At 72.7% G+C, this 95,409-nt stretch carries 89 protein-coding genes, 1 tRNA gene and 1 pseudogene (1 of these 91 cut by a window edge); 42 read left to right on the top strand and 49 right to left on the bottom strand.

What is annotated here, in order from left to right; genetic code table 11:
- Nucleotides 1-101: 101 nt before the first annotated feature.
- The 5 genes and pseudogenes from ACLBYB_RS21425 to ACLBYB_RS21405 all read right to left on the bottom strand — a co-directional run.
- A pseudogene (locus ACLBYB_RS21425) lies at nt 102-998 on the bottom strand (IS3 family transposase); the annotation flags it as partial.
- A 57-nt stretch (nt 999-1,055) separates the two neighbouring features.
- A tRNA-Ser gene (locus ACLBYB_RS21420) sits at nt 1,056-1,145 on the bottom strand.
- Nucleotides 1,146-1,226: 81 nt separating this feature from the next.
- Nucleotides 1,227-2,345 carry an ATP-dependent DNA helicase gene (locus tag ACLBYB_RS21415; RefSeq protein WP_071000197.1) on the bottom strand — a complete coding sequence of 373 codons (1,119 nt, stop codon included), beginning with the start codon at nt 2,343-2,345 and terminating at the stop codon, nt 1,227-1,229.
- Complete coding sequence (gene hemF, locus ACLBYB_RS21410; protein ID WP_447699983.1) at nt 2,342-3,274, bottom strand: oxygen-dependent coproporphyrinogen oxidase; 933 nt, start codon at nt 3,272-3,274, stop codon at nt 2,342-2,344. The genes ACLBYB_RS21415 and hemF overlap by 4 nt, the downstream gene beginning before the upstream one ends.
- A 137-nt stretch (nt 3,275-3,411) precedes the next feature.
- Entirely contained in the window at nt 3,412-3,825 is a 414-nt protein-coding gene (locus tag ACLBYB_RS21405; RefSeq protein ID WP_056526422.1) for a PaaI family thioesterase, read from the bottom strand.
- Between the two features lie 484 nt (nt 3,826-4,309).
- Between ACLBYB_RS21405 and ACLBYB_RS21400 the strand changes: the two genes are divergently transcribed.
- The 4 genes from ACLBYB_RS21400 (at nt 4,310) to ACLBYB_RS21385 (ending at nt 7,556) form a co-directional block, all read left to right on the top strand.
- Nucleotides 4,310-4,819, top strand: a complete 510-nt coding sequence (locus tag ACLBYB_RS21400) for a MucR family transcriptional regulator (protein ID WP_091675820.1) — start codon at nt 4,310-4,312, stop codon at nt 4,817-4,819.
- A 534-nt stretch (nt 4,820-5,353) separates the two neighbouring features.
- Nucleotides 5,354-5,815, top strand: coding sequence for a GNAT family N-acetyltransferase (locus ACLBYB_RS21395; protein WP_091675813.1), 462 nt, complete (start codon nt 5,354-5,356; stop codon nt 5,813-5,815).
- Between the two features lie 69 nt (nt 5,816-5,884).
- Nucleotides 5,885-6,241 (top strand): hypothetical protein, encoded by a 357-nt coding sequence (locus ACLBYB_RS21390; protein WP_020091135.1) that lies wholly within the window; start codon nt 5,885-5,887, stop codon nt 6,239-6,241.
- Nucleotides 6,242-6,425: 184 nt separating this feature from the next.
- Nucleotides 6,426-7,556 carry a DUF2336 domain-containing protein gene (locus tag ACLBYB_RS21385; RefSeq protein ID WP_020091136.1) on the top strand — a complete coding sequence of 377 codons (1,131 nt, stop codon included), beginning with the start codon at nt 6,426-6,428 and terminating at the stop codon, nt 7,554-7,556.
- An 11-nt stretch (nt 7,557-7,567) separates the two neighbouring features.
- Here ACLBYB_RS21385 and ACLBYB_RS21380 read toward each other — a convergent pair whose 3' ends face one another.
- Complete coding sequence (locus ACLBYB_RS21380; protein ID WP_447699982.1) at nt 7,568-7,918, bottom strand: hypothetical protein; 351 nt, start codon at nt 7,916-7,918, stop codon at nt 7,568-7,570.
- Between the two features lie 252 nt (nt 7,919-8,170).
- Between ACLBYB_RS21380 and ACLBYB_RS21375 the strand changes: the two genes are divergently transcribed.
- Both ACLBYB_RS21375 and ACLBYB_RS21370 read left to right on the top strand, forming a co-directional pair.
- Nucleotides 8,171-10,063 carry a sensor histidine kinase gene (locus ACLBYB_RS21375; RefSeq protein ID WP_447699981.1) on the top strand — a complete coding sequence of 631 codons (1,893 nt, stop codon included), beginning with the start codon at nt 8,171-8,173 and terminating at the stop codon, nt 10,061-10,063.
- Nucleotides 10,064-10,089: 26 nt separating this feature from the next.
- Complete coding sequence (locus tag ACLBYB_RS21370) at nt 10,090-10,800, top strand: peptidoglycan-binding domain-containing protein (RefSeq protein WP_447699988.1); 711 nt, start codon at nt 10,090-10,092, stop codon at nt 10,798-10,800.
- Nucleotides 10,801-10,866: 66 nt separating this feature from the next.
- Here the strand turns inward: ACLBYB_RS21370 and ACLBYB_RS21365 are convergent, their stop codons facing one another.
- Nucleotides 10,867-11,157, bottom strand: coding sequence for a hypothetical protein (locus ACLBYB_RS21365; RefSeq protein ID WP_447699980.1), 291 nt, complete (start codon nt 11,155-11,157; stop codon nt 10,867-10,869).
- 326 nt (nt 11,158-11,483) lie between these two features.
- On the opposite strand from ACLBYB_RS21365, the gene ACLBYB_RS21360 reads away from it, so the two are divergent.
- Complete coding sequence (locus ACLBYB_RS21360; RefSeq protein WP_020091141.1) at nt 11,484-11,822, top strand: DUF1491 family protein; 339 nt, start codon at nt 11,484-11,486, stop codon at nt 11,820-11,822.
- A 141-nt stretch (nt 11,823-11,963) separates the two neighbouring features.
- Here the strand turns inward: ACLBYB_RS21360 and ACLBYB_RS21355 are convergent, their stop codons facing one another.
- The 5 genes from ACLBYB_RS21355 to ACLBYB_RS21335 form a co-directional block, all read right to left on the bottom strand.
- A complete protein-coding gene (locus ACLBYB_RS21355) occupies nt 11,964-13,013 on the bottom strand; it encodes a ketopantoate reductase family protein (protein WP_091675797.1) in 1,050 nt (349 codons plus the stop codon).
- Nucleotides 13,014-13,292: 279 nt separating this feature from the next.
- Entirely contained in the window at nt 13,293-14,276 is a 984-nt protein-coding gene (gene dgcA, locus ACLBYB_RS21350; RefSeq protein WP_447699979.1) for an N-acetyl-D-Glu racemase DgcA, read from the bottom strand.
- 163 nt (nt 14,277-14,439) lie between these two features.
- Nucleotides 14,440-15,453, bottom strand: a complete 1,014-nt coding sequence (dgcN, locus tag ACLBYB_RS21345; RefSeq protein ID WP_447699978.1) for an N-acetyltransferase DgcN — start codon at nt 15,451-15,453, stop codon at nt 14,440-14,442.
- Nucleotides 15,454-15,711: 258 nt separating this feature from the next.
- Complete coding sequence (locus tag ACLBYB_RS21340) at nt 15,712-16,263, bottom strand: GNAT family N-acetyltransferase (RefSeq protein WP_091928083.1); 552 nt, start codon at nt 16,261-16,263, stop codon at nt 15,712-15,714.
- 253 nt (nt 16,264-16,516) lie between these two features.
- Entirely contained in the window at nt 16,517-17,683 is a 1,167-nt protein-coding gene (locus ACLBYB_RS21335; protein ID WP_020091146.1) for a type III PLP-dependent enzyme, read from the bottom strand.
- A 762-nt stretch (nt 17,684-18,445) separates the two neighbouring features.
- Here ACLBYB_RS21335 and ACLBYB_RS21330 point away from each other — a divergent pair.
- The 7 genes from ACLBYB_RS21330 (at nt 18,446) to ACLBYB_RS21300 (ending at nt 30,898) form a co-directional block, all read left to right on the top strand.
- Nucleotides 18,446-18,952 carry a GNAT family N-acetyltransferase gene (locus tag ACLBYB_RS21330; protein ID WP_447699977.1) on the top strand — a complete coding sequence of 169 codons (507 nt, stop codon included), beginning with the start codon at nt 18,446-18,448 and terminating at the stop codon, nt 18,950-18,952.
- A gap of 427 nt (nt 18,953-19,379) precedes the next feature.
- The gene (locus ACLBYB_RS21325; protein WP_447699976.1) at nt 19,380-21,479 is read left to right on the top strand and encodes a methyl-accepting chemotaxis protein; all 2,100 of its coding nucleotides are present in this window, start codon (nt 19,380-19,382) and stop codon (nt 21,477-21,479) included.
- 126 nt (nt 21,480-21,605) lie between these two features.
- Entirely contained in the window at nt 21,606-23,048 is a 1,443-nt protein-coding gene (locus ACLBYB_RS21320) for a lipopolysaccharide biosynthesis protein (protein ID WP_447699975.1), read from the top strand.
- Between the two features lie 129 nt (nt 23,049-23,177).
- The gene (locus tag ACLBYB_RS21315; protein WP_447699974.1) at nt 23,178-24,365 is read left to right on the top strand and encodes an FAD-binding protein; all 1,188 of its coding nucleotides are present in this window, start codon (nt 23,178-23,180) and stop codon (nt 24,363-24,365) included.
- A gap of 58 nt (nt 24,366-24,423) precedes the next feature.
- Nucleotides 24,424-25,764 carry a glycolate oxidase subunit GlcF gene (gene glcF / locus ACLBYB_RS21310; RefSeq protein ID WP_447699973.1) on the top strand — a complete coding sequence of 447 codons (1,341 nt, stop codon included), beginning with the start codon at nt 24,424-24,426 and terminating at the stop codon, nt 25,762-25,764.
- 590 nt (nt 25,765-26,354) lie between these two features.
- Complete coding sequence (locus ACLBYB_RS21305) at nt 26,355-29,483, top strand: Rne/Rng family ribonuclease (RefSeq protein ID WP_447699972.1); 3,129 nt, start codon at nt 26,355-26,357, stop codon at nt 29,481-29,483.
- 170 nt (nt 29,484-29,653) lie between these two features.
- Entirely contained in the window at nt 29,654-30,898 is a 1,245-nt protein-coding gene (locus ACLBYB_RS21300) for a methyl-accepting chemotaxis protein (RefSeq protein WP_100251517.1), read from the top strand.
- A gap of 61 nt (nt 30,899-30,959) precedes the next feature.
- On the opposite strand, the gene ACLBYB_RS21295 is transcribed toward ACLBYB_RS21300, so the two are convergent.
- The 3 genes from ACLBYB_RS21295 to ACLBYB_RS21285 form a co-directional block, all read right to left on the bottom strand.
- Nucleotides 30,960-31,259, bottom strand: a complete 300-nt coding sequence (locus ACLBYB_RS21295; RefSeq protein ID WP_020091154.1) for a DUF2934 domain-containing protein — start codon at nt 31,257-31,259, stop codon at nt 30,960-30,962.
- A gap of 52 nt (nt 31,260-31,311) precedes the next feature.
- The gene (locus ACLBYB_RS21290) at nt 31,312-31,482 is read right to left on the bottom strand and encodes a DUF3606 domain-containing protein (protein WP_020091155.1); all 171 of its coding nucleotides are present in this window, start codon (nt 31,480-31,482) and stop codon (nt 31,312-31,314) included.
- A gap of 122 nt (nt 31,483-31,604) precedes the next feature.
- Nucleotides 31,605-32,609: a 2-keto-3-deoxygluconate permease gene (locus tag ACLBYB_RS21285; RefSeq protein ID WP_447699971.1), complete on the bottom strand. Its 1,005-nt coding sequence runs from the start codon at nt 32,607-32,609 to the stop codon at nt 31,605-31,607.
- Between the two features lie 381 nt (nt 32,610-32,990).
- Here ACLBYB_RS21285 and ACLBYB_RS21280 point away from each other — a divergent pair, with 381 nt between their 5' ends.
- Both ACLBYB_RS21280 and pdxA read left to right on the top strand, forming a co-directional pair.
- Entirely contained in the window at nt 32,991-34,094 is a 1,104-nt protein-coding gene (locus ACLBYB_RS21280) for a four-carbon acid sugar kinase family protein (RefSeq protein WP_447699970.1), read from the top strand.
- A complete protein-coding gene (gene pdxA / locus ACLBYB_RS21275) occupies nt 34,091-35,119 on the top strand; it encodes a 4-hydroxythreonine-4-phosphate dehydrogenase PdxA (RefSeq protein ID WP_447699969.1) in 1,029 nt (342 codons plus the stop codon). Before ACLBYB_RS21280 ends, pdxA begins: the two co-directional genes overlap by 4 nt.
- Nucleotides 35,120-35,215: 96 nt before the next feature.
- On the opposite strand, the gene yidD is transcribed toward pdxA, so the two are convergent.
- Complete coding sequence (gene yidD, locus ACLBYB_RS21270) at nt 35,216-35,548, bottom strand: membrane protein insertion efficiency factor YidD (RefSeq protein ID WP_091675763.1); 333 nt, start codon at nt 35,546-35,548, stop codon at nt 35,216-35,218.
- A gap of 4 nt (nt 35,549-35,552) precedes the next feature.
- Nucleotides 35,553-35,996, bottom strand: coding sequence for an iron-sulfur cluster assembly scaffold protein (locus ACLBYB_RS21265; protein WP_447699987.1), 444 nt, complete (start codon nt 35,994-35,996; stop codon nt 35,553-35,555).
- Nucleotides 35,997-36,236: 240 nt separating this feature from the next.
- Between ACLBYB_RS21265 and folE the strand changes: the two genes are divergently transcribed.
- The 4 genes from folE to ACLBYB_RS21245 all read left to right on the top strand — a co-directional run bounded on the left by folE (nt 36,237) and on the right by ACLBYB_RS21245 (nt 40,143).
- Nucleotides 36,237-37,055: a GTP cyclohydrolase I FolE gene (gene folE, locus ACLBYB_RS21260; RefSeq protein WP_447699968.1), complete on the top strand. Its 819-nt coding sequence runs from the start codon at nt 36,237-36,239 to the stop codon at nt 37,053-37,055.
- A 20-nt stretch (nt 37,056-37,075) separates the two neighbouring features.
- Nucleotides 37,076-37,498 carry a phosphoribosyl-AMP cyclohydrolase gene (gene hisI, locus ACLBYB_RS21255; protein ID WP_091675759.1) on the top strand — a complete coding sequence of 141 codons (423 nt, stop codon included), beginning with the start codon at nt 37,076-37,078 and terminating at the stop codon, nt 37,496-37,498.
- Nucleotides 37,495-38,481: a patatin-like phospholipase family protein gene (locus tag ACLBYB_RS21250; RefSeq protein ID WP_447699967.1), complete on the top strand. Its 987-nt coding sequence runs from the start codon at nt 37,495-37,497 to the stop codon at nt 38,479-38,481. Before hisI ends, ACLBYB_RS21250 begins: the two co-directional genes overlap by 4 nt.
- A gap of 90 nt (nt 38,482-38,571) precedes the next feature.
- On the top strand, nt 38,572-40,143 hold the full coding sequence (locus ACLBYB_RS21245; RefSeq protein WP_447699966.1) for an alkaline phosphatase D family protein: 1,572 nt from the start codon (nt 38,572-38,574) through the stop codon (nt 40,141-40,143).
- A 228-nt stretch (nt 40,144-40,371) separates the two neighbouring features.
- On the opposite strand, the gene ACLBYB_RS21240 is transcribed toward ACLBYB_RS21245, so the two are convergent.
- Together ACLBYB_RS21240 and ACLBYB_RS21235 are read right to left on the bottom strand one after the other, a co-directional pair.
- Complete coding sequence (locus tag ACLBYB_RS21240) at nt 40,372-40,803, bottom strand: CBS domain-containing protein (protein ID WP_020091165.1); 432 nt, start codon at nt 40,801-40,803, stop codon at nt 40,372-40,374.
- Between the two features lie 151 nt (nt 40,804-40,954).
- The gene (locus ACLBYB_RS21235; protein WP_056526486.1) at nt 40,955-41,776 is read right to left on the bottom strand and encodes a rhomboid family intramembrane serine protease; all 822 of its coding nucleotides are present in this window, start codon (nt 41,774-41,776) and stop codon (nt 40,955-40,957) included.
- 348 nt (nt 41,777-42,124) lie between these two features.
- Here ACLBYB_RS21235 and ACLBYB_RS21230 point away from each other — a divergent pair, with 348 nt between their 5' ends.
- Together ACLBYB_RS21230 and ACLBYB_RS21225 are read left to right on the top strand one after the other, a co-directional pair.
- Nucleotides 42,125-42,724, top strand: a complete 600-nt coding sequence (locus ACLBYB_RS21230) for a PAS domain-containing protein (protein ID WP_020091168.1) — start codon at nt 42,125-42,127, stop codon at nt 42,722-42,724.
- A 229-nt stretch (nt 42,725-42,953) separates the two neighbouring features.
- Nucleotides 42,954-43,595 carry a PilZ domain-containing protein gene (locus ACLBYB_RS21225; RefSeq protein ID WP_447699965.1) on the top strand — a complete coding sequence of 214 codons (642 nt, stop codon included), beginning with the start codon at nt 42,954-42,956 and terminating at the stop codon, nt 43,593-43,595.
- A 27-nt stretch (nt 43,596-43,622) separates the two neighbouring features.
- Here ACLBYB_RS21225 and ACLBYB_RS21220 read toward each other — a convergent pair whose 3' ends face one another.
- Together ACLBYB_RS21220 and ACLBYB_RS21215 are read right to left on the bottom strand one after the other, a co-directional pair.
- Nucleotides 43,623-44,204, bottom strand: coding sequence for an SCO family protein (locus tag ACLBYB_RS21220; RefSeq protein ID WP_447699964.1), 582 nt, complete (start codon nt 44,202-44,204; stop codon nt 43,623-43,625).
- Between the two features lie 119 nt (nt 44,205-44,323).
- On the bottom strand, nt 44,324-44,842 hold the full coding sequence (locus tag ACLBYB_RS21215) for a PRC-barrel domain-containing protein (protein WP_447699963.1): 519 nt from the start codon (nt 44,840-44,842) through the stop codon (nt 44,324-44,326).
- Between the two features lie 180 nt (nt 44,843-45,022).
- On the opposite strand from ACLBYB_RS21215, the gene ACLBYB_RS21210 reads away from it, so the two are divergent.
- From ACLBYB_RS21210 to ACLBYB_RS21195, 4 genes are all read left to right on the top strand, one after another.
- Nucleotides 45,023-45,493: a tRNA (cytidine(34)-2'-O)-methyltransferase gene (locus ACLBYB_RS21210; protein WP_020091172.1), complete on the top strand. Its 471-nt coding sequence runs from the start codon at nt 45,023-45,025 to the stop codon at nt 45,491-45,493.
- Nucleotides 45,494-45,685: 192 nt separating this feature from the next.
- Entirely contained in the window at nt 45,686-47,113 is a 1,428-nt protein-coding gene (locus tag ACLBYB_RS21205; RefSeq protein WP_447699962.1) for a protein adenylyltransferase SelO, read from the top strand.
- Between the two features lie 364 nt (nt 47,114-47,477).
- Nucleotides 47,478-47,705: a hypothetical protein gene (locus tag ACLBYB_RS21200; RefSeq protein ID WP_020091174.1), complete on the top strand. Its 228-nt coding sequence runs from the start codon at nt 47,478-47,480 to the stop codon at nt 47,703-47,705.
- Between the two features lie 18 nt (nt 47,706-47,723).
- Complete coding sequence (locus ACLBYB_RS21195; RefSeq protein ID WP_447699961.1) at nt 47,724-48,080, top strand: hypothetical protein; 357 nt, start codon at nt 47,724-47,726, stop codon at nt 48,078-48,080.
- Here the strand turns inward: ACLBYB_RS21195 and ACLBYB_RS21190 are convergent.
- The 4 genes from ACLBYB_RS21190 to ACLBYB_RS21175 all read right to left on the bottom strand — a co-directional run bounded on the left by ACLBYB_RS21190 (nt 48,016) and on the right by ACLBYB_RS21175 (nt 53,665).
- Nucleotides 48,016-49,257: a GNAT family N-acetyltransferase gene (locus ACLBYB_RS21190; RefSeq protein WP_447699960.1), complete on the bottom strand. Its 1,242-nt coding sequence runs from the start codon at nt 49,255-49,257 to the stop codon at nt 48,016-48,018. The genes ACLBYB_RS21195 and ACLBYB_RS21190 overlap by 65 nt on opposite strands.
- 10 nt (nt 49,258-49,267) lie before the next feature.
- Nucleotides 49,268-50,683, bottom strand: coding sequence for a lipopolysaccharide biosynthesis protein (locus ACLBYB_RS21185; RefSeq protein WP_091675739.1), 1,416 nt, complete (start codon nt 50,681-50,683; stop codon nt 49,268-49,270).
- A 132-nt stretch (nt 50,684-50,815) separates the two neighbouring features.
- On the bottom strand, nt 50,816-52,327 hold the full coding sequence (gene gpmI, locus ACLBYB_RS21180) for a 2,3-bisphosphoglycerate-independent phosphoglycerate mutase (protein WP_354453783.1): 1,512 nt from the start codon (nt 52,325-52,327) through the stop codon (nt 50,816-50,818).
- Between the two features lie 270 nt (nt 52,328-52,597).
- A complete protein-coding gene (locus ACLBYB_RS21175) occupies nt 52,598-53,665 on the bottom strand; it encodes a glycosyltransferase family 2 protein (RefSeq protein WP_020091179.1) in 1,068 nt (355 codons plus the stop codon).
- Between the two features lie 386 nt (nt 53,666-54,051).
- Here ACLBYB_RS21175 and ACLBYB_RS21170 point away from each other — a divergent pair, with 386 nt between their 5' ends.
- The 3 genes from ACLBYB_RS21170 to ACLBYB_RS21160 are packed head-to-tail and all read left to right on the top strand — an operon-like array spanning nt 54,052 to nt 57,803.
- Complete coding sequence (locus ACLBYB_RS21170) at nt 54,052-54,864, top strand: ABC transporter permease (RefSeq protein WP_447699959.1); 813 nt, start codon at nt 54,052-54,054, stop codon at nt 54,862-54,864.
- Nucleotides 54,864-56,099 carry an ABC transporter ATP-binding protein gene (locus ACLBYB_RS21165; protein WP_447699958.1) on the top strand — a complete coding sequence of 412 codons (1,236 nt, stop codon included), beginning with the start codon at nt 54,864-54,866 and terminating at the stop codon, nt 56,097-56,099. Before ACLBYB_RS21170 ends, ACLBYB_RS21165 begins: the two co-directional genes overlap by 1 nt.
- A 15-nt stretch (nt 56,100-56,114) precedes the next feature.
- On the top strand, nt 56,115-57,803 hold the full coding sequence (locus ACLBYB_RS21160; protein WP_447682611.1) for a glycosyltransferase: 1,689 nt from the start codon (nt 56,115-56,117) through the stop codon (nt 57,801-57,803).
- A gap of 276 nt (nt 57,804-58,079) precedes the next feature.
- Here the strand turns inward: ACLBYB_RS21160 and ACLBYB_RS21155 are convergent, their stop codons facing one another.
- Genes ACLBYB_RS21155 through ACLBYB_RS21125 form a run of 7 tightly spaced genes read right to left on the bottom strand, consistent with a single transcriptional unit; the run spans nt 58,080 to nt 64,692 of the window.
- The gene (locus tag ACLBYB_RS21155) at nt 58,080-59,048 is read right to left on the bottom strand and encodes a glycosyltransferase family 2 protein (protein ID WP_447699957.1); all 969 of its coding nucleotides are present in this window, start codon (nt 59,046-59,048) and stop codon (nt 58,080-58,082) included.
- Nucleotides 59,045-59,845, bottom strand: a complete 801-nt coding sequence (locus ACLBYB_RS21150) for a polysaccharide deacetylase family protein (RefSeq protein ID WP_447682609.1) — start codon at nt 59,843-59,845, stop codon at nt 59,045-59,047. Before ACLBYB_RS21150 ends, ACLBYB_RS21155 begins: the two co-directional genes overlap by 4 nt.
- Entirely contained in the window at nt 59,842-60,978 is a 1,137-nt protein-coding gene (locus ACLBYB_RS21145) for a DegT/DnrJ/EryC1/StrS family aminotransferase (protein WP_447699956.1), read from the bottom strand. The genes ACLBYB_RS21150 and ACLBYB_RS21145 overlap by 4 nt, the downstream gene beginning before the upstream one ends.
- Nucleotides 60,975-62,006 (bottom strand): NAD-dependent epimerase/dehydratase family protein, encoded by a 1,032-nt coding sequence (locus ACLBYB_RS21140; RefSeq protein ID WP_056524962.1) that lies wholly within the window; start codon nt 62,004-62,006, stop codon nt 60,975-60,977. Before ACLBYB_RS21140 ends, ACLBYB_RS21145 begins: the two co-directional genes overlap by 4 nt.
- The gene (locus ACLBYB_RS21135; protein ID WP_020091187.1) at nt 61,990-63,105 is read right to left on the bottom strand and encodes a DegT/DnrJ/EryC1/StrS family aminotransferase; all 1,116 of its coding nucleotides are present in this window, start codon (nt 63,103-63,105) and stop codon (nt 61,990-61,992) included. The genes ACLBYB_RS21140 and ACLBYB_RS21135 overlap by 17 nt, the downstream gene beginning before the upstream one ends.
- Nucleotides 63,102-64,130 carry a Gfo/Idh/MocA family protein gene (locus ACLBYB_RS21130; RefSeq protein WP_020091188.1) on the bottom strand — a complete coding sequence of 343 codons (1,029 nt, stop codon included), beginning with the start codon at nt 64,128-64,130 and terminating at the stop codon, nt 63,102-63,104. Before ACLBYB_RS21130 ends, ACLBYB_RS21135 begins: the two co-directional genes overlap by 4 nt.
- Nucleotides 64,131-64,143: 13 nt before the next feature.
- Nucleotides 64,144-64,692 (bottom strand): acyltransferase, encoded by a 549-nt coding sequence (locus tag ACLBYB_RS21125; protein ID WP_026604627.1) that lies wholly within the window; start codon nt 64,690-64,692, stop codon nt 64,144-64,146.
- 354 nt (nt 64,693-65,046) lie between these two features.
- Between ACLBYB_RS21125 and ACLBYB_RS21120 the strand changes: the two genes are divergently transcribed.
- From ACLBYB_RS21120 to ACLBYB_RS21105, 4 genes are all read left to right on the top strand, one after another.
- Nucleotides 65,047-66,336, top strand: a complete 1,290-nt coding sequence (locus ACLBYB_RS21120) for a polysaccharide biosynthesis/export family protein (protein ID WP_020091190.1) — start codon at nt 65,047-65,049, stop codon at nt 66,334-66,336.
- Nucleotides 66,337-66,434: 98 nt separating this feature from the next.
- On the top strand, nt 66,435-68,807 hold the full coding sequence (locus ACLBYB_RS21115; RefSeq protein WP_447682606.1) for a GumC family protein: 2,373 nt from the start codon (nt 66,435-66,437) through the stop codon (nt 68,805-68,807).
- On the top strand, nt 68,804-70,042 hold the full coding sequence (locus tag ACLBYB_RS21110) for a glycosyltransferase (RefSeq protein WP_447699955.1): 1,239 nt from the start codon (nt 68,804-68,806) through the stop codon (nt 70,040-70,042). Before ACLBYB_RS21115 ends, ACLBYB_RS21110 begins: the two co-directional genes overlap by 4 nt.
- A 783-nt stretch (nt 70,043-70,825) precedes the next feature.
- Nucleotides 70,826-71,653, top strand: coding sequence for a LuxR C-terminal-related transcriptional regulator (locus ACLBYB_RS21105; protein ID WP_020091193.1), 828 nt, complete (start codon nt 70,826-70,828; stop codon nt 71,651-71,653).
- Between the two features lie 369 nt (nt 71,654-72,022).
- On the opposite strand, the gene ACLBYB_RS21100 is transcribed toward ACLBYB_RS21105, so the two are convergent.
- Nucleotides 72,023-73,408: a UDP-glucose dehydrogenase family protein gene (locus tag ACLBYB_RS21100; RefSeq protein WP_042672177.1), complete on the bottom strand. Its 1,386-nt coding sequence runs from the start codon at nt 73,406-73,408 to the stop codon at nt 72,023-72,025.
- A 406-nt stretch (nt 73,409-73,814) separates the two neighbouring features.
- Here ACLBYB_RS21100 and ACLBYB_RS21095 point away from each other — a divergent pair, with 406 nt between their 5' ends.
- The 4 genes from ACLBYB_RS21095 to ACLBYB_RS21080 all read left to right on the top strand — a co-directional run bounded on the left by ACLBYB_RS21095 (nt 73,815) and on the right by ACLBYB_RS21080 (nt 75,469).
- Nucleotides 73,815-74,036, top strand: coding sequence for a DUF6894 family protein (locus tag ACLBYB_RS21095; protein WP_020091195.1), 222 nt, complete (start codon nt 73,815-73,817; stop codon nt 74,034-74,036).
- Between the two features lie 100 nt (nt 74,037-74,136).
- Nucleotides 74,137-74,364, top strand: a complete 228-nt coding sequence (locus ACLBYB_RS21090; protein WP_020091196.1) for a hypothetical protein — start codon at nt 74,137-74,139, stop codon at nt 74,362-74,364.
- A gap of 318 nt (nt 74,365-74,682) precedes the next feature.
- Nucleotides 74,683-74,988, top strand: a complete 306-nt coding sequence (locus ACLBYB_RS21085) for a hypothetical protein (protein WP_447699954.1) — start codon at nt 74,683-74,685, stop codon at nt 74,986-74,988.
- A 172-nt stretch (nt 74,989-75,160) separates the two neighbouring features.
- Nucleotides 75,161-75,469, top strand: coding sequence for a hypothetical protein (locus ACLBYB_RS21080; RefSeq protein WP_447699953.1), 309 nt, complete (start codon nt 75,161-75,163; stop codon nt 75,467-75,469).
- A 31-nt stretch (nt 75,470-75,500) separates the two neighbouring features.
- Here the strand turns inward: ACLBYB_RS21080 and ACLBYB_RS21075 are convergent, their stop codons facing one another.
- Nucleotides 75,501-76,526 carry a glycosyltransferase family 2 protein gene (locus ACLBYB_RS21075; RefSeq protein WP_447699952.1) on the bottom strand — a complete coding sequence of 342 codons (1,026 nt, stop codon included), beginning with the start codon at nt 76,524-76,526 and terminating at the stop codon, nt 75,501-75,503.
- Between the two features lie 206 nt (nt 76,527-76,732).
- Between ACLBYB_RS21075 and ACLBYB_RS21070 the strand changes: the two genes are divergently transcribed.
- Nucleotides 76,733-77,590, top strand: a complete 858-nt coding sequence (locus tag ACLBYB_RS21070) for a glycoside hydrolase family 16 protein (RefSeq protein ID WP_447699951.1) — start codon at nt 76,733-76,735, stop codon at nt 77,588-77,590.
- Between the two features lie 323 nt (nt 77,591-77,913).
- Here the strand turns inward: ACLBYB_RS21070 and ACLBYB_RS21065 are convergent, their stop codons facing one another.
- Both ACLBYB_RS21065 and ACLBYB_RS21060 read right to left on the bottom strand, forming a co-directional pair.
- Entirely contained in the window at nt 77,914-78,144 is a 231-nt protein-coding gene (locus tag ACLBYB_RS21065; RefSeq protein WP_447699950.1) for a hypothetical protein, read from the bottom strand.
- Nucleotides 78,145-78,198: 54 nt separating this feature from the next.
- On the bottom strand, nt 78,199-78,936 hold the full coding sequence (locus ACLBYB_RS21060; protein WP_427508512.1) for a sugar transferase: 738 nt from the start codon (nt 78,934-78,936) through the stop codon (nt 78,199-78,201).
- 211 nt (nt 78,937-79,147) lie between these two features.
- Here ACLBYB_RS21060 and ACLBYB_RS21055 point away from each other — a divergent pair, with 211 nt between their 5' ends.
- Together ACLBYB_RS21055 and ACLBYB_RS21050 are read left to right on the top strand one after the other, a co-directional pair.
- Nucleotides 79,148-79,300 (top strand): hypothetical protein, encoded by a 153-nt coding sequence (locus ACLBYB_RS21055; protein WP_020091203.1) that lies wholly within the window; start codon nt 79,148-79,150, stop codon nt 79,298-79,300.
- 174 nt (nt 79,301-79,474) lie between these two features.
- Nucleotides 79,475-80,551, top strand: a complete 1,077-nt coding sequence (locus ACLBYB_RS21050; RefSeq protein WP_447699949.1) for an acyltransferase family protein — start codon at nt 79,475-79,477, stop codon at nt 80,549-80,551.
- Between the two features lie 20 nt (nt 80,552-80,571).
- On the opposite strand, the gene ACLBYB_RS21045 is transcribed toward ACLBYB_RS21050, so the two are convergent.
- Nucleotides 80,572-80,793 (bottom strand): DUF6894 family protein, encoded by a 222-nt coding sequence (locus ACLBYB_RS21045; protein WP_447681938.1) that lies wholly within the window; start codon nt 80,791-80,793, stop codon nt 80,572-80,574.
- 555 nt (nt 80,794-81,348) lie between these two features.
- On the opposite strand from ACLBYB_RS21045, the gene ACLBYB_RS21040 reads away from it, so the two are divergent.
- The gene (locus tag ACLBYB_RS21040; protein ID WP_447699948.1) at nt 81,349-82,368 is read left to right on the top strand and encodes a glycosyltransferase family 2 protein; all 1,020 of its coding nucleotides are present in this window, start codon (nt 81,349-81,351) and stop codon (nt 82,366-82,368) included.
- A 4-nt stretch (nt 82,369-82,372) separates the two neighbouring features.
- A complete protein-coding gene (locus ACLBYB_RS21035; RefSeq protein ID WP_091979562.1) occupies nt 82,373-83,305 on the top strand; it encodes a glycosyltransferase family 2 protein in 933 nt (310 codons plus the stop codon).
- Here the strand turns inward: ACLBYB_RS21035 and ACLBYB_RS21030 are convergent.
- The 12 genes from ACLBYB_RS21030 to ACLBYB_RS20975 all read right to left on the bottom strand — a co-directional run.
- Nucleotides 83,302-84,123: a heme ABC transporter ATP-binding protein gene (locus tag ACLBYB_RS21030; RefSeq protein WP_447699947.1), complete on the bottom strand. Its 822-nt coding sequence runs from the start codon at nt 84,121-84,123 to the stop codon at nt 83,302-83,304. The two genes, ACLBYB_RS21035 and ACLBYB_RS21030, sit on opposite strands and share 4 nt — an antisense overlap.
- A gap of 12 nt (nt 84,124-84,135) precedes the next feature.
- Nucleotides 84,136-85,179: a FecCD family ABC transporter permease gene (locus ACLBYB_RS21025; RefSeq protein WP_447699946.1), complete on the bottom strand. Its 1,044-nt coding sequence runs from the start codon at nt 85,177-85,179 to the stop codon at nt 84,136-84,138.
- Between the two features lie 24 nt (nt 85,180-85,203).
- On the bottom strand, nt 85,204-86,082 hold the full coding sequence (locus tag ACLBYB_RS21020) for a heme/hemin ABC transporter substrate-binding protein (protein ID WP_447692773.1): 879 nt from the start codon (nt 86,080-86,082) through the stop codon (nt 85,204-85,206).
- Nucleotides 86,079-86,351, bottom strand: a complete 273-nt coding sequence (locus ACLBYB_RS21015; protein WP_447699945.1) for a hypothetical protein — start codon at nt 86,349-86,351, stop codon at nt 86,079-86,081. Before ACLBYB_RS21015 ends, ACLBYB_RS21020 begins: the two co-directional genes overlap by 4 nt.
- A gap of 366 nt (nt 86,352-86,717) precedes the next feature.
- Complete coding sequence (locus ACLBYB_RS21010; protein WP_020091212.1) at nt 86,718-87,848, bottom strand: L-talarate/galactarate dehydratase; 1,131 nt, start codon at nt 87,846-87,848, stop codon at nt 86,718-86,720.
- Nucleotides 87,849-88,046: 198 nt separating this feature from the next.
- Nucleotides 88,047-89,855, bottom strand: coding sequence for a SpoIIE family protein phosphatase (locus ACLBYB_RS21005; protein WP_447699944.1), 1,809 nt, complete (start codon nt 89,853-89,855; stop codon nt 88,047-88,049).
- Between the two features lie 54 nt (nt 89,856-89,909).
- A complete protein-coding gene (locus ACLBYB_RS21000; protein WP_447699943.1) occupies nt 89,910-90,755 on the bottom strand; it encodes a GGDEF domain-containing protein in 846 nt (281 codons plus the stop codon).
- Complete coding sequence (locus ACLBYB_RS20995) at nt 90,752-91,141, bottom strand: DUF1987 domain-containing protein (protein ID WP_012321503.1); 390 nt, start codon at nt 91,139-91,141, stop codon at nt 90,752-90,754. The genes ACLBYB_RS21000 and ACLBYB_RS20995 overlap by 4 nt, the downstream gene beginning before the upstream one ends.
- Before the next feature lie 13 nt (nt 91,142-91,154).
- Complete coding sequence (locus ACLBYB_RS20990) at nt 91,155-91,709, bottom strand: SiaB family protein kinase (RefSeq protein ID WP_020091215.1); 555 nt, start codon at nt 91,707-91,709, stop codon at nt 91,155-91,157.
- A gap of 200 nt (nt 91,710-91,909) precedes the next feature.
- A complete protein-coding gene (locus tag ACLBYB_RS20985; RefSeq protein WP_447699942.1) occupies nt 91,910-93,769 on the bottom strand; it encodes an ABC transporter ATP-binding protein in 1,860 nt (619 codons plus the stop codon).
- A 2-nt stretch (nt 93,770-93,771) separates the two neighbouring features.
- The gene (locus ACLBYB_RS20980) at nt 93,772-94,704 is read right to left on the bottom strand and encodes an ABC transporter permease (protein WP_091979577.1); all 933 of its coding nucleotides are present in this window, start codon (nt 94,702-94,704) and stop codon (nt 93,772-93,774) included.
- Nucleotides 94,670-95,409: the 3' portion of an ABC transporter permease gene (locus ACLBYB_RS20975; protein WP_447699941.1), read on the bottom strand. It continues 220 nt past the right edge of the window; only the last 740 of its 960 coding nucleotides appear in the window; the start codon falls outside the window, past its right edge; its stop codon occupies nt 94,670-94,672. The genes ACLBYB_RS20980 and ACLBYB_RS20975 overlap by 35 nt, the downstream gene beginning before the upstream one ends.

Raw genomic sequence — 95,409 nt, 5'->3', positions numbered from 1 at the left:
ACCATCAGGGCCAGCGGTCAACATGAACGACTGCATCGAAAGGCCGGACACAAGACTGCACCCGACCAACGCGTCAGAAGCTCAATTCGCCACTTGCAATGCGGGAGCCATCCACACAGGACAGGCGCAGGTGGCCGATAGCCAATCGACGAATGCGGTCGGACGCGGCTGTAGGTAGATTGTCATCGACCAATCACGATCTGCGCCTCCTTCAGCGAGCAGAAAATCTCTTGGCGCAGGCACTCGTCGCGCAGCCTACCGTTGAAGCTCTCCCAGTACACGTTCTCCCACGGCGAGCCGAGTGCGATGTACTGAATCTGTGGCCCCGTCTTGGCGACCCACTGGCACAGCGCCTTCGAGATCATCTCGGGGCCGTTATCGCAGCGGATGTGCTCCGGGATGCCGTGCAGGCACATCGCATCGGCCAGCGTCTCGATCACACCTACGCTGTTGATGCGTCGGGCCACCTTCAGCGCCAGGCATGTCCGACTGTGCTCGTCGATCAGCGTCAGGATGCGCAGGCTCCGCCCGTCGTGTGTCTGCGCCTGCACGAAATCGAAGCTCCACACATGGTTGCGGCGGAGCGGCCGTAGTCGCACGCATGAGCCGTCGTTCAGCCAGAGACGGCCGCGCGGCCGGTGCTCCTGGGGGACCTTCAGCCCCTCGCGGCGCCAGATGCCCTCATCCTGAGGTTCTCGAAGGATGAACCCGATCCTTGCCCACCGGCCAGCCGTCTGCCTGCAGCAGCGCGGTGACACGGCGGTATCTGTCGCGCCCGTACTCGGACGCCAGGGCCATGATGGCGCGGGTCAGCACATCCGCGTCCGCCGGCAGTGTGGGCACGTAGCGTGGGCACGTAGCGCTGCGTACCCCGGTGCTGGCCGACGATCCGGCAGGCGTGACGTTCGGAAGAGGCCGAACTTCTCCCGGATGCCATCGATCGCCTGCCGGAGCCGCTCGGGGGCTACAAGTTTCGAAATGTGGGGCGCAACGTCGGCTGGCTACTGCAACCCCGTCAGAAGACTCAGTTAAATTGATGATTTAATTCAATTAAGTGGCGGAGAGGGGGGGATTCGAACCCCCGATGCCCTTGCAGGCATGCCGCATTTCGAGTGCGGTGCATTCAACCGCTCTGCCACCTCTCCGCAAGGTGCCTCGATGAGACGGGCGGTGCGTAGCACGCGTGGTCCCGCTTCACAAGCGAGACGTCGCGCGGCGGCACCGCATCAGACCACCACGGTGATCGCCTGCGCCGCGCGGGTCAGGCCGGTGTAGAGCCAGCGCGCCCGGTGCTCGCGGAACGCGTAGGATTCGTCGAACAGCGTGACCCGATCCCACTGCGACCCTTGAGCCTTGTGCACCGTCAGCGCGTAGCCGTAGGTGAACTCGTCCGTCTCGCGCCGCAGGAACAGCGGGATCTCCTCGTCCGTGCCGGAGATCATCGCGCGCAGCACCTTGATGTCGGTGGGCTTCCGGCGGAGCGCCGGGTCGTCCTCCGGCACCACGTCGAGGCGGATCAGGTCCGGACGCGGCGGCGCGCGCAGGGCCTGCACGGTCCAGGTCGAGCCGTTGAGCAGGCCCTTCACCCGGTCGTTGCGCAGGCAGACCAGCTTCTCGCCGATCGCCGGCATCGGGTCCGTGTGGCCGGCGAGCTCCCGCAGCCGTGCATTGTAGAGGCGGCGGGTCTTGTTCAAGCCGACCAGCACCTGATCGCACTCGAGCACCTCGGCCGGATCCAGGGCGCGGCGCGACACGATCCGGCTCTGCCCGTAGCTGCCGAGCTCCAGCCGGCCGCCCTCGCGCACGGTCATGGCCATGCGGACGATCGGGTCGTCCTTGGCCTGCCGGTGCACCTCGGTAAGCATCACGTCGGGCTCAGCCTCGGTGAAGAAGCCGCCGCCGCGCACCGGCGGCAGCTGCGCCGGGTCGCCCAGGACGAGGACCGGCCGCTCGAAGGAGAGGAGATCGTTGCCGAGATCGGAATCGACCATCGAGCACTCGTCGATGATGATCAGGTCCGCCTTGGCGGCCGGGCCCGAGCGGTTCAGCGTGAAGGTCGGCCCGCCCTCCTCCGCCTCCTTGGTGCGGTAGATCAGCGAGTGGATCGTGGCGGCGTCGTAGCAGCCCTTCTGGCGCATCACCGAGGCCGCCTTGCCGGTGAAGGCCCCGTAGACCACCGTGCCGTCGACATCCTCGGCGATCCGGCGGGCGAGCGTCGTCTTGCCGGTGCCGGCATAGCCGAACAGCCGGAACACCTGCGATCTCCCGTCCCGCCGCCACGCGGCGATCGCCTTCAGCGCCGCGTCCTGCTGCGGCGCGTAGGCGGCCGGCAGACCCGCACTCACGGCCAGCGCACGGTCGGCGGCATCGAGGAGAGGATGGAGGCGACGTTGCCGCCCGTCTTCAGGCCGAAGATCGTGCCCCGGTCGTAGAGCAGGTTGAACTCCACGTAGCGGCCCCGCCGCACCTGCTGCTCGTGGCGGTCCGCCTCGGTCCAGGGCGTGCCGAGATTGTCGCGCACGATCTTCGGGTAGGCCTCCAGGAAGGCCCGGCCCACGTCGCGGGTGTAGGCGAGGTCGGCCTGCGGCGTCCCGCTCCAGAGGTAATCGTAGAAGATCCCGCCGATGCCGCGCGGCTCGTTCCGGTGCTTGAGGTGGAAATACTCGTCGCACCACGCCTTGTAGCGGGCGTGGTCGATGCCGTGCGCCGCGCAGGCCCGCTCCAGGCAGGCGTGGAAGTGGCGGCTGTCCGGATCGTCCTGCGTGCGGCGCCGGTCGAGCACCGGCGTCAGGTCGGCCCCGCCCCCGAACCACGCCCGCGTCGTCGCGACGAACCGGGTGTTCATGTGCACCGTCGGCACGTGCGGGTTCCACGGATGGGCGATCAGCGAGATGCCGGTGGCGAAGAAGCGCGGATCCTCGGCGGCGCCGGGCATCTGGGCGCGGAATTCCGGCGCGAACTCGCCGTGCACCGTCGAGATGTGCACGCCGGCCTTCTCGAAGACGCGGCCCCGCAGCATCGCCATGACGCCGCCGCCGCCCGGCCGCCCGGTATGGTCGGTCCGGTTCCACGGGGTCTTCTCGAACGTCCCGGGGCCCTCGGGCGCGTCGGGGTGGAACGGGCCCGCCGCCTCCGCCTCGAGGGCCTCCAGAGCGGCGACGATCCGGTCGCGCAGCGTCTCGAACCACGCCGCGGCCTCGGACTTCATGGCCGTCACGTCGGCCTCGGAGGGAGGCGCAGCCAGGGCTGCGCGCGCGTCGTCCGGCATCGTCATGACACAGGCTTTTCCACCCTGCCGGGCGCACGTCAATGCGGTCGCGGCCCCGCACGGGCGCGCAGGGCTCCCGCGCAGGGCTCCCGCGCCGGTGTCCCGACCGGCGACGACGCCCCTACGCGGCCCCTACGCGGCCCCTACGCGGGCGCCGGCCGCTCGCCGACGGGCTTGAGCAGCCCCGTGGCGGTCGCCACCAGCTCCCCGGCCTCGTCGCGGATCTCGGCCTCGCAGAAGATCACCGACCGCCCCGCCCGGGTGACCCGTCCCTCGGCGGTCAGGACGCCGCGGCCGGGGGCGAGGAAACGGGTCTGCATGTCGAGGGTCACCACGGGGCGCCCCGCCCGCAGCCGCGCCGCCGTCCCCAGGGCGACGTCGAGCAGGGTGCAGAGCGCGCCGCCATGGGCGATGCCGAGGTTGTTGGCGTGCTCCGGCCGCAGGGCGAGGCGCAGCCGCGTCCGGCCCGCGCGCACGTCGAGCGCCTCGATCCCGCAGTGATCCACGAACGGGATGATGGCGCCGAAGACGGTGCCCGTCTCCGAGCGCTGATCCACTTGCTGATCCACTTGGTGATCCCCTTGCCGGTCCACTTGCTGGTCCACGCCGATCGCCCCGGATCCTGCCCCGCCCGGATCCTTATCGCCCGGCCGCCTCCGAGGCCATGACCGGTCCGCGGCAGATCACGTGACAGTCCGGCCGAAACGTTCGTCCCGTCCCGAAGGCTCACGGGACATCGCGGCGGGCCGCCGCGTGAAGTTCTGCGCCTCTCATCAGACCGGAGACGGATCTTCGCAGAGGAAGCCCGCGGCGAGATCGCGGCGGAAGGCATAACCGGCGCCCGTCCGCGTCGCCCGGTCTCGTCCAACTTCGGCTCCGGGGTGTCGGTTTGCTCGACGGTCGATTTCAGCTCGACCCACGGTTTGAATAATATGCGTGTTCATGGCAGGGGCATTGTGTAGGGAAATGCTCGACGACGACTTGATTTTGCTGCACAGACGTTAGAACCGTCTCACGACGGTCGGATAGAGGGAATCATCGATGGACGACAACGCCACTGAGCAGCAGCAGACCTTTATCGAGCAGGCGTCCGACATCGTCTCGGCGTATGTCTCGAACAATTCCGTGCCGATCAGCGAATTGCCCGGTCTGCTCGCCGGCGTTCACGCCGCGCTGACGAAGCTGTCCGCCCCCGCGGCGACGGTCACCGAGGCGGCCGACAAGCCGACGCCGGCCCAGATCCGCAAGTCGGTGACGCCGGACGCCCTGATCTCGTTCATCGACGGCAAGCCGTACAAGACGCTCAAGCGGCACCTGTCGCGCAACGGCCTGACGATCGAGCAGTATCGCGAGCGCTTCGGGCTGCCGCGCGACTATCCGTCGACGGCCGCGAGCTACTCGGCCCAGCGCTCGGAACTCGCCCGCAGCCTCGGCCTCGGCCAGCAGCGCCGCAAGTCCGCCGCCCCGGCGCCCGAGCCCGAGCCCGTCGCGGAAGTGGCCGAGAAGCCGAAGCGCGCCAGCCGCTCCCGCAAGGCCAAGGAGACGGCCTGAGCCCGGCCTGAGCCCGGCCTGAGCCCGGCAACGCCCGGGCTCGTGGTTACCGGCCGGCGCGCGACCCGCGCGCCGGTCCGTTACGCGAAATCGGCGAGGTCGTCGGCTACGTCGCCCGCGGCGATCTCCGTCTCGGCCTTGTGCCGCTCGACCGCCTCGGCCTCCACCCCGATCTCCGGCCCGACCTCTGCCTCGGTCATGCCGGACCGCGGGCCCGGCCCCTCGGGCGCCGGCGCTGTCTCCGGCCGCGCCTGGCCGGCCTCCCCTTCGGAGGCTCGATCCGTCACCCGCCCCGCCATGCTGCGCGCTCCCCGATCCGCCGACGGGAGAGCAAAGCGCGTACGGCCCGGCGCGTTCCGCGCGCGCCGCATCACGACGGCGCCGCGCGCGACGGAGCCGATCCCGCGGTGATCGCGATCTGCGGGATGGCGCCGCGTTTGAGCCTCAGGAGCGCGACGCGCCGTGTCGAGAGGCCTCGCCACGCGTTGAACCGCCGGACATGCATGCGCCGGACATGCCGATCGGGAGCGGGATTTGGGCAATCGCTACGGGCTGGAGATCCGCGCCGCCGCGGGGCCGGACGCCGCGGGTCTCGCGGCGCTGCTCAGCGAGGTCGGGGTCGCGGTCGGCACCGCGGACCTCGCGGCCCGGCTCGAGGCCCTGCAGCGGGACGGCGGCATCGCCCTCGTCGCCGTGGAATGGGGGCCGCCGAGCGGCCTCATCGCCGTCGCCCCCGTGCGGACGCTGGACGCGCCGCGGCCCTTCGGCCTGATCACCGGCCTCGCGGTCGCCGCCGAGTCGCGCCGCCGGGGCATCGGTCGGGTCCTGCTGAAGGCGGCCGGCCGGGCGGCGCGGCAGGCGGGCTGCGACCGGCTGCTCCTGGCCGCGGGGCCGGACCAGGCCGCCCTGCGCGCCTTCTGCGCCGCCGCCGGCTTCGCCGACGAAGGGACCGTGCTCGCGCGGCCGCTGCTGAAGCGGGGCACCGGAGACGGCTGAGATCCGCGACATCCTGGCCGAAGCCGGCGGGGCTCACCGGGCGTTACCCCCGGAGAGTGGAGCCCCCCGATGACGCTGCGATCCGAGACCCCGCCGCCGCCCGCGAACCTGCCCTGCGATCCGCCGCCGGATTCCGAGGCGCCGACCGCCGCGCAGCTCAAGGGCGACATCGACAGCGGCCGCACCGCCGACAAGACCCCGCACATGGATATCGGCGCGGCCCCGCTCGGGACCTGCGAGGAGGCCGGCGGGACGCCGCCGACGCCCCGGGAGGTCCGGATCGCCCGGCAGAACGAGCGGGCGCCCTCGGAGCGGGCGGCCAAGGGTTACCCGCATCAGCGGCAGCCCTGGGTCCTGCCGCTCTACGCCGGCATCATCGTCGCGGCCGCCGTGGGGCTCGGCCTCGTGCTCTGGCTGACGCGCTGACTGCCGCACTGACTGATGCGCTGACTGACGCGCTGACTGACGCGCTGACGGTCGGGCCGGGGCGGGACCGCGCCGGTGCCATCCTGGCGCAGGACGGCACGGTCGCCGCGGAGGCGGTTTAAAGGTCGATTCACGTCGATGCGGTTAGCGTGACCTTACTGCAGTCTTGCGTAACCGATCCTCCATGCCCCCTTCCGTCGATGCTCCGCCGGACCTGTCCGGGCTCCTCGAACTGTCACGCATCGAGAATCTCGATCTCAAGCCGGTGATCCTCCGGGTTCAGACGGACCTGTTCGTCCGGGCCGCGGCCCGGGACCGGACCGAGATCGAGATCTTCGAGTCCCTGGCCTGCGGCCTCATCCCGACGGTGGACGAGGAGACGGCCCGGGTCGTGGCCCGCAAGCTGGCCCCCTGCCCCGAGACGCCGCCCGCTGTGCTGGAGGCGCTCGCCCTGCGCGGCGGCGGCGCCCGCGACGCGGTGGTGGAGCTGGCCCCGACCCTGAGCCACCGCCTGATCGAGGCGGCCCTGGCCGAGGGGTCGGACATCGCCGCCCGCATCGCCGCCCGGGCCGGGCTGAGCCGGGAGGCGGTGGACGAACTCTCCCGCGAGGGCCGCCCCGAGATCGACCGCGCGCTGGCGGCCAATCTCGGCCACACCCTGCGGGGCGCGGCCCTGTCGCGGCTCGTGGACCGCGGCCGCACCGCCCCCGACCTCGCCCGGCTGCTGCTGGTCCGGCCCGACGTGTCGGCCGCCGACCTCGTGCCCCTGTACCTGCACGCCGACCCGATGCGCCGCACGGTGATCGGCCGGGCCGTCGAGGCGACCGCCGCCCTGCGCCCCTGCCCGCCGCCGCCCCGCGGCCTCGGCGAGACCCTGACCGGCCTGTCCGCCGCCCGCGACGTTCCCGCCTTCATGGCGGCGCTGGCCGACGGGCTCGGCCTGCCCCGCGATTTCCTGACCGTGGTCGCCGACGCGGGCACCCGCTACGACCTCCTGACCCTCGGCCTGCGGGCCGCCGGCCTGCACGAGGAGGAGGCGGTCTACATCTTCCTGACCCTCAACCAGGGGGTGGCGCGCTCGGCCGAGCGCGTCGCCGATCTCGTCCGGCTGTTCCGCACCGTGAGCCGTCCGGCCTCGCGGGACCTGATCGCCGCGATCCTCGACCGGCCGCTCGCCGAGCGCGGTCGGAGCGAGGCCCACCAGCCGGCACACGGCCCGGAGGCCAAGCTGCGCCAGGGCGCCGAGCGCGTCGCCGCGCAGCGGCCGCCCCTGCCGGCGCGGGCCCGAACGGCGAGCGGCGGGGAGCCGGGCTGACCGGCCGGCCGTCAGCGCGGGCCGGTCCGGGGATCGCTTTTCGGATCGTTCTGCGGATCGCTCTCCGGATCGGCGCCCCGCCACGCGGGCTGCCGGTCGGTCTCCTGCAGGGTGTCGTTCGAGGGCGCCTCCGCGGCGCGGCGGCTCAGCTCCGCCATCAGGCCGCGGGCCAGCACGGCGCGCACCGCCCGGTCCCGGGTCTCGGGCGGAACCGCCTCCAGGGCGGCCGGCACGACCGCCTGGGCGCTCGGGACCGCCCCGGCGAGCCTGCGGGCCTCCGCGGCCGGGTCCGCTCCGGTGCGAAGCATGGCGAAGTAGGAGAGCACGCCGATCACCAGCGCGGCGCGCAGCAGGACGGTCATGGAACGGTTTCTCCGCTCGAGATCGCGCGAAGCATTCGACGGATTTCGTGAACTGGGCCTCTACCAACCCGAGCTTTCCCGCACGATGGTGAATGAAGCTTGTTCGCGATCGGCTGGTTACCTTGCGGAAAGCATCCCGGCCATTCGGACAAGTCCCGCAACACTCGTTTAAGCCGGCTCTGCGACCGTCCGGTAGTCGTTCGAAGTCGAACCGGAGGCGCGACGGATGCGGGAACGCAGCCAGCGCGACGCGTGCCAACCTTGACCATCAAGACCGTCCTGACGTCGCTGATCGATGACCGGCTCGCGGGCCTCGTCCACGAATCCGTGGTCGACAATCCGGCCGCCCGCGCGCGCCACCAGCGCTTCCTGGTGTCGCGGCTGGCGACCGGCGCCGTGATGATGGCCGGGCTGCCGCCCTACCTGCTGTGGCGCGGGGTGCCGTCGGGCTTCGAGGTCCTGGCGATCGCGAGCCTGCTGCTGCCGGTCTTCGCCGCCGTCCTCCTCACGCGCACCGGATCCCTCTGGGTCGCCCACGCGGTCTCGTCGGCGGGCCTGACCGGCCTCGTCGTCGCCCTGGCGGGCGTCACCGGCGGCGTCACCTCGCCCGCCGCGGTCTGGCTCGTGGCGATCCCCCTGGAGGCGCTGGTCTCCGGCTCGCTCCGCGCGACGATCGCGGCCGCCGCGATGGCGGTCCTCGGCGTCCTGACCGTGGTGGCCCTCGGCGCCTGGGCCGGCTCCCTGCCGGTCATGGACATCTCGGCCGCGATCGCCCTGCCGGCCTTCGCCATCACGGCGATCGGCCACGTCGCCGCACAGGCCCTGGAGCACATGCGCAACGAGGGCGTCTGGCGCGAGCGGCTGCGCGACAACGAGGCGCGCGACCGGCTGCTGCTCTCGGCGATCGACGACCTCGTGACCTGGCACGACCGCAACGGCCGCGTGCTGGAGGCCTCGGTCTCGGCCGTCCGGCTCCTGGGCAGCGACCCGGCCCGGCTGCGCGGCCACGGCCTGCTGGAGCGCGTCCACGTCGCCGACCGCCCGGCCTTCCTCAAGGCGGTGAGCGACGTCGCCGCGACCGGCCGGCCCGCGACCCTGCCCCTGCGCCTGCACGTCGAGCCCGAGACCGGCCGCGCCGACGGCGCGAGCCTGATCTACGCCGAGATGCGCGCCCACCGGATCGAGCACGGCGCGCACGACGCCGCCACGGCGGTCGTGGCGGTCACCCGCGACATGACCGAGCACCACCGGCACGCCGTCGAGCTGGAGCGCGCCCGCGCCGAGGCCGAGCGGGCCGACGCGATCAAGGGCCGGTTCCTGGCCAACGTCACCCACGAGCTGCGCACGCCGCTCAACGCGATCATCGGCTTCTCCGAGGTCCTCGCCGGCGAAGGCGCCGTCAGCCTCGGACCGGTCCAGGCACGGGAATATGCCGGCATCATCGGCGCCTCCGGCCACCACCTGCTCGGCGTCGTCAACACGCTGCTCGACATGAGCCGGATCCAGAGCGGCAATTTCGACTGCGCCCCCGAGGCGTTCGACATCGCGGACCTGCTCCGGGCCTGCTGCGACATGATGCGCCTGAAGGCCGACGCCGCCGGCGTCGTCGTCACCGCCGCCCCGTCGGGACCGGTGGAGATCACGGCCGATCCCGCCGCCTGCCGGCAGGTGCTGATCAACCTCATCTCGAACGCCGTGAAGTTCACCCCGGCGGGCGGCCGCATCGACCTGTCCCTGCGGCGCGGCGCCGGCACCCTGGACATCGTCGTGGCCGATACGGGCGTCGGGATCGGCGCGGACGACCTGCCCAAGCTCGGCACCCCGTTCTTCCAGGCCGGGAGCGGCGGCTACAAGCGCCAGCACGAGGGCACCGGCCTCGGCCTGTCGGTGGTCCAGGGGCTCGTCGGCCTCCACGGCGGCTCCCTGCTGATCGAGAGCGCGCCCCAGGCCGGGACGGTGGTGACCGTCACCCTGCCCCTCGTCTGCCAGGCCCCCGCGGCCGCCCACGGCCCGGCCCCGATCCGCACGGCCGTGCGCGGCGCCCCGGTCCCCCGCCGCGTGGTGCGCCTGCCGCTCGGCCTGTTCGACGCGGAGCCGGGCCTCGCCGCGGCCCCGGCCGACCCGGTCCTGCGCCGCACCGGCTGACCCGAAGATCCCCGGAAGGAGACATGATGTCAGGCTACCGCGAGATCACCGTACCGGGCGAACCCGGCCGCGCGCGCCGCGCCGCGCCGCGCCGCCCCGCGGTCCAGGGCGACTGGCGCGCCGTGCTCGTCGGCGCGCTGAAGGCGACGGGCGCCACCTGCCGGACCAGCCCGGGCGCCGTTCTCGGCAGCCTCGTCGCCCTCGGCGCGGCGGGCTTCGTCTGCGTCAACGCCCTCGGCTACCAGACCGGGCGCCACCCGGCGCCGATCCTGCCGAAGCTCGCCCAGAAGGTGCCCGCCCCCCGCGAGGCGGCGCCGGCCGCCAGGGAGGCCCTCCGGGAACCCGCGCGGGATCCGGTGCGGGTCATCGAGGCCGACCGCGCCGCCACGCCGGTCCCCGCCAAGCCGGCGGCCCGGGACGCGATCGGCGAGCTGATCCGGTCCGAGGAGACCACCGCCTCGGTCACCCCGAAGGCGTCGCCGGTTCGGCCGGCCTCCAAGCCGGCCGCGAAGGAGACGGACGCCAAGGCGGCCAAGTCCGAGAAGGACGGCGATCCGGTGCTGCGCGCCCAGAAGGCGCTGTCGAAGCTCGGATACGCGGTGAAGCCCGACGGCGCGATGGGCCCCGGCACCCGCGCGGCGATCGAGAAGTTCGAGCGCGGCGCCAAGCTGCCGGTGACCGGAGAGGCGACGGGCCGGACCCTGCGCGAGCTGATGGCGCGGGCGGGCCACGGCTAGCGGGACGGAAGCGGCGCCCGCTCCGCGGAAGCGGTGCGGGCGCCGGTCGTCGTGAGAGCGCGTCCCTCAGTACTGCGTGCCGGTGAACCGGCAGATCGTCTTGCAGCGCGGGCCGCCATTGGCCTGCCAGGACTTCGCGTGGCCGATCGATCCGGTCATGTCCTGCGTGGGATTACCGCCGGGCCGGTGCACGACGATGTTGCAAGCATCACTCGGCGTCCGCTGGTAGCGCGGGCAGGACGCGGAGTCGCGGTGGCCCAGTAAATCCATGAGCGTCTCCGGACGGGCGTGGGCCGACGGCACAGCAAAGCACAGGCAGGCGACGATCAGCGTCGCGAGCGAGGTCATTTTCCGCATCGGATTGCTCCTCAAATCATCGTGGCATGCGAATTCGGGCGCCCTTTGCTCAGTTAGGCGGCAGAAAATACTATAGATGTGCGCTGACGCACATCGTTCAATTCTTTTTTAATCCCGAAAAATACTGGATTTTTTGGCGGATTATTCGCCGCGCTGAGCCGTTTGCTCTAGACGGGCGGCGTCGCGCATCCGCGCTTGCCCGTGCCGGCGCTTTCGCGCATGGCGGGGCTTGCGCCGCTCACAACCGGCCGGGTTTCAGGGGCCGACCGCCGCGCCGGATCGCCCGCCCGCGGCGCGGGCCGCGCGATTCACAGGGCTACAGACGCATGCGCCTGCGCTCCGATTTCTGGGTCTCGGCCCATCTGCGGCGTCTGGACGTCGCGGGCATCCCGGCGGTGCTGCGCCGGCGCGGATCCGCGGAGGCGGGCGCGATCTTCGTGAAGGTCGATCGGCTCGACGGCAGCGCCGACCTCTACGGACCGGCGCCGCAAGCGCTGTTCGAGGCCGAGGAGAGCGGCGACCGCCGCTTCGCCGCGATCGTCACCGGCGGCAGCCCGCTCGACGTGGAGGAGCGCCTGACCAAGGAGATCCGGTTCGATTCCGATCTCTGGATCGTCGAGATCGACGACCGCCAGGGGCGGCATTTTCTGGATCTGGCGGAGTGATACCGTTTCCGGTTGGAGACCTCGCCACCGTCTTTGCGAGCGCAGCGACGCAATCCAGCGGCGCCACGCCGACCGATGGCGCGCCGCCCCGGGTCACTTCGCTCCGCTCGTGATGACGGAGCGAAGCGAAGGCAGCGCCCGTCAGCCCTCGATGATGCGCTCGTCGAGCTTGCGGTCGACGGTCTCGACGGTGCGGTCGATCTCGGCGTTCGGCTCGCCGAGCTGGTGCGAGATGAGCTTCACCAGCAGGTCGACCCGCTCGATGTAGGGCGCGCCGTTCGCCACGGCCCGCGCCGCTGAGGACGGCTTCAGCAGGCTCTCGGCGGCCTTGGCGTACTTCTCGAACGGCACCTGGTCGGCCGCGTCGGCGCCGAGCTTCCGGGCGATGCCGTCGACGTGGTCGTAGATCGCCCGCGACCGCGCCAGGTCGCCGTGGACGGCGTCGTGGATGGATTGCGGCTCGCCCGGGGTGATGCAGCGGTAATTGCCGGTGAGCAGCATCGACCACTTGGCCAGCGGCACGAACAGCGAGTCGAACACCTTGAGCTTCACCGGCACGTCGTGCCCGTCGAGGCGCACGGCGTCGATGTCGGCCTCAAGCTCCCGGAGCAGCCGGTTATGGGCCTCGTCCGCGAAGGTCGCGGCCTTGAAGTTCGTCGGCAGGCCGACGTGGAGGACGTTCGCCTCCTCCTCCGGCGGCCGGAAGGCCTGCGGATCGGGGGAGCAGAGCGACACCAGACCCGGCTCGAACCGGTCCCACACGCCGGCATTGGTGTAGGCGTCCTCGAGGTCCATGGCGGCGAGCGCCGGGATCCGCTTGAGGTAGGGCAGCGGCGGCATGTTCATGATCGACAGGCACGGCAGCTTCGCCGCCGCGATCTTGATCATGAGGACGCGGATCGTGTGGTTGTTGTACTGCGGCTCCTGCATGGCCAGGCCGACGAGGTCGTAGCGCGACACGTCGACGTCCTCCGGCGGCATCGCGTCGACCTTGCCGGGCAGATCGCGCGAGTGGATCGCGCGGTGCTCCTTCTCGTCGCGCAGCTTGATGCGGACCTCGGTCCCCTCGCGGTTGATCAGGTCCGCGGTCTTCCGCCGGCACACCAGGGTCACGTTGTGACCGGCCATCAGGAGCTTGGTGCCCAGGAGCGAGCCGTAGGAGGCCCCCAGGATCAGGATGTTCTTGGCCACGTCGGTCCTCCCCAGCATTGAGACTTGCTGTGTGTTGTCTGGCTGCTGGGAACAGCGCGTCCACGCCACGGCCCCAAGCGCACGTGCGATGGATGGCAGCCGGGCGAGCGGAAGGCAAGCCTTCTGGTATACCTAATCCCAAACCCTTTGTGAGGCCCCGCCGGTGACAGGCGGGGCGATCCCTATCCTCCGCACCCGGGATCTCCACAGGGTGGCGCCTCCGGGACATCGCGCGGGACCCTCTCGGGACCGCGGACGACGACCACCCCGCCGCGGGCCCTAGCCCCAGAGGTCCGGCGTCGGCGGGTGCATCAGGCTGCCCTCGTAGCGCAGCGGCGGGTCACGGTCCCGGGCCAGCAGCAGCGGCCCGTCGAGGTCGACGAACTCCGCGTCGTTGGCGAGCAGCGCCGCCGGCGCCATGCCCAGCGAGGTCCCGAGCATGCAGCCGACCATGATCGAGAGCCCCCGGGCCCGCGCCTCGCGGGCGAGGAGCACCGCCTCGGTCAGGCCGCCGGTCTTGTCGAGCTTGATGTTGATCGCGTCGTAGCGCCCGGCCAGCGCGTCGAGGCCGGCGCGGTCGTGGAGGCTCTCGTCGGCGCAGACCGGCACCGGGTGGGGGATCTCGGCGAGCAGGGCGTCGGCGTCGGCCGGCAGCGGCTGCTCGATCAGCGCGACGCCCGCTCGCAGGCAGGCCGCGAGGTTGGCCTCCACGTTCTCGGGCCGCCACGCCTCGTTGGCGTCGACGATCAGCCGGGATTCCGGCGCGCCGGCCCGCACCGCGGCGATGCGCTCGGGATCGCCGTCCCCGCCGAGCTTGACCTTGAGCAGCGGCCTGTGGGCGGCCTTGCGGGCGGCCTCCGCCATGCTCGCCGGCGTGCCGAGGCTCAGCGTGTAGGCGGTGATGGCCGGCCGGGGCTCGGCGAGACCCGCGATCTCCCAGGCGGGACGGCCCTGCCGCTTCGCCTCGAGGTCGAACAGCGCGCAGTCGAGGGCGTTGCGCGCGGCGCCCGCCTTCATGCGGGTCATGAGCGCGTCCCGCCCGATCCCGGCCGCGATCGCCTCCGCCTGGCCCTCGATCAGGGCACTGACGCTCTCGACGCTCTCCCCGTAGCGCGGATAGGGCACGCACTCGCCGCGCCCGACCGCGTCGCCGTCCGCGATCGTCGCCACCACGACGGCGATCTCGGTGCGGCTGCCGCGGGAGATCGTGAAGGCGCCGGCGATCGGGAAGCGCTCGACGGCGAGGGTCAGGCGGCGGGCCATGTCGTACGGTCTCCGGTTCAAGCCTGCGGTCGATGCAGCCCGCTCCGTCATCACGGGCGGAGCGAAGTGACCCAGGGCAGCGAGCGGCCGGTTGGCATGCCGCTGCTGGATTGCTTCGCTCCGCTCGCAAGGACGGCGTGAGAGCCGGCACAGGGAAGCGGTATCAGATCGCCGGGAAGTCGGCGACGATCCGGTCGACCAGCCCGTCGACGCCGAAGCGCACCGGGTCGGTGGCGGGCAGGCCGTGCTCGGAGCCGAGCGCGTCGAGGAGCGCCCGGGCCTCGCCCTCTGCGAGCGCCTGGGTGTTCACCGCGATGCCGACCGGCTTGATCCCCGGATTGGTCAGGCTGCCGAGCTGCACGGTGAGGTCGATCACCTGCCGGATGGTCGGAAGCGGGTGCTTCACGCCGCGCATGTTGGTGCGGGTCGGCTCGTGGCAGACCACGAAGGCGTCGGCCTGCGCGCCGTGGAGCAGGCCGAGGCTCACGCCCGCGAAGGACGGGTGGTAGAGCGAGCCCTGGCCCTCGATCAGGTCCCAGTGGTTCGGCTCGGCCTCGGGCGAGATCGTCTCGACGGCGCCGGAGATGAAGTCGGCCACGACGGCGTCGATGGCGACGCCCCGGCCGGAGATGAACACGCCGGTCTGGCCCGTGGCGCGGAAATCGGCGTCGAGGCCGCGCTCGCGCATGCCGCGCTCCAGGGCCAGCACGGTGTACTTCTTGCCGACCGAGCAGTCGGTGCCGACGGTGAGCAGGCGCCGCCCCGTCCGCTTCGTGCCCTTGCCGGTGGGGAAGCGCTCGTCGGTGTGGCGGACGTCGTGGAGCTGGCGGCCGCGGCGGGCGGCGGCCTCCGCGATGGCCGGGACCGCGCCGAGCTTCACGTGCAGGCCGCTCGCCACGTCGAGCCCGGCCTCGATCGCCGCGACGATCTCCTTGACCCAGTGGTCCGGCAGGACGCCACCGGCGTTGACGACGCCGATCACCAGGGTCCGGCAGCCCTTCGCCAGGGCCTCGGGCAGGGTCATGTCGGGGATGCCGAGATCGGCGGCGCAGCTCGGCAGGCGCATCTGGCCGACGCACCATTCGGGGCGCCAGTCCTTGATCCCGTAGGCGGTCTTGGCCGCCAGCGTGTCGGGCACGTCGCCCAGGAACATCAGGTAGGGCGTGGCGATCTGCATCGGTCGAGCAACCTTCTCCGGGAGGCCGGCGGACCGTCTATGCGGGATCGCGGGCGGCGTGCGCAATGCATGGGGCTGGCCAAGGCGGTCGATGCGGTCGCCCCACGGAGCATACCGGCTCTGCACGCCGTCATCGCGAGCGCAGCGAAGCGACCCAGGGCAGCGCGGCGTCATTGAGCGGGGCGCGACCCTGGCTCGCTTCGCTCCGCTCGCGAAGACGGTTCGTCGCCTCAGATCGGCGGAGCGCCGAAGCCCCGTTCAGGCGGCGCGTCGTCGCGCCACCCCCGCCTCGTTGGCCACCGCGCCCACCGGCGCCGGCACGCCGGTCGCCCGGACCATCCCCTCGGCGCCCGCCAGCGCGCCCGCGCGCAGCTCGAGACCGAGGAAGCGCGCGCGCTCGAACGGCCCCGGCAGGGTCAGGCCCTCCGCGAGCGCCCGGTCGAAGCCGAAGCGCGCGTAGTAGGGCGCGTCGCCGACCAGCAGCACGGCGCCGTGTCCGAGGGATTCCGCCCGGCCGAGGGCCGCCTGCATCATCACCGAGCCGAGCCCCTGGCCCTGGATTGCCGGATCGACGGCGAGCGGGCCGAGCAGCAGCGCCGGGCGGGCGAGCCCGGCCTCGACGTGCCACAGCCGCAGGGTGCCGACGAGCCGTCCCGCCCGGGTCGCCGCGAAGGCGAGGCCGCGGGCCGGCAGGCGGCCCTCGCGCAGGCGCTCCGAGGTCTTGGCGCGCCGATTGCCGGGAAAGCACGCGTCGAGCAGGCGCTCGCGCGCCGGGACGTCGTGGAGATGCTCCGCGCGGATCTCGATCATGGCTGTGCCCTCCCCGGGCCGGCGAGCGGGAGAAGCGATTGTCTGTGACCGAGAGCCGGACGCCCTCGGTCGACGCGGTGGTGGACGTCAGCGTCCGGCCGGGTCGCCCTCCCCGTCATCACGAGCGAAGCGACGTGACCCAGGGCAGCGAAACGTCGGAAGGCGTCGCGCGTCCCTGGATCGCTTCGCTCCGCTCGCGAGGACGGAGGAGCCTGCGTCCCTCAGCCGGAACCCGTCCTGATCCTAGGAAGGATCAGATGACGATCTGCTGAAGGGGCGGGAAGCCGTTGAAGGCCACCGCCGCGTAGGTCGTGGTGTAGGCGCCCGCGCCCTCGATCAGCACCTTGTCGCCGATCGAGAGCGAGACCGGCAGCGGGTAGAGCTGCCGCTCGTAGAGCACGTCCACCGAGTCGCAGGTCGGGCCGGCGATGACGCAGGGCTCGGTCGCCTCCCCGTCCCGCGCGGTGCGGATCGGGTAGCGGATCGCCTCGTCCATGGTCTCGGCGAGCCCCCCGAACTTGCCGATGTCGAGGTAGACCCATCGGACCTCGTCGGCCTCGGCGGACTTCTTCGACACGAGCACGACCTCGGCCTCGATCAGGCCGGCATTGCCGACCATGCCGCGGCCCGGCTCGATGATCGTCTCGGGGATCTGGTTGCCGAAATGCTTGGTCAGGCCCCGGAAGATCGCCTCTCCGTAGCTCTCCACGCCCGGCACCGCCTTGAGGTACTTGGTCGGGAAGCCGCCGCCGAGATTGACCATCGAGAGGCCGATGCCGCGCTCCGCGCACTCGCGGAAGATCGCCGCCGCGGAGCCGAGCGCCCCGTCCCAGGCCTCGGTGTTGCCCTGCTGCGAGCCGACGTGGAACGAGATGCCGTAGGCCTCGAGCCCCTGGCGGTGGGCGTGCTCCAGCACGTCCGCGGCCATCTCGGGCACGCAGCCGAACTTGCGGGAGAGCGGCCAGTCGGCGCCCGCGCCGTCGCACAGGATGCGGCAGAACACCCGCACCTCGCCCGCCGGCACGCCCAGCGCGTCGGTGGCCCGGGCGATCTTCTCGACCTCGGCCTGGCAGTCGACCGCGAACAGGCGGATGCCGAGCTTCAGGGCGCGGCCGATGCAGCGCTCCTTCTTGATGGTGTTGCCGAAGGAGATCCGGTCGGCGGTGGCGCCGGCGGCCAGCACCATCTCCATCTCGGCCACCGAGGCGGTGTCGAAGCAGGAGCCCATCTCGGCGAGCAGGCGCAGCACCTCGGGGGCCGGGTTCGCCTTCACGGCGTAGAACACGCGGGTGTCCGGCAGGGAGCGCGCGAAGGCGGTGTAGTTGTCGCGCACGACGTCGAGGTCGAGGACCATCACGGGGCCCTCGTCCTGACCGAGGTCGCGGCGCACGCGCAGGAAGTCACGGATGCGGTCGGTCATGGTCGTCTCCCGGCACGGGTTCGCGAGCGCCCTACGCGGGGCGCGCTGTCGAAGATGACGGCCCGAACGGGCCGCCGGCGTCAGGGGGCGATGCGTCGCGCGGACCCACGCGCTTTGGAGACGCGTGCGTCGGAGCGGGCGCAGAGCACCCGGAAGCTGCCGTGGATTGGAAGGGAGGACCCCCACCGCACGCCGGGCAAAGAGAAACAAGCCTCTTCGGTGCCGGCCTGTGGAGGGCCGACGAGACCAAAAAAGCCCGTTCGTCGTTGCTTTAAGCTGCGTCCCCCGTGGAGAGCGGGGTTCGCCGGTTTCGCCTCCGGCTGCCGGTTGTTGTCGGGGTCCGGTGTTGCCACCTGGATGCCGGCCGTAGGGATCCACCCTTGCGACCATCGATCCTTTAAGACCCCTGGCGGCTGTCCGGCAGTTGACCGGATGCCCACCAACCGACACGCGGCCACAGGCACGTGCGAAATTGGGCACGGCGCATATACGGAGACGGGACCCGCGCGACAAGGGGAAACCGCCCCGGAACGCCCGCTTTTCCGCCCGCAATCCACACCCCGCGCGCTCCGTTGCAAAAACGACGCATCGACGACGCGCCCCGACCGCGTCGACGGGGCCGTGCGGGCTTCCCAAGCGGGGCGGAAGCGGGCATCTGACCGGACGGGGCAGAGTACTCAGGCGAGCGAGCGAGCGATGGCCGGGCCGACCAGATTCACCGCGACGGCGCGGGCGTGAGCGCCTCCCTGTGAGCGCCCGGTCATGAGCGCCCCCTTGCGCAGCCCGGTCGGCGACGGGCTCCCCGAGCCGGCGATTCGCACCGCCACGCTCGCCGATCTCGACGCCCTCGTCGCCCTGGAGCACGCCGCCTTCGCCACCGACCGGGCCGAGCGCCGGGCGATCCGCCACGCGATCCGCTCGCCCTCCATGGACGTGCTGGCGGCCCTGATCGACCCGCCGGACCGGGATCCCGTTCCGGTGCTCGTCGGCGCCGCGGTGCTGGAGCGGCGGCGCGGCAGCCGGATCGCCCGGCTGGCCTCGATCGCGGTGGCGCCGAATCGCGGCGGCCTCGGCCTCGGCAGTCGTCTCCTCGACGCCGCGGAGGCCCGCGCCCGCGCGGAGGGCTGCGACCGGCTCCGGCTGGAGGTGCGCGCCGACAACGGCGCCGGCATCCGCCTCTACGAGCGCCGGGGCTACACCCGCTTCGCCGTGCGGCCGGACTATTACGAGGACGGGATGGAGGCGTGGCGCTACGAGCGCGCGCTGTAGGCGCCGCGCGGACTGCCGCGCGGACCACCGCCCAGCCGCCGGCTGGCCCGCACACCGTCCCGGCGATAGCGAGATCCGGCCAGGCGCGTCCTCGCGCCACACTCCGTCATCGCGGGGGCACCGGCAGGCCGACAGCGCTGAACCTGCGGCTCTTCGGGAGTGCGCCCGCAGGATACCTGGTCCCTCGCGCCGCGCCACGGACCGGCACAAACCCGCCGCGCGGCCGGCGACCGCGCCGAGATCGTCACGCGAGAATGCGGTCCAATTCCCGACAATCCTCGCCAATTCTGGTCTTTGTCCCATATTACTTCACAATTAGGTCGATCATCGACCTATAAATCCGTACTTCTGTCGAATAATTTCGGTCGATTGCCTGACAAAACCTTACGTTCTAAGACAGAGCATCGCGGGACATGAGATCTCACCGATGACTCGCTGGCTGGGACGCTTCTCGATCCGGACTTTGCTGTGCCTGGTGATCGTCATCATGGCCTGTATGGCGCTGGGCAACGCGGTGCGGACACTCGTCGACGCGCGGGCGCGGGCGGCGGGCGCCGCCAGAGCCCTGACCCTGACGCAGGCGAGCCAGGGCCTCCTCCGGACGATCCTGCCGCTGCGGCTCGAGCGCGGATCGACGCTCGCCCTCGGGGGTGAGGCGCCGGCGGACGCGAAGACCCTGTCGACCATCGCGGGGAGCCGGCAGGCGCTGACCGAGCATTACGGCCGGGCCCGGCGCAGCCTGGGCGATCTGGCAGAGCCGGCGGTCAGCGCGACGCTCGAGCGCCTGAGCACCGCGCAGGCGGCGATGGCGGACCTGCGCCCCCGCATCGACGCGGCCCTCGGGCTGCCGCTGGCCCGGCGTGACCCGGCGCTGCGGGACGCCGCGATGGCCGCCTTCCAGGACCTGCTCGAGGCGCTGACGGCCACGCTGAAGGCGGTCGACGCGGCCATTCCCCGGTCCGATCCGGTGCTGCAGCGCTATCTCGCCCTCAAGCAGGCGGCCTGGGAGACGCGCGTCGCCAGCGGCAACGTCGCGGTCCGGGTACAGGCCTCGCTGGTCGCCGGCGCGGCGTGGTCCCTGCCCGAGACGGTCGCGGCGGCGGCGGAGCGGACCGAGCTTCTGTCCGCGTGGCGCCGCACCACCGAGGCCGCGGTCGACGTCTCGGAGACGGTGCGGGCCGCGTACGAGCGGGCGAAGGCCGCCAATTTCGAGGGCGACACCGAGGCCATCGCGCGGGCGGTCTTCGACGCGCTCAGCACCCACGCGCCCCCGCGCCACACCTTCGCGGAGCTGCGCGACCGCAACACGGTGAACCAGCGCTCCCTCGTGGCCCTCTGCGACGCGGCCCTCGACGCGATGGTGGCGCGCGCCGAAGCCCTCGCCGAGGACGCGCGGGGCGACGTCGCGCGCAGCGGGGCGGCGCTGCTGGCGGTGATCCTGCTGGTGGCCCTCGGCCTGTGGACCCTGTTCGGCGGCGTGCTGCGCCCGCTCCGGGTGCTGACCGCCACGATGGGGGCGCTGGCCGACGGGGACGCCTCCGTCACGGTCCCGGCGCGCACCTACCGCAACGAGATCGGCGCCATGGCGCGGGCCGTCCAGGTGTTCAAGGACAACCTCATCCGCGGCCGCCAGCTCGAATCCGAGGCCGCCGAGGCGCGTCAGGCGGCGGAGGCACGGCGCCGGTCCGACCTGCGGGCGATGGCCGAGCGCTTCGAGCGGACGGTCGGCGGCGTCATCGCCCAGGTCTCGGACGCGGCCACCGCGCTGCAGGGCACGGCGCAGACCATGACGGCCACCGCGACCGAGACCGCCAGCCAGTCCAGCACCGTGGCGGCCGCCGCCGAGGAGGCCGCCACCAACGTCGGCACCGTGGCGGCCGCGGCCGAGGAGCTCGGCGCCTCCGTGGAGGAGATCGGCCGGCAGGTCGAGGGATCGACCCGGCTCGCCCAGGGGGCCGTCGCGGAAGCGGGGCAGACCGGCGCGATGGTCCGGGACCTGAGCGACGCGGTCGCGCGGATCGGCGACGTGGTCGGGCTGATCGCGGCGATCGCCGGGCAGACCAACCTGCTGGCGCTCAACGCCACGATCGAGGCCGCCAGGGCCGGCGAGGCGGGTCATGGCTTCGCGGTCGTCGCCGGCGAGGTGAAGGCCCTGGCCGCGCAGACCGCCCGGGCGACCGAGGAGATCGCGGGCCAGATCGCCGGCATCCAGGGCGCGACCGGCGGGGCCGTGGCGGCGATCGGCGCGATCGCGGAGCGGATCCGGGAGATCAGCGGCGTGGTGAGCGCGATCGCGGCGGCGGTGGAGGAGCAGGGATCGGCCACCCGGGAGATCGTCCGCAACGTCGGGGAGGCGGCCGTCGGCACCGGCGCGGTGACCCGCACGATCCTCGGCGTCGCGGGGGCCGCCGAGGAGACCGGCCGGGCGGCCAACGCGGTGCTCGCGGCGGCGTCCGCGCTGTCGCGCCAGTCCGAGACGCTCGCGGCCGAGGTCGCGCGCTTCCTCGACACCGTCCGGGCCGCGTGACCGGACGGTTCCGGGAGCCGCGCGGGTCTCCGCCCCGATCTCGCCCGTTTAGGGGAGTCTTACGGCTCGCGCGCTACAGCGTACGCAACGGGCGGGGGCAATCCCGCCGCGCATGAGTCGCCGTCCATGGCCGTGATCGTCGCCTTCGTCATCAATGCGGGGCTCAACTTCGTCCTCGGCCTGCTGATCGCCAAGCTGCTGGGCCCGGCGGATTTCGGCCGGTTCGCCCTCGCGACCACCGGCGCCATCGTGCTGAACACGGTGCTGTTCGAGTGGCTGCGCCTGTCGGCGACGCGGTTCTACTCGGGGCGCGTGCGCGTCGACGAGCCGTGGATCCGCCACGGGCTCGACCGGGCCTACCTGCGCATCGGCGCGCTGCTCCTGGCCGCCGCGGCCCTGTGCGGGGCCTTCGGCTTCGCCGGCGGCGCCGACGGGCGCGAGGCGGTCCTGTGCGGCACCGGACTCGCGGCCCTGGGCATCGGCGTGTTCGACTACCACGCGGCCCTCGCCCGGGCGCGGTTCGACGGCAAGCTCTATCTCGGCCTCGTGGCGGTGAAGAACGTCCTGTCCTTCGCCATGATGGCCGCGGCGGCGTGGTGGCTGCCCCAGCCGGCCTGGGTGCTGGCGGCGGCGGGGCTCAGCCAGCTCCTCGCGGTGGCGGTGCTGCGCCACCCCCTGCGCGACCCGCGCACGCCCCTCGAGCGGCCGCGCCTGTCGACGACCTGGCGGGTCTTCGCGCGCTACGGCCTGCCGCTGATCGCCGCCAACACCGCCTACCAGTGCCTGGCCTTCGTCAATCGCGGCGCCATCGCGGGCCATGCCGGCTTCGCCGAGGCCGGCTACTTCGCCCTGGCGGCCGACGTCACCTCGCGCTCGCTGATGACGCTGGGCACCGCCCTCGACCTGCTGCTGTTCCAGTTCGCCGTGCAGGCCGAGGAGCAGAGCGGCCGCGCCGCCGCAGAGGCGCAGGTCGCCGCCAATGCCGGCACCGTGTTCGCCCTGCTGGCACCCTGCGCGGTCGGCTTCTGGGCGGTGCTGCCGGCCCTCCAGGGCCTGGTGGTGCCGGACGCCTATCGCGGACCGTTCGAGACCTACAGCACCGTGCTGATGCCGGGCCTGTTCTGCCTCGCGATGATGTTCTACGCCCTCAACCCGGTCTTCCAGATCCGCCGCAAGACCCTGCCGGTGGTCGCCGCCGCCCTGGTCGGCCTCGCGGTGAACGGCGCCGGCCTGCTGGTCCTCCCGGACCGGATGGGCGGGCTCGGCGTCGCGGTGGCGCAGACCGCGGGCCTCGCCGCCGCCGGAACGTGGCTCGGCTGGCGCGCCCTCACCGGCCCGGGGCGCATCGTACTGCCCTGGGGCGAGATCGGCGTCGCCGCGCTCGCCTGCGCGGCGATGGGGCTCGCCCTCGCCCCCTTCCGGCAGCTGCCGCCCGCCACCGCCCTGGCCGTGCTGGTCCCGTCCGGGATGGTTCTCTACGGCGCCCTGGTCTGGATCTTCGACATCGCCGGCCTGCGCCGTCAGGTCCTGGCGCGCCTGCGCCCGGCGCGGACCGTGGCGGCGGAGTAGGCTCACGCGAAGGCGGCGCAGTGGAAATCCCGCCGCTGAAACCCCGCGACTCCGCCTGCGCTTGAATCCGCCGCCGGATCCGGCGACACCCGTCCTGGAATGGATACAAACAGGACCGGGACGGGAACGATGGGCGTCTACGAGCCCGGCACCGAGGCGGAGGCCGGGGAGATCGTGCGGGCGGCCGCCGGGCGCGGCGAGGGCCTGCGCCTCGCCGGCGGCGGCACCGCCGCGGGGCTCGGCCGGCCCGCACAGGATAGCGCGACGCTCTCCGCGCAGGCGCTCACCGGCGTCACGCTCTACGAGCCCGCCGAGATGGTGGTGGCGGCCCGGGCCGGGACGCCGCTCGCCGAGGTCGAGGCGCTGCTCGCCTCCCGCGGCCAGATGCTGCCCTTCGAGCCGATGGATCTGCGCGGCCTGTACGGCACCGCCGGCGAGCCGACCCTCGGGGCCGTGGCGGCGATCAACAATGCCGGCCCCCGGCGGATCAATGCCGGCGCCGCCCGGGACAGCCTGATCGGCGTGCGCTTCGTCAACGGGCGCGGCGAGGCGATCAAGTCGGGCGGCCGGGTGATGAAGAACGTCACCGGCCTCGATCTCGTGAAGCTGATGGCCGGCGCCCACGGCACGCTGGGCCTCCTCACCGAGGTCACCTTCAAGGTGCTGCCCGCCTGCGAGCGGGTGGCGACCCTGGTCTTCTCCGGCCTGGACGACACGCGGGCGGTGACCGCCCTGTCGGAGGCGCTGGGCTCGCCCTTCGAGCTCACGGGCGCCGCGCACCTGCCGGCCGGGATCGGCGCCCCGGAGGCGCGGACCCTGATGCGCCTCGAGGGTTTCTCCGACTCCATCGACTACCGCACGGGCGAGCTGCGGCGCCTGCTGAAGCGCTACGGCCAGCCCGAGATCATCGACGGCGAGACCGGCGCCGCCCTGTGGCGGACGGTGCGCGACGCGGCGCCGCTCGCCGAGCCGCGGGAGGCCGCCCTGTGGCGGATCTCCACCGCGCCGACCCGCGGGCCGGCCCTGGCGGCGGCGGTCGCGGCCGAGCGCGACGCGCGCTGGTTCTTCGACTGGGGCGGCGGCCTGATCTGGCTCGCCACCGGCGCGGCGGGCGATGCCGGCGCCGCGACGGTGCGCCGGGCGGTGCGGGCGCAGGGCGGCCACGCCACGCTGGTGCGGGCCCCCGACGCCGTGCGCGCCGCCGTGCCGGTGTTCGAGCCGCTGGCCGAGCCGCTGATGCGGCTCACCGCCGGCATCAAGGCGGCGCACGACCCCGCCGGGGTGCTCAACCCCGGCCGGATGTACGCCGGACTCTGAAGCTTCAGATCCCGCCCCTCCCCGAGCGTGGGGAGCCGTGGCGCCGAGGACGCGACCCGTGCAGACCAACTTCGCCCCCGCCCAGCTCGCCGATCCCGCCATGGCGGCCTCGGAGAAGATCCTGCGGACCTGCGTGCATTGCGGCTTCTGCACGGCGACCTGCCCGACCTACCTGCTGCTCGGCGACGAGCTCGATTCCCCGCGCGGGCGGATCTACCTGATCAAGGACATGCTGGAGGGCGGCAAGCCGGCCTCGCAGGAGGTGGTCAAGCACGTCGACCGCTGCCTCTCGTGCCTGTCCTGCATGACCACCTGCCCGTCGGGGGTGCACTACATGCACCTCGTCGACCACGCCCGGGCCCATATCGAGGAGACCTACGCGCGCCCCGCCGGCGACCGGTTCCTGCGGGCGCTCCTCGCCCAGGTCCTCCCCTATCCGGGGCGCTTCCGCCTCGCGCTCACCGCCGCCAAGCTCGGCGCGCCGTTCCGGGGGCTGGTGGCCCGGCTGCCGCGGGTCGGCAACCGCCTCGCGGCCATGCTCGACCTCGCGCCGGCCGGGGCGCCGCCCCGCGAGCCGACGAACCGGCCCGGCCGGTTCCCGCCGGCGGGCGGTCAGGCGGCCGGGACGCCCGCCCGGCGCGTCGCCCTCCTGCGCGGCTGCGCCCAGAGCGTCCTGCGGCCGGACTTCAACGCCGCCGCGATCCGGCTGCTCAACCGGCACGGGATCGAGGTGGTGCACGCGAACGAGGGCTGCTGCGGGGCGCTGACCCACCACATGGGCAAGGAGGACTCGGCCCACGCCCATGCTAGGCAGGCGATCGACGCCTGGGACGCCGAGATCGCCGAGGGCCTCGACGCGATCCTGGTCACGGCCTCGGGCTGCGGCACGACCATCAAGGATTACGGCTTCATGTTCCGCGACGACCCGGCCTACGCCGAGAAGGCGCGGCGGGTCTCGAGCCTGGCCAAGGACGTGACCGAGTACCTCGCGCTGCTCGACCTGGCCCCCGTGGCCGAGACCAACCTCGTCGTGGCCTACCACTCGGCCTGCTCGATGCAGCACGGCCAGGGCATCCGCCTCGAGCCCAAGACGCTGCTGAAGCGCGCGGGCTTCACCGTGAAGGACGTGCCCGAGGGCCACATCTGCTGCGGCTCGGCGGGGACCTACAACATCCTGCAGCCGGAGCTCGCCGCGAAGCTGCGCGCCCGGAAGGTCGCCAACATCGAGCGCGTGCGCCCCGACGTGATCGCCACCGGCAACATCGGCTGCGCCACGCAGATCGGGAAGGGCACCGGCATCCCGATCGTCCACACGGTCGAGTTGCTCGACTGGGCGACCGGCGGCCCGAAACCCGCGGCGCTCGCCGGGGTGACGCCGCGGCTCGAAGCGGCGGAGTAGGCACACGCCTGTCGCGTAGCGCCGCGCGCGCCGTGACAGGCCCGTGACATCTATTCACGTTGACCCTTGCCAAATCCGCGCAGCGGTCTGTAATGATGTCGACCCCTCTCCGGTCCCGCCGGTCGCCGCAACGGCCCGCGGACGTGACCGAATTCCTCGCGAAAGCGGTCGCGGTGTCGCGGCGGGCCCTGTCGGTCCGCTTGGCGGCGGCATGTGCCGCCCGCGATCGGGCAGGTGTCGCACGACGCGGCGGAGATCCTCCGCCGCACCCAGGAATTCACGGCCGGTCCCCCGCCGGCCGAGATTGTTTCGCGAGGTCGGGACCACGATGGACGGACGCACGGCCCAGCATAAGGCTGCGCGTGCCCCGGAGGCGCAAACGGTGCGTCACGCCGGTCCGTCCGTCCGCCCGGCCTGTTTCAACCCCAGGCGCCCAGGGCGCCGAACGGCGGTTGACGGCAATTTCCCCTCGAACCCATCCGCCTCGGCGACGAGGCCGGCATCCCGCCCGACAGCATTGACGTCGGGCGAGGCGCCGCCGGGACCACGGGCACGGAGAACGACGTCGGCCGCCATGCCGAGAGTCCGACATGGCCAACAAAATGCTGATCGACGCGATGCACCCGGAGGAGACCCGGGTCGTCACGGTCCACGGGTCTAGGGTCGAGGAGTTCGACTTCGAAGCCGCCAACCGGCGCCAGCTGCGCGGCAACATCTACCTCGCCAAGGTCACCCGGGTGGAGCCGTCGCTCCAGGCGGCGTTCGTCGAGTACGGCGGGAACCGCCACGGCTTCCTGGCCTTCAACGAGATCCATCCCGACTACTACCAGATCCCGCTGGCCGACCGGCAGGCACTCCTCGAAGAGGAGGCCCGCGACGCCGAGGAGCACCGCGAGCGCGAGGAGCGCCGTCGCCGGTCGTCGTCGCGCCGGTCCCGCGGCCGCCGTGCCGAGGCCCGCGCCCGCGGCGCCGACGAGACCGTGAGCGCCGAGGACACGCACGCGGCGCCCGAGAGCGAGGACCAGGCCGAGATCCGGAACGAGTCGGGGATCGACCCGGCCGTCCAGCCCGACACGCTGTCCGAGAACCCCGAGGCCGTGCAGGAGGCCCTCGCCTCCGAGGCCGCCGCCGGCGACCTCCCGGAGGGTGAGCCGGCGCAGGCCGCCGAGCCCGAGACCGCGCCGGTCGAGGCGCAGGCAGCCCCCGCCGCGTCGGAGCCGGTCGCCGCCGACTCCGCCCCGTCCGAGGACGCCCCCTCCGAGCCGGAGGCCCGCATCGCCGTGGCGGAGGCGCTGACCGTGTCCGACGCGCCGGACGAGACCGCCGCGCACGCGATCGTGACGGAGGAGAGCGAGGCCGGGGCGAGCGAGGCCGAGGAGACCGCGCCGACCGCCGCCGGCCCGTCGGCCGAAGCGTCGGACGAGGCCTCGGAGGAGGACGACGAGGAATCCGACGACGACGAGGATGAGGACGAGTCGGAGGACGACGAGGACGAGTCCGACGAGGATGACGACTCGGACGAGGAGTCCGACGATCCCGACGCCGAGCCCAAGATCGCCCAGGTCGGCGGCAACGGCGACGCGCTGGCCGAGATCCCCGAGCGTCCGCGCCACTACCGCCGCCAGTACAAGATCCAGGAGGTGATCAAGCGCCGCCAGATCATCCTGGTGCAGGTGGTCAAGGAGGAGCGTGGCACGAAGGGCGCGGCGCTCACCACCTACCTGTCGCTCGCCGGCCGCTACTCGGTGCTGATGCCCAACACCGGCCGGGGCGGCGGCATCTCCCGCAAGATTACCTCGGCGGCCGACCGCAAGCGCCTGAAGGAGGTCGTGCAGGACCTGGAGGTGCCCGAGGGGATGGGCGTCATCCTGCGCACCGCCGGCGCCTCGCGGTCCAAGCCCGAGATCGCCCGCGACTTCGAGTACCTGATGCGCCTGTGGGAGTCGGTCCGCGAGCTGACGCTGACCTCGATGGCGCCGGCCCTCGTCTACGAGGAGGGCTCGCTGATCAAGCGCGCCATCCGCGACCTCTACAACAAGGATCTGGACGAGGTTCTGGTCGCCGGCGAGGACGCCTACCGCGAGGCCAAGGACTTCATGCGGATGCTGATGCCCGGCCAGTCCAAGGTCGTGAAGCCCTACCGCGACTCGACGCCGATCTTTGCCCGCTTCGGCGTCGAGCAGCAGCTCGACGCGATGTTCTCCACGCACGTCTCGCTGAAGTCCGGCGGCTACCTCGTGATCAACCCGACCGAGGCCCTGGTCTCGATCGACGTGAACTCCGGCCGCGCCACCCGCGAGCACGACATCGAGGACACCGCCCTCAAGACGAACCTGGAGGCCGCCGAGGAGGTCGCCCGCCAGCTCCGGCTGCGCGACCTCGCGGGCCTGATCGTCATCGACTTCATCGACATGGAGGAGAAGCGGAACAACCGCGCCGTCGAGAAGAAGCTCAACGAGTGCCTGAAGAACGACCGCGCCCGCATCCAGGTCGGCCGGATCTCGCCCTTCGGCCTCCTGGAGATGAGCCGCCAGCGGATCCGCACCGGCGTGCTCGAATCCTCCTCGATCCCCTGCGCCCATTGCGGCGGCTCGGGCTTCGTGCGCGCCACCGCGTCGGTGGCGCTGCACATCCTGCGCTCGATCGAGGAGGTGCTGCTCAAGTCGGCCTCCCACAACCTCGTCCTGCGCACCCGCACCGAGATCGCGCTCTACATCCTCAACCAGAAGCGCGGACACCTGCGCGAGCTCGAGGTGCGCTTCGGCGTGACGATCACGATCGCGGCCGACGAGCGGCTGGCGGCGACCACACCGTTCCAGCTCGACCGCGGTGAGCCGGCCCAGCGGGCGGAGGGCCCAGTCACGGGCGTGCGCGCCCAGGCGATCTCGCCCGCGATGGAGTTCGACGACGAGGACGAGGAGGCCGACGAGGCCGAGACCGAGATTGAGACCGACGCCGAGGGCGAGGCCGACGAGGGCCGCGCCGAGGCCCGCGAGGACGGGTCGCGCGAGGAGGGCGAGGGCCGCCGCCGCCGCCGTCGCCGCCGCCGGCGCGGCGGTCGCCAGGAGGGCCGCGGCGAGGACGGGCGCGCCGAGGACGATCGCGGCGACGACGATCAGGACGACCAGCAGGACGACGGCCGCGACGACGCCCGTTCGGACGCGGAACGGAGCGATGGGGACTGGGACGGCGCGCGGCCGGCCGGGACCGAGGCTCCCGCTGCGGCCGTCGCCGCGGAGGCCGGCGAGGCCGACGAGGCCGTCGCGGGTTCGGACGAGGCGGCGCGGTCCGAGGACGAGGGCGGCCGTCGCCGCCGCCGCGGGCGCCGGGGCGGCCGCGGTCGCAGCGAGGGCCGCACCCGCGAGGCGTCCGAGACGGACGACGCGCCGGAAGCCGCGGGCGATGTCGTCGCCCTGTCGGCGGAGGAGCCGGTGAGCGCCCAGGCTGTGGCCGAGGCGATCGAGGCGGCGCCAGCCGCGGCCGCCGAGGACCGGACCGAGACCGCGGTGGACCTGCCGGTGGCCCCGGTCGAGTCCGCGGCGCCGGCGGCCGATCGGGCGACCGTCGGCGCGCAGGCCGAGGCCGGCTCGCCCGAGGCCGCTCCCGCCGAGCCGGCGCCCGAGCCCGTGGCGATCGTGCTGACGCCGCCGTCCGATCCGGACCGGCCGAAGCGCGCCGGCTGGTGGTCGCGCACCAAGGCGGCCCTGACCGGCGAATGAAGCATTGCGCCCCCTGATAGAGCGCTATCTGGGGGCGCAACTTCTCGAAGTAGACGTGTTGCGCTGCACCGATGCCCCGCAACGCTTGTCGAGAGACTGGTCTATCCTTCACCATTGGTTGAAGGTTCTGTGTGACCATGCGCCCCGATTAGAGTGTCGGAGAGGCCCGCATGTTCAGTTTGCGCCGGCAGCGTCAGATCCCTGACGCGCTAGCAACCCCGGTGACGGCGACCGCCCCGGTCGAGACGGCGGCGGTCTTGCCAGTCGAGACGGCCCCGACGCCCGTCGCGGAGCCGGCTGTCGATCGGGAATGGCTGACTCTCCTGGCGCGCCTGTCCGCCTCCGCGTCCGACGCCGGCACCTCGATCGGCTGGATGACCCACGACGCCTCCGGCACCGCCGAGCAGGCCCGACTCATCGCGGCCGCCAGCGAGGAGCTCGCCGCGACCACGGGTGAGATCGCCGCCCGCTCCTCGTCGGCGGCCGAGATGGCCGAGACGGCCCGGGCCGGCATCGCCACCTGCGTGGGCGACCTGCATCGCGCCACCGACGGCATGCGCGGGATCGAGGAAGGCACCGAGGAGATCGGCAGCCGGCTCGACAGCTTCTCCACCGCGGCGCTGCGGATCGAGGAGATGGCCGGCACGATCGCGGCGATCTCGGCCCAGACCAACCTGCTGGCGCTCAACGCCACGATCGAGGCGGCGCGGGCCGGCGAGGCCGGCCGCGGCTTCGCGGTGGTCGCCGCCGAAGTGAAGACGCTCTCGGCGCAGACCGCGAAGGCGACGGACGAGATCCGGGCGCGGGTCAGCGGCCTGCGCGAGGAGATGGCGGCGATGCAGGCCGCCGTGACGCGCAGCCGCAACGCCGTCGAGGCCGGCGCGTCCGCGATGGTGCGGGCCAATGCCCGCGTCGAGGCCGAGAGCGGCGCCGTCGCGAACGTCGCGGCGCAGATGCGTGAGGCCTCCGAGATCCTCGGCCAGCAGATGCAGGCCACCGGCGACATCGCCCAGAACGTCGGCCGCATCGCGGAAGGGACCGACAAGGCCCGCCGCGAGATCGGCGACGCCCTCGCGCAACTCGGACGGATCGAGGATCTCGGCCGCACCCTGCTCGACCGGCAGACCGGCACCGCCGCGGATCAGCGGGTGATCCGCCTGTCGGCGGACTGCGCCGCGTGGCGGCGCGCCATCGCGGCGACCCTGGTCGGCATGCGCTCGACCGACACGCCGCCGGAGGGCATCCCCGCGGACGCGACGCGGTCGGCCGCCATCGAGAAGCCCCTGGCGCAGGCCCGCGAGCAGGCGGCCGCCCTGGTCCGCCACGTGCGCAGCCAGACCTGGGACTCGGCGACCACGGCGTTCGTCGCCTTCGAGGCGGCGGTGAAGGAAGCCCGGGCGGCGATCGAGGCCTGAAGGTAATCCGACCCCGGGTCCGCCGTGACCCGGGACCGTCTCGGATGAAGGTCGGAGACCGTCAGGCCGGCGGCGGATCGGAGCGCGGCGCTGCCGGCGCCGCGTCGGCCTTCCGGCGATCGCGCTCCTTGCGCAATTCCCGCTCGGCCAGCAGCCAGAACTCGATCTCGAATCCCTCGGGCCTGTGGTTGCGCTCCCAGAGCTCGTAGGCCCGCTCGCGGATCTGCTCGAACGTGATCGTGTCGGACGACCGCGCCGAAGGCTGCGGTGCCGCCGCGTCGGTCCCGGACGCGGGTCCCGGCGCGGGCTCGGACCCAGACTCGGACCCGAGTGCGGATCCGTGCGCCGGTGTCCCCGCCATCGGATGATCCGGAGGCGGACGGAAATCGGGGGGCACTTCCATGGCGCCGGTCTCAGGCGGCCGGCTTGTCGAGATAGGCGGCGACGCTGGTGATCCGGCTGCCGACCATGGTCACCGCCTTGCGAAGCCTCTCCTCGCTGACGCCGAAACGCTGCGCCCACTCCTCGCGTGTGGCGCGGTCGTAGATGTCGATATGCGTCTTGCCTCTGGATTCGGTCGACATGCGGTGCCCGCTCCGGTTCGCCGTGAGACGCGGCCGTGCCGCGCTTCCTGGAGGGACAACCGGACTCGGAGACTTCGGTTGCCGCCGGTCGCGCGGGACGCGCAGCTAGACCGCGCGAGACGTCAGGGTGCGGTCGGAGCGGGGCTGGGGACCGGCGCCGGATCGGCCTCGGCCGCGTCCGGGCGGACCCGCCCGGCCACGAACGCGGTCAGCAGCGGCACGAGCAGCGCCGTGACCACCACGCTCGCCGCCACCAGCACGGTGGCGGGGCCGGCGGCATCCTTGTAGGCCGGATTGGCGGCGGCGATGATCGCCGGCACGGCGGCGGCGTTGCCGGCCGTCGAGTCGGCGGCGACGCCCGCCACGCCGTTGCCGCCGGTGAGGCGGTCGGCGACGAACAGGGCGGCCCCGGTGATCGCCACCACCGCCACGCCGAGGCCGATGCCGAGGAGACCCGCCTGCCAGATCTTGGCGAGGTCGAGCCCGAAGCCGAGGGCGAAGGCGAAGAACGGGATCATCACCGGCGCCGCCCCCGATAGGAAAGCGCGCATGTCGCGGTCGAGGTTGCCGAGGATCATCCCGATCAGCAGCGGCAGGATGCTGCCCACCAGGGTCGGCCACGGGAAGGCCGACAGGCCCGCCAGCCCGAGCGTCACCATGGTGAGGAACGGCCCGGATTCGAGGCTCATGATCGCGTAGGCGCCCGCATCCTTCGGGCGGCCGAACTGGCCCATCAGGGCGAGGTAGAGCCCGCCGTTGGTGTCGTTCATGGCGGCGACGATCGCCAGCGTCGACAGCCCCGCGAAGGCGCCCCCGACCACCGGCGCCTCGCCGAGGATCTGCCCGAACACCACGCCCATGATCGCCGCGACGCCGACCTTGGCGGCCAGCAGGACGCCGCCCTTGCGGGCGATCGCCGGGGCGGCGCGGAAGTCGATGCCCGCGCCCATGCAGACGAAGAACACCGCCAGGATCGGCAGGGCGCCGTTGAACAGCGCGCCGGTGAACGAGCCGAAGAACGTCGCGGTGTCCGGGAAGAGCGTGTGGAGGATCGCGCCGAGGAACAGCGGCACCACCATCAGGCCGCCGGGCACGCGCTCCAGGGAGCGCTTGATGGGAATCTGCATGGGTCGCCCTTCCGGTACCGGCCCGTTCCGAGCCCCGGCACCCGCTTGCCCCCCGGGCGGGCTGCTACAACCTTTCGACGAGTCGGCGCAACGCGCGGCCGGACCGGCGCATATGGTGACAACTGCGCGGGCCCATCCCTGCCTGGGCGCGGCCCGGCACGATCTGCGGCGGCCCGGATGTCGTCAGCGACGTCCCCGTCCCTCTCCGGCTCCCTGGACCCGGCGGCCTCGCCCGGGCGGCGGTCGATCCGAGGCGCGGGGCTGCCCGCTTGACCGCCGCGCCGGCCGGTCGGTATGCCGCGCGACAACCTGACAACGAGCACGCGAGCCGCGCTCGGCCGGGGGCGCGGCCGGCGCGGCTCCCGCCATGATCCGCCCGACATGACCCGCCTGCGCCTCATCGCCGACGATCTCACCGGCACCCTCGACACGGCCGCGGGCTTCACCGGCCTGTGCGGGTCGATCCCGGTGGCGTGGCCGGAGATCCTGGCGGGGGATGGACCCGGCTGCCTCGCGATCGATTCCGGCACCCGGGAAGGCTCGGCCGCGGACGCCGACCGGATCGTCGGCGCCCTCGCGCCCCGGCTGGACGGGGCCGACATCGCCTTCAAGAAGGTCGACAGCCTGCTGCGCGGCCCCTGGGCGGCCGAACTCGCGGCCGTGCTTCGCACAGGGACCTGGGGGCGCTGCGTGGTGGCGCCGGCCTTCCCGTATCAGGGACGCCGCACGGAGGGCGGGCGGCAGCTCGCCCGGCGCGGCGCGGGCTTCGAGCCGGTCTCGGGCGACATCGCCGAGGCCCTGCGCGCCGTCGGGCTGCCGGCGCGCCGGGCCGACGTGTCCGACGGGCCGGTGACGGGCGTCGCCGTCTACGACGCGGCGAGCGACGCCGACCTTGTCCGGGTCGCGGATCTCGGCGGCGACGGACCGGTGCTCTGGTGCGGCAGCGGCGGCCTCGCGGCGGCCCTGGCGCGCGGCGTGGCGGCGCCGGGCGACGACCGGCTCGCCGGCCCGGTCCTCGGGCTGTTCGGCTCGGACCGGCCCGAGACCGCGGCGCAGCTCGCGGCCTGCGGCCCCCACCACCTCGTCCTGTCGGCGCGCCATCCGGACCATGCCGGCGCGGTGGCCGCGCGCCTCGACCGGGACGGCGTCGTCCTGGCGAGCCTCGCGCTGCCCGAGGGCACCGCCCGGGAGGAGGCCGCCGCGCGGATCGCCGGGACCTTCGCGCGGGTGGTCGACCGCGTCCCGCGGCCCGGCACGCTGCTGGTGGCCGGCGGCGAGACCCTGAAGGCGCTGTGCCTCGCGCTCTCCGTCGCGCGCCTCGACGTCACCGGGCAGATCACCCCGGGCCTGCCCCGCTCGACCCTGCGGGGCGGACGCTGGGACGGGCTCGCGGTCGTGTCCAAATCCGGCGCCTTCGGAACAGAGGACGTCTGGCGCGATCTACTTCACGGCAACGGCTTTCCGCGCAGCAGGAGCGACGCGTGACCTCACATCTCGCCATCACCATGGGCGATCCGGCCGGCATCGGCCCGGAGATCATCGTCAAGGCCGCCGCCCGGCTGAAGCACCGGATCGACGCGGGCGACCTCAAGCTCGTCGTCATCGGCAGCGCCCCTTCCCTGCGCCGCGCGGAACGGGCGCTCGGCCTCCTGCCCGATCCCGTTCCCGAGGTCGCCGAGGACGGCGACTGGCCGGCGCTGTGCTGCCTCCAGGCCGACGCGGAGGGCGCGCCGATCGAGCCCGGCCGGCTCTCGGCCGACGGCGGCCGCTTCGCCTACAAGGCGATCGAGGCCGGCGTTCGCCTCGCCCTGGCCGGCCGGATCGGCGGCATCGTCACCGCGCCGCTCAACAAGGAGGCGCTCAACAGGGCCGGCTACCACTTTGCCGGCCACACCGAGATGCTGGCGGAGCTGACCGGCGTGCGCGGCTCGGTGATGATGCTGGCCCACGGCAACATGCGGGTCTCCCACGTCACGACCCACGTCGCCCTGGAGGACGTGCCCAAGCGCCTGACCCCGGAGCGCCTGCGCCTCGTCATCGACCTCACCGACAGGGCGCTGAAGGGGCTGGGTCTCGCCCGGCCGAAGATCGCGGTCGCCGCGCTCAACCCCCATGCCGGCGAGGGCGGCCTGTTCGGGCGCCAGGACATCGACGTCAGCGCGCCGGTGATCGAGACGGCCAACGCCGACGGGCTCGACGTGCACGGCCCGGTGCCGGGCGACACGGTGTTCGTGAAGCTGCGGGCGGGCCAGTACGACGCGGTGGTGGCGATGTATCACGACCAGGGACACATCCCGGTCAAGCTCCTGGGCTTCGAGATCGACCCGGCCACGGGCAAGTGGATGGACCTGTCGGGGGTGAACATCACCCTGGGGCTGCCGATCATCCGCACCTCGGTCGATCACGGCACCGCCTTCGACATCGCCGGCACCGGCGTCGCCAACGAGCGCAGCCTGATCGAGGCGATCGAGTTCGCCGAGAAGCTGGCGGCGAACCGGCAGGCCGGTTGAGCGCGGGGCGGGCGCACGGGATCTCCGAAACGCGGTCTCCGATCCGCCAGCCCGACCGCCACACGTGTTTCACGTGAAACAAAGCAGGAACGAAATCTACCGCGCGTCGGCCTCCTGCCCCACGGCCTCGCAGGCGAAGGGCGACGGCGGCGCCTCGACGCCGCGCCAGCGGCCGTAGGCCCAGGGGCGGTACCACGCCGCCCGCGCGGGCACGCGCTCCGGGACGAGGTCGATGCCGTGGGTGCCGAACGGCCCGCAGCGGCAGATCCGGGCGACGCCCATCCAGCCGCCGGGCCAGAGGCCGTGCCGGGCGATGGCCGTGTCGGTGTACTCGGAGCAGCTCGGCCAGTGGCGGCACTGGCGGCCGATCAGGCCCGACAGCGTCAGCTGGTAGCCGCGGATCGCCCAGTGGGCGGCGCGCCGGACCATCCCGTCAGGCGGCCTGCCGCTTGGCGGCGATCTGGTCGAGGGCGTCCACCACCGCGTCGAAGGTCAGGAGCGTCGAGGCGTGGCGCGCCTTGAAGTCCCGCACCGGCTCGAGCACCGCGAGGTCCGACCACGCGCCGCCGGGCGCCGGACCGTTCTCCTTGAGCATGGACCGCATCGCCGCGCGGACGCCGCGCAGCTCGTCCGCGCTGGCGCCGACCACGTGCCGGCCCATCAGCGACGAGGAGGCCTGCCCGAGGGCGCAGGCCCGGACCTCCTGGGCGAAATCCGCGACCCGGCCGTCCTCGCCCAGGACGAGGTCGACCGTCACGGTCGAGCCGCACAGGCGGGAATGGGCCGTGGCGGTCGCGTCCGGGTTCTCGAGCCGGCCGAGCCGGGGGATGTCGGCGGCGAGTTCCAGGATACGGCGGTTGTAGATGTCGTCGAGCATCGGGTCCTCGGCCGGAGGCGCAATGTCCATCGGGACTCTGCCGCGTGCGACGCGCATTGCGCGTTGCCCCGCGAACGATGATATAGGCGCGATACGGCCGCTTCGCGAGGAGGCGGGCCGTCGACCGGGGTCGCGCCCACGGCCACGGTGGTTCCCACGGCCTTTCGTCCATCCCGGGGCGCCGGCTTGAAACCTTTTCGAGCCCGGGATCTTCCCTCGAACGCCCGACGCGATCCGACGATGTACGCCAAGCCCGACAGCACCCCGATGAAATCCCGCATCGCGCGGGCCGGAGATGCCATGGATGCCGCGCTCAAATCCCTGTCGTACCAGGGTGACGGTCAGGGTTTCGACCGGAACGGGATCGAGGGGCAAGGTCTGAACGGCATGCGCAATGACAATCGGCCCACCGGTGACGGCCGTCCCGTCGAGGTGGCGCCCGAGCCGGCCTCCGCGACCCGCGTCCCGGACGGGATCGAGACCGGCCGCCCGAGCCGCGCCGAGGCCGAGGCCGCCGTGCGCACCCTCCTGCGCTGGGCCGGCGACGACCCGACCCGCGAGGGCCTGCTCGACACCCCGGCCCGGGTCACCAAGGCCTACGAGCAGCTGTTCGGCGGCTACGCGGTCGACGCCGAGAAGCTGCTGGAGCGCGTGTTCGAGGAGGTCGAGGGCTACTCGGACATCGTGCTGGTGCGCGACATCCCGTTCCACTCCCACTGCGAGCACCACATGGTGCCGTTCATGGGCCTTGCCCACATCGCCTATTACCCGACCCGGGGCGTGGTCGGCCTGTCGAAGCTCGCCCGCGTGGTCGACACCTTCGCCCGCCGCCTGCAGACGCAGGAGACCATGACCGCCCAGATCGCCGACGTGATCGAGAGCATCCTCAAGCCCCGCGGCGTCGCCGTGATGGTCGAGGCCGAGCATCTCTGCATGGCGATGCGCGGCGTCCAGAAGGCCGGCGTCTCGACCATCACCAGCCAGTTCCGCGGCGTCTTCAAGGACAACGCCAACGAGCAGGTCCGCTTCCTGACCCTGGTGCGCGGCGGCGCCAAGTAGCCCCGGGCGACGCCTCGACCATGACCGCGCGCGACACCGCCTTCGCTCCCCCCGGCACCCGGGCCGAGATCGAGGAGGGCACGGCCCTCACGCCCCGGTTCGACCGCGACGGCCTCGTCGCCTGCATCGCGGTGGACGCGCGGGACGGGCAGGTGCTGATGCTCGCCCACATGAACGCCGAGTCGCTGGCGCGCACCCTCGAGACCGGCGAGGCGTGGTACTGGTCGCGCTCGCGCCAGGAGCTCTGGCACAAGGGCGCGACCAGCGGCCAGATCCAGCGCGTCGTCGAGATGCGGGTCGACTGCGACCAGGACGCCCTGCTGATCCGCGTCGAGGTCGGCGGCGACGGCGGCTGCTGCCACACGGGCCGGCGCGACTGCTTCTACCGCAGCGTCGTCCGGGAGGCGGACGGCCGGGTCGTCCTGAAAGCTGCCGGGCGATGAGCCGCCCTCTTGCCACGCGCTGGCAAGACGATCCCGCCGACCCGCATTTCCCGCCCGGAACCGTCGAGCCGGTCCGGCCGCCGCCGAGCCCCGGCCCGCAGGTCGGGCTCGCCCTCGGGGGCGGCTCGGCCCGGGGCTGGGCGCATATCGGGGTGATCCGCGCCCTGGAGGAAGGCGGCATCACGCCGACCGTGGTGGCCGGCTGCTCCATCGGCGCCGTGGTCGGCGCCTGCTACGCGGCCGGGCGCCTCGACCGGCTCGAGGCCTTCGCCCGGGCGCTGACCCGGCGTCGGGTGGTGGGGCTCATCGACCCCCGCCTGCCGGGCTCAGGCCTGATCGCCGGCAACCGCCTGCGCCAGCGCCTCGCCGCGGATCTCGGCGAGCGCCGCATCGAGACGCTGCCGATCCGCTTCGGCTGCGTCGCCACCGAGTACGGGACCGGCCACGAGGTCAGCCTGACCGAGGGCCCGGCGGTGGACGCGGTGCGCGCCTCCTACGCGATCCCCGGCCTGTTCCCGCCGGTGGCCCATGACGGCCGCGTGCTGATGGACGGGACCCTGGTCAACCCGGTGCCGGTGGCGCTCGCCCGGGCGCTCGGGGCCGACCTCGTCATCTGCGTGAACCTCAACGGCGACACCGGCGGACCGGTTTTGCGCGAGGCGCCGCACCCGGCCCCGCCGCGCCGGGGCTTCCTGCAGGTCGTGCGCGGGCGCCTGCCGGGCTTCGACCGACCCGAGCCCGAGATCGCCGTGCCGGGCATCGCGCGCGTGGTGCTCGACGCGTTCAACACCACCCAGGACCGGATCTCGCGGGCCCGGCTGGAGCGCGACCCGCCGGACGTGGCCATCGGCCCGGATCTCGGGGCCTTCGGGCTGTTCGACTTCCACCGGGCCGCGGAGGGCATCGCCCTCGGGCACCGCGCCGCCCGCGCCGCCCTGCCCCGGATCCGGGCCGTGCTGGAGGGCGCGGCCGCGCGCGCCTGAGGGATCCGGGCGCGCTCCGTCCGGAGGGGGCCGTCATCCGGCTGTCGTGGCCGCCTGCGATGGGCGCCCGTGCATGCTGGAGGACCTCCAATGTATACGAGTCGCCGTCAGATCCTGCTATCCGGAGGCGCCGGCCTCGTCGGGCTGGCCACGGGCCTCGGACGGCCCGGCCTGAGCCGCGCCGCCGACCGGCCGCTCCTGACCCACGGCCTCCAGTCGGGCGACGTCGGCACCGACTCGGCGGTGGTCTGGGCCCGGTCCGACCGGCCGGCCCGGGCGATCATCGAGTGGGCGACCACCGAGAGCTTCGCCGACATCCGCGGCGGCGTCTTCGCCGACGCCCTGCCGGAGACCGACGGCACCGTGAAGGTGACGCTGACCGGGCTGCCGGCCGGGCAGGACGTGTTCTACCGGGTCCGCCTGGAGGACGTCGCCGCGCCGACCATCGTCGGGCCGGCCCAGGTCGGGCGGTTCCGGACCGCGCCGGCGGACCGGCGCTCGGTGTCGTTCTGCTGGTCGGGCGACACGGCGGGCCAGGGCTGGGGCATCGACGACGCCCGCGGCGGCATGACGATCTACTCCGCCATCCTGAAGAACCGGCCGGACTTCTTCATCCATTCCGGCGACACGATCTACGCCGACGGGCCGATCCAGTCCGAGGTCAAGCTCCCCGACGGCAGCCTGTGGCGCAACCGGGTGACCGAGGAGGTGGCCAAGCCGGCCGAGACGCTCGCGGAGTTCCGGGGCCGGCACAAGTACAACCTCACCGACCGGAACGTGCTGGCGATGAACGCCGCCGTGCCGATCCTGGCCCAGTGGGACGACCACGAGGTCACCAACAACTGGTGGCCGGGGGAGCCGCTGACCCGGGCCGAGCACCTGAAGAAGAAGTACGCCGACCCGAACGTGCTGGCGCTGCAGCTGCGGGCGGCCAAGGCCTTCCACGAGTACATGCCGATGCGCTTCGAGCCATCGGAGCCCGGCCGGGTCTACCGCAAGATCGGCTACGGCCCGCTGGTCGACGTGTTCATGCTCGACATGCGCTCCTACCGGGGCCCGAACGGCGAGAACCGGCAGACGGCGTACGGGCCAGAGTCCTACTTCCTCGGGCCGCAGCAGATCGCGTGGCTGAAGCGGGCGCTGCTCGAGTCCCGCGCGACCTGGAAGGTGATCGCCGCCGACATGCCGCTCGGCCTCGTGGTGACCTACGACACCGACCGCAACTTCGGCTCGGAGGCGGTGGCGCAGGGCGACGGACCGCCGCTGGGGCGCGAGCTGGAGATCGCCGACCTGCTGCGCTTCATCAAGAGCGCGGGGATCCGCAACACGGTCTGGCTCACGGCCGACGTGCACTACACGGCCGCCCACTACTACGACCCCGACAAGGCGCAGTTCCAGGATTTCGAGCCGTTCTGGGAGTTCGTCTCCGGGCCGCTGCACGCCGGCACCTTCGGGCCGAACGCGCTGGACAACACCTTCGGGCCGCAGCTGCGCTACGTGAAGGCGCCCGACAAGGGCCAGGTGAACCTGTCGCCGGCCGCCGGCTACCAGTTCTTCGGCCACGTGGCGGTGGACGGCGCCACCGAGCAGATGACGGTGACCCTCAAGGACGCGGCCGACACCGACCTCTGGCACGTCACGCTCGATCCCGTGAAGGCGTGAGGCGGGCGCAGAAAGGAACGACAGGATCCGGGCTCCCCCGACCCTGAAGAGGCGATGATGTTCACAGGTCTCGCGTGGAGACCGACTCTGATGAAGGAGCGCGACGGGCCCCCTCTCCCGTGCGGGAAAGGGGACCGGCGCCCGATCCTGAAACCATCTTGCCAAGGCGGATGGGTGGATCGGCAAGCAGCCCGAAGCGAGGGACGGGAACGCGCGGTTCCGGCGCCCCTACGCCATCGTGATGTAGTCGCGCAGGGCCTGGTGCTCGGCCTCGACGGTGGCGATCTTGCGCGCCACCACGTCGCCGATCGAGACCAGGCCGATCAGCCGCCCGTCCTCGCAGACCGGCACGTGGCGGAAGCGCCCGTCGGTCATGAGGGTCATGACCTCCTCGATCGTGGTGGTCCGGCCGCAGGTGGTGACCGCGGTGGTCATGTGGGCCGAGACCGGCGCGTCGAAGGCCGAGCCCCCGTGCCGGGCGAGCGCCCGCATGATGTCCCGCTCGGAGATGATGCCCGCCACCGTCCCGTCGGCCTGGGCGACCACGAGGGCGCCGATCCGCTTGTCGGCGAGGATCTGGATCACCTCATCGAGGGTCTTGTCGGGGCCCACGGTGACGACGGAGCTGCCCTTCTCGGCGAGGATGCGTGCGACGGTCATGGCTCTCTCCCTGTGTGACGCGGCCGGTGCGCCGTCAGCCCGCGGCGCCCTGATGGCGTTCTCGGCCGGGTTGGCCCGGCTCGTTCACATTGTGGCGAGTGTGTGATCGATCCGGCCGGATGGCAAGGTGCCGGGCGTCGATGGCAGGGACTCAGTGCCGGCGCGGCTCCCGGGGATCCACCAGGGGGAACAGGAAGAAGCCCGCGATGAAGCCGCCGAGATGGGCGTCCCAGGCGATGGCGGCGTTCTCGCCGACGAGCGGCACGCTGACGAGGCCGAAGAGCAGGTTGGTCAGCAGCCAGATCACCAGGAACGACACCGCGGTGCGGTTGCGCAGCAGCTCCGGGATCGTCTCGGCGGGACGGGGCGGCGGCACCTGCCAGGCCGGCGCGCCGTAGCCCGAGACAGGCGGCTGGAACACGAACCGGGCGGCGGCGGCCATCAGGGCCGAGATCCCCGCCGAGGCGCCGACCAGCGGCCCCGCGCTCAGCGGATCGATCAGGATGTGGAGAAGTCCGCCGGCCGCCGTGCCGGCCAGCGCGAGCACGCACCAGCGCAGGGCGCCGCAGCGGCGCGCCACCGGGGCGCCGAAGGCCGCGAGCCAGACGCTGTTGAAGATCACGTGCATCCACGAGCCGTGCAGCAGCCCGTAGGTGACGAGCGTCCAGGGCTGGAGGGCGTGCTCGCCCACGATGTAGCGGGCGAAGGCCTCGCGGGCCGCCTCCAGGCCGGGATCGCCCGGATCTGCGGCGGCGCGGATCACCTCGGAGGCCCGGCCGGGATCGAACCAGAGGGTCCAGCGCGCCGGGACCAGCGCGAGGTCGAGGACGAGGCGGATGTCCCAGGTGTCCGGCAGCAGGAACTCGCGCACCGCCTGGATCGCCAGGAGCAGCCCGATCGACGCGGTGACGATGCCCGGCATGTTGAACACGGGCACGCGGCTCTGCCGCGGGAAATCGGGGGAGGCGTCCATCGCCGCACCATGTCGGGGCGCGGCGCGATCGGGCAAGCCCCGGCGACGTATTGAAGCTCGCAAATACCGGTCGGATCGCGGTCCGTATCGCGCACCGCACCGTCTTCACTCCGGATCCGTCCCGGACGGCCGCGACGCGCCCGGCGGGGTGCGACGATTGTGTCGCCGGCCACGACGCGCTACCCCCCGCCCCGCGCGGCGCCGGCGGGACCGGCGGCGCGCGGGTGCGGGAGCCGGCACGGCCCGTGCGCCCGGACGCGGTGAACGCCCGGATCGGCCGGTCACACCCCCGCGGATGTGCCAGAATGATCCGGGGATGAACCACAGGCGTTGAGAATCGGGACACCGATGAAGCATCCCACCAGCCGCATGCTCCACGCCTACTGGGAGCGCCTGCGCGGAGAACGGGCCGCGCCGGAACGCGCCGAGATCGAGCCGGGCGAGATCCGGCACCTCCTCGCCGACAGCCTGATCCTGGAACTCGACATGCCGAGCCGCTCCGCGAGCATCCGGCTCGCGGGGACCCGGGTCTGCGCCCTGTACGGCCGCGAGCTGAAGGGCGAGCCCTTCGCCAAGCTGTGGGGCTCCCGGGCGACGGATCCCTGGCGGATCGTCGAGATCGTGGCCAGCGACACGCTGGGCGTCGTCGCGGGCCTGCGCGGCACCAACGCGGCCGGCGAGGCGGCGGATCTCGAACTCCTGCTCCTGCCCCTGCGCCACCGCGGCCGGACGCAGGTCCGCGCCCTCGGCACCCTCAGCCTCGACGGCGCGCCGCACTGGCTCGGCCTGCGCCCGCTGGTGGAGGCGGAGACCACCTCCCTGCGCATCCTGCCCAGCCGCCGGACCGAGCCGGTCCCGCCCGCCCGCACCGCCGTGCGCACGAGCGCGGGCTACCCCGGGCCGGTGCGCCACGGCCACCTCCTCGTCCACGCCGGCGGGCGCGCCTGAGAACCGTATTCGTCCAAGGTTACGCCCGGTCCGGGACGGCCAGTTCGATCGAATCGGCGCGTGCACCCGAGGAAAGCTTCGGCGCACAAGTCGATCGCGCACGACGCGGCAGGGCTCGACAATGGATGTTTCTACAAGGCCGATCGATCCCGAAGCAGGAAAAAAGGGTTTCGTAACTGTCCGTGCCTAGTCTGCACCGGCCATTCTCCGGCGCAGGACCAATCTCGGAATGATCGCGGTCGAGGCCACCGCTGGAACTGATCTGCGCGGCCTCGCCGCCGAGCCGGCGCGCGGTGCCGCCGACCAGCGCCGCCACCAGCGCGTGCGGGTCGCCGTGCTCGGCCGCTACATGCTGGCCGACCGCCGGGAATATCCCTGCCAGACCGTGGACATGTCGCCGGGCGGCGTGCGGCTGACCTGCGCGGTCAAGGGCGCGGTCGGCGAGCGCGTGGTGCTCTACCTGGAGCATATCGGCCGCATCGAGGGCGTCGTCGCGCGCACCTGCCCGGACGGGTTCGCGGTCCAGCTCAACGCCACGTCGCGCAAGCGGGACAAGCTCGCCTCCCAGCTCACCTGGCTGGCGAACCGGGAGATGCTGGGGCTGCCGGAGGGACGCTCGCACGAGCGCCTCGTGCCGACCAACACGGCGGTGGTCCTGCGCGTCGAGGGCGGCCGGGAGATCCGGGCGCGCCTCATCGACATCTCGATGTCGGGCGTGGCGATCTCCTGCCCGGTGCCGCTGCCCCTCGGCGCCGCCGTCACGGTGGGCAGCACGCCGAGCCGGCTGGTGCGCTACTTCGAGGGCGGCTTCGGCGTGCAGTTCCTGCTGCCGCTCTCGCCCGACCGCTTCCACGCCGGGATGACGCTCTGACGCGCGTGCGGCCGGACCGGCCGGCGGTCAGATCTTCTTGGCGAGCTGCGCCGCGACCTCGTCGGCCGGCCGGGTCAGGTCGAGGGCGCCGAGGAAGCGGTTCTGCGCGTCCATGATGTACACCAGGGCGGTGTGCTCCATCGTGTAGTCGCCGTCCTTGGCGGGCACCTTGCGGGCATAGGCCCGGTACGCCTTCTCGGTGGCGGTGACCTGCTCGGGCGTGCCGGTGAGGCCGGTGATGCGCGGGTCGAAGCTCGACAGGTAGGTCCTGAGGCTCGCCGGATCGTCGCGCTCGGGATCCACCGTGACGAAGGCGACCCGCATCGTCTTGCCCTTCGGCCCCAGGGCGGCGAGCACGTCGGAGATCTGCTGCAGGGTGGTCGGGCAGACGTCCGGGCAGTGGGTGAAGCCGAAGAACACGAGGTGCGTCGCGCCGGCGAAGTCGCGCTCGGTGACGGTGCGCCCGTCCTGGTTCACCAGCGTGAACGGGCCGCCGACGCTCGGCACGCCCACCGGTGCCTTGTCGGGCAGGAACGCGAACACCGCCGCCCCGGTCAGGCCGATGAGGCCGAGGCAGAAGGCGAGGAGCGGGACGAGGGCGCGGCGCATGGGACGGGTTCCGACCTCCGGGGAGGCCGGCACAGCACACAACGGCTCGCGGAGGCAAGCCGGCGCGGTGCCGCCGGCCGGCCGATCGGCGCCGCGCCGGCGCCGCTCCGGCGCGACCGCTACGGCTTCGAGGCCGGATCACCCGCGGGGCTCGCCGGGGCGGCGCCCTTCGGCGGCTCCTTGCCGAGATAGACGTATTCCGGCGCCGCCCGGAGCTGGTCCTTGGTCGTGTCGATCCGCGCCTGGAGGGTCTTGCCGTCGGTGCGGTCGAGCTTGAGCACGGACGGGTCGACCGCGACGTATTTCGAGCCGATCCCCAGGAAGCCGCCGACCCCGATGATCCAGGCCTTCACGGCCCCCTTCTGGTCGAGGACGAAGTCGGCGATCTGCCCGATCGTCTCGTTGGCGCCGTTGACGACGCTGGAGCCGATCAGCTTGCTGGCGACCATGTCGTCGGGGGCCTGGGCCACAAAGGTCGGGCGCAGGCTGTCGGCCATGGTGGCGGGCTGGCCGGGGACCGGGGTCGCGGCGGCGCCGCCGTCCGGCTTGGCGCCGTCCGATCTGGCGCCGTCGGTCTGCGCCGAGGCGTTGGCGAGGCCGGCCAGCAGGAGGGCCGAGGCGAGGAGCGGGGTGCGCATCGGAGCAGGTCTTTCAGACGGGGGCCGCACAGGGGGGTCGCGCCGCCTCAAGGTTCTGGCGGGGCTTAAGTTCCGCGCGGTCTCGGCCCCGGCGGGGGCCGGCCCGGCGGTTTGCCGGCTGAGCGTCGGCGCCGGGGGCCTTTGACGGCGGGGCCTTCCGCCCCGCACAAGGCCGGCGCCATGCTCCGCCTCGCCCTCTACCAGCCCGATATCCCGCAGAACACCGGCACGATGCTGCGTATGGCCGCCTGCCTCGGGCTGGCGGTGGAGATCGTGGAGCCCGCGGGCTTCGACGTCTCGGACCGCCACCTGCGCCGCTCGGGCCTGGACTACCTCGACCACGTGGCGATCACCCGGCACCGCTCCTTCGCGGCCTTCGCGGCGTGGCGGGCCGAGGCCGGGATCCGGCTCGTCCTCGCCACCACGGCGGGCGCCGTGCCCTACACGGACTTCGCCTTCCGCCCGGACGATTGCCTGATGGTCGGGCGCGAATCCGCCGGCGTGCCCGAGGCGGTGCACGCGGCCGCCGACGCCCGGATCGTGGTGCCGATCCGGGCGGGCCTGCGCTCGCTCAATGTCGCGGTCGCGGCCGCGATGATCGCCGGCGAGGCCCTGCGGCAGGTGTCCGGGACGGCCCGACCAGATCTCTAGGATCGTGACGCCTCTCGGGTCGGCCGCCGTCTTCGCGAGCGGAGCGAAGCGATCCAGGCGGCGCCACGCTCGGCCGATGTCCCGCTGCACTGGGTTGCTTCGCCGCGCCCGCGAGGACGGGATCGGCAACGGATCGCGTCCCGCTCGCTTGGTAAACGGGACTCATCCTCACCCCGCGAGATGCGCCGCCGCATGGACGACACCGCCTTCACGCCCTCCCGGCGCCACGCCGATCTCGGCCCCGCCTTCTTCGATCCGGTGACGCCGGCCCAGTTCCCGCGGACGATCCTGCGCTACCGCAACCAGACTTGGGCGAAGCGGGTCGGACTGGGCGGCCTGTCCGAGGCGGCGTGGATCGCCCATTTCGGCCGGTTCGAGCCCCTGCCGGGCAGCTTCGAGACGCCGCTGGCCCTGCGCTACCACGGCCATCAGTTCCGCGCCTACAATCCGGACCTCGGCGACGGGCGCGGCTTCCTCTTCGCGCAGCTGCACGACCGCCTGGACGGGCGCCTCCTCGACCTCGGCACCAAGGGGAGCGGCACGACGCCCTGGTCGCGCGGCGCCGACGGGCGGCTCACCCTCAAGGGCGGCGTGCGCGAGGTGCTGGCCACCGCCCTCCTGGAGGCGCAGGGCGTCTACACCTCGAAGAGCTTCAGCCTGATCGAGACCGGCGAGGACCTCGTGCGCGGCGACGAGCCCTCGCCGGCACGCGCCTCGGTGCTGGTGCGCCTGTCCCACGGCCATATCCGCATCGGCAGCTTCCAGCGCTTCCTGGCGCTCGGCGAGCCGGACAACATCGCCCGGCTCCTCGACCACACGATCGCGACCCACCGGCCGGACCTCTGGCGCGACGGCGTGGAGGATCGCGCCGTCGCCTTCCTGGAGGACGTGGTCGCCCGGGTCGCCCGGATGGGCGCGCAGTGGGCGGCGGCCGGCTTCGTCCACGGGGTCCTCAACAGCGACAACATCAACGTCACCGGCGAGAGCTTCGATTACGGGCCCTGGCGCTTCCTGCCGCATTACGATCCGGACTTCACGGCCGCCTACTTCGATGAGACCGGGCTCTACAGCTTCGGCCGCCAGCCGGAGGCCCTGTTCTGGAACCTCGCCCGGCTCGCCGACTGCCTGCTGGTGCTGGCCCCCCAGGCGCGCCTGGAAGCGGCGCTCTCCGGATTCGGGCCGGCCCTGCAGGAGGCGTTCGCCGAGGCCCTGTTCCGCCGGCTCGGCCTCGCCCCGGCGCCGCGGCCGGAGACCGACCGGCTGGTCTCGGCGGTCTGGCGGTTCCTCGCGGAGACGCGGGCGCCCTTCGAGCGGTTCTTCTTCGACTGGTACGGCGGCCTCGCGAGCGCGACCCGCGCGCAGGCCGGGCCGTCCGCCGGCCACTACGCGCACGAGGCCTTCGCGCCGGTGCGGGCCGCGCTGGAGCCGCTCGCGCCCGCCCCGGGCGCGCGGCTCGACCATCCCTACTTCGCGGAGGCGCCCTGCACGCTCCTGATCGACGAGGTGGAGGCGTTGTGGGCGCCGATCGCCGCGGCGGATGACTGGTCCCTGTTCGAGGCCAAGCTCGCGGGAGTGGCCCGGATGGCCGAGGCCTGCGGGACGGCGCCCGCCTCGGCCTGAGCGGCCTCCTCCTCGGCGAGCCGACGGCGCTCCTCGGCGTAGCCCCCCGCGATGGCGAGATCGACTAGGCGCCGGGTCAGCCGGAAGGCCAGCCAGAACAGGGCGAGGCAGAGAAGCGTCGCGGCGGCGGCCTTGAGCGGGTCCACGGGGTTCCTCCGGTGATGTCTCCTCGGGCGGAGCGGCCCTCTTAGTGCCGAGGCGGGCCGCGGGGCAATTGGACTTCGTGCCGAGATCGAGCCCGCGGCGCGTCGTCCCGGGCTCGCCGCGCGGCGCCGGACCCGAGACCCGGCCGGAACATGCTATGGCGGCCGGCGGCCGGATCCCGATATCCGGCGCTGAAGATCCCTCGATCAGGCGGATACCCGTGCGCGAGACCTTCCACATCGAAGTCCTCGGACCGGAGCCGGACGAGATCCAGACGCGGATCTCCGTGCGGGTCGGCAGCCTGGAGAGCGCGCAGGAGCGGGCCCTGCGGCTGTTCGCCCGCGCCCGGGTGCCGCAGCGCTCGGGCGAGCCGGCCGAGGCGGTCCGGGTGATCGACGGCGCCGGCCGCGAGGTGTTCTATCGGACGCGCTTCGACGCGGGGGATTGAGGCGCGAGGACACCGCCGATGCGCACAGCCCTGATCCTGTCGGTCCTCGTCCTCGCGGCCGGCGCGCTGTTCCTGCGCAGCTACACCCTGCCGCCGGCCCCGGACCGCCGGGGCGGGACCACGCTCCTGCTGACCTGGCCGAACCGCCCGGCCTTCGGCAGCCCCCGGGCCGACTGCCTCGCCGGGCCGCCCGACGAGCCGGTCCTGCCCTGCCTCATCGCCTCCGTCACCCGGGCGCGGGACGACGGGTACACGCTGCTGCAGCTGCCGTTCTGCGCGACCTGCTACGACCTGTCCGGGCGGATCGCCGTCACGGGCCGCGACGCGGCGGCGACGCGGGCGCGGCTGGAGCAGATCGCCCGCTTCGGATGGTGACACGCGCCCGGGCAACGCGCTCCCGAGCCCGCTCCAGGGTCCGGGCCACCGGGAACAGCGGATCGCGGCCCGCCTCCACCAGCAGATGGGCGATCGGCCGGCGCGCGGTCCAGAAGGTGGTGCCGAGGGCGAAGTCCGGCGGCGCGCAGGAATCGATCCGGTCGATCGGCCAGTCGCCCCCGGCCACCGCCTCGGTCAGCCGGTGGACGAGCTGGACCCCCGGCGCGGTCTCGGGCCGCGTCTCGTCGTTGGCGATCTTCAGCACCCAGGCCTCCCGGCCGGTGACCGGCAGGATCAGGGAGGCCAGGAGCCGGTCGCCCCGGCGCAGGCGCGCGATCCGCACGCCGTCCTCGGCCCCGAGATCGGCACTGAGATCGGCACTGAGATCGGCCAGGGCGGCGCGCAGGAAGGCGATCTCCGCCGGCCGCTGCGCCAGGCTCGTGCCGGCCTGACCCTTCCAGCCGGCGGCCTCCAGGGCGACGTGGGCGTCGAGGGCGGGGCCGAGGGATTCGGGCGCGGCGAGGATCTCGAAGGTCACGGGCCCCCCCGCCTCGAGGCGCGCGCGGGCGCGGCGGAGCTTGCGGCGGCGCTGCCCGGAGAGGTGCCCGAGATAGGAGGCCCGCGCCTCCGGCCCGAGGCCGGTCAGGTCGAGCAGGCCGCGGTCGTGCGGCCAGTACGCGGCGCGGCGCCCGCCACACGCCGTCAGGAGTTCAGGCAGGGGGCCGTCGGTCGGAGCGTTCGGCAGGAGGAGACGCGGCGGCAGGCCGAGGGCGCCCGGCGCGGCGAGCAGCCCCGCCAGGGCGGCCTCCGGGGCGGCGCCGTCGAGGAGCGGCGCCCCGAACGGGGCGTAGCCGTTGGTCCAGCCCACGAGCAGCGGCAGCGGCACGCCCCAGCGGCGGCGCGACGGCCGGAACGGCCAGGCGGCGAGGAGACGGGCCCCGGGCGCCTCGGGGGGCCGGTCGGCGACGAGGAGGAGCCGGACGCCCGCCCCGAAGGCGTCGCGGGCCGCCAGGGCGTAGCCCGCCTCGTAGAACGGGTTGCGCACCAGGCTCGCCCGACCCAGGGCCCGCCAGGCCGGGACCCAGGGCGCCGCCCCGTCGAGGAGCCGGACCGCCGCCACGAGCCCCCCGGGAAGCGCGGCCGTGTCCGATGGGGTGTCCGACGCGGGGCCTGCCATCGCGGGACCGTCAGGCCGCGAGACGGTGACGGATCGCGCCGGCGAAGCCGAGCACGTCGTAGCGCCACGCCGTCACCCCGGCGGCGGCGGTGAGCAGGACGAGGCGCAGGGCCTGTCCCGGCGGCAACAGGCCGCCGGGGACCAGGGCGATGCCGGCATTCACCGCGCCGCAGGCCAGCGCGATCCCGGCGATGCCGGCCATGTCGGCGAGCGGCAGCGGCATCGTCGTGCCGGTCCGGCGGGCGCCGAGCACCAGCACGAGGCAGGCCGCGCTCTGGCCGCCCGCGAAGGCGAGGGCCGCCCCGGCGGCGCCGAAGCGCGGGATCAGCAGGAGCGACAGCGCGGCGACGGTGGCGAGAGTCGCGAAGGCGGCGGCCGCCTCCAGGCCGCTGGAGCGGGCGAAGTAGATCACCTGCCCGAAATAGTAGGCGCGGAACATCATCAGGATGCTCGCCAGGATCAGCACCGGGGCGAGCTCCCGCGCCTCGGCCCGGTAGTCGGGCCCGAGCAGCACCGCCACGACCAGATCGTCGAAGCACAGGAAGAACACGGCCCCGAAGGCCGCGATCAGCGTCATGGCCCGGGCGGCGTCGCGCAGCACCCCGGAGGCCGCCGCCATCCCGCCCACCCGCGCCTCGCGCTTGGCGATCGAGATCAGCGACAGGGCGATCGCCTCGCCGAACACGATGAAGCTCTGCTTCAGGAAGTCGGCCAGGGCCCCGTAGGCGCCGAGCCCCGCCGGCCCCACCGTCTTGGCGATGATCAGCCGGTCGAGGCTCTGGGCGAGCGCCGCCGTCCCGAAGGACAGCACCAGCGGCCAGCCGTAGGCGAACAGGCGCAGCGCCTCTGCGCGGCTGCCGCGGCCGGGCATCATCGGGGCGATCGTGGCCGCGGCCGGCAGGGAGGCCAGGGCGTTCGCGGCCGCCACCGCGAAGGCGAGGTGCAGGGGATCCTGCGAGAGGTGCAGCGCCAGGCTGCCGAGGGCCAGGATCAGGACGGCGCGGCTCATCACCGAGGCCGCCACCGCCCCGGCCCGCAGGCGGGTGCGGGCGATCTCGGTGGAGCCCTCGAACAGGGTGGTCCCGAAGGCCAGCGCCAGGATCGCGGCCGCCATCCGCGCCGGCATCAGGCCGAGGGCGGCGGCGAGCGCGCTGCCGAGCCCGGCGAGGAGCAGCGTGCCGCCCAGGATCCGCACCACGGTGCCGACCTGCGCGGGCTCGCGCGCCTCGTCGTAGAGGGCGAAGAACGCGAATTTCGGCCACTGGCAGGTCGCCCCGTAGAGCACCAGCGCCCAGGACAGGACGTACAGGTAGGTGCCGTAGCTCTCCACCGGCGCGAGCCGCGTGAACACCGCCACGGAGGCCATGTTCAGGGCGGCCGCGAAGCCCCGCGAGCCGACATAGATCAGGCTGTGCCGGGCGATCATGTCCTAGAACCGGTCAGACGCACCACGACCTCGCACCACGCTGGGACAGACCGGCCCGTGGCGGGAGGTAACGCAGGGACGGCGCGCATGACAGCCCGGGCTTCGCAGGCGGCGTGCCGCCGGCCCCGGCCCTCAGCCCTCGCCCCGCGGGCGGATCAGCGACGTGCCGGTCATCTCGGCCGGCTGGTCCAGTCCCATCAGGTCCAGGAGCGTCGGCGCCACGTCGGCCAGCCGTCCGTCGGCCAGGGTCACGCCGTCGACGCCGACGAGCGCGGCGGGCACCGGGTTGAGGGTGTGGGCGGTGTGCGGCTCGCCGGTCTCGGGATCGCGCATCATCTCGCAATTGCCGTGGTCGGCGGTCACCAGCAGCGCCCCGCCCTGGGCCGTCACCGCCTCGACGACGCGGCCGAGGCAGGTGTCGACGGTCTCCACCGCCTTCACGGCGGCCGCGAGGCAGCCGGTGTGGCCGACCATGTCGGGGTTGGCGAAGTTCAGGATGATGAGGTCGTAGCGCCCGGAGCCGATCGCCTCCACGGCGCGGTCGGTGAGTTCGGGCGCCGACATCTCCGGCTGCAGGTCGTAGGTCGCGACCTTCGGCGAGGGCACGAGGATCGCGTCCTGCCCCGCGAAGGGCTCCTCGCGGCCGCCGTTCATGAAGTAGGTGACGTGCGGGTACTTCTCGGTCTCGGCCATGCGCAGCTGCGCCCGCCCGGCCCGGGCCACGGTCTCGCCGAGGCCGTTGGGCAGGTCGAGGGCCCCGAACAGGGTCTCGGCGAAGGCGTCGATCTCGACGCTGTACTGGACGATCCCCAGGGCGGCGGCGAAGCGGACCGTGCGCGCGCGCTCGAAGCCCGCGAAGGCCGGGTCGAGCAGCGCCTCCAGGATCTGCCGGGTCCGGTCGGCGCGGAAGTTGAAGCTCAGGATGCCGTCGCCGTCCCGCATGCCGGCGTAGTCGCCGATGATCGCGGGCCGCATGAACTCGTCGGACACGTCCTGCGCGTAGGACGCGGCGACCGCCTGCCCGGCCCGCTCGAACCGGGTCCCGCGCGCCTCCGTGAGGGCGTCGTAGGCCGTCTGGACCCGCTCCCAGCGCCGGTCGCGGTCCATGCCGAAGTAGCGGCCGCACAGCGTCGCGATGCGGGCGCCCTTCGGGAGGGCGGCCGCGACGTCGGCGATGCAGGTGGCGGCCGAGCGGGGCGGCATGTCGCGCCCGTCGGTGAAGCCGTGGAGCCGGACCGGGATGCCGGCCGTCGTCAGCGCGCGCGCCAGCGCGACGGCGTGGTCCTGGTGCGCGTGGACGCCGCCGGGCGAGAGCAGGCCGACGAGGTGGCAGGTCCCCCCCGACGCGCGTAGCGCCTCGATGAACCGGACCAGGGCCGGGTTCCGGGCGAGGGAGCCGTCGGCGACCGCCGCGTCGATCCGCGGCAGGTCCTGCAGGACGACGCGGCCCGCGCCGATGTTGAGGTGGCCGACCTCGGAATTGCCCATCTGCCCCTTGGGCAGGCCGACATCGGCGCCGAAGGTCGTCAGCCGCGACCGGGGGCGCTCCCGCATCAGACCGTCGAAGACCGGCGTCCTGGCCTGGTGGACGGCGTTGTCGGCCACCGCGTCCCGCAGACCCCAGCCGTCGAGGATCACGAGCATCACGGGACGCGGGGTACTGTCGGGCACGGTCACAACTCTCCTGGGCTGCCGCGCGCGGCGCGCGGCCGGTCTCCGGGCCGTGACGCGGCCGGATCGTTGCGCGTGTCGATAATCGCCTTGGTCGCGCGAGACCACCGCCCCGAAGGGCCAATGGGCGACGGATGCGAGAGAGCGTCGGGCTTCTGACATGCCCCGGCCGCGCTCCGCACATGGCGGGGCGCGGCTGGCGGGGCGCGGCCGGCGGGGCGCGGCCGACGAGGACTCAGGCGGTCAGTTGACGCGCGCCGCGTCGGATCCCGGCGGGAGGCCGAGCAGGCGGCGCTTCCTTCGCAGGGCGGCCCGGAGCAGCGTCCGCCGGTAGCCCGGATAGGACAGGAACCCTGCCGCCCAGGACAGGTGCATGGTCACGGCCGCCGGGCCGCTCATGACCAGGACGGGTTCCCGCGCCTTCAGCGCGAGGGCGAGGCCGCTCAGGACGCAGCCCCCGGCATAGAGCAGCAGCGGGATCAGCAGGGCGGGCATCAGGGCCGCCAGCGGCAGGGCCGCGACGGCGTAGAGCAGGACCAGGGCCGGCAGGATCTGGCGGGCGCGCGGCAGGCTAGCGTGCTTCTCGAGGGTCCGCGCGCAGCCGCGCCCGTAGTGGAGGTACTGCCGGGCGAGGCTGCGGAGGCAGGCGCGCGGGAAGTACGTGATGGCGAGCTCGGCGGCGAGGTAGATCCGCCCGCCCGCCGCGCAGAGCCGCCGGTCGAGTTCGGCATCCTCGTTGTGGGTGAAGGTCTCGTCGTAGCCGCCGACCCGCAGGAACTCGCGCCGGTCGAAGGCCGCGTGGTGGCCGTGGGCGACGTAGCCCGAGATGCCGCCCTGCCGGTGGGCCGAGCCGCCGTTGCCGAGGCGGCTGTTCTGCGCCGCCGCGATCGCCCTCTGCAGCGGCGTGACCCCGACGGTCCGCAGCGGCACGACCACAGAGACGGCCTGGCGCAGGCGCATCGTGCCGACGAGGTTCTGCACGAATCCCTTCGGATAGACGGCGTGGCAATCGGCGCGGACGAGGTAGGCGGAGGCGGGATGCGCGAGTCGCGCGGCGAGGTTGATCGCCGCCGCCTGGATGCGGCGCTCGTTGTGGACGAGCCGGATGCGGGGGTCGCGGGCGCTCAGGGCGGCGACGATCGCGCAGGTGTCGTCGCGACTGCCGCCGTCCAGCACCAGCAGCTCGCAGGCGATGGCGTCCCGGTCGGGCAGCACCGACGCGATGGCGTCGGCGATGTGCGCGGCCTCGTTCAGGGCCGGCATGGCGATCGTCACGAGCGGAGCGCCGGCGGCGCTCACGGGGTCCTGCATGGCGGTTCTCCCGAAACCTGGTCCCGGTCGCCGGCCGATGAGGGCCGGTCGTCCCGGACGGGGACCGACGCCGCGTGCGGCGCGCCCCCGAGGTCTCATTTGTCGTGATTGGCTACGATTACGGTCGTTGATCACAACCACCACTTCAGTCGGCCGGACCGATACGACGAAAGGTGTAATTCGGACCGCCGCACCGCGATGATAGCCCGTTCCGGCGGGACGACCGGGCGGCACAACTTCCGATTCGCACCGGGTCCCCGAGCTCGACCACGGGCTCAGAGCGTCATGCGGGACCGCCTCGAATGATGAAATCTTTGGATGCGCTTGCCCTCGGCACGTCGGAACGCGGGCCGACCGAACAGCGGACCGACCCGTCGACGTTGCGGGTGACCGAGATCGCACCCGACGACCGGATCGTCGCCTTCGACGCGGTCGGCCTCTGGCAGTATCGCGACCTGCTGCGCGTCCTGATCCTGCGGGACCTGAAGGTGCTCTACCGGCAGACCGCCATGGGCGCCTCCTGGGCGATCGCGCAGCCTCTCTTCACCGTCCTGATCTTCACGGTGATCTTCGGCCACTTCGCCAAGATCCCCACCGACGGCGCCCCCTACGCACTCTTCGCCGGCAGCGCGGTCGTCCTGTGGACGTACTTCTCCGAGGCGGTGCGGCGCAGCGCCAACGGCCTCGTGGCGGAGGCCGAGCTGATCCGGAAGATCTACTTCCCGCGGCTGGTCATCCCGCTGGCGACGGTAATCTCGCCGATGGTCGACTTCGCCATCGCGCTCGGCGTGCTGCTGGCCCTGATGGCCTGGTACGGGGCGGTGCCGGACTGGCACCTCGTGCTGGCCGTCCCGACCCTGATCGTGACGGCGATGCTCGCCCTCGGCGTGAGCCTCTGGCTCGGGCCGATCAACGTCCGCTTCCGGGACATCAAGCACACGCTGCCGTTCGTGATCCAGATCTGGATGTACGCCTCGCCGATCGTCTACGCGTCGAGCATCGTGCCCGCCTCGGTGCGCTGGATCTACGCGCTCAACCCGATGGTCGGCCTGATCGAGGCGTTCCGGTTCGCCATCCTGGGCGGCACGCCGCCCGACGCCTTCGCGGTCGCCGTCTCGGTCACGGCCGCCTTCGCCCTGCTCATCAGCGGACTGATCTTCTTCCAGCGCATGGAGCGCTCCTTCGCGGATGTAATCTGATGTCGATGGCAATCAGCGTTCAGGATATCGGCAAGCAGTACTGGCGCGCCCCCCGCGCCGCGCACCAGAACTCGCTGCGCGACGCGCTCAGCGAGGGCGTCCGCGGCCTGGTGACCCGCCGCGCGGCGGCGCGCCCGTCGCAGGAGAGCTTCTGGGCGCTGAAGGAGGTCAGCTTCGGCATCCGGCACGGCGAGAATGTCGGCATCATCGGCCTCAACGGCGCCGGCAAGAGCACGCTCCTCAAGCTCCTGTCGCGGATCGCCGCGCCGACCACCGGCCGGATCCGCCTCGAGGGCCGGGTCGGGGCCCTGCTCGAGGTCGGCACCGGCTTCCACCGGGAGCTGACCGGCCGCGAGAACATCTTCCTCTACGGCTCGATCCTCGGGATGGACCGTCGGGAGATCGCCGCGAAGTTCGACGCGATCGTCGCCTTCTCGGAGATCGGCGACTTCATCGACATGCCGGTGAAGCGCTACTCCAGCGGCATGTATGTCCGGCTGGCCTTCTCGGTCGCCGCGCATCTCGAGCCCGACATCCTGCTCCTCGACGAGGTGCTGGCGGTGGGCGACTACACCTTCCAGCGCAAGTGCATGGACTTCGCCCGGCGCCTCCAGGGCAAGGGTTCGACGATCCTGCTGGTCTCGCACAACATGTTCAGCATCAAGACGATGTGCGAGCGCGTGATCTACATCAAGGGCGGCCGCGTCGCCTATGACGGCCCCACCGACGAGGGCCTGACCCACTACGAGCGGGACAGCTACCTCGCCGACACCGCGTGGTTCCGCCCCGACACCGGCGACCTGCCGGTCAAGATCAGCGACGTGACGATCGCCGACGAATCCGGCGCGCCGCGGACGCTGTTCCGCCACGGCGAGCGGATGCGGATCCGGGCCCGCTACAGCGCCGCCGAGCCGATCGCCGACCCGCACGTCCTGTTCTCGATCACCCGGTCCGACGAGCTGCTCTGCTGCAATTTCAGCACCCAGGCGGACGGCACCGGCCTGACCGCCCTCGCGGGCGAGGGCGAGGTGGAGCTGCTGACGCCGCCGCTGACCCTGACCGCCGACACCTACACGGTCTCGATGGTGGTCCGGCAGCGCGGCTTCGAGCGGCTCCTCGCGGCCAAGATCGGCGGCCGCTTCCATATCGAGCACCCCGTCTTCGCGCCGGACGTCTTCGGCGTGTTCCACGAGGCGGGGACTTGGACAACGAACGGCGCCGCGTCGCAGCGCTGAGGCCCGGAGGGCGTGATGGTCAAAGGCGCGTTTGAACCCGTCCGTGACGGCGACGGGGAACCCGCGGGCGGTACGGCGTCCCGCGCCGGGCGGATCCGGTCGAACTTCGCGGCCTTCGATGCCCGGGTGCGGCACGCGGAGCGTCTCGCGGCGGCCGGCGACCATGCCGGCGCGGCCGTCGAGACCGCCATCGCGGCGACCCTGGCGGCGCACCGGCACTGCGGCGTGTTCGCGAGCCCGCGCCTCGAACGGTTGATGACCGGGATCGGCCGGACCCTCGACGGCGGCGGGCCGGACGGCGCGCGGGCCGACGGGGCTCCGTACCGGCGCGTCCTCCACGTCTGCACGCAGCTCGCCCCGGTGGGCGGCCTCACCAAGATGCTCGCGCTCTGGATCGGCGCCGACCGCAACCGGGTCAACGGCGTCGCCCTGACCCAGCATCGCGGCCCGGTCGACGGGCGGATCACCGCCGCGGTGCGCGAGAGCGGCGGCGGGATCCACCACCTGAACCATCACAAGGGCGACAAGCTCGCCTGGGCGCGGGAGCTGCGCCAGATCGCGCGCGGCTACGACGTCGTCGTCCTGCACATCCACTGCGAGGACGTGGTCCCGCTGATCGCCTTCGCGGATCCGGCGAAGAGCCCGCCGGTCCTGCTCCTCAACCACGCCGACCACCTGTTCTGGATCGGGACGCGGATCAGCCACGCGGTGATCAACCTGCGCGAGGCCGCGCGCCGGCTCGCCGTCACGCGGCGCGGCGTCGATCCGGCCCGCAGCCTCCTGCTGCCGACCCTGATCACCCTGCCCGAGCGCCAGCGCGCCCGCAGCGCGGCCAAGCAGGCCCTGGGCGTCCCGGAGGACAGCGTCCTCCTGGTCTCGGTGGCCCGGGGGGCCAAGTACCGCAACGTCGGGCCGGTCACCTACGCGGATCGCCACGTCGACCTCCTCGCGGCGCATCCGCGGGCCCGGCTCATCGTGGTCGGCCCCGGCGAGCGGGCCGACTGGGAACGGGCCCGGGCCGCCACCGGCGGGCGCATCACGGCCCATGCCGAGCTCGCCGACCCGCGGGTCTTCTTCGAGGCGGCCGACATCTACGTCGATTCCTACCCGTTCGTGTCGTCGACCTCGATGCTGGAGGCCGCCGCCTACGGGCTGCCGCTGGTGACACGGTTCGAGGCGCCCGCGGCGGCGGAGATCGTGGCGATCAACCATCCGGGGCTCGACGTCACGGCCCGGGTCGCCCACGACCAGGCCGCCTACGAGGCCCACCTCACGGCGCTCATCACCGACGCCGCGGCGCGGGACGCCGCGGGCGCCGAGAGCGCCGCCGCGGTCGCGGGCCTCTACGCGCCGGCCGCCTGGCTGGCGGGACTCGACGCGATCTACGCGCAGGCGCTGGCCCTGCCCCGCCTGCCCCCGGAGGCCGGCGCGCCCGGCCCGGCCGAGGCGCCCCATCTCGGCGAGCCCGACCTGCGCCACCAGGACATGTTCGGCTCGGACTTCCCCGTGTCGGAGATGACCAAGAACTACATCGGCATGCTGCCGCTGCGCCAGCGCGTCGCCTCCTGGCTGGCCCTGCGCCGCGCCGGCGACTTCTCCGGCCTCTGGGAGCCGGTGCGGCTTCTCCTCCCGGAATGGCTGGTCCGCAACGTGAAGGATCGGTTCGGCCCGCTGCGGCTCCGGGCGCAGATCCCCGGCGCCTGAGGCCGCCCCCGGGCCGGGTGGCCGCGGATCGGTCACGCCGGACGGCGCGCGTCGCGGGAGGCCGGGTCGCCCGCCCGCGCCTCCACAGCCCTCACCGGTCTGCGTAACGCAGGTCCGCGCGCCGCCGCGGTGGCGGCGGAGCCTGGCAGGACGGCGCGGAACCCTGGGCGGCCCACCGAACACCACAGGGACAGCGCGAGCGCGCTCCGCGGCGCGGGCCCCGGGAGGGTCCGCGCCGCGGAGCGACAGCCTTGTCGGGCTCAGCGCGTCCTCGGCTCAGCGCGTCTTCGGCTCGGCCGTCAGCGGCCGGGCGGCCGGCCCGGTGGCCAGGGCCAGCAGGGCCGCGCGCACGCGCGTCGGCCGGAAGGCCTGCCGGATCGCCCGGTGCGGCATCAGGCGGACAGCCGTGAGGAACGCTCCCGCGGCGGCGCGGCGGTCGCCGCGGACCATGTGGGCCTCGGTGGCGTCCAGCAGGGCGTCGTAGTAGCCCTGCACGGTCCCGAAATAGAGCCGCAGGGCCGCGAGACGCGAGACGCCGAGCGCCGGCGCGTGGCGTCGGAAGACCAGGCGGGTGAAGTGGATCCGGCGGGCGATCAGGCGGTCGAAGGTCCCCGCCGGCCGCTGCCGGAAATGCACGCAGGGCGCGGCGACGAAGCCGACGCCGTGGCCGCGGACGGCGCGCAGCTGCCAGTCCCAGTCCTGATCGCCGAGCAGGGCCTCGTCGAACAGGCCGATCGCGTCCACGACGGTCCGGCGCACCACCGTCGCCCCGATCTGCGGGAAGTAGCCGCTCAGCATGCGGCGCAGCAGCGCGCCCTTGTCGGTCGGAAGTTCCGGCGGCCAGGGGCCGTAGGTCGGCACGAGGTCGTGGTCGGCGGTGACGATCTGCCCGAACACGACCCCGAGCTCCGGATCGGCCTCGAACAGGCGCAGATGCTCCCGGATATGCGCCGGCTGCCAGACGTCGTCGTCGTCGAGGAACGCCACGTAGGGCGTGCTCGCCCGGGTCAGGCCGGCATTGCGGGCCGCGCCGGCGCCGGGCCTGTCGACGGGGACGTGGATCGCGCCGAACGCGGCGGCGACCTCGGCGGCCGGCCCCGCCGCGCCGTTGTCGCCGACGATGATCTCGAAGGCGAGGTCGGGGCCTTCCAGGGCGCGGATGCTCGCCAGGGCCTCGCGCAGGAAGGCGGGCCGGTTGCAGGTGGGCACCACGACGGAGACGCGGCGCCGCGCGGGTCGGTTCATACCCACTCCTCCCAGGCGTCGTAGGCGCCCCGGAGCAGGGCACCGAAGACGAGATCGTTGTCGAACTGCGTGACGAAGCTGCGCGCCACCGTTCCGGCGGGACGGGTCTCCACCGCCTGCGCGTAGACGATCCGGTAGCCCGCCTCCCGGGCCGCGTGAGCGGCCGCCCGCGTCCAGTTCGCCGACTGCCCCAGGGGGATCGCGAAGGAGTCGGGCAGGACGCCGAGGCGGGCCCCGATGGCGCGCCGGGATTCCTCCAGCTCCTCGGCCGCCTCTTCCGCGCTGAGGCGCCCGAAATCCGGGTGGGTCACGGAGTGGCTGCCGATCTCGACCCCGTTGGCGGCCAGCGCCTCGATGGCGCCCCAGCCGAGGACACCCGGCGGCGCGCTCTCGGGCCGGTCGAGCCAGCCCGACACGACGAACAGGGTCCAGGGGATCCCGAGATCGCTGAGGACCGGCGCCGCCCCGCTGAGGACGCTGCGCCAGCCGTCGTCGAAGGTGATGGCGAGGTCCCGCGCGCCGCCGCGCCCGTCGGCGATCGTGGCCGCCGGCACGAAGCGGTAGCCGAGGCTGAGGGCGCGCTCAAGCTGGTGGCGGAAGCGCGCGGGAGAGACGTCGTTGACGCCGCATTCCGACTGGCCCACCGAGTGGTAGCAGAGGATGCGGCCGCCCGGCGCCGGGCGCCGGATCCGGGCGAGGGCGAGCGTCGTGCGCTCGCAGGCCATCCGGGCGGCGGCGACGCGCGGGCGCGTCAGGCCGACCGTCCGGGCGAGGCTCTTGACCGGTGCGGGGATCATCGCAGGGCGTCGCGCAGGCCGTCGACGACCTGATCCTGCTCCGCCTCCGTCATCGCCGCGTAGAGCGGCAGCAGGATCGCGTGGTCGCGCGCCCGCTCGGATTCGGGCAGCGCGAACCGCCGCGGCGCCTCCGCGTAGGGCGGCTCCAGATGCGCGCACATGATGCCCCGGCGGGTGGCGATGCCCCGGTCGAGCATCGCCTGCATGACCGCCTGCTGGTCCGCGTCGTCCGGGAGGCGGACGCAGTAGCTCTGCCAGTTGCTGCGCAGCCCCATCGGCTCGGGCGGCGGCGTCACCCCGGGGAGATCGGCGAGCCGCGCGCGGTAGCCGTCGGCGAGGGCGCGGCGCCGGGCGATCAGGTCGGGCAGCCGCTTCAGCTGCTCCCGGCCGATGGCCGCCTGCACGTCCGTCATCCGGTAGTTGAAGCCCGCGATGGCGTACGCCTCGACCACCACCTTGGCGCTGCCGTGGCGGGCAATGTCGGAGACGCTCATCCCGTGCTGGCGCAGCAGCCGGAAGGTCCGGTCCCACGCGGCGTTGGCGGTGGTGATCATGCCGCCGTCGCCGGTGGTCAGCACCTTGCGCGGGTGGAACGAGAAGCAGGCGATGTCGCCCGCCGGGCTGCCGATCGGCCGCCAGACGTCGCCCTGGAGCCGCTCGGAGCCGATGGCGCAGGCGGCGTCCTCGATCACCGGGATGCCGGAGCGGCGCCCGATCGCGGCGATCGCCTCCAGGTCGCAGGGCATGCCCATCTGGTGGACGCAGACGATCGCCTTCGTCTTCTCGGTGATCGCCGCCGCGGCGGCGTCCGGGGCCATGTTGTAGGTCGCCGGGTCGATGTCGACGAAGATCGGCGTCGCCCCGCACTGGGCGATGGCGTTGGCGGTGGCGATGAAGCTGTGGCTCACCGTCACCACCTCGTCGCCGGGGCCGACCCCGACGGCGAGCAGGGCGAGATGCAGCGCGGTGGTGCAGTTCGAGACCGCGCAGGCGTGGGGCGCGCCGACGATCGCGGCGAACTCCGTCTCGAAGGCCGCGACCTGCGGCCCCTGGGTCAGCCATCCGGAGCGGACGACGGCGGCGGCGGCCTCGGCCTCGGGGGCGCCGACTTCGGGCTTGGCGATCGGGATCATGCGAGCGCCCGCCGCAGGTGATCCGAGCGGGACTCGTCCTGCCACCAAGCGACGAGGTCGGCGAGGCCCTCGGCCGCCCCGATCTTCGCCTCGAAGCCGATCAGCTCCTTGGCGAGGCTCGTGTCGCAGAGGCGCCGGGGCACCGGGTTCACGGCCCGCTCGGCCTCGTGGACCAGCGGCGTGCCGTCCCGGCCCATGATCCGGGTGAGGTGGCCGGCGAGGTCGACCAGCGAGGTCTCGACGCCGGTGCCGACGTTGAGCACCACGTCGGTGGCGGGCGAGATCGCCGACAGGATGTTGGCCCGGGCGATGTCGCGGACATGGACGAGGTCCATGGTCTGCAGGCCGTCGCCGAACACGATCGGCGACTGCCCCTCGGCCAGGCGCTGCATCCAGCGGACCATGACCTCGGTGTAGCGGCCGGTCAGGTCCATCCGCGGGCCGTAGGCGTTGAAGTACCGGAGCGCCACGTAGTCGAGCCCGTGCATGTCGTTGAACGAGCGCAGGAGGCCCTCGCCGAAGGACTTGGCGGCGCCGTACAGGGTCCGGTTGTCGTAGGGGTGGTGCTTCTCGGTCGTCGGGAAGACCTCCGCCATCCCGTAGACCGAGGCCGAGGAGGCCATCACGACCTTGGCGACGCCGGCCTCGACGCAGCTCTCCAGCAGGTTGAAGGTCGCGGCGGCCATCACCTCGAAGGCGTGGCGGGGCTCCGCGGCGCACTGCGTGATCCGCAGGGCCGCCTGGTGGAACACCACGTCGGTGCCCTTGACCAGCGTGTCCATCAGGGCGCGGTCGCGGATGTCGCCCTGGACGAGGCGGACGCGGCCGGAGCCGAGGGCGTCCCCGAGATTCTCGGGGCGGCCGCGGATCATGTTGTCGATGGCCACGATCTCGTCGCAGCCGGCCTCGACCAGCAGGTCGATGATGTGGGAGCCGATGAAGCCCGATCCGCCCGTGACCAGGATCCGGGTCCCGCGCAGGTCGCCGCTGAACCGGCTTCCCTTGGTGACCTCACGCAGCTTGGGCATCGGCGACCTCGCAGTAGCTGGCGACGGCCCGGCAGACGGTGTCGATCTGCGCGGACGTCATCTCGGGGAACATCGGGAGGGACAGGGTCCGGGCGGCCAGCCGCTCGGTGACCGGCAGGCGGCCGGCACCGTCGTCGAGGTGGCTGTAGGCGGGCTGCCGGTGGACCGGGACGGGATAGTGGATGCCGGTGGCGATGCCGGCCGCGTTGAGGTACTGGCGCAGCCCCTCGCGGTCCGCCGTCGACACGGCGTAGACGTGGAACACGTGGTCGAGGCCGGCGGGGGCCGGAAGCTCCAGGCCGAGGCCCGCGAGCCGCGCCCCGTACTCCGCCGCCACCGCCTGGCGGGCGCGGGTCCAGCCCTCCAGGTGCGGGAGCTTGACCCCCAGCACCGCGCCCTGGACGCCGTCCATGCGCAGGTTGAAGCCGTGGCGGACGTGGTTGTACTTGCCCTGCTGGCCCCAGTCGCGCAGGCAGCGGGCCGCCTCGGCGAGGTCGTCCCGGTCCGTGACGATGGCGCCGCCCTCGCCGTAGGCCCCGAGATTCTTGCCGGGATAGAAGCTGAAGCAGCCGAGATCCCCGATCGTGCCGGCCTTGCGGCCGCCGCGCTCGGCGAGATGCGCCTGGGCGGCGTCCTCGACGAGGGCGATCCCGTGGCGCCGGGCGATGGCGCCGAGCGCGTCGAGATCGGCCATCCGGCCGTGCAGGTGCACCGGCAGGATCGCCTTGGTGCGGGGCGTGATCGCCGCCTCGACCAGGGCCGGGTCCATGGTCCAGTCGACCGGGTCGATGTCGACGAGGACCGGGGTGGCGCCGGCGTACAGCACCGCCGCGACCGTCGCCACGAAGGTCGACGAGACCGTGATCACCTCGTCGCCCGGACCGATGTCGAGGGCGAGGAGGGCGAGGTGCAGGGCCGCGGTGCCGCTGCTGACGGCGACCGCGTGGCGGGCGCCGCAGGCTTCGGCGAAGGCCGCCTCGAAGGCGCTGACCGCCGGGCCGAGGACGAAGTCGCCGCTGCGCAGGACGTTGAGGACCGCGGTCTCGACGTCGCCGCCGATCGCCGCGTACTGCGCCTTGAGGTCGAGGAAGGGGATCACGAGGCCCTCGCAAGTGGCATGAGGTCGATGGGGGTGCCGTTCTGGCGCAGGGAGCGCATGGCGGCTTCGAGCATCTCGACGACGCGCAGGCCGCTGTGGCCGTCGGTCATGGGCGCGGTGCCGTTCTCGATGGAGTCGGCGAAGTGCTCGATCTCGACGATCAGCGCCTCGCGGAAGGACAGGTGCGGCGACCACATGTCGCCGGTCCGGTAGGAGACCATCAGCTCGGTGATGTCGTCCGAGCCGCCGCCGACCGTGACGCCGCGGTCGTAGACCTTGACCTTCTCGATCGGGTCGAGGTCGTTGTAGACGATCATCTTCTTGCTGCCGCCGATCAGCGTCTGCCGCACCTTCACGGGCGCGAGCCAGTTGACGTTGATCTGCGCGACGACGCCACGCGGGTAGAAGACGGTCAGGTGGGCCATGTTCTCGGGGCGGCCGCTGAAATGGCCGGTGCCGCTCGCCGAGATCGCCACCGGGGCAAGGTCCAGGATGTGGTCGAGGATGGCGAGGTCGTGGACCGCTAGGTCCCAGATCACGTTCACGTCGCGCTGGAACAGGCCGAGGTTCACCCGGGTCGAGTCGTAGTAGAACACGTCGCCGATGGCGTCGGTCGTGATGAGTTCGTGGATCTTCTCGACCGCGCCCGTGTAGACGAAGGTGTGGTCGACCATCAGCCGCAGGTTGCGCTTGGCCGCCTCCTCGATCAGCAGCCGGGCCTCGAAGGCCGAGGGCGTGATCGGCTTCTCGATGAAGACGTGCTTGCCGGCCCGCAGCGCGTTGATGGCGATCTCGAAGTGCGAGCTCACCGGCGTCGCCACCATGACGGCGTCGATCGCGGGATCGGCCACGAGGTCGCGCCAGTCCTGATGGAGCTGGACGGCGGGGTAGCGCTTGCCGGCCCGGCCGAGCGCGGCGGGCGACTGGTCGGCGATGGCCACCAGCTGGCAGCGCTCGCTCTCCGAGGTACACCGGGCGAGGTTCGGCCCCCAGTAGCCGTATCCGACGATACCGATCGAGATCATGACTGCATTCCCCTCAAGCAACCTGCAGAGGCTCGGCCGGCTCGGGCCGCGGCGACTGGACGGAACGGGCGCGCGCGGCGCTCTCGGCGCGCTTGGTGCGGGTGTCGCCGACGACCCGCGCGGGGCATCCGGCGACGATGGCGAAGGCCGGGACGTCCCGGGTGACGACGGCACCGGCGCCGACCAGGGCGCCCTCGCCGATGGTGATCCCCGCCACGATGGTGGCGTTGGAGCCGATGGAGGCGCGGGCCTCGACCACGGTCTCGACGAGCTCCCACTCGCCGTCCCGCTTCAGGCTCCCGTCCGCGTTGGTGGCTTCCGGGTAGAGCTCGTTGGTGAAGACCACGCCGTGGCCGACGAACACCTCGGCCCCGATCGAGACGCCCGCGCAGATGAAGCTGTGCGAGGAGATCTTGCAGCGCGGGCCGATCCGGCTGCCGCGCTGGATCTCCACGAAGGGGCCGATGCGCGAACCGCTTTCGATTCGACATCCATAAATATTGACTAGATCCGGGTAGAAGATCCCCACATCCGCCCCAATATCCGCATCGGTAATCGGCATACCCGCCGCTCCTTCCGCCGAACTTCTGTGCGTCAAAACTGCACAGAGCTGCGGACGGCCGGGAACCCAGGCTTTCGATGCGGTTCGTCCGTCGAAAGGCGAACGGCGCCCATCCGGTGTGACCCCTCCCCGGCCCGGCGCACCGTTCGGGCCAGGGGGCCTACGTCGAAAGGCGAAGCCCCCGCCCCGGCAAGGATGCCCGCGCCCGCCATTTGGAGGAGTCCCGGCTGGCTCGGCCGTTACGCATCATGCCGTCTCAGCCCTCATGAGCCCGTGAGGCCGGCGCGGTCCTGCCGCTCGACCGCCGCGCCCGGGTTCCGAGGGCGAGCCTTAAGGGGACGATGCGTGTCGAAGATGTCGACGAAGACCGCGGCAACCCGCGCCACCGCCCGCGCCGGCCGCGCCGGTCTCGCGGCGTGCCTGCTCGCCCTGTCGGCGCTGCCGGCGGCCGCGGAGTACCGCATCGGGCCCGGCGACACGATCGAGGTCACGGCCCTCAGCATCCCGACCTTCAAGCAGGAGGCGACGGTCTCCACCGACGGCACCGTCATGGTCCCGCTGCTCGGGGACGTCCCGGCCGCCGGGCTCACCGTCGCGGAGCTGCGCCAGAGCCTGCAGAAGTCGCTGCCCGCCAAGGCGGTGCGGCAGCGCAACTCCGAGGGCAAGGAATCGATCGCCGTGCTCGAGCCCGACGAGATCGGGGTGCGGATCTCGAAGTACCAGCCGGTCTACCTGAGCGGCGACGTGACCAAGCAGGGCGAGCACCCGTTCCATCCGGGCATGACCGTGCGGCAGGCCATCGCCCTGGCGGGCGGCTACAACCTCCTGCGGTTCAGGATGGAGAACCCCGTCGTCGAGACGGCGAACCTGCGCGCCGAGTACGACAGCACCTGGGCGAGCATCCAGCGGGAATCCGCCACGATCTGGCGCCTGAAGGCGGTCGTCGCCGCGTCGCGGGGCGACAAGTCCCCGCCGCCGGCGGACGTCGCCCCGGGCAGCCGCGCGACCCCGGCGCAGAAGCTCGCCGAGCAGCAGCTCCGGGTGCAGATGACCGACATCGCCAAGGAGAAGGACCATCTGCAGCGCTCCCTCAACCGGACGCAGACGCAGTTCACCAGCCTCAGCGATCAGCAGGTCAAGGAGAAGGAGGGCGTCACCGCCGACGCCGAGGATTACGACACCGTGCGGGCGCTCTTCCAGCGCGGCGCCGTGGTCACGACCCGGCTGACCGACGCGCGGCGCGCCGTCCTGCTCTCCTCGACCCGCGCGCTGCAGACGACGGTCCAGCTCACCCAGCTCGAGCGCGACAAGAGCGACGTCGCCCGCAAGCTCGAGCGGGTCGACGACGTGCAGGCCATGGACGCCCTGGAGAAGCTCCAGGTCGCGGAGAACAACCTGGCGACGTACCGGTCGCGCCTGAACAGCATCAACGACAAGCTGGTCTATACCGGCGCCCTCCGGGCGCAGCTCCTGTCCGGAAGCCGCGCGCAGGCGGCGATCGCGGTCTTCCGGCAGAGCGGACCGGCCAAGACGCAGATCGACGCCGCCGAGGACACGGAGCTCCTGCCGGGCGACGTCGTGGAGATCGCGCTCAAGCCGGATCCCGCCATGCGGGGCGTCGGCGACGGGGCCGGCCAGAACTGACCCACCCGCCCCGGCTCGACGCGCCCATCGGGCCGAGCCGGCGTCCCCTTTGACGGATAGCGCCCCGAGGCGGTGACCGCCGCGGTGAGGAGAGATCCATGAACCGACACTCGACCAGCGCGTCCTTCCTACCGATCGGTGCGACCCGCCCCGGTGGGACCGGAGCCTGGCGCGGCCAGCCCTTCTCGCCCGAGACGGAGTCCCAGGTCTCGATCCTGACCATCGCGCGGCAGAACTGGCGGTCGATCCTGGCCTTCGCCGCCGTCGGGCTGGTCTGCGCCGGGATCTACGTCGCGACGGCGCCGGCCATCTTCACGGCCCGGGCCCGCGTCTACATCGAGAGCCGCTCCAGCCCGGTGACGGCCCGCGACACGCCCAATGCCGGGACGCCGCTCGAGATCGCCGAGGTCGAGAGCCAGGTCGAGTACATCCGCTCGGAGAAGATCGCGCTCGCCGCCGTGCACCGGCTCGACGAGTCGGCCCTGAAGGATCTAGCGGCGCCGACGCATCCGCTCGTCGCGAAGGTCCGGGAGTTCGTGAAGGCCGCCAAGGCGCTCCCCCTCCGGCTGATCGGGGCCGAGCGGCCGGTCCAGGAACCCGCCCCCGTCAGCCCGGACCTGCGCCAAGCACGGACGCTGCGCGAGAACGTCGAGGCCAGCCGCATCGGCGCCGCCTACGTGATCGAGGTCGGCTACAGCGCGGACAATCCTGCCACGGCGGCCGCCGTCGCGAACGCGGTGGCCGGGGCCTATGTCAGCACCGAGCTGGAGAACCGGGCCCAGGTCTGGAAGGTCGCCGGCGAGTGGATGCTGCCGCGCCTGAAGGAACTCCAGCAGCGCGCCAGCCAGGCCTCGCGCGAGGCCCAGACCTACAAGGCCGAGCACACCATCATCGACCTGGGCAAGCGCGGCCTCGTGGGCGAGCAGCAGGTCGAGGAGCTCAACACCGCGGTGGCCGCAGCCCGGTCCAAGACCGTCGACGCCCGCGCGGTGCGCGATCAGATCCGCGGGCTCCTCGATTCCGACATCGCCGATCCGGGGATCACCGAGGCGTTCAAGGACAGCGTCATCATCCAGCTGCGCCGGCAGTACGTCGACCTCGTGCAGCGCGCCGACGACCTGAAGCGCCGACTCGGCCCCGACCACGAGGCGGTCCAGGCGATCCAGCGGGACATCCTGGCGGCCAAGCAGTCGCTGCGCACCGAACTCGAGCGCCTCGCCGTGTCCCTCGACCACGATTACGAGGTCGCCAAGGCGCGCGAGGACAGCATGACGGCGGCCTTCGACGCGCTGATCTCGAAGACGCTGATCATGAGCAACGCCCGCGTCAAGGCGCGGGAGCTCGACCGCACCGCCGAGACCTACGACCAGATCTACACCAACCTGCTCCAGCGCTACATCGACGCCGTCAACCAGCAATCCTATCCGCAGCCCTCCGCCCACGTGATCACGCCCGCGACCGTGCCGGAATCCCCGAGCGCGCCCCGCGGCAGCCTGATCATGCTGCTCGGCCTCCTGGTCGGCACCGGGTTCGGCGTGAGCGGCGCCTTCGCGCGGCACTGGTTCGACCGGACGATCCGCACGCCCCGGCAGCTGACCGGCCACGGCCTGACCTGCCTCGCCGCCCTCCCCGAGCTGCGGCGCGAGCCCGGCTTCCGGGCGGCGCTCGCCCTGGCGCAGGCCCACGCCAACGAGGCGCAGCGTCCGGCCAGCATCGAGGCGTTCCGGGCGAGCGCCGTGCGGTTCATGCCGCAATCGGTGTTCGTCGAGCGCCTGCACAGCCTCAAGGCCCACGTCCTGGGCAGCGACCGCCGCGGCCCCGTCTTCGCGATCGGCGTCACGTCCGTGGGGGCCGGCGCGGGCAAGACCCTGTTCGCGAGCAATCTCGGCCAGCTGCTCGCCCGCGCCCGCGCGAGCTCCGGGCGGGTGCTGATGATCGACGCCGACGTCCGGCAGGGGACGCTCTCGCGGCTCAGCCAGGCCACCGAGCAGCGCGGCCTCCTCGACGTGCTCGCCGGCCGCTGCGGCGCCACCGAGGCCGTCCGCCCCCAGCCCGGCGAGGTCCGCCTGCTCGCCTGCGGCAACCGCCACCCGAACGATCCCCATTTCAGCGATCTGATGACCCCGGAGGGCGTCGCCGCGGTGCTGGGGGACGGACGCCCCGCCCTCGACCGCCCCGCCCTCGACCGCGTCGTCGTCGACCTGCCTCCGGTGGACGAGCTCCCCACGCTCCGGCCGCTCCTCGACACGCTCGACGGCCTGATCATCGTGGTGGAGGCGGGCCGGACCAGCATCGACGACGTCGCCGCCGCCGTGCACGATCTCGAGTCGAGCGGCAGCACCGTCCTGGGCGTCGTGCTCAACAAGACCAACGACGGCCAGACGGTCCGGCGCGGCGGATTCCGCGGCGCGCTGAGCCGCTGGACCGCGGCCCGGCGCAGCGCCCGCGGCGCGACCCAGGCAGCCTCGTGACCGGCCCGCGCGCCGAAGGCCTCGACCGGGTGGCGGCCTTCGTGCCGGCCCGGGCCGCCCCGACCCCGGCCTTCGCGGTTTCCGCGACCCCGCGCGGCCGCCGCGTCGCCTTCTTCGGGCACGACCGGGCCGAGCCCACGGTCCGGAAGCGGGTCGACGCCATCCGGGACGCCGGGTGGTCGGTCATCGTGTACGCCTTCGAGCGGGACCGCCCCGGCGCGGTGCCGGCCGAGGCCCCGGTGGCCGACGACATCGTCCCCCTCGGCCTGACCGTCGACCGCAACTACGCCCGCCGCCTGCCGCGCCTCGCCGTCGGCATCGCCCGGGCGCTGCGCCGTCGGCGCGACCTGCGCGCGGCGGACGTGATCTACGTGCGCAACCTCGACATGGCCCTCGTGGCCTGGACCGCGGCGCGCCTCGCCGGGAGCCGCGCGCGCCTCGTCTACGAGGTGCTGGACATCCAGCGGCTGATGGTGCGGCCGGACGCGCCGGGACGGATCGCTCGGGCGGTCGAGCGCTGGATCCTCGGCCGCAGCGACCTCCTCGTCGTCAGTGCCCCGGACTTCATCGACCGGTACTTCCGGCCGGTCCAGGGCTTCGCCGGCGCGTGGCACCTCCTCGAGAACAAGGTCATGGGCCACCGCCTCGGCGAGGTGACGACCCGGCTCGACCGCACCCGGACGGCGGAACCGCCCTGGGTGATCGGCTGGTTCGGGACGCTGCGCTGCCGCCGGAGCCTGACGATCCTCGCCGCCATCGCGGACGCCCTCGGCGACTCGGTGCGGATCGTCCTGGCCGGGCGCCTCTCCGAGGAGGACATCGCCCCGCGCACCCTAGCGGACACGCTGGACGGCCGGCCGAACATGTCGTTCCGCGGCCCCTACGCCAATCCCCGCGACCTTCCGGAGATCTACAGCGGGATCCACTTCAGTTGGGCCGTCGATTACCTCGATGATGGACTGAATTCGGACTGGCTACTGCCGAACCGGCTCTACGAGGGCGGCCTGTGCGGCGCCCTGACGCTGGCGCGCGCCGCGACGGCGACCGGACGCTACGCGGTGTCGGAGCGCCTGGGCTGGGCGTTTCCCGAGCCGCTCGCCGATTCGGTGACGGCGTTCCTGCGGACGCTCACGCCGGAGGCCTACGCGGAGCGACATGCCGGCCTGCTCGGCCGCGACCTCGGCACGTTCGTCGATGTCGGCGGCATGCGCGATCTCCTGGTCCGGCTGGACTAGAGCCGTGCCCGATCGCGTTAATCGGGCACGGCTCTAAACCTTTGTCTCGACGCGCTCTCTCACGCCGAACCGGTATCCACTTCGACGGAGAGCGCTCTCGATCGCCGCCGCGGCGTTTCCGGATCCCGGCAGGGATCCGCCAGTGATTCGCCCGTCGCGTCGGACGGCGCGCGGGGCGGCCTCTCCTCCCGCGGAGCGTGCCGTTTGGTACAGCGCCGCATCGACGAAATCAGTACTCGGACCCCAACAGGGTAAACAACCGAGTACGCATGTTGCCTTTTAGCCTCAGTCAGGTACAGCGGGCCCTCATCACTCGAATACTCCCGTCATGAATACCTACATCGCACCCAGATCATTGAATTGCCCTCGAAGTCCCACCGATACGACCACGCAACAAGTAGTTCCGAATAAGACAAAGTTTCGATATTCTTAAAACCGACATCTGAGCGACTACATTCGAAAAGATCTTGAATCGGTCCACCACAGACGGCGAATGATCTTGCGAATGCATCTCTCCACCAGCACCGTCGTGCGCAATCAAACAAATCACTATGTACGTACGTAGTGCGCGATGATTGTATTTAGCCCTGCAATTTAAGGGTTAAGATTCAAATAGGGTATTTACAGACGATTTTACGAAAGCTAGCATTGTATCCGTGGTCATCGGCAATCGCCCCAAGGCGACCGGCGCCACCGCGTATCTCAGTGTCACGCCGTCGGCGAGCGCATTGGGTATCCCGTCATCGCTGACATTCGGCTTCCTTCGAAAGGAGGTAATTTTCTATGGCCAGTCTTGGTACTCGAGACGCGCTCACCCTCGTTGAGCGGGACACGGCCGAAAGCCGCCGCGGCTTTTCGGGTGCACATGCCGGTGACAACCCGGTCGTCGTCGAGCAACGGGACCAGTCCCGGGGCCGCGCCAGCCGCATCGTCATCATCGATCGACGCCAGCTCGTCGGCCGATGCCTCGCCGCCTCGCTCAGCGAGGCCGACCGGCAGACGTCGTTCGAAGTCTTCGCGGACATCGAATCGTGGAAGCGGCAGACGCCGTTCGTCGCCGCGAGCGTAGTCGTTCTCTGCCGGCCCGACGGCAACCTGACCGAGACCGAATGGACCGAGATCACGCGGGAACTGGCGTTCCTGCAGGGCGAGGCCGGCGCTCCGCCGGTGGCCGTCATCTCGGACGGCGAGAACCTCGACCAGATCGTGCGGATCATCAAGCTCGGCGTCAAAGGCTACATCCCGACGACGACCTCCGTGGACATCGCCCTGCAGGCGCTCCAGCTCGTGCAGGCCGGCGGCGTCTACATCCCGGCCGAATGCCTCCTCCCCCTGCTGGCCAACATCAAGGTGGACGAGCCGGTCGAGGCCGGGGACGACGACATCTTCTCGCCGCGGCAGCTCTGCGTGGCGCGGGCGCTCCGGAAGGGGACGCCGAACAAGATCATCGCGTACGAACTCAACATGTGCGAGAGCACCGTGAAGGTTCACGTCCGCAACATCATGAAGAAGCTCAAGGCCAAGAACCGGACCGAGGTCGCCTACCTGACCAACAAGTACTTCCTCCGGGAAGATTCCAGCCTGGCGAGCGTGAAGGCCCCGGCGGCCTGATCGCTCGGGCGCCGGCCCCGCCGCGGCGGGGCCGCCCTGGCAGAAATTCGGTCCGGCGCGGCCGGACGGAGCTTCGGGGTCTCCTCGTGGATCGCCTGCCCGGGCGGCCCGCGAGGGGACCCGTTTCGCGTCCGACCGTCCCGCCAAGTGGTCGGCGGATCGGCGCGGCGCCACCGGCCCGGTCCCGACGCCGCGGATCGGCCTCCCCGTCCTCTCGCCCCGCGCGCCGGCGCAATCACCGCGGCCGGAGCGGCCGCATGCCGGGTCGCTCGTGCGGGGGATCGTCCAGCGGATCGGCGGGGCTCCCGTCCGCCGCCCTCATCGGCGCCGGGCGACGACGGGCCCGCGTTCCGCGGGCCCGGCCGCGCCTCACGCGGTCCCGGCGACGGCGTCGGCGGGGGGCAGAGCCGGCGGGATCTCGGACTCGTCGCCGGGCTGGTCACCGGGTTCGTCAGGCCGGCCCACGCTGCTGTAGGCGAAGCCGTGCGCCCGGACGTCGGCGGCCCGGTAGACGTTGCGGAGATCCACGAGGACCGGTCGCTGCATCGCCGCCCGCAGCCGGTCGAGGTCAAGGGCCCGGAACGCGTCCCACTCGGTGACGAGGACCAGCGCGTCGGCGCCCTCGGCGCAGTGGTAGGCGTCCTCGGCGAAGGCGACGCCGGGCAGGAGCGGGCGCGCCTGCTCCATGCCCTCGGGATCGTAGGCGCGGATTACGGCGCCGGCGTCCTGCAGGCCCGCCACGATCGCCAGCGCGGGCGCGTCGCGCATGTCGTCGGTGTTCGGCTTGAAGGTCAGGCCGAGGAGGGCGATCGTCTTGCCCCGCACCGACCCGCCGCAGGCCTTGATCACCTTGCGCGCCATCGCGCGCTTGCGCTGGTCGTTGACCGCCACCACCGTCTCGACCAGCCGCAGCGGCGTGCCCGCGTCCTGCGCGGTCTTGACCAGGGCCAGCGTGTCCTTGGGGAAGCACGAGCCGCCGTAGCCCGGCCCGGCATGCAGGAACTTCGACCCGATCCGGTTGTCCAGGCCGATGCCGCGCGCCACCGCCTGCACGTCCGCGCCCACCGCCTCGCACAGGTCCGCCACCTCGTTGATGAACGTGATCTTCGCCGCGAGGAACGCGTTCGCCGCGTACTTGGTCAGCTCGGCCGTCCGGCGGCTCATCGCGACGATCGGCGCGGCGTTGAGGTAGAGCGGGCGGTAGATCTGCTCCATGACCGCCACGGCCCGCGGCTCGTCGGTGCCGACGACGATGCGGTCGGGGCGCTTGAAATCGGCGATGGCCGCGCCCTCGCGGAGGAACTCGGGGTTCGAGACGACCGCGAACTGCGCCTCGGGGTTGGTCTCGCGGATGATGCGCTCGACCTCGTCGCCGGTGCCCACCGGCACGGTCGACTTGGTCACCACCACCGTGAAGCCGCGCAGCGCGCGCGCGATGCTGCGGGCGGCCGCGTAGACGTAGCTCAGGTCGGCGAAGCCGTCGCCGCGGCGGGAGGGCGTGCCCACCGCGATGAAGACCGCGTCGGCCTGACCGACCGCCGTCTCCAGGTCGGTGATGAAGGACAGGCGGTCCTGGCGGACGTTCTCGGCGACCAGGGCCTCGAGGCCCGGCTCGTAGATCGGCATCCGGCCGGCATTCAGCGCGTCGATCCGGCCGCGATTGCTGTCGACGCACACGACCGTGTGGCCGAAATCCGCAAAGCACGCGCCAGAGACCAGACCGACATAGCCCGACCCGACCATCGTGATGTTCATGGAATCCTCGCCGCGATCGCACCGACGCTCGGGTCTACGGCGGCCCGACAGGGCCACCAACATCATATCTTAGGCGTACGCGGCTCTGCCGATCGGGCGTAGCGGCGACGATTCGGCCCGACCGGCCCCACCCGGCCGCGGTCCGTCCCGAACCGGCAGCCGGGCCGCCCCGAACCGCGCCTTACATCGCCATCCGGCCATGGCGGCGGCCGGGCGGCTACGCCATTCGGCTGATCCGGCGGCGGCGGTCGACGATCGCGCGAACATTTTCCCGGCGCATCACCCGAATTGTCAAAGACAGGCTGCTTTTTCCCGACCGCTTTGTCCGGGAGCGCGAACGGCTAAGATGCTAACACCGGTCTATAGAACTGAACTCCCCGAAGAGTTCCGGCGGAGGAGAACCCTGTTGGCGGCGCGTTTCTACTTCGAGATCGCAAATGCCGAGGAGACGATCCACGACCACGTGGGGGTCGAGGCCGCTGGCCTCGAGGAAGCCCTGATCGAGGCGCGTAGCGTGATCGCCGAGATGGCCGATGAGATTACAGGAAACGGCCGGGAGCCGCCCTGGACCCTCCTCGTGCGCAACGAGGAGGGCTGGCTGGTCGGCCGCCTGCCCATCCGGAAGTGACGGCCCGCGCCGCTCGGACGGCGCGGGGGTGCGGCCATTAAGATATCGTTAACGGATCGTCCGGAGGATCGGCTGAGCCCTCGAGCCGTGGCCATCCGGAATGCCCCTCTCCCAGAACGTCCCGCACGCCGCCCGCCAGGCGGACGCGATGGCTGCCCAGATGGCGCTGGCCGCCCACGCGCTGCGGATGCGCGGCGATGTCGGGACCGCCGAGTCGCTCCTCGCGATGGCGCGACACAACCGGATCCTCGCGCTCAAGCTGCGGATCGCGCAGGATCTGGCGCCGGGCCAAGACCGCGCCGAGCGCCGGGCCACCGCCGGCCGTTAACGCCGCGCGCGATCGGCCCGGGACGGTCACGGAGCCCGCGCCGCACGCGACGGGACGCGTCTCACCACCCGAGCCGGGCTCACCCGGACCGGCCTGCCGGCGGTCCGTTGATCACTGTGGCGAGGATTGCTGGCGGGCGCAGCGCCCGCGCGCGTCGTGTCGGCGCTCCGACCGCGCACCGACCGCCCCGCCGGGGACCGGCCCCCCGGTCGACGGGAATCAATGCAGAATCCACACCACCGATCATCGGCGCGGTTGGCGCCGAATAAAGTCCGTGATAGTGTAAAAAACTAACATCCGACAGGAAATTCAGTCGTCGTGTCGCTCCCGGACGCCGGACATTCTGAGGTCAGCACGACCCTGGCGCTGGACATGGTGGGGCGCGCCTACCTGGCCCTGGCACTCCTCTACGAGACGGCCCATCCCGGAGAGTTCGTCGACGTTCAGCAGAAGATCCGCGCGTTCGTCGAGGACAATTTCCGCATCATCCAAGAGACGAGCCGCGACGAGAGCCTGACAACCGGTACAGTTGACGGCGCCCTTCACCTTGTGAACAGCGTTTTGGTCGAGGTCGAGACCAAGATCGCCACAATGATCCGGCCGACGCGGCAGCTCCGCGGCTAGACGAGACCTTGAATTGCCCCCCGCTATTCAGTGACTGTTGCAGTCGAGCCATGGCGCGCGGATAAACGGCCCCGCGCCATAGGGGATCGAAGATTGCAATGGCTCCCGACGTCGACAGTCTTAGGTGGGCATGTTACCCGGCGGACGGGGCAGCAATAAATTATCAAGCACGATGATGGGCAGCGATGATTGCGATCGGGGGCCGCGCAGCGCGGATGTCGCGCTCGAGGTTCTCGTCCGAGCCTATCACGCTCTCGCGGTCGTCTACGAGTTGTCCAGTCCCGGTGCCTACACGGCGCTCCACGGCAAGATGATGCCCTACCTGCTGGACAGCTTCCGTCACGGCACGGCGCCGGACGCCGTCGATCTGGACCTGGACGCGACGGTCTCGACGGCCCTGGAGCGGGTCCGCAGCGCGCTGGACGAGGTCCGGTCCGACGTGGCGGCCGTGCGGGCGCGCAGGGAGGAGCGCGACCGCTGACGCGCCGCTGCCGGCCCGGCCCAGCGCCGGCTCAGCGCGCCGGCTCGAGGCGGCGCTCCGGTCCGAGGAGCAGGCGCGGACCGGTCTCGCGCTCCGGCACGGACGCGGGCACGAGGCGCGCGAGCTTGGCCGCCAGGGTCACCGACAGGATGTGGCGCCACGCCAGGGGCGTGCCGAGCAGCTCCCGCAGGGCCGCCGCGTAGCCCTGGGCGCGCCGCCGGTCGAGGACGCGCCGGTGCTGCCAGCGCCGCGCCGTGGCGGCGCGGTGGGCCCGGAGGGCCGCCCGCGCCTCCGGGGCGAGACCCGGCCGGCCCAGCATGGCGTCGTCGAAGGCCAGCATCGCCCCGAGGTCGTCCGTCCGGTGCTGCGCGCTCAGCGAGTTCGAGCGCTCGACCGCGACGTAGCCGCAGGGCGCGGTCACGGCGAACACCGCCCCGGCCGCCAGCGCCTCGACGTAGAGGGCGTAATCCTCCCCGAGCCGCAGCCGCGCGTCGTAGCGCAGCCCCTGCCGGTCCAGGAAACCCCGCCGCATGATCGGCTTCAGGAAGCCGAGCTCGCGCCGGCTCGCGCCGGGACGGGGGATGTTGCCGGTCACGAAGGCCGCGAGGGTGAGCCGCTGCGGCCGCCCCGGTCCGGTGACGAGGCCGGCGGCGGAGGCCGCCTCGCGGCCGCGGACCATGACGATGTCGTCGGCGATCAGATCCCAGGTCCGGGGCGCGGAGAGGAGCCGGCCGAGCCGGCCCTCGAGGAAGTAGTCGTCGGCGTCGAGGATGCAGAGCAGCGGGGCGCGGGCGGCCGCGATGGCGCGGTTCCGGGCCTCGGCGGGTCCGACATTCTCGGTGAGCCGGATAATCCGCAGGCGGCCGGTACCGTCGTCGGCCGCCGCGGCGGCCGCGCCGGTCGGGTCCGCGGAGGCGTCGTCCACCACGATGACCTCGGCGACCTCCGGCTGCCGGAGCGCCGAGGCGACGGCGGTCGCGATCGTGTCCGCGGCGTCCCGGGCCGCGATGATGACGCAGACCTCCGGGACGGGGGACGAGGCCTCTAAGCTGCGCACCGGACGACTCCGCGACTCTCCGGCCGGTCCGCGCCGCGGCCGGTCCGCCGGCACGGTAGGGCGATCCCGGCGCGGCGCGCGAGATCGTCCGAAAGGAGGGGGCCGGCCCCGGGCCGGATCGTCCGAATGATCCCCGGCCGGAGCCGCCCCCGCCGCTACGATGCGCGCCGCCGCGATCCTGCGGCGACTGGTTTGAGGACGTGCGCATGACGATCTGCTCCGGCCCGGGCCGCCGCCTCTGCGTGGCGGCGACGCTTCTCCTGCAGGCCTATCCCGCGAGCGCGGGCGAGACCGCCACGCCGCCGGCCGCGGCCCAGGCCGCCTCTCCCGCCGCGGCCCAGGCTGCCCAGGGCGGCGCATCCTTCGTGGAGTTGTTCAGCACCCTGAACGAACGCCGCTGGTACGTCTCGGACGGCTGGGTCAACGGCGACTGGCAGGGCTGCACGTGGTCGAAGCACCGCGCCCGGATCGCGACGCCCGGCGAACTCTCGCTGTCCCTGACGGACATCACCTACAAGGAGCGCCCCTTCAGCTGCGCCGAGATCCAGACCCGCGAGCGCTACGGCTACGGCACCTACGAGGTCCGGATGCGGGCCGGCACCGGGTCCGGCATGGTCTCGGCGTTCTTCACCTATAACGGCCCCGACAACGGCGACCGGCGGACGAACGACGAGATCGATTTCGAGTGGCTCGGCAAGGACACGAGCAAGGTCCAGCTCAACTACTTCGTCGGCGGCGTCGGCGAGCACGTCAGCCTCGACGCCCTCGGCTTCGACGCCGCGACCACCACCGCGGACTACGCCTTCGAGTGGCTGCCCGACCGCCTGCGCTGGTACGTCAACGGACGCCTGCTGCGCGAGGTCGTCGGCACGCCCGACCGGCCGCTTCCCTCCCATCCGAGCAAGATCATGCTCAGCGTCTGGTCGGGACAGGGCCCGGACTTCGCGTCGTGGCTCGGACCGACGGAGTATTCGGGACAGCCGGTCACCGCGCTGTTCGAGCGGGTCGCGTTCACCCGGATGGGCGATCCGTGCGGCTTCAAGGAATCGATCGTCTGCCGCTAGCCGCACCGGCGGGCGGACGCCGCACCGGCGACCGCCCCGGGCATCGGACCACACATGACACCGCACCGGGCTCCGGACACCGGAACCGGGCTCCGGACACCGGACCCGACACCGGACCCGACTAAATCTTAACGTCTCCGCGCCAGGCTGGGCCCTCGAACGCGCCCGGAGCCACGCGATGCATTGGTCGAGCCTCGTCATCGCCGCGTACGCCGCCGGCTTCGTGGAGTTCTGGCGGCTCTGCCTTCAGGCGCCGGCCGCCGAGGAGGATCCGGCCTGACGTGTCCGCTTCGCCGCGCCGGGCCGCACCGGGCCCGGACGGCTCACCGCTCGTTGGCGATGGGCCGCAGCAGGGCGCCGAGCAGGAAGGCCAGTTGCCCGCAGACCAGCAGCGCCGCCCCGCGCCGCAGGCACGCGCCGGCGCTCAGGTTGTAGACGAGGAGGCCGTAGCCGACCTCGGCCGCGACGATCGGGACGAAGACCAGCAGCCGCCAGACCGAGCCGAAGCGGCCCAGCATCACGCCCAGCAGGGCGTTGAGCATCATGCCCTTCATCGGCGCGCTCCGCGGCGGGCGCGGCGGGCGCGGCGCGGCCGACCGGTCATGGCCCTAGCGGCTGCCGCGCTGGCTCAGCACGGCCGGAACCGTCTTGAGCAGGATGGCGAGGTCGCGGCGGAGGCTCCACTGGCTGGCATAGGCGCAATCGAGGGCGACGCGCTCGGCGTAGCCCGTGTCGCTGCGCCCGGAGACCTGCCAGAGGCCGGTCAGGCCCGGCGGGACGGAGAAGCAGGCGGTGAAGTCGGCGCCGTAGCGCACGACCTCGGCCTGGACGATCGGCCGCGGCCCCACGAGGCTCATCTCGCCGCGCAGCACGTTCCAGAGCTGCGGCAGCTCGTCGAGGGACGTCTTGCGCAGGACATGGCCCAGCGCCGTGACGCGGGGATCGTGGGTGAGCTTGAAGGACGCCTCCCACTCCGCCCGGGCCTCGGGATTCTCGGCGAAATGCCGCGCCAGCACCGCGTCGCCGTCCGCGACCATGGACCGGAACTTCAGGCATCCGAAGGGGCGCCCGTGCCGGCCGAGGCGCTTGTGTCGGAAGATCGGCGACCGGCCGTCGCTGCCCCAGATCAGCAGGGCGATGAACAGCAGCAGGGGCAGAAGCAGGAAGAGCGCCGTCAGCGCGATCGTCGCGTCGAGGACGCGCTTCATCGCCCAGCTCGCCCGGAGGCCGGGGCCGGCCTGCCGCGGGGCCGGCAATGTCTTGACCAACGCCTCGTTCAGCGTCTCGACCATATCCTGCGGCGTCGACGACTCGATCGGCGTCGGGGTCCCAGCCGGGCGCAACATGTCGGCTCCTTGACTCGGGGTGAGACGGGATCGGAACTTGCGGAGCGACGCGCGCAGCCGGCCGGTTCGGCCAGCCTCGCCGCAGCCGGCTTCGGCGGCGCTCGGCCGGTCCGAAGGGGCGTCGATCGCAGGCGGAACCCTTGCGACAACACTGGGCCCACGACCGGTTCGGCAACAAGACGGCCGCCGATCCATCAATGGAGGTAAGGCGTTGCTGGTCGTGCTGGTGTTCGCTGCACTGATTGGAGGAGCGATCGGTTTCGCGGTTGTTCTACCGAAGGGGTTCCTGCTCGCGCTGCTGGCCGCCCAGGCCGGGGCGGCCGTCGCCGTCGGCCTCGTCGTCCTGCTCATCCGCCGCCGCTGACGGCCCTACCGGGCGGCGGGACCGCTTTCGGGGAGGTCCCGTCCGCCGATCGAGGTAAGGGCCCCCGCGCGGGGGCCGGTCTAAACCGGGCTGCCCGGCCCTCCCGGCCGGACCCGGCCGCGCGGGCGCGTTCTGCCCCGGCGCGGCGCGGTCGATCACCGGACAGGACGCGCCGTGGCCCCTTCAGAGCGCCGCATCAACGGGTTCGACGGCCTGCGGGCCCTGGCGTTCCTGATGGTCTTCGTCAGCCACAAGGCGCCGAGCCCGAGGACCGAGGCCCTCGGCACGGCCGGCGTGTGGCTGTTCTTCGTCCTGAGCGGCTTCCTGATCGTCCGGATCCTCGCCGCGGCCCGCACGGCCGTGGAGGCGGGCGCGTCGACCCCGCTCGGCAGCCTCGGGCTGTTCTACCGGAATCGAGTCGCCCGGATCGTGCCGGTCTACTACGTCTTCCTGTTCGTGCTCTACACGGTCCGGCCCGGCGACCCGGCCAGTCTCGGCAACGACGCGTTCAAGCTCGCGACGTGGTTCTACGTCACCAACATCTACATCGAGCTGAACGGCTGGGGCACCGAGCTCGGCCATCTCTGGAGCCTCGCGGTCGAGCAGCAATTCTACCTGCTGTTCGCGCCGGCGGCCCTGTTCCTGCCGCGGCGCCACCTCGGCACGCTGTGCTGGCTCCTGGTCGGGATCAGCGTCCTGGCGCACGGTGCCCTGTGGCGGGCGGGCGCCGCGCCGCGGTGCTTCGACGTCGACACCCTGGCCAATGTCGGACTGATCGCGCTGGGCGGCCTCGCCGGCCTGCGCACCCGGCCGCTCCCGGCCTGGCTCGCCCGCGACGCCGCCCTGGCCGGCGTGCTGGCCCTGTTCGTGGCCCTGCCGCTCCTGATCGCGCCGACCGGCTGGTGGCTCGTTCTCGGCCGCCTCAGCGGCGTCCTGGCGGCGCTGCTGCTACTGCAGGTGGTCGAGGCGTGGGAGGGCCGCGCGGTCGCCCTCCTGGAGATCCCGTGGCTGCGCCGGATCGGCGTGATCAGCTACGCCGCCTACCTGTTCCACGTGCCGCTCCACGCGGAGCGCGTGCTGGCCCTCGTGGGCCTCGACGTCGCCGGACCGCGCTCGGTCTCCATGGCGCTCGACCTGATGCTGACGCTGCTGCTGGCCGAACTGTCGTGGCGGCTCCTGGAGCGGCCCGCACGCCGGCTGCTGCGGGCCCCGCGCCGGCGAGTCGGCGCCTCCGCGCTGGTCGGCCCGTAATCCGCTCGCGCGTCCCCGGCTCAGCCCTTGATCGGCACCCGGCCGACCTCCGCGCCGGTGGCGTCGCGCACGACAAGCGTCCACGCGCCGGCCGGTCCCGCGACCTCCAGTTCACCCGCCATTTCGTCGATCACGCTGCGGGCCTCCGCGAGCGCCTCGGCCACGTCCGCGGCTTCCACGCCCTGCGCGTCGCGGATCGTCTCCTCGCCGTTCTCGATGTCGAAATAGAAGCGACTGGGCACTCATCTCCTCCCTGATTTTCGCCCTCGGGAGGGCCCTCGGATACTACCTACGTAGTTCGCCCACGTCCGACAATGCTCAGTAGGAGACATAAACCTTAACAAACATCAAAACTGTTTTCGTTGGTTGCGTTGCAATAATGTCGAGATTCCAGCCAAATAATCCATTATAGGTATCGCCGATCACCCTTGCGGCCGCTTCGGCGATGGCGGCGCGCGGTGACGGGCCTCAGGGGCGTTCGACATGGCAGCCTCCGGCGATTCGAGCCTCAAAAAAGATTCTCCTGCCTCGGCGGAGAGAAAACAAAAATTGCGCGCCCACGTCCGGACGATTCTGGCGAAGGGCCTCAGCGTCCGGAATTCCCGCCCCGCGGGCGACACAGCCCCCGACACGCACTGACCTGTTCCGGCCGTCGGGGCCATCCCCCGCAATGGGAGGGGATGGCGGCCGCCCTACGCCCTTTGAGCGTCGTGCGCGCCGATCGCTTCCGGCCAAAGTCGGGGGCGGTCTCGGAGGCCGCGCCCGGCGGCCCAGGAAGCGCGATGGCGGATCAACTCTTGTCCGATGCTCGGGGCACCTTCGTGGACGTCTCGTTCATCATGGCCGCGCACGACGCGGCGCCCTGGATCGAGACGGCCATCCGCTCCGCCCTCGCCCAGACCGGCGTCGCCGTGGAGGTGGTGGCGGTCGATGACGGCTCGCGGGACGGGACCGCCTCCGTGCTGGCGCGCCTGGCGGAAGCCGATCCGCGGGTCCGCGTCATTCCCCTCGCCGATGCCGGACCGGGCACGCCCCGGGGCCCGTCGAGCGCCCGGAACGCGGCGCTGAACGCCGCCCGGGGCCGGTGGATCGCGATCCTCGACGCCGACGACCTGATCCTGCCCGACCGCACCCGGACCCTGCTCGATCTCGCGCTCGCGGCGGATGCCGACCTCGTCGCCGACAACCCGATCCCGTTCACCGACATGTTCGACCCGCAGGGGCCCGGCATGCTGGAGGGCGGCCGGGAGCCGTATCTGTTCGAGATCGACCTCGCCAAGTACATCGCCAGCAACCAGCTGCTCAGCCGGGTGACCAAGCTCGGCTACCTCAAGCCCATGATGCGCGCCGAGATCCTGCGCCGGCACGGCATCCGGTACGACGAGGGCGTCCGGATCGGGGAAGATTTCCTGCTGTGCCTGGAAGCCCTCGCGGCGGGGGCGCGGTTCGTGGTCACCACCTACGCGGGCTACGGCTACCGGCGCGGACCCACCTCGCTGTCGCACCGGCTGCGCCAGGCCGACATCGCGCGCCTCGACGCGGCCTTCGCGGCCCGGGCCGAGCACGGCCGCCTCGCCGAGGCGCGGTCGCGCTCCGCCGAGATCCGCCACGGCAGCCGCGCCTACCGCGACGGCCTCGCGGTGACGCGGCTGATCGCCCAGGTCATCGAGGCGGCCCAGGCCGGCCGCTGGCGCGCGGGCGCGACCCTGGCGCTCCGGCATCCCCGGATCTGGCGGTTCCTGGCCGCGACGCTGCTGGCGGCGGCGGGCAAGCGCCTGCGGCCGCGGCCGCACGCCCACCCGATCGGACAGAGGTAAGACGATGCGCCTGTGCATCTGCATCTGCACCTGCGAGCGGCCCGTGGGGCTGGCGCGCCTGCTCAAGGCCCTGGACCAGCAGCGGCTCGGCAGCCTCGCCGAGACCGCCCTGCGCATCCTGATCATCGACAACGGACGCAGCCGCGCCGCCGTCCCGGTGGTGGAGGCCTACCGGGCGACCGGCCGCTTCCCCGTCACCTATGCCCGGGAGGAGACCCGCGGCCTCGCCGCGGTCCGCAACCGCAGCCTCGCGGAGGCCTCCGCGGCCGGCGCGGATTGGGTCGCTCTGATCGACGACGACGAGTTTCCCGACCGCGACTGGCTTCACAACCTGCTCGAGACCGCCCTCGCCGCGGGCGTCGCGGCCTGCGTCGGGCCGGTCGTGCCGTTCTTCGACCGGGTTCCGCCCGCCTGGGCGGCCGCCGGGGGCTTCTTCGCCAAGCGCCTGCCGGTCCGCGACGGCTACGTGGAGGACGGCTACACCGCCAACGCGCTCCTGGACCTGCGGGTGATCCGGGCGCTGGGCCTGTCCTTCGACATGCGCTTCAACACGATGGGCGGCGAGGACACGTTCTTCTTCCGGGCCCTGATGCTCGCCGGGCACCGGATCGCCTGGGCCGAGACGGCCGTGGTCTACGACAGCATCCCGACGCACCGGATGCGGGTGCGCTGGCTGCTGGCGCGCTGGTACCGCAGCGGCAGCGTCGAGGCCTATCTCGGCCGGCTCCGCCCGGAAACGGTGGGCGGCCGTCTCGCCAACGCGGGCCGCGGCTTCGTGCGCCTCGGCGGCGGCCTTCTGCGGCTCGGGATCGCCGGCCTGTCCCTCAGGCCGGCGACCCTGATCGGCGGCGGCTACACGCTGTGCCGCGGGGCCGGGCTGCTCGCGGCCGTGATCGGCGTGAGCTACCGGGAATACCACCCGTCGCGCTATCGCTAGCCGCGCCGACCGGGCGCGTTCCGGTGCGGTAGCAGGAAGGGCTGGCCGCCCGGCGGCACCCGCCCGACCGGCCAGCGGACGCCGAAGACCCCGGCGATGAGGTCGTCGGTCAGGACCTCGGCCGGCCGCCCGCCGGCGACCAGCCGGCCCCCGTCCAGCACCAGCAGCCGGTCGGCGTAGGCGGCCGCGAGGTTGAGGTCGTGGAGGATCGCCACCACGGCGACGCCGGTCGCCGCCAGCCCGGCAGCGGCGTCGAGCAGCGCGCCCTGGTGCCGGAGGTCGAGGCTCGCGGTCGGCTCGTCCAGGAACAGCACCTGCCGGTCCGCCACCGTGCGGCCGGCCTCCAGCTGGCAGAGCACGCGGGCGAATTGCACCCGCGCCTGCTCCCCGCCCGAGAGGGTCGGGTAGGCCCGGTCGGCGAGATGCGCCACGTCGGCCCGCGCGAGGGCCCGGGCCAGGATCGCCGCCCGGTCGCGGGCCCCGAGGCCCCGGCCGATGCCGTCGAGGCCGATCCGGGCGACCTCGGCCGCCGCGAACGGGAAGGCGAGGCGCGCCGCCTGCGGCAGCACCGCCCGCGTCGCGGCGAGGCGCCAGGGCGGGATCGTCGCCACGGGCGCACCCTCATAGGCGACGCTGCCCCGGGTCGGGCGCAGGGCGCCGCTGAGCAGGCGGACGAGGGTCGACTTGCCGGCCCCGTTGGGGCCGACGATCACCTGCAGGGTGCCGCCCGCCACCGCCAGGGATACGTCGCGCACGAGGTCGCGCCCCGCCACCGTGACGGTCAGGTCGCGCGCCGTGAGCAGGGCCGGATCAGACATTGTCAGACATCGTCAGATATCGTCCGGTCGCACCCGGCCGAGAAGCAGCCACAGGAAGACCGGCGCGCCGACCAGCGCGGTGACGATCCCGATCGGCAGCTCGGCGGGCGCGGCGACGCGGCGCGCCACCACGTCGGCGAGGACCAGGAAGGCGCCGCCGAGGAGCGCCGAGGCCGGCAGCAGCAGCCGGTGCCCCGGGCCGATCAGCAGCCGCAGGGCGTGCGGCACCACGAGGCCGACGAAGCCGATCACCCCCGCCGCCGCCACGCTGGCGCCGACCGCGACCGCCACCAGCACGATGCAGGCGCGCTTCAGCCGCTCCACCGGGACGCCGAGATGGAACGCCTCGGCCTCGCCGAGGACGAGGGCGTTCAGGCCGCGGCCGAGGAGCGGGACCGCGGCCAGCACCGGCAGGATCAGCGGCGCCGAGGCCGCGACCTTGGACCAGGTGGCGCCGCCGAGGCTGCCCAGGGACCAGAAGGCGAGATCGCGCAGTTGCCGGTCGTCGCTGACGAAGGTCAGCAGGCCGGTCAGCGCGCCGCTCAGCGCCCCCAGCGCGATCCCCGCGAGCAGCATCGTCGCCACCGCGGTGCGCCCGGACCGGGTGGCGAGGGCGTAGAGGATGAGGGTCGCGCACAGGCCGCCGAGGAAGGCTCCGGCCGGCAGCGCGGCGTAGGGCAGCGGCCCGGGAAGCCCCAGCCCGGCGAGGATCCGGTCGCCCAGGACGATGATCACCGCGGCCGCGAGCCCCGCCCCCGACGAGACCCCGACCAGCGCCGGATCGGCCAGGGGGTTGCGGAACAGCCCCTGCATCAGCGCCCCCGAGACCGCCAGCCCGGCCCCGACCAGCAGCCCCAGCAGGGTGCGGGGCAGGCGGATCGAGAGGATCACCAGCCCGTCGCGGGCGCGGGCCGGATCGCTCCCCTCCCCGATCAGGACCGCGAGGACCCGGTCCGGCGGGATGGGGATCGCCCCGAGGCTCACCGAGAGCAGGGCGGCGGCGAGCACCACGGCCGCCAGGACACCCAGCACCCAGGGCGCCGCGCGGCGGCTCACGCGCCCCGCCCGCCGCCGCGCGGCTCAGTCACGCGGCAGGTCCGGGTAGAGCGCCCGCATCAGGTCGGTGGCGGCCTCGGGCGTGCGCGGCCCGAACCCGAGGAGGTAGAGGCCGTCCATGGCCACCAGCCGCCCCCGCGCCGCCGCCGGCGTCTGGCCGAGGGCCGTGCCGGGGGCGAAGATGCTCTCGGGCTTCGGCGGCTCGGGACCGTTCTGCATCATCACCACCGCGTCGGGGGCGGCGGCCACGATGGCCTCGTCGGTCATCGGCTTGAAGCCCTCCAGGCCCGCGGCCGCGTTGCCGATGCCCGCCAGGGCCAGGATGCCGTCCGCCGAGGAGCCGGTGCCGCCGACGACGGTCCGGCCGCCCTGGACCGACAGGACGACGAGGGCCCGGGCCGCCCGGGCGATCCGGGCGCGCCGGGTCGCGAGGTCGGCGAAGCGCGCGCGGACCTCGGTCTCGAGGGCCTCGGCCTCGCGCTCCAGGCCGGCGAGGCGCCCGACCGTCTCGATCTTGTCCAGCACGCCCTCGGGATTCGGCGGCTCTGTCACCGTCTCGACGCGCAGCCCGGCCTCGCGCAGCTGCGCCAGGACGGCCGGCGGCCCGGCCCCCTCGGCGGCGATGATCAGGTCGGGCTGCTGCGCCAGAAGGCCCTCGGCCGAGAGCGCCCGCAGGTAGCCGACACTCGGCTTCTCGCGCAGCGCCTCGGGCGGGTAGAGGCTGGTCGTGTCGACCGCGACGATCCGGCCGCCGGCGCCGAGGCGGTAGAGGATCTCGGTGACGGCCCCGCCCAGGGCGGCGATGCGGGTGGCCGCCTGCGCGGCGGCGGCGCGCGGGGCGAGCGCCCCGGCCGCCGCGGCGGCCAGGAGCGCGCGGCGCGACAGAAGGCCGGGGGCGCTCATCGGGCCAGCATCGGCGCGGCGCCGGCGGTCAGCCGCAGGCGACAGGCGTGATCGCCGTGGCGGTTGACGATCTTGCCCGCCGCCTCGGAACGCGCGACCAGCCGCGTCGCGCCGGGCCCCGCGCGCGTGCCGCCCGGGACGCGGCGATGACCTTCTCCTTCGACACACGACATGGACCGGTCACTCCAGATCTGTTCTTTATAAATTTTCAAATGAGAGGATCGCGACGACAGAAACGCAGCGTATCGGCAATCGATCGCGGACGCCACCCCGCGAAAAATTCACGGTTTTACTTCGCTGACCGGCTTGAAAAAGCGGCCTATGTCATTTTCCAGGTCAGGATATCGTCGCGCGCGCACCGGCGGCCGATTCCGGGCGGCGGACACTGGTACAGGCGGCTTCGGTCCACGGCTCCGGTGGGCCGCCCGACGGCGTAATTGGGACGGAACGGGCCTTCGCTGTGCCCGCTCGGGCGGAGCGCGGCACGACGAGGTCCGACCCTCGTCCTGAGGTGACGCGTCGCGGCCCCGGCGGAGAGCTCCTTCGAGGCGGCCGCCGCGCGACCGCACCGCGGGATGGGGGGAGGATCGGACGATCCGGGTCGGCGGGCCTCGGAGCGCCCCCTCCCCGTGCGCTCAGCCGAGGCTACCGAACCCGGCGGTCTCGCGCGTCCAGGCCAGCGCCTGCTCGCTCAGGGAGAGGCCGAGGCCCGGCCGGGTCGGCACGCGCATGCGGCCGTCCTCCAGCTCCAGCCGCTCGTTGAACAGCGGCTCCAGCCACTCGAAATGCTCGACCCAGGGCTCCCGCTGCAGCGCGGCGGCGAGGTGGATGTGGAGCTCCATCGAGAAGTGCGGCGCGATCGTCAGCCCGGCGAACTCGGCGAGCGCCGCCACCTTGAGGAAGGGCGTGATGCCGCCGACCCGCGGCGCGTCGGGCATCAGGAAGTCGGCGCCGCCCTGGCGGATGAAGTCCCAGTGCTCGGCGACGCTCGTCAGCATCTCGCCGGTGGCGACCGGCGTGTCGAGGGCGGCGGCCAGGGCCGCGTGCCCGGCGGCGTCCAGGCAGTCGAGGGGCTCCTCGATCCAGATCAGGTTGAAGCGCTCGAAGGTCCGGCCCATCCGCATCGCGGTCGGCCGATCCCATTGCTGGTTGGCGTCGACCATGAGCGGGAAGGCGTCGCCCAGATGCTCGCGCACCCGCGAGACCCGGCGGATATCCTCGGCCCAGTCCGGCTGGCCGACCTTCAGCTTGATGCCGCCGATGCCCTTCGCCCGGGCGCGGTCGGTGTTGACGAGCAGCTCCTCCAGCGGCGTGTGCAGGAAGCCGCCCGAGGTGTTGTAGCAGCGCACCGAGTCGCGCTGCGCCCCGAGGAGCTTGGCGAGCGACAGGCCGGCCCGCCGCGCCTTGAGATCCCACAGGGCCACGTCGAAGGCGCCGATCGCCTGGACGGCGAGGCCGCTGCGGCCGGCCGAGGCGCCGGCCCAGGCGAGCGTGTCCCAGGCCTTGGCGATGTCGCTCGGATCCGCCCCGAGCAGCGCCGGAGCGATCTCGCGGGCATGGGCGAACTGGCCCGGCCCGCCGGCGCGCTTGGAATAGCTGATCCCGAGGCCGCGATGGCCCTCCCGGCTCTCGACCTCGCAGAACAGGATCGCGATCTCGGTCATCGGCTTCTGGCGGCCGGTGAGCACCTTGGCGTCGCTGATCGGGGTCCTCAGCGGCAGGGCGACGGACCGCAGGCGGATCCCGGTGACGGCGTCCTCAGCCATGGCTTCCTCCAGGTCTTGTCCGCGGGGGCGCGCTGGAAGCCCCGGAGGCGGTTCTTGGCGGTGCCTCTCGGCGGCGACCGCGACGGCTCTCCCGGGGCCGGGCCCAGGAGTGGCGCAGGCCGGACGGCCTGTCCAACGTCATTGTTGGATCGATCGATGCGCACCTGGCATCGATGGCCCCGAGGGGGACGGCCGGTCTCAGCCGGCGACGGTCGCCGGAGGAAGCCGGAACGCCACCAGGGTCATGTCGTCCCGCCGGGCCTCGGTCCCGCGATAGGCGTCGAGATCGGCCTCGAGGGCCACGGTCTGGGCGGCGAGGGGCAGGTCGGCGTGGCGCAGGAGGCTGTCGGCCACGCCGCGCCGGCCGAGGAGCCGCGGCGCCCGGTCGGGCGCCGCGCGGCCCATCTGGTCGATGATGCCGTCCGTCATCAGGTAGAAGGTGGCGCCCGCCACCGGAACGGCGATGTCCGCGACGACGTCCTCCGGCTGCCCGTCACGGGCGGGGCGCGGGTAGCCGAGCCCCCGGCGGCCGCCGCGGACGCGCTCGGCCACGCCGTCCCGGACCACCGTGAGCGACAGGCCGGCGCCGGCGAAGTGCAGCGTCCCGGCCGCGCGGTCCCAGACGCACAGGCCGCAATCGAGCCCGTCATCCGATTCGGCGCCGCGGCCGTCCTGGCGGAGCTGCGTGCGGACCATCGCGTCGAGCCCGGCCAGGATCGCCGCCGGCGCGCGCAGGCCGCGCTCGTGCAGCAGCCGGTCGAGGGCGGTCGCGACGATCAGGGTCAGGAACGCGCCGGGCACGCCGTGGCCGGTGCAGTCGGCCACCGCGATCACGCAGAGGCCGTCGATCTCCTCCAGCCAGAAATAGTCGCCGCCGACGACGTGGAGCGGCTCCCACAGCACCGCGACCTCGACCCCCGCGCCCGCCAGGGCGTTGCGGTCCGGCAGCACCGAATCCTGGATGCGCCGAGCGTAGCCGATGCTCTCGACCACCTGGCGGTTGGCGCGCTCCAGCCTGTCGTGGGCCTGCTCCAGCTCGACGAGGAGCTGCTTGGCGGCGTCGCCGCTCCGCAGGCCCTCGACCATGCGGTTGAAGGCCTGGCTGATGACGTCGATCTCATTGCTCGGCCGGTAGGCGCCCCCGAGCTCCACGGTCGTCCAGCGCTTGTGCTCGATCTCCCGCATGGCGAGCAGCAGCCGCATCAGCGGCGCCATGACGTGGCGGCGCACGGTGGCGTGCAGGGTGATCACGAAGGCGATCATCAGCCCGACGCTGGCGCCGAGGGCGAGCATCACCTGCCACGCCGCGTTGTCCCGCAGCGCCTTGGTGGAGACCGTGACGGTCAGGCTGCCCGCCGGGCCGGCGCGGCCGGGCACCGACAGGTCGGCCTGGGCCGAGAGGGTGGACCAGCCCCGCGCGGGGGGCGCCGCGCCCGCCGTCCCGACGACGTGGCCCGCGGCGTCGCGCAGGACGGCGTGGGCGAAATCGGGCTCGGCGGCCAGGGCCTTGAGCGGGCCGTCGTAGGCGTCCGGGTCGCGCGCCCAGTCGGGCCGCGCGATCGCCGCGGCGGTGAGCCGGGCGAGGAGATGCGCCCGGTCGCCGTACAGCCGGAGCTGGTCGGTGTAGGTCACCCAGGCGATCCCGAGCTGGGTCAGCAGCAGGAGGGCGCCGATCACCGGGTAGATGCGCAGGAACAGGGTGTGGGACAGGCTGTCGAGGTCGCGGCCTCGGGCCGCCCCGCGCAGGGCGCCGGGCTTCATCAGCTCGTCCGCGGGCGCGCCCGCGGCCAGCACGTCGGCGAAGCCGCGCTTCGACAGGGGATCGCCCCGGCGGATCGGGCCGGCCCCGCGCAGGCCGCCCGCGCGCCCGGCGCCGCCGGCGGCCGGGACCGGATCGATGTCGGCGAAGCCGAGCCGCGCCAGGGCATCCCCGGTCCGGAGCGGTCGCGCGCCGCGGATCCCCCCGGCGGGACGCGGGCTGTCCAGGGCCGTGTCAGGTCCGCTCACGCGACGTCACTCCGTGTCACAGCGGTTCCGCTCCGAGGCCGGGCGCGCGGCGCCTCAGGTCAGGGACGCGCCCGGTTCGGCCGCGCAGCGCACGCAGTCGCGGCCGGCATGCTTGGCGGCGTAGAGCGCCGCGTCGGCCCGCCGGAGGGTCGCCGACATCGACTCGCTCGGGCCGAACGCCGCGAGGCCGATGCTCACCGAGATCGGCAGCGGCCCGTGCTCCAGGCGCACCGGCCGCTGCGCCACCGCGCGACGAAGCGCCTCGGCGATGACTTGCGCCTCGGCCATCACAGTGCCGGTGACGAGGATGGCGAATTCCTCACCACCCATGCGGCCGATCACGTCGACCGCGCGCAGGTTGTCGCGGCAGGTCTCGACGAAGGCCTTGAGGACCGTGTCGCCCGCGCTGTGGCCGTAACGGTCGTTGATCAGCTTGAAGCGGTCGAGGTCGAGCATCAGCACGCTGGAGGGCGTGTCGCCCGACTGGGTCCGGGCCCAGACCTCCTCGCAGATCTGCAGGAAGCGGCGGCGCGACAGGGCGTCGGTGAGGTGGTCGGTGTCGGCGAGGCGGCGGAGCTCGGCCTCGAGGCGCGACCGGTGCTCGATCTCCGCCGAGAGGGCGTCGTTGAGGTGGCGCAGGGCGCGCTGCTGCTCGGCCATCCGCTGGTTGGCGCGGTGCAGGTCGAGCTGCATCCGGTCGCTCAGCCGCACCAGCCGGCGCTGCTCGTGGTAGCTGCGCCGGTAGGCGCCGGCGAGCTCCCGCACCCCGTCGCCGACCTCGGCGAGGCGGGCCAGCATCACCTCGGATCGGCCGAGAACGGCCTCCTCGGTGTCGAACAGGCTGAAGGCGTCCGCCGGCTCGGACAGGAGATCGTGGGCCGGCGCCCGGTGCGCGCTCACGCGGGGACGCTCGCGATCATCTCGAACCGGGCATGCGCGAAGTCGGCCGCGAAATCCTCGCCGGCCTCCTGGATCACGTCGTCGTCGGCGCCGAACATCCAGCGGATCGTCACCGGGCGCCCCTCGGCGGCGGCGTCCTCCAGGGGCATGAACAGGTTCATCAGCGCCTTGGCGCTCGACGAGTTGAAGTAGGCGAGCGCGACGTCGAAGGTGATCGGGCTCGCCTCGGTCGCCGCGAGGTGGCCGCGCAGGGCCTGCAGCAGCGGGCCGAAGAACGCGGCGGCGTCCTCCGGGTAGGATTCGCCGCGCAGGACGAGCCGCCCCGACGCGAAGTCGAAATCGACCTCGGGCGAGCGCTCGGTCCGGGGCAGCGTGATGCGGTCCATGTCCGTGCGATCCTCAGATGAAGGCTTTGAGGCAGAACAGGCTGCGCTCCGCGCCCAGATCCTGGAAGTCGTACTCGACTGGGGCGCTCGACCGGCGGGCGATCTCGATCAGTCCGATGCTGCCGCCGAGGCTGCCCTCGTCCGGCGGCTGGCGCAGCTTCTCGCGGTAGACCTTCCTGAGCTCGTCGCTCGACAGGGTGGCGATCTCGTCGAGCCGCTCGCGCAGCCGCGGCACCTCGGTCCTGCCGACCTCGTTGCCGCAGACCACGAAGAACCGCCCCTCCTCGGTGCCGACGGCGATCATGCCGGCGCTGACCCGGGCGGGGCCCGGCGGCTCGGCGGGCGCGACCTTGTCGGCCGAGTAGCGGATCACGTTCTGGGCCTGCTCGACGAAGATCGAGAAGACGCGCTTGGCGACCGCGGCGTCGGTCTCCTCGTGCCGCATGCGCAGCTTCAGCACTTCCCCGAGCGAGAACAGGATGTTCTCCGAGAGATCTCCGCCGAACGACAGGATCACGCCGCTGCGCTTCGACGCCTCGTGGAAGGATCGGAAATCGCTCGCGCGCAAGGAAGCCTCTCGACCGCTTCATCGCGGCAACACACCGCGTGTGTAGGGCCGACATTAATGCGGAAATAATCAAAGATTTCTTACCGGTACTGATCGCTTTCTGAGCAACATTGCCCGTATTGCGAGCAGCGCCGCAAGCTTTACGCTGGATCCTGTCGCGGACCGCGCGGCATCGCGCGCGAGGGTCCGGGCCGCCGGCTTCAGGCGGCCGCGCCCTGGCGGGCGCCCGTGTCCCACTCGGTGCCCCAGTCCTGCACGACGTGGCCGGGCGCGACCTCCCGGTAGAGGCGCTCCGGCGGCACGTAGTCGGGGGTCCGGATCGGGCTGCGGATCTCGTCGTCCGGCAGCGCGTGCCGCTCGCCCCGCCGGCCCGGATCCGGCACGGGCACCGCGGCGAGCAGCTTCTTCGTGTAGGGGTGCCGCGGATCGCCGAAGATCGCGGCTCGGAGACCGATCTCCACGATCTCGCCGAGATACATCACCGCCACCCGGTGGCTGACCCGCTCGACCACCGCCATGTCGTGCGAGATGAACAGGTAGGCGAGGCCGAGCTCCGCCTGCAGGTCGAGCATCAGGTTCACGACCTGCGCCTTCACCGAGACGTCGAGCGCCGAGACCGCCTCGTCGGCGACGATCAGGCGGGGGTTCAGGGCGAGCGCGCGGGCGATGCAGATGCGCTGGCGCTGGCCGCCGGAGAACTCGTGCGGGAAGCGCGCGGCGGCCTCGGGCGGAAGCCCGACCCGGGTGAGCAGGTCCTCCGCCCGCCGCCGGGCCTCGCGGGGCGCGGAGAGGCGGTTGATCAGCAGCGGCTCCGCCACCGCCGCACCGACGCTCAGGCGCGGGTCGAGGCTGGCGAACGGGTCCTGGAAGATCATCTGCATGCGCTGGCGGCGGGCGCGGAGGGTGCCGGCATCGAGGCCCGTGATGTCCTCGCCGTCGAGCAGGACCGAGCCCGAGAGCGGCTCGACGAGGCGCAGGATCGAGCGCCCGGTGGTGGACTTGCCGCAGCCGGATTCGCCGACGAGCGCCAGGGTCTCGCCGGCCGCGAGGCTGAACGAGACCCGCTCCACCGCGTGGACGCGCCCAGTCACGCGGCCGAGCAGCCCGGAGCGGATGTCGAACCGGGTCGTCAGGTCGCGCACCTCCAGAACCGGGCGCTCGGCGGCCCTGACGGTGTCGGGGGTCTCGGGCGTCGGTGCCGCGAGGCCGGTCGCCCGGTCGACCACCGGGAACCGCATCGGGCGGGCCCGGCCCGCCATGGTCCCGAGGCGCGGGACCGCGGCCAGCAGCGCCCGCGTATAAGGCTCGGTGGGTTCGGAAAAAATGCGCGCGGTCGGGCCGGCCTCCACGGCGCGGCCCCGGTACATCACCACGGTGCGGTCGGCGATCTCGGCGACCACACCCATGTCGTGGGTGATGAACAGGACCGACATGCCCTCCTCGTCCTGCAGGCTCTTGATGAGGTCGAGGATCTGGGCCTGGATCGTGACGTCGAGCGCCGTGGTCGGCTCGTCGGCGATCAGGAGCTTCGGCCGGCAGGCGAGCGCCATGGCGATCATCACCCGCTGGCGCATGCCGCCGGAGAAGCGGTGCGGGTACTCGTGCAGGCGCGAGCGGGCGGCCGGGATCCGGACCTTGTCGAGGAGCCGGAGCGCCTCCGCCTCGGCGGCGGACCGCGACAGGCCCCGGTGCCGGATCAGCGCCTCGGCGATCTGGAAGCCGATGGTCAGGACCGGGTTCAGGGAGGTCATCGGCTCTTGGAAGATCATGGCGATGGAATCGCCGCGCACCCGCCGCATCTCGGCCTCGGGGGCGGCGAGCAGCTCGCGGCTCTCGAAGCGCACGCGCCCGCCGATACGGCTCGCGTCCCGCGGCAGGAGGCGCAGGATCGAGAGGGCGCTGACGCTCTTGCCCGAGCCGGATTCGCCGACGAGGGCCACGGTCTCGCGCGGGCCCACGTCGAACGAGACGCCGTGCACGACTTCGCGCCAGCGCCCGTTCGAGCGGAAGGAGACGGTGAGGTCTGAGACCGAGAGGATCGGGTCCACTGGATCCGCCATCGCTAAAGAACCCGTCGCGGGTCGAGGGCGTCGCGCAGGCCGTCGCCGATGAAGTTGATCGACAGCACGGTCAGGAAGATCGCGCCTCCCGGGAACAGCGCCCAGTGCGGGGCGACGTCGAGATGGTCCTTGGCGTCGAACAGGAGCCGCCCCCAGGTCGGGATGTCGGGCGGGAAGCCGAGCCCCAGGAAGGACAGGGTCGATTCCGCGATGATCGCGGACGAGACCTCGATCGAGGCCGCCACGATCACCGGCCCGAGCGCGTTCGGCAGGATGTGGCGGCGCACGAGGTGCCCGGTCGTCGCCCCCTGCGAGCGGGCCGCCTCCACGAACTCCTTCTCGCGCAGGGACAGGAACTGCGCCCGCACCAGCCGGGCCACCGGCATCCAGCGCAGGCCCCCGATCACCGCGACGATCATCAGGAACACGCCGCCCTGGCTGCCGAACACGGCCTTCAGGCTGTCGCGGAACAGGTAGATCACGAGGAGCAGCAGCGGCAGCTGCGGCAGCGACAGGAACAGGTCGGTCAGCCACATGAGCACCGGGTCGAGGAACCGGCGCGACATCCCGGCGAGCGCGCCGACCAGCACGCCGATCAGGCTCGCCACCGCCATGGCGGCGAAGCCGACCGCGAGCGAGATCCGCCCGCCGTAGATCATCCGGGCCAGCAGGTCCTGGCCGAGATCGTCGGTGCCGAACGGGTGGTCCCAGGACGGACCCTGGAGCTGGGCCGCGAAGTCGATGTCGTCGATGGCGACCGGCCAGAGCAGGCCGCCGAACACCACGCCGGCGACGAGCAGCGCCAGCACGCCGACGCTGGCGAGCGCCAGCCGGTGCCGCCGGAAGCGCCGCCACGTCTCCCGCCCCGGCGAGGCCGGCGCGCGGGCGAGGGCAGGCGCCTCATCGGAGGGCGATGCGAGGGTCGAGCCAGCCATAGAGCAGGTCCGCGACGAGGTTGAACAGGATGACGAGGCCGGCGAACACGAAGGTCACCGCCATCACCACCGGCGTGTCGTTGGCCAGCATCGCGTCGATCAGCAGCGAGCCGATGCCGGGGATCCGGAAGATCTGCTCGGTGACGATGGCGCCGCCGAACACCGCCGGGATCTGGAGGGCGACGAGCGTCACCACCGGGATCAGGGCGTTGCGGGCGATGTGCCGGCGGGTCACCGTGCCCTCGGTCAGGCCCTTGGCCCGGGCCGTGGTGACGTAGTCGAGGCGGGCGACGTCCAGCGCCGAGGCGCGCACGTAGCGGGTGTAGGAGGCGGCCTGGAAGAAGCCCAGCACCGCCACCGGCATGATCGCCTGCCGGACATTCGCCCAGAGCCAAGGCAGGCCGGAGCCCGGCAGGTCGGCCTGATAGACGAAGGGCAGCCAGCCGAGCTTGATCGAGAACAGCAGGATGAACAGCAGGCCGGTGAAGAAAGTCGGCAGCGAGAAGCCCACGAAGGCCAGCGTGTTGGCGACCTGGTCGGCAAGCGAGTAGGGCCGGCGCGCCGCGTAGAGGCCCACCGGTACGGCGATCAGCAGCGCCAGGATCTGCGAGGAGCCGACCACGAACAGGGTCGTGGGCAGCCGCTGCAGGATCAGGGTGTCGACGTTCACCCGGCTGGCGAAGGAGAAGCCCCAATCCCCCTGCA

The organism is Methylobacterium sp. D54C, from assembly GCF_053345595.1.
Note: the sequence above shows the minus strand (reverse complement) of the source record. Positions and strands in the feature narration are given on the sequence as shown.

Excerpts from the sequence above, each read along its gene's own strand:
- ACLBYB_RS21165 (WP_447699958.1), top strand. The coding sequence starts at position 54,864 with ATGTCGATGGCAATCAGCGTTCAGGATATCGGCAAGCAGTACTGGCGC.
- ACLBYB_RS21360 (WP_020091141.1), top strand. The coding sequence starts at position 11,484 with ATGCGCCTGCGCTCCGATTTCTGGGTCTCGGCCCATCTGCGGCGTCTG.
- ACLBYB_RS21160 (WP_447682611.1), top strand. The coding sequence starts at position 56,115 with ATGGTCAAAGGCGCGTTTGAACCCGTCCGTGACGGCGACGGGGAACCC.
- ACLBYB_RS21230 (WP_020091168.1), top strand. The coding sequence starts at position 42,125 with ATGAAGCATCCCACCAGCCGCATGCTCCACGCCTACTGGGAGCGCCTG.
- ACLBYB_RS21285 (WP_447699971.1), bottom strand. The coding sequence starts at position 32,609 with ATGCAGATTCCCATCAAGCGCTCCCTGGAGCGCGTGCCCGGCGGCCTG.
- folE (WP_447699968.1), top strand. The coding sequence starts at position 36,237 with ATGTACGCCAAGCCCGACAGCACCCCGATGAAATCCCGCATCGCGCGG.
- ACLBYB_RS21205 (WP_447699962.1), top strand. The coding sequence starts at position 45,686 with ATGGACGACACCGCCTTCACGCCCTCCCGGCGCCACGCCGATCTCGGC.
- ACLBYB_RS21070 (WP_447699951.1), top strand. The coding sequence starts at position 76,733 with ATGACGATCTGCTCCGGCCCGGGCCGCCGCCTCTGCGTGGCGGCGACG.
- ACLBYB_RS21245 (WP_447699966.1), top strand. The coding sequence starts at position 38,572 with ATGTATACGAGTCGCCGTCAGATCCTGCTATCCGGAGGCGCCGGCCTC.
- dgcN (WP_447699978.1), bottom strand. The coding sequence starts at position 15,453 with ATGCAGATCGCCACGCCCTACCTGATGTTCCTGGGCGACGTGCCCGAC.
- ACLBYB_RS21390 (WP_020091135.1), top strand. The coding sequence starts at position 5,885 with ATGACGCTGCGATCCGAGACCCCGCCGCCGCCCGCGAACCTGCCCTGC.
- ACLBYB_RS21030 (WP_447699947.1), bottom strand. The coding sequence starts at position 84,123 with ATGTCTGATCCGGCCCTGCTCACGGCGCGCGACCTGACCGTCACGGTG.
- ACLBYB_RS21295 (WP_020091154.1), bottom strand. The coding sequence starts at position 31,259 with ATGGCGGGGACACCGGCGCACGGATCCGCACTCGGGTCCGAGTCTGGG.
- ACLBYB_RS21010 (WP_020091212.1), bottom strand. The coding sequence starts at position 87,848 with ATGGCTGAGGACGCCGTCACCGGGATCCGCCTGCGGTCCGTCGCCCTG.
- ACLBYB_RS21225 (WP_447699965.1), top strand. The coding sequence starts at position 42,954 with ATGATCGCGGTCGAGGCCACCGCTGGAACTGATCTGCGCGGCCTCGCC.
- ACLBYB_RS21365 (WP_447699980.1), bottom strand. The coding sequence starts at position 11,157 with ATGCGGAAAATGACCTCGCTCGCGACGCTGATCGTCGCCTGCCTGTGC.
- ACLBYB_RS21315 (WP_447699974.1), top strand. The coding sequence starts at position 23,178 with ATGGGCGTCTACGAGCCCGGCACCGAGGCGGAGGCCGGGGAGATCGTG.
- ACLBYB_RS20985 (WP_447699942.1), bottom strand. The coding sequence starts at position 93,769 with ATGGCGGATCCAGTGGACCCGATCCTCTCGGTCTCAGACCTCACCGTC.
- ACLBYB_RS21090 (WP_020091196.1), top strand. The coding sequence starts at position 74,137 with ATGCCCCTCTCCCAGAACGTCCCGCACGCCGCCCGCCAGGCGGACGCG.
- gpmI (WP_354453783.1), bottom strand. The coding sequence starts at position 52,327 with ATGCTCGTGATCCTCGACGGCTGGGGTCTGCGGGACGCGGTGGCCGAC.
- ACLBYB_RS21250 (WP_447699967.1), top strand. The coding sequence starts at position 37,495 with ATGAGCCGCCCTCTTGCCACGCGCTGGCAAGACGATCCCGCCGACCCG.
- ACLBYB_RS20980 (WP_091979577.1), bottom strand. The coding sequence starts at position 94,704 with ATGGCTGGCTCGACCCTCGCATCGCCCTCCGATGAGGCGCCTGCCCTC.
- hemF (WP_447699983.1), bottom strand. The coding sequence starts at position 3,274 with ATGACGATGCCGGACGACGCGCGCGCAGCCCTGGCTGCGCCTCCCTCC.
- ACLBYB_RS21185 (WP_091675739.1), bottom strand. The coding sequence starts at position 50,683 with ATGATCGCCCGGCACAGCCTGATCTATGTCGGCTCGCGGGGCTTCGCG.
- ACLBYB_RS21155 (WP_447699957.1), bottom strand. The coding sequence starts at position 59,048 with ATGAACCGACCCGCGCGGCGCCGCGTCTCCGTCGTGGTGCCCACCTGC.
- ACLBYB_RS21150 (WP_447682609.1), bottom strand. The coding sequence starts at position 59,845 with ATGATCCCCGCACCGGTCAAGAGCCTCGCCCGGACGGTCGGCCTGACG.
- ACLBYB_RS21065 (WP_447699950.1), bottom strand. The coding sequence starts at position 78,144 with ATGAAGGGCATGATGCTCAACGCCCTGCTGGGCGTGATGCTGGGCCGC.
- ACLBYB_RS21220 (WP_447699964.1), bottom strand. The coding sequence starts at position 44,204 with ATGCGCCGCGCCCTCGTCCCGCTCCTCGCCTTCTGCCTCGGCCTCATC.
- ACLBYB_RS21280 (WP_447699970.1), top strand. The coding sequence starts at position 32,991 with ATGACCCGCCTGCGCCTCATCGCCGACGATCTCACCGGCACCCTCGAC.
- ACLBYB_RS21080 (WP_447699953.1), top strand. The coding sequence starts at position 75,161 with ATGATGGGCAGCGATGATTGCGATCGGGGGCCGCGCAGCGCGGATGTC.
- ACLBYB_RS21140 (WP_056524962.1), bottom strand. The coding sequence starts at position 62,006 with ATGCCCAAGCTGCGTGAGGTCACCAAGGGAAGCCGGTTCAGCGGCGAC.
- ACLBYB_RS21370 (WP_447699988.1), top strand. The coding sequence starts at position 10,090 with ATGTCAGGCTACCGCGAGATCACCGTACCGGGCGAACCCGGCCGCGCG.
- ACLBYB_RS21195 (WP_447699961.1), top strand. The coding sequence starts at position 47,724 with ATGCGCACAGCCCTGATCCTGTCGGTCCTCGTCCTCGCGGCCGGCGCG.
- ACLBYB_RS21120 (WP_020091190.1), top strand. The coding sequence starts at position 65,047 with ATGTCGACGAAGACCGCGGCAACCCGCGCCACCGCCCGCGCCGGCCGC.
- ACLBYB_RS21385 (WP_020091136.1), top strand. The coding sequence starts at position 6,426 with ATGCCCCCTTCCGTCGATGCTCCGCCGGACCTGTCCGGGCTCCTCGAA.
- ACLBYB_RS21290 (WP_020091155.1), bottom strand. The coding sequence starts at position 31,482 with ATGTCGACCGAATCCAGAGGCAAGACGCATATCGACATCTACGACCGC.
- ACLBYB_RS21305 (WP_447699972.1), top strand. The coding sequence starts at position 26,355 with ATGGCCAACAAAATGCTGATCGACGCGATGCACCCGGAGGAGACCCGG.
- ACLBYB_RS21145 (WP_447699956.1), bottom strand. The coding sequence starts at position 60,978 with ATGATCCCGATCGCCAAGCCCGAAGTCGGCGCCCCCGAGGCCGAGGCC.
- ACLBYB_RS21320 (WP_447699975.1), top strand. The coding sequence starts at position 21,606 with ATGGCCGTGATCGTCGCCTTCGTCATCAATGCGGGGCTCAACTTCGTC.
- ACLBYB_RS21210 (WP_020091172.1), top strand. The coding sequence starts at position 45,023 with ATGCTCCGCCTCGCCCTCTACCAGCCCGATATCCCGCAGAACACCGGC.
- ACLBYB_RS21380 (WP_447699982.1), bottom strand. The coding sequence starts at position 7,918 with ATGACCGTCCTGCTGCGCGCCGCGCTGGTGATCGGCGTGCTCTCCTAC.
- ACLBYB_RS21115 (WP_447682606.1), top strand. The coding sequence starts at position 66,435 with ATGAACCGACACTCGACCAGCGCGTCCTTCCTACCGATCGGTGCGACC.
- ACLBYB_RS21035 (WP_091979562.1), top strand. The coding sequence starts at position 82,373 with ATGCGCCTGTGCATCTGCATCTGCACCTGCGAGCGGCCCGTGGGGCTG.
- ACLBYB_RS21300 (WP_100251517.1), top strand. The coding sequence starts at position 29,654 with ATGTTCAGTTTGCGCCGGCAGCGTCAGATCCCTGACGCGCTAGCAACC.
- ACLBYB_RS21175 (WP_020091179.1), bottom strand. The coding sequence starts at position 53,665 with ATGCAGGACCCCGTGAGCGCCGCCGGCGCTCCGCTCGTGACGATCGCC.
- ACLBYB_RS21130 (WP_020091188.1), bottom strand. The coding sequence starts at position 64,130 with ATGATCTCGATCGGTATCGTCGGATACGGCTACTGGGGGCCGAACCTC.
- ACLBYB_RS21240 (WP_020091165.1), bottom strand. The coding sequence starts at position 40,803 with ATGACCGTCGCACGCATCCTCGCCGAGAAGGGCAGCTCCGTCGTCACC.
- dgcA (WP_447699979.1), bottom strand. The coding sequence starts at position 14,276 with ATGGCCCGCCGCCTGACCCTCGCCGTCGAGCGCTTCCCGATCGCCGGC.
- ACLBYB_RS21335 (WP_020091146.1), bottom strand. The coding sequence starts at position 17,683 with ATGACCGACCGCATCCGTGACTTCCTGCGCGTGCGCCGCGACCTCGGT.
- ACLBYB_RS20995 (WP_012321503.1), bottom strand. The coding sequence starts at position 91,141 with ATGGACCGCATCACGCTGCCCCGGACCGAGCGCTCGCCCGAGGTCGAT.
- ACLBYB_RS21400 (WP_091675820.1), top strand. The coding sequence starts at position 4,310 with ATGGACGACAACGCCACTGAGCAGCAGCAGACCTTTATCGAGCAGGCG.
- ACLBYB_RS21265 (WP_447699987.1), bottom strand. The coding sequence starts at position 35,996 with ATGCTCGACGACATCTACAACCGCCGTATCCTGGAACTCGCCGCCGAC.
- ACLBYB_RS21060 (WP_427508512.1), bottom strand. The coding sequence starts at position 78,936 with ATGTTGCGCCCGGCTGGGACCCCGACGCCGATCGAGTCGTCGACGCCG.
- ACLBYB_RS21020 (WP_447692773.1), bottom strand. The coding sequence starts at position 86,082 with ATGAGCGCCCCCGGCCTTCTGTCGCGCCGCGCGCTCCTGGCCGCCGCG.
- ACLBYB_RS21325 (WP_447699976.1), top strand. The coding sequence starts at position 19,380 with ATGACTCGCTGGCTGGGACGCTTCTCGATCCGGACTTTGCTGTGCCTG.
- ACLBYB_RS21340 (WP_091928083.1), bottom strand. The coding sequence starts at position 16,263 with ATGATCGAGATCCGCGCGGAGCATCTCCACGACGTCCCGGCGCGCGAG.
- ACLBYB_RS21125 (WP_026604627.1), bottom strand. The coding sequence starts at position 64,692 with ATGCCGATTACCGATGCGGATATTGGGGCGGATGTGGGGATCTTCTAC.
- ACLBYB_RS21215 (WP_447699963.1), bottom strand. The coding sequence starts at position 44,842 with ATGCGCACCCCGCTCCTCGCCTCGGCCCTCCTGCTGGCCGGCCTCGCC.
- ACLBYB_RS21330 (WP_447699977.1), top strand. The coding sequence starts at position 18,446 with ATGAGCGCCCCCTTGCGCAGCCCGGTCGGCGACGGGCTCCCCGAGCCG.
- ACLBYB_RS21235 (WP_056526486.1), bottom strand. The coding sequence starts at position 41,776 with ATGGACGCCTCCCCCGATTTCCCGCGGCAGAGCCGCGTGCCCGTGTTC.
- ACLBYB_RS21100 (WP_042672177.1), bottom strand. The coding sequence starts at position 73,408 with ATGAACATCACGATGGTCGGGTCGGGCTATGTCGGTCTGGTCTCTGGC.
- ACLBYB_RS21190 (WP_447699960.1), bottom strand. The coding sequence starts at position 49,257 with ATGGCAGGCCCCGCGTCGGACACCCCATCGGACACGGCCGCGCTTCCC.
- hisI (WP_091675759.1), top strand. The coding sequence starts at position 37,076 with ATGACCGCGCGCGACACCGCCTTCGCTCCCCCCGGCACCCGGGCCGAG.
- yidD (WP_091675763.1), bottom strand. The coding sequence starts at position 35,548 with ATGGTCCGGCGCGCCGCCCACTGGGCGATCCGCGGCTACCAGCTGACG.
- ACLBYB_RS21105 (WP_020091193.1), top strand. The coding sequence starts at position 70,826 with ATGGCCAGTCTTGGTACTCGAGACGCGCTCACCCTCGTTGAGCGGGAC.